The sequence below is a fragment of the Pseudomonas sp. genome (assembly GCF_046581935.1).
Taxonomy (GTDB): Bacteria; Pseudomonadota; Gammaproteobacteria; order Pseudomonadales; family Pseudomonadaceae; genus Aquipseudomonas.
Genome location: NZ_JAYGFK010000014.1, coordinates 400,211 through 514,524, shown reverse-complemented (window position 1 = coordinate 514,524; position 114,314 = coordinate 400,211). Strand labels below are relative to the sequence as shown.

Annotated in this window: 112 protein-coding genes, 3 tRNA genes and 3 pseudogenes (2 of these 118 running past the window's edge); 59 read left to right on the top strand and 59 right to left on the bottom strand. The window is 57.7% G+C overall.

Annotated elements, in window-relative coordinates:
• The 3 genes from VCA57_RS13280 to dinG all read right to left on the bottom strand — a co-directional run.
• Positions 1-413, bottom strand: the 5' portion of a protein-coding gene (locus VCA57_RS13280; RefSeq protein WP_411185493.1) for a serine hydrolase domain-containing protein. The gene continues 736 nt to the left of window position 1, outside the view; 413 of the gene's 1,149 nt are visible here — the first part of the coding sequence; it begins with the start codon at positions 411-413; its stop codon lies beyond the left edge, outside the window.
• 111 nt (positions 414-524) lie between these two features.
• Positions 525-2,681, bottom strand: a complete 2,157-nt coding sequence (locus VCA57_RS13275) for a beta-agarase (protein ID WP_411185526.1) — start codon at positions 2,679-2,681, stop codon at positions 525-527.
• 185 nt (positions 2,682-2,866) lie between these two features.
• Positions 2,867-5,011: an ATP-dependent DNA helicase DinG gene (gene dinG, locus VCA57_RS13270; RefSeq protein WP_411185492.1), complete on the bottom strand. Its 2,145-nt coding sequence runs from the start codon at positions 5,009-5,011 to the stop codon at positions 2,867-2,869.
• 164 nt (positions 5,012-5,175) lie between these two features.
• On the opposite strand from dinG, the gene VCA57_RS13265 reads away from it, so the two are divergent.
• A complete protein-coding gene (locus tag VCA57_RS13265) occupies positions 5,176-5,640 on the top strand; it encodes a CopD family protein (RefSeq protein ID WP_411185490.1) in 465 nt (154 codons plus the stop codon).
• Positions 5,641-5,691: 51 nt separating this feature from the next.
• On the opposite strand, the gene VCA57_RS13260 is transcribed toward VCA57_RS13265, so the two are convergent.
• The 3 genes and pseudogenes from VCA57_RS13260 to VCA57_RS13250 form a co-directional block, all read right to left on the bottom strand.
• A complete protein-coding gene (locus tag VCA57_RS13260) occupies positions 5,692-6,453 on the bottom strand; it encodes a collagen-like protein (RefSeq protein WP_411185489.1) in 762 nt (253 codons plus the stop codon).
• Complete coding sequence (locus VCA57_RS13255) at positions 6,446-6,760, bottom strand: DUF1145 domain-containing protein (protein WP_411185488.1); 315 nt, start codon at positions 6,758-6,760, stop codon at positions 6,446-6,448. Before VCA57_RS13255 ends, VCA57_RS13260 begins: the two co-directional genes overlap by 8 nt.
• A 301-nt stretch (positions 6,761-7,061) precedes the next feature.
• Positions 7,062-7,415 (bottom strand): annotated as a pseudogene (locus tag VCA57_RS13250) (OmpA family protein); the annotation flags it as partial.
• Between the two features lie 438 nt (positions 7,416-7,853).
• Here VCA57_RS13250 and VCA57_RS13245 point away from each other — a divergent pair.
• Together VCA57_RS13245 and VCA57_RS13240 are read left to right on the top strand one after the other, a co-directional pair.
• On the top strand, positions 7,854-8,351 hold the full coding sequence (locus VCA57_RS13245; RefSeq protein WP_411185487.1) for a DUF6231 family protein: 498 nt from the start codon (positions 7,854-7,856) through the stop codon (positions 8,349-8,351).
• Between the two features lie 4 nt (positions 8,352-8,355).
• Positions 8,356-8,826 (top strand): YchJ family protein, encoded by a 471-nt coding sequence (locus VCA57_RS13240; RefSeq protein WP_411185485.1) that lies wholly within the window; start codon positions 8,356-8,358, stop codon positions 8,824-8,826.
• 45 nt (positions 8,827-8,871) lie between these two features.
• Here VCA57_RS13240 and VCA57_RS13235 read toward each other — a convergent pair whose 3' ends face one another.
• Positions 8,872-9,441: a hypothetical protein gene (locus VCA57_RS13235; RefSeq protein ID WP_411185484.1), complete on the bottom strand. Its 570-nt coding sequence runs from the start codon at positions 9,439-9,441 to the stop codon at positions 8,872-8,874.
• Between the two features lie 112 nt (positions 9,442-9,553).
• Between VCA57_RS13235 and VCA57_RS13230 the strand changes: the two genes are divergently transcribed.
• The 5 genes from VCA57_RS13230 to nadE all read left to right on the top strand — a co-directional run bounded on the left by VCA57_RS13230 (position 9,554) and on the right by nadE (position 14,687).
• Entirely contained in the window at positions 9,554-10,045 is a 492-nt protein-coding gene (locus tag VCA57_RS13230; RefSeq protein ID WP_411185525.1) for an LEA type 2 family protein, read from the top strand.
• A 6-nt stretch (positions 10,046-10,051) separates the two neighbouring features.
• On the top strand, positions 10,052-10,261 hold the full coding sequence (locus tag VCA57_RS13225; RefSeq protein WP_411185483.1) for an SEC-C metal-binding domain-containing protein: 210 nt from the start codon (positions 10,052-10,054) through the stop codon (positions 10,259-10,261).
• Positions 10,262-10,268: 7 nt separating this feature from the next.
• Entirely contained in the window at positions 10,269-10,733 is a 465-nt protein-coding gene (locus VCA57_RS13220; RefSeq protein WP_411185482.1) for a DUF2489 domain-containing protein, read from the top strand.
• A gap of 147 nt (positions 10,734-10,880) precedes the next feature.
• The gene (locus VCA57_RS13215) at positions 10,881-13,394 is read left to right on the top strand and encodes a penicillin acylase family protein (RefSeq protein ID WP_411185524.1); all 2,514 of its coding nucleotides are present in this window, start codon (positions 10,881-10,883) and stop codon (positions 13,392-13,394) included.
• A 465-nt stretch (positions 13,395-13,859) separates the two neighbouring features.
• Entirely contained in the window at positions 13,860-14,687 is an 828-nt protein-coding gene (gene nadE, locus VCA57_RS13210; RefSeq protein WP_411185481.1) for an ammonia-dependent NAD(+) synthetase, read from the top strand.
• 102 nt (positions 14,688-14,789) lie between these two features.
• On the opposite strand, the gene dcd is transcribed toward nadE, so the two are convergent.
• Positions 14,790-15,356, bottom strand: a complete 567-nt coding sequence (gene dcd, locus VCA57_RS13205; RefSeq protein WP_108488079.1) for a dCTP deaminase — start codon at positions 15,354-15,356, stop codon at positions 14,790-14,792.
• 324 nt (positions 15,357-15,680) lie between these two features.
• Between dcd and VCA57_RS13200 the strand changes: the two genes are divergently transcribed.
• Complete coding sequence (locus tag VCA57_RS13200; protein WP_298114370.1) at positions 15,681-15,890, top strand: cold-shock protein; 210 nt, start codon at positions 15,681-15,683, stop codon at positions 15,888-15,890.
• A gap of 44 nt (positions 15,891-15,934) precedes the next feature.
• Here VCA57_RS13200 and VCA57_RS13195 read toward each other — a convergent pair whose 3' ends face one another.
• Both VCA57_RS13195 and fabG read right to left on the bottom strand, forming a co-directional pair.
• Positions 15,935-17,251: an aspartate aminotransferase family protein gene (locus tag VCA57_RS13195; RefSeq protein ID WP_411185480.1), complete on the bottom strand. Its 1,317-nt coding sequence runs from the start codon at positions 17,249-17,251 to the stop codon at positions 15,935-15,937.
• Entirely contained in the window at positions 17,251-18,024 is a 774-nt protein-coding gene (gene fabG, locus VCA57_RS13190; RefSeq protein WP_411185479.1) for a 3-oxoacyl-ACP reductase FabG, read from the bottom strand. Before fabG ends, VCA57_RS13195 begins: the two co-directional genes overlap by 1 nt.
• A 214-nt stretch (positions 18,025-18,238) precedes the next feature.
• Here fabG and VCA57_RS13185 point away from each other — a divergent pair, with 214 nt between their 5' ends.
• Positions 18,239-19,255 carry a phosphotransferase enzyme family protein gene (locus VCA57_RS13185; protein WP_411185478.1) on the top strand — a complete coding sequence of 339 codons (1,017 nt, stop codon included), beginning with the start codon at positions 18,239-18,241 and terminating at the stop codon, positions 19,253-19,255.
• A 154-nt stretch (positions 19,256-19,409) separates the two neighbouring features.
• On the top strand, positions 19,410-20,444 hold the full coding sequence (locus VCA57_RS13180; protein ID WP_411185477.1) for an AraC family transcriptional regulator: 1,035 nt from the start codon (positions 19,410-19,412) through the stop codon (positions 20,442-20,444).
• 2 nt (positions 20,445-20,446) lie between these two features.
• Here VCA57_RS13180 and apbC read toward each other — a convergent pair whose 3' ends face one another.
• Positions 20,447-21,538 carry an iron-sulfur cluster carrier protein ApbC gene (apbC, locus tag VCA57_RS13175; RefSeq protein WP_411185476.1) on the bottom strand — a complete coding sequence of 364 codons (1,092 nt, stop codon included), beginning with the start codon at positions 21,536-21,538 and terminating at the stop codon, positions 20,447-20,449.
• Between the two features lie 201 nt (positions 21,539-21,739).
• Between apbC and metG the strand changes: the two genes are divergently transcribed.
• The 9 genes from metG (at position 21,740) to VCA57_RS13130 (ending at position 30,951) form a co-directional block, all read left to right on the top strand.
• Complete coding sequence (metG, locus tag VCA57_RS13170; protein ID WP_411185475.1) at positions 21,740-23,782, top strand: methionine--tRNA ligase; 2,043 nt, start codon at positions 21,740-21,742, stop codon at positions 23,780-23,782.
• A gap of 155 nt (positions 23,783-23,937) precedes the next feature.
• Positions 23,938-24,522, top strand: coding sequence for an electron transport complex subunit RsxA (rsxA, locus tag VCA57_RS13165; protein ID WP_090252381.1), 585 nt, complete (start codon positions 23,938-23,940; stop codon positions 24,520-24,522).
• The gene (rsxB, locus tag VCA57_RS13160) at positions 24,519-25,094 is read left to right on the top strand and encodes an electron transport complex subunit RsxB (protein WP_411185474.1); all 576 of its coding nucleotides are present in this window, start codon (positions 24,519-24,521) and stop codon (positions 25,092-25,094) included. Before rsxA ends, rsxB begins: the two co-directional genes overlap by 4 nt.
• Positions 25,091-27,601, top strand: a complete 2,511-nt coding sequence (gene rsxC / locus VCA57_RS13155) for an electron transport complex subunit RsxC (protein ID WP_411185473.1) — start codon at positions 25,091-25,093, stop codon at positions 27,599-27,601. The genes rsxB and rsxC overlap by 4 nt, the downstream gene beginning before the upstream one ends.
• Positions 27,602-27,644: 43 nt before the next feature.
• A complete protein-coding gene (locus VCA57_RS13150) occupies positions 27,645-28,676 on the top strand; it encodes an RnfABCDGE type electron transport complex subunit D (RefSeq protein WP_411185472.1) in 1,032 nt (343 codons plus the stop codon).
• A 29-nt stretch (positions 28,677-28,705) separates the two neighbouring features.
• Positions 28,706-29,323, top strand: a complete 618-nt coding sequence (gene rsxG / locus VCA57_RS13145; protein WP_397494020.1) for an electron transport complex subunit RsxG — start codon at positions 28,706-28,708, stop codon at positions 29,321-29,323.
• Positions 29,316-30,029 (top strand): electron transport complex subunit E, encoded by a 714-nt coding sequence (locus tag VCA57_RS13140; RefSeq protein ID WP_411181793.1) that lies wholly within the window; start codon positions 29,316-29,318, stop codon positions 30,027-30,029. The genes rsxG and VCA57_RS13140 overlap by 8 nt, the downstream gene beginning before the upstream one ends.
• Positions 30,026-30,664: an endonuclease III gene (nth, locus tag VCA57_RS13135; protein WP_411185471.1), complete on the top strand. Its 639-nt coding sequence runs from the start codon at positions 30,026-30,028 to the stop codon at positions 30,662-30,664. The genes VCA57_RS13140 and nth overlap by 4 nt, the downstream gene beginning before the upstream one ends.
• A 107-nt stretch (positions 30,665-30,771) precedes the next feature.
• Entirely contained in the window at positions 30,772-30,951 is a 180-nt protein-coding gene (locus VCA57_RS13130; RefSeq protein WP_411185470.1) for a PA3496 family putative envelope integrity protein, read from the top strand.
• Positions 30,952-31,051: 100 nt separating this feature from the next.
• Here VCA57_RS13130 and VCA57_RS13125 read toward each other — a convergent pair whose 3' ends face one another.
• The gene (locus tag VCA57_RS13125) at positions 31,052-32,113 is read right to left on the bottom strand and encodes an AI-2E family transporter (protein ID WP_411185469.1); all 1,062 of its coding nucleotides are present in this window, start codon (positions 32,111-32,113) and stop codon (positions 31,052-31,054) included.
• Positions 32,114-32,329: 216 nt separating this feature from the next.
• On the bottom strand, positions 32,330-32,581 hold the full coding sequence (locus tag VCA57_RS13120) for a sulfurtransferase TusA family protein (RefSeq protein WP_411185468.1): 252 nt from the start codon (positions 32,579-32,581) through the stop codon (positions 32,330-32,332).
• 106 nt (positions 32,582-32,687) lie between these two features.
• On the opposite strand from VCA57_RS13120, the gene VCA57_RS13115 reads away from it, so the two are divergent.
• Positions 32,688-34,124 (top strand): M48 family metalloprotease, encoded by a 1,437-nt coding sequence (locus VCA57_RS13115; RefSeq protein WP_411185467.1) that lies wholly within the window; start codon positions 32,688-32,690, stop codon positions 34,122-34,124.
• Positions 34,125-34,232: 108 nt separating this feature from the next.
• Here the strand turns inward: VCA57_RS13115 and nadA are convergent, their stop codons facing one another.
• The 16 genes from nadA to aspS all read right to left on the bottom strand — a co-directional run bounded on the left by nadA (position 34,233) and on the right by aspS (position 47,528).
• Entirely contained in the window at positions 34,233-35,291 is a 1,059-nt protein-coding gene (nadA, locus tag VCA57_RS13110; protein ID WP_411185466.1) for a quinolinate synthase NadA, read from the bottom strand.
• Positions 35,292-35,473: 182 nt separating this feature from the next.
• Positions 35,474-35,549: transfer RNA gene (locus VCA57_RS13105), tRNA-Lys, on the bottom strand.
• Between the two features lie 58 nt (positions 35,550-35,607).
• Complete coding sequence (queC, locus tag VCA57_RS13100) at positions 35,608-36,282, bottom strand: 7-cyano-7-deazaguanine synthase QueC (protein WP_411185465.1); 675 nt, start codon at positions 36,280-36,282, stop codon at positions 35,608-35,610.
• Between the two features lies 1 nt (position 36,283).
• Positions 36,284-36,931, bottom strand: coding sequence for a 7-carboxy-7-deazaguanine synthase QueE (gene queE, locus VCA57_RS13095; protein ID WP_411185464.1), 648 nt, complete (start codon positions 36,929-36,931; stop codon positions 36,284-36,286).
• A 189-nt stretch (positions 36,932-37,120) separates the two neighbouring features.
• Entirely contained in the window at positions 37,121-37,942 is an 822-nt protein-coding gene (gene ybgF, locus VCA57_RS13090) for a tol-pal system protein YbgF (protein ID WP_411185463.1), read from the bottom strand.
• A gap of 6 nt (positions 37,943-37,948) precedes the next feature.
• Positions 37,949-38,446, bottom strand: a complete 498-nt coding sequence (gene pal / locus VCA57_RS13085; RefSeq protein ID WP_411185462.1) for a peptidoglycan-associated lipoprotein Pal — start codon at positions 38,444-38,446, stop codon at positions 37,949-37,951.
• A 66-nt stretch (positions 38,447-38,512) separates the two neighbouring features.
• Positions 38,513-39,811, bottom strand: coding sequence for a Tol-Pal system beta propeller repeat protein TolB (gene tolB / locus VCA57_RS13080; protein WP_411185461.1), 1,299 nt, complete (start codon positions 39,809-39,811; stop codon positions 38,513-38,515).
• Entirely contained in the window at positions 39,808-40,818 is a 1,011-nt protein-coding gene (tolA, locus tag VCA57_RS13075) for a cell envelope integrity protein TolA (protein ID WP_411185460.1), read from the bottom strand. Before tolA ends, tolB begins: the two co-directional genes overlap by 4 nt.
• On the bottom strand, positions 40,818-41,270 hold the full coding sequence (gene tolR, locus VCA57_RS13070; RefSeq protein ID WP_411185459.1) for a protein TolR: 453 nt from the start codon (positions 41,268-41,270) through the stop codon (positions 40,818-40,820). Before tolR ends, tolA begins: the two co-directional genes overlap by 1 nt.
• 34 nt (positions 41,271-41,304) lie before the next feature.
• Entirely contained in the window at positions 41,305-42,000 is a 696-nt protein-coding gene (gene tolQ, locus VCA57_RS13065) for a protein TolQ (RefSeq protein ID WP_411185458.1), read from the bottom strand.
• Positions 42,001-42,002: 2 nt separating this feature from the next.
• Complete coding sequence (gene ybgC, locus VCA57_RS13060; RefSeq protein WP_411185457.1) at positions 42,003-42,455, bottom strand: tol-pal system-associated acyl-CoA thioesterase; 453 nt, start codon at positions 42,453-42,455, stop codon at positions 42,003-42,005.
• 51 nt (positions 42,456-42,506) lie between these two features.
• Entirely contained in the window at positions 42,507-43,559 is a 1,053-nt protein-coding gene (gene ruvB, locus VCA57_RS13055) for a Holliday junction branch migration DNA helicase RuvB (RefSeq protein ID WP_411185456.1), read from the bottom strand.
• Positions 43,559-44,164: a Holliday junction branch migration protein RuvA gene (gene ruvA, locus VCA57_RS13050; protein WP_411185455.1), complete on the bottom strand. Its 606-nt coding sequence runs from the start codon at positions 44,162-44,164 to the stop codon at positions 43,559-43,561. Before ruvA ends, ruvB begins: the two co-directional genes overlap by 1 nt.
• 23 nt (positions 44,165-44,187) lie before the next feature.
• A complete protein-coding gene (ruvC, locus tag VCA57_RS13045; protein ID WP_411185454.1) occupies positions 44,188-44,712 on the bottom strand; it encodes a crossover junction endodeoxyribonuclease RuvC in 525 nt (174 codons plus the stop codon).
• A gap of 186 nt (positions 44,713-44,898) precedes the next feature.
• A complete protein-coding gene (locus tag VCA57_RS13040; RefSeq protein WP_411185453.1) occupies positions 44,899-45,648 on the bottom strand; it encodes a YebC/PmpR family DNA-binding transcriptional regulator in 750 nt (249 codons plus the stop codon).
• Positions 45,649-45,752: 104 nt separating this feature from the next.
• A complete protein-coding gene (gene aspS / locus VCA57_RS13035; protein WP_411185452.1) occupies positions 45,753-47,528 on the bottom strand; it encodes an aspartate--tRNA ligase in 1,776 nt (591 codons plus the stop codon).
• 286 nt (positions 47,529-47,814) lie between these two features.
• Between aspS and VCA57_RS13030 the strand changes: the two genes are divergently transcribed.
• From VCA57_RS13030 to VCA57_RS13010, 5 genes and pseudogenes are all read left to right on the top strand, one after another.
• Positions 47,815-48,933, top strand: a complete 1,119-nt coding sequence (locus tag VCA57_RS13030) for an HD domain-containing phosphohydrolase (protein ID WP_411185451.1) — start codon at positions 47,815-47,817, stop codon at positions 48,931-48,933.
• A 188-nt stretch (positions 48,934-49,121) separates the two neighbouring features.
• The gene (locus tag VCA57_RS13025) at positions 49,122-49,592 is read left to right on the top strand and encodes a Dps family protein (RefSeq protein WP_108489828.1); all 471 of its coding nucleotides are present in this window, start codon (positions 49,122-49,124) and stop codon (positions 49,590-49,592) included.
• A 101-nt stretch (positions 49,593-49,693) separates the two neighbouring features.
• Positions 49,694-50,761: a GGDEF domain-containing protein gene (locus VCA57_RS13020; protein WP_411185450.1), complete on the top strand. Its 1,068-nt coding sequence runs from the start codon at positions 49,694-49,696 to the stop codon at positions 50,759-50,761.
• A 157-nt stretch (positions 50,762-50,918) separates the two neighbouring features.
• Positions 50,919-51,191 (top strand): annotated as a pseudogene (locus VCA57_RS13015) (cold shock domain-containing protein membrane protein); the annotation flags it as partial.
• Positions 51,192-51,296: 105 nt separating this feature from the next.
• The gene (locus VCA57_RS13010) at positions 51,297-51,521 is read left to right on the top strand and encodes a cold-shock protein (RefSeq protein WP_169852850.1); all 225 of its coding nucleotides are present in this window, start codon (positions 51,297-51,299) and stop codon (positions 51,519-51,521) included.
• Positions 51,522-51,571: 50 nt separating this feature from the next.
• Here the strand turns inward: VCA57_RS13010 and VCA57_RS13005 are convergent, their stop codons facing one another.
• Together VCA57_RS13005 and VCA57_RS13000 are read right to left on the bottom strand one after the other, a co-directional pair.
• Entirely contained in the window at positions 51,572-51,772 is a 201-nt protein-coding gene (locus tag VCA57_RS13005; protein ID WP_411185523.1) for a SlyX family protein, read from the bottom strand.
• Between the two features lie 10 nt (positions 51,773-51,782).
• Complete coding sequence (locus VCA57_RS13000; protein WP_411185449.1) at positions 51,783-52,208, bottom strand: HIT family protein; 426 nt, start codon at positions 52,206-52,208, stop codon at positions 51,783-51,785.
• Positions 52,209-52,897: 689 nt separating this feature from the next.
• Here VCA57_RS13000 and VCA57_RS12995 point away from each other — a divergent pair.
• Complete coding sequence (locus VCA57_RS12995; protein WP_411185447.1) at positions 52,898-54,205, top strand: OprD family porin; 1,308 nt, start codon at positions 52,898-52,900, stop codon at positions 54,203-54,205.
• Between the two features lie 70 nt (positions 54,206-54,275).
• Here the strand turns inward: VCA57_RS12995 and VCA57_RS12990 are convergent, their stop codons facing one another.
• Positions 54,276-54,683, bottom strand: a complete 408-nt coding sequence (locus VCA57_RS12990) for a PaaI family thioesterase (RefSeq protein WP_411185522.1) — start codon at positions 54,681-54,683, stop codon at positions 54,276-54,278.
• Positions 54,684-54,796: 113 nt separating this feature from the next.
• Here VCA57_RS12990 and VCA57_RS12985 point away from each other — a divergent pair, with 113 nt between their 5' ends.
• The 3 genes from VCA57_RS12985 to VCA57_RS12975 are packed head-to-tail and all read left to right on the top strand — an operon-like array spanning position 54,797 to position 58,072.
• On the top strand, positions 54,797-56,512 hold the full coding sequence (locus VCA57_RS12985; RefSeq protein ID WP_411185446.1) for a proline--tRNA ligase: 1,716 nt from the start codon (positions 54,797-54,799) through the stop codon (positions 56,510-56,512).
• A 26-nt stretch (positions 56,513-56,538) separates the two neighbouring features.
• The gene (locus VCA57_RS12980; protein ID WP_411185445.1) at positions 56,539-57,492 is read left to right on the top strand and encodes a hypothetical protein; all 954 of its coding nucleotides are present in this window, start codon (positions 56,539-56,541) and stop codon (positions 57,490-57,492) included.
• 7 nt (positions 57,493-57,499) lie between these two features.
• The gene (locus VCA57_RS12975; RefSeq protein WP_411185444.1) at positions 57,500-58,072 is read left to right on the top strand and encodes a transglycosylase SLT domain-containing protein; all 573 of its coding nucleotides are present in this window, start codon (positions 57,500-57,502) and stop codon (positions 58,070-58,072) included.
• Positions 58,073-58,146: 74 nt separating this feature from the next.
• On the opposite strand, the gene VCA57_RS12970 is transcribed toward VCA57_RS12975, so the two are convergent.
• Both VCA57_RS12970 and VCA57_RS12965 read right to left on the bottom strand, forming a co-directional pair.
• A complete protein-coding gene (locus tag VCA57_RS12970; RefSeq protein WP_411185443.1) occupies positions 58,147-58,422 on the bottom strand; it encodes an acylphosphatase in 276 nt (91 codons plus the stop codon).
• A 4-nt stretch (positions 58,423-58,426) separates the two neighbouring features.
• Positions 58,427-58,906: a TlpA disulfide reductase family protein gene (locus VCA57_RS12965; RefSeq protein ID WP_411185442.1), complete on the bottom strand. Its 480-nt coding sequence runs from the start codon at positions 58,904-58,906 to the stop codon at positions 58,427-58,429.
• Between the two features lie 33 nt (positions 58,907-58,939).
• Between VCA57_RS12965 and VCA57_RS12960 the strand changes: the two genes are divergently transcribed.
• Together VCA57_RS12960 and VCA57_RS12955 are read left to right on the top strand one after the other, a co-directional pair.
• Positions 58,940-60,349 (top strand): PilZ domain-containing protein, encoded by a 1,410-nt coding sequence (locus VCA57_RS12960; RefSeq protein WP_411185441.1) that lies wholly within the window; start codon positions 58,940-58,942, stop codon positions 60,347-60,349.
• A 125-nt stretch (positions 60,350-60,474) separates the two neighbouring features.
• Complete coding sequence (locus tag VCA57_RS12955) at positions 60,475-60,867, top strand: hypothetical protein (protein WP_411185440.1); 393 nt, start codon at positions 60,475-60,477, stop codon at positions 60,865-60,867.
• 150 nt (positions 60,868-61,017) lie between these two features.
• On the opposite strand, the pseudogene VCA57_RS12950 reads toward VCA57_RS12955, so the two are convergent.
• Both VCA57_RS12950 and VCA57_RS12945 read right to left on the bottom strand, forming a co-directional pair.
• A pseudogene (locus tag VCA57_RS12950) lies at positions 61,018-61,134 on the bottom strand (hypothetical protein); the annotation flags it as partial.
• Positions 61,135-61,286: 152 nt separating this feature from the next.
• The gene (locus VCA57_RS12945; protein WP_411185439.1) at positions 61,287-62,519 is read right to left on the bottom strand and encodes a virulence factor BrkB family protein; all 1,233 of its coding nucleotides are present in this window, start codon (positions 62,517-62,519) and stop codon (positions 61,287-61,289) included.
• 105 nt (positions 62,520-62,624) lie between these two features.
• On the opposite strand from VCA57_RS12945, the gene arsC reads away from it, so the two are divergent.
• The 4 genes from arsC to VCA57_RS12925 are packed head-to-tail and all read left to right on the top strand — an operon-like array spanning position 62,625 to position 64,720.
• Complete coding sequence (gene arsC / locus VCA57_RS12940) at positions 62,625-62,978, top strand: arsenate reductase (glutaredoxin) (protein ID WP_411185438.1); 354 nt, start codon at positions 62,625-62,627, stop codon at positions 62,976-62,978.
• The gene (gene wrbA, locus VCA57_RS12935) at positions 62,975-63,580 is read left to right on the top strand and encodes an NAD(P)H:quinone oxidoreductase (RefSeq protein ID WP_411185437.1); all 606 of its coding nucleotides are present in this window, start codon (positions 62,975-62,977) and stop codon (positions 63,578-63,580) included. The genes arsC and wrbA overlap by 4 nt, the downstream gene beginning before the upstream one ends.
• A complete protein-coding gene (locus VCA57_RS12930; protein WP_411185436.1) occupies positions 63,573-63,983 on the top strand; it encodes a DUF2069 domain-containing protein in 411 nt (136 codons plus the stop codon). The genes wrbA and VCA57_RS12930 overlap by 8 nt, the downstream gene beginning before the upstream one ends.
• Positions 63,983-64,720, top strand: coding sequence for an alpha/beta fold hydrolase (locus VCA57_RS12925; RefSeq protein ID WP_411185434.1), 738 nt, complete (start codon positions 63,983-63,985; stop codon positions 64,718-64,720). Before VCA57_RS12930 ends, VCA57_RS12925 begins: the two co-directional genes overlap by 1 nt.
• A gap of 9 nt (positions 64,721-64,729) precedes the next feature.
• On the opposite strand, the gene hda is transcribed toward VCA57_RS12925, so the two are convergent.
• The 3 genes from hda to VCA57_RS12910 form a co-directional block, all read right to left on the bottom strand.
• Positions 64,730-65,434: a DnaA regulatory inactivator Hda gene (gene hda / locus VCA57_RS12920; protein WP_411185432.1), complete on the bottom strand. Its 705-nt coding sequence runs from the start codon at positions 65,432-65,434 to the stop codon at positions 64,730-64,732.
• Between the two features lie 163 nt (positions 65,435-65,597).
• Positions 65,598-66,668, bottom strand: a complete 1,071-nt coding sequence (locus VCA57_RS12915; RefSeq protein WP_411185431.1) for an AI-2E family transporter — start codon at positions 66,666-66,668, stop codon at positions 65,598-65,600.
• Between the two features lie 122 nt (positions 66,669-66,790).
• The gene (locus VCA57_RS12910; protein WP_411185430.1) at positions 66,791-67,843 is read right to left on the bottom strand and encodes a DUF2066 domain-containing protein; all 1,053 of its coding nucleotides are present in this window, start codon (positions 67,841-67,843) and stop codon (positions 66,791-66,793) included.
• Between the two features lie 322 nt (positions 67,844-68,165).
• On the opposite strand from VCA57_RS12910, the gene purM reads away from it, so the two are divergent.
• The 3 genes from purM to VCA57_RS12895 are packed head-to-tail and all read left to right on the top strand — an operon-like array spanning position 68,166 to position 70,599.
• A complete protein-coding gene (purM, locus tag VCA57_RS12905) occupies positions 68,166-69,224 on the top strand; it encodes a phosphoribosylformylglycinamidine cyclo-ligase (RefSeq protein ID WP_411185429.1) in 1,059 nt (352 codons plus the stop codon).
• Positions 69,224-69,874, top strand: a complete 651-nt coding sequence (purN, locus tag VCA57_RS12900; RefSeq protein WP_411185428.1) for a phosphoribosylglycinamide formyltransferase — start codon at positions 69,224-69,226, stop codon at positions 69,872-69,874. Before purM ends, purN begins: the two co-directional genes overlap by 1 nt.
• An 8-nt stretch (positions 69,875-69,882) precedes the next feature.
• Complete coding sequence (locus VCA57_RS12895; protein WP_411185427.1) at positions 69,883-70,599, top strand: DUF3108 domain-containing protein; 717 nt, start codon at positions 69,883-69,885, stop codon at positions 70,597-70,599.
• A gap of 95 nt (positions 70,600-70,694) precedes the next feature.
• On the opposite strand, the gene VCA57_RS12890 is transcribed toward VCA57_RS12895, so the two are convergent.
• From VCA57_RS12890 to VCA57_RS12860, 7 genes are all read right to left on the bottom strand, one after another.
• On the bottom strand, positions 70,695-71,234 hold the full coding sequence (locus VCA57_RS12890) for a DUF2058 domain-containing protein (RefSeq protein ID WP_411185426.1): 540 nt from the start codon (positions 71,232-71,234) through the stop codon (positions 70,695-70,697).
• Between the two features lie 81 nt (positions 71,235-71,315).
• Positions 71,316-72,146, bottom strand: a complete 831-nt coding sequence (gene mazG / locus VCA57_RS12885) for a nucleoside triphosphate pyrophosphohydrolase (RefSeq protein ID WP_411185425.1) — start codon at positions 72,144-72,146, stop codon at positions 71,316-71,318.
• Between the two features lie 204 nt (positions 72,147-72,350).
• Positions 72,351-74,594, bottom strand: a complete 2,244-nt coding sequence (relA, locus tag VCA57_RS12880; protein ID WP_411185424.1) for a GTP diphosphokinase — start codon at positions 74,592-74,594, stop codon at positions 72,351-72,353.
• A 155-nt stretch (positions 74,595-74,749) separates the two neighbouring features.
• Positions 74,750-76,102, bottom strand: a complete 1,353-nt coding sequence (gene rlmD, locus VCA57_RS12875; protein WP_411185423.1) for a 23S rRNA (uracil(1939)-C(5))-methyltransferase RlmD — start codon at positions 76,100-76,102, stop codon at positions 74,750-74,752.
• Positions 76,102-77,013, bottom strand: a complete 912-nt coding sequence (gene cysM / locus VCA57_RS12870) for a cysteine synthase CysM (RefSeq protein ID WP_411185422.1) — start codon at positions 77,011-77,013, stop codon at positions 76,102-76,104. Before cysM ends, rlmD begins: the two co-directional genes overlap by 1 nt.
• A 245-nt stretch (positions 77,014-77,258) precedes the next feature.
• On the bottom strand, positions 77,259-78,596 hold the full coding sequence (locus VCA57_RS12865) for a histidine kinase sensor domain-containing protein (protein ID WP_411185421.1): 1,338 nt from the start codon (positions 78,594-78,596) through the stop codon (positions 77,259-77,261).
• Positions 78,593-79,303, bottom strand: coding sequence for a response regulator transcription factor (locus tag VCA57_RS12860; protein WP_411185420.1), 711 nt, complete (start codon positions 79,301-79,303; stop codon positions 78,593-78,595). Before VCA57_RS12860 ends, VCA57_RS12865 begins: the two co-directional genes overlap by 4 nt.
• 115 nt (positions 79,304-79,418) lie before the next feature.
• Between VCA57_RS12860 and VCA57_RS12855 the strand changes: the two genes are divergently transcribed.
• The 4 genes from VCA57_RS12855 to VCA57_RS12840 are packed head-to-tail and all read left to right on the top strand — an operon-like array spanning position 79,419 to position 84,069.
• Positions 79,419-82,169 (top strand): ATP-binding protein, encoded by a 2,751-nt coding sequence (locus VCA57_RS12855; RefSeq protein WP_411185419.1) that lies wholly within the window; start codon positions 79,419-79,421, stop codon positions 82,167-82,169.
• A 35-nt stretch (positions 82,170-82,204) separates the two neighbouring features.
• A complete protein-coding gene (locus VCA57_RS12850; protein ID WP_411185418.1) occupies positions 82,205-83,200 on the top strand; it encodes a 2-hydroxyacid dehydrogenase in 996 nt (331 codons plus the stop codon).
• A 27-nt stretch (positions 83,201-83,227) separates the two neighbouring features.
• Positions 83,228-83,668, top strand: coding sequence for a hypothetical protein (locus tag VCA57_RS12845; protein WP_411185417.1), 441 nt, complete (start codon positions 83,228-83,230; stop codon positions 83,666-83,668).
• Positions 83,665-84,069 (top strand): META domain-containing protein, encoded by a 405-nt coding sequence (locus tag VCA57_RS12840; RefSeq protein ID WP_411185416.1) that lies wholly within the window; start codon positions 83,665-83,667, stop codon positions 84,067-84,069. Before VCA57_RS12845 ends, VCA57_RS12840 begins: the two co-directional genes overlap by 4 nt.
• A gap of 141 nt (positions 84,070-84,210) precedes the next feature.
• Here the strand turns inward: VCA57_RS12840 and VCA57_RS12835 are convergent, their stop codons facing one another.
• From VCA57_RS12835 to VCA57_RS12820, 4 genes are all read right to left on the bottom strand, one after another.
• Complete coding sequence (locus tag VCA57_RS12835) at positions 84,211-84,975, bottom strand: amino acid ABC transporter ATP-binding protein (RefSeq protein ID WP_411185415.1); 765 nt, start codon at positions 84,973-84,975, stop codon at positions 84,211-84,213.
• Positions 84,976-84,986: 11 nt separating this feature from the next.
• Positions 84,987-86,084 (bottom strand): amino acid ABC transporter permease, encoded by a 1,098-nt coding sequence (locus VCA57_RS12830; protein ID WP_411185414.1) that lies wholly within the window; start codon positions 86,082-86,084, stop codon positions 84,987-84,989.
• A gap of 9 nt (positions 86,085-86,093) precedes the next feature.
• Positions 86,094-87,278: an amino acid ABC transporter permease gene (locus tag VCA57_RS12825; RefSeq protein ID WP_411185413.1), complete on the bottom strand. Its 1,185-nt coding sequence runs from the start codon at positions 87,276-87,278 to the stop codon at positions 86,094-86,096.
• Between the two features lie 101 nt (positions 87,279-87,379).
• Entirely contained in the window at positions 87,380-88,408 is a 1,029-nt protein-coding gene (locus VCA57_RS12820) for an amino acid ABC transporter substrate-binding protein (RefSeq protein ID WP_411185412.1), read from the bottom strand.
• A 480-nt stretch (positions 88,409-88,888) separates the two neighbouring features.
• On the opposite strand from VCA57_RS12820, the gene VCA57_RS12815 reads away from it, so the two are divergent.
• The 5 genes from VCA57_RS12815 (at position 88,889) to rhlB (ending at position 95,427) form a co-directional block, all read left to right on the top strand.
• A complete protein-coding gene (locus VCA57_RS12815; RefSeq protein ID WP_411185411.1) occupies positions 88,889-89,548 on the top strand; it encodes an alpha/beta hydrolase in 660 nt (219 codons plus the stop codon).
• A gap of 22 nt (positions 89,549-89,570) precedes the next feature.
• The gene (locus VCA57_RS12810; RefSeq protein WP_411185410.1) at positions 89,571-91,472 is read left to right on the top strand and encodes an acyl-CoA synthetase; all 1,902 of its coding nucleotides are present in this window, start codon (positions 89,571-89,573) and stop codon (positions 91,470-91,472) included.
• A 194-nt stretch (positions 91,473-91,666) separates the two neighbouring features.
• The gene (locus VCA57_RS12805; protein ID WP_411185521.1) at positions 91,667-92,605 is read left to right on the top strand and encodes a GGDEF domain-containing protein; all 939 of its coding nucleotides are present in this window, start codon (positions 91,667-91,669) and stop codon (positions 92,603-92,605) included.
• A 106-nt stretch (positions 92,606-92,711) separates the two neighbouring features.
• Positions 92,712-93,875, top strand: coding sequence for a dipeptidase (locus tag VCA57_RS12800; protein ID WP_411185409.1), 1,164 nt, complete (start codon positions 92,712-92,714; stop codon positions 93,873-93,875).
• 112 nt (positions 93,876-93,987) lie between these two features.
• Positions 93,988-95,427: an ATP-dependent RNA helicase RhlB gene (rhlB, locus tag VCA57_RS12795; RefSeq protein ID WP_411185408.1), complete on the top strand. Its 1,440-nt coding sequence runs from the start codon at positions 93,988-93,990 to the stop codon at positions 95,425-95,427.
• A 144-nt stretch (positions 95,428-95,571) separates the two neighbouring features.
• On the opposite strand, the gene dinB is transcribed toward rhlB, so the two are convergent.
• The gene (gene dinB, locus VCA57_RS12790; RefSeq protein WP_411185407.1) at positions 95,572-96,633 is read right to left on the bottom strand and encodes a DNA polymerase IV; all 1,062 of its coding nucleotides are present in this window, start codon (positions 96,631-96,633) and stop codon (positions 95,572-95,574) included.
• A 21-nt stretch (positions 96,634-96,654) separates the two neighbouring features.
• Positions 96,655-96,870, bottom strand: coding sequence for a hypothetical protein (locus tag VCA57_RS12785; RefSeq protein WP_411185406.1), 216 nt, complete (start codon positions 96,868-96,870; stop codon positions 96,655-96,657).
• Between the two features lie 205 nt (positions 96,871-97,075).
• Between VCA57_RS12785 and VCA57_RS12780 the strand changes: the two genes are divergently transcribed.
• The 5 genes from VCA57_RS12780 (at position 97,076) to VCA57_RS12760 (ending at position 102,081) form a co-directional block, all read left to right on the top strand.
• A tRNA-Met gene (locus VCA57_RS12780) sits at positions 97,076-97,152 on the top strand.
• A gap of 122 nt (positions 97,153-97,274) precedes the next feature.
• A tRNA-Met gene (locus tag VCA57_RS12775) sits at positions 97,275-97,351 on the top strand.
• Positions 97,352-97,507: 156 nt separating this feature from the next.
• Positions 97,508-100,171, top strand: a complete 2,664-nt coding sequence (gene mprF, locus VCA57_RS12770; RefSeq protein WP_411185405.1) for a bifunctional lysylphosphatidylglycerol flippase/synthetase MprF — start codon at positions 97,508-97,510, stop codon at positions 100,169-100,171.
• Between the two features lie 7 nt (positions 100,172-100,178).
• Positions 100,179-101,444: a virulence factor family protein gene (locus VCA57_RS12765; RefSeq protein WP_411185404.1), complete on the top strand. Its 1,266-nt coding sequence runs from the start codon at positions 100,179-100,181 to the stop codon at positions 101,442-101,444.
• 88 nt (positions 101,445-101,532) lie between these two features.
• Positions 101,533-102,081 carry a cytochrome b gene (locus tag VCA57_RS12760; RefSeq protein WP_411185403.1) on the top strand — a complete coding sequence of 183 codons (549 nt, stop codon included), beginning with the start codon at positions 101,533-101,535 and terminating at the stop codon, positions 102,079-102,081.
• Positions 102,082-102,260: 179 nt separating this feature from the next.
• On the opposite strand, the gene gloA is transcribed toward VCA57_RS12760, so the two are convergent.
• From gloA to VCA57_RS12745, 3 genes are all read right to left on the bottom strand, one after another.
• Positions 102,261-102,653 carry a lactoylglutathione lyase gene (gene gloA, locus VCA57_RS12755; protein WP_411185402.1) on the bottom strand — a complete coding sequence of 131 codons (393 nt, stop codon included), beginning with the start codon at positions 102,651-102,653 and terminating at the stop codon, positions 102,261-102,263.
• 94 nt (positions 102,654-102,747) lie between these two features.
• Positions 102,748-103,965 (bottom strand): argininosuccinate synthase, encoded by a 1,218-nt coding sequence (locus VCA57_RS12750; RefSeq protein ID WP_411185401.1) that lies wholly within the window; start codon positions 103,963-103,965, stop codon positions 102,748-102,750.
• Positions 103,966-104,096: 131 nt separating this feature from the next.
• Complete coding sequence (locus VCA57_RS12745) at positions 104,097-105,008, bottom strand: flagellar protein MotY (protein ID WP_411185400.1); 912 nt, start codon at positions 105,006-105,008, stop codon at positions 104,097-104,099.
• Between the two features lie 205 nt (positions 105,009-105,213).
• Here VCA57_RS12745 and pyrC point away from each other — a divergent pair, with 205 nt between their 5' ends.
• Complete coding sequence (gene pyrC / locus VCA57_RS12740; RefSeq protein ID WP_411185399.1) at positions 105,214-106,260, top strand: dihydroorotase; 1,047 nt, start codon at positions 105,214-105,216, stop codon at positions 106,258-106,260.
• The gene (gene rnt / locus VCA57_RS12735; RefSeq protein WP_411185398.1) at positions 106,257-106,931 is read left to right on the top strand and encodes a ribonuclease T; all 675 of its coding nucleotides are present in this window, start codon (positions 106,257-106,259) and stop codon (positions 106,929-106,931) included. The genes pyrC and rnt overlap by 4 nt, the downstream gene beginning before the upstream one ends.
• 458 nt (positions 106,932-107,389) lie before the next feature.
• Here rnt and VCA57_RS12730 read toward each other — a convergent pair whose 3' ends face one another.
• The 4 genes from VCA57_RS12730 to VCA57_RS12715 all read right to left on the bottom strand — a co-directional run bounded on the left by VCA57_RS12730 (position 107,390) and on the right by VCA57_RS12715 (position 109,836).
• Complete coding sequence (locus tag VCA57_RS12730) at positions 107,390-107,725, bottom strand: hypothetical protein (protein WP_411185397.1); 336 nt, start codon at positions 107,723-107,725, stop codon at positions 107,390-107,392.
• A 136-nt stretch (positions 107,726-107,861) separates the two neighbouring features.
• Positions 107,862-108,815: a L,D-transpeptidase family protein gene (locus tag VCA57_RS12725; protein WP_411185396.1), complete on the bottom strand. Its 954-nt coding sequence runs from the start codon at positions 108,813-108,815 to the stop codon at positions 107,862-107,864.
• Positions 108,816-108,890: 75 nt separating this feature from the next.
• On the bottom strand, positions 108,891-109,172 hold the full coding sequence (locus tag VCA57_RS12720; RefSeq protein ID WP_411185395.1) for a hypothetical protein: 282 nt from the start codon (positions 109,170-109,172) through the stop codon (positions 108,891-108,893).
• A 58-nt stretch (positions 109,173-109,230) separates the two neighbouring features.
• Positions 109,231-109,836 (bottom strand): arylesterase, encoded by a 606-nt coding sequence (locus VCA57_RS12715; RefSeq protein WP_411185394.1) that lies wholly within the window; start codon positions 109,834-109,836, stop codon positions 109,231-109,233.
• A 10-nt stretch (positions 109,837-109,846) separates the two neighbouring features.
• Here VCA57_RS12715 and VCA57_RS12710 point away from each other — a divergent pair, with 10 nt between their 5' ends.
• From VCA57_RS12710 to mnmC, 4 genes are all read left to right on the top strand, one after another.
• Entirely contained in the window at positions 109,847-110,530 is a 684-nt protein-coding gene (locus VCA57_RS12710) for an ABC transporter ATP-binding protein (protein ID WP_411185393.1), read from the top strand.
• A complete protein-coding gene (locus VCA57_RS12705) occupies positions 110,530-113,034 on the top strand; it encodes an ABC transporter permease (protein WP_411185392.1) in 2,505 nt (834 codons plus the stop codon). Before VCA57_RS12710 ends, VCA57_RS12705 begins: the two co-directional genes overlap by 1 nt.
• An 87-nt stretch (positions 113,035-113,121) precedes the next feature.
• Positions 113,122-113,619 carry a transcription elongation factor GreB gene (gene greB, locus VCA57_RS12700; RefSeq protein ID WP_411185391.1) on the top strand — a complete coding sequence of 166 codons (498 nt, stop codon included), beginning with the start codon at positions 113,122-113,124 and terminating at the stop codon, positions 113,617-113,619.
• 11 nt (positions 113,620-113,630) lie between these two features.
• A protein-coding gene (mnmC, locus tag VCA57_RS12695) for a bifunctional tRNA (5-methylaminomethyl-2-thiouridine)(34)-methyltransferase MnmD/FAD-dependent 5-carboxymethylaminomethyl-2-thiouridine(34) oxidoreductase MnmC (protein ID WP_411185390.1) crosses the window boundary here: on the top strand, positions 113,631-114,314 show its start. 1,296 nt of this gene lie beyond the right edge of the window; only the first 684 of its 1,980 coding nucleotides appear in the window; its start codon is at positions 113,631-113,633; its stop codon lies off the right edge, out of view.

Here is a 114,314-nt window from a genome sequence, read left to right as displayed (position 1 = left end):
ATGGTTTGCCAGTCATACAGCGCCTCGGCTGGTAGCAAAGCGCGCAAGGCCGGCAGGCCGGCTTGATGGCTAAGCAGATGGCGCAGGGTGATTTTCTCTTTGCCAGCGGCAGCAAATTCGGGCCAGTAACGGGCGACCGGAGCATCCAGTTCAAGCTTGCCCTCAGCCACCAATTGCAAAGCAGTGACGGCGGTAAAGGTTTTGGTGCAGGAAAACAGGTTGAGGATGGTGTCGCTGTGCCAGGCCTGCCGGCCCTCTTTATCAGCCACACCGGCCCACAGATCCACCACGGTTTCGCCGCCCACTTGCACACAGAGCGCCATGCCGCGCTCCTGCGGGTCATCAAACAACGCGGCGAAGCCGTCTTTCAGCGCCTCAAACTTGAGATCGAAATAACCCTGTACCTGTACCATCCTGCCCCCTCTCAAACTCAGCCAAATGCTCGCGGATTGTTTCAGCTCCAGCCTCTGCGATGAACCCTGCAGAAGATGGGCAAGTGCATTATCAAACCCGCGAATAGCGCCTTACGGTTTTTCCGAACGCATTTGCGGCAAAGGCTTGAGCAGTATGTTCGGCACATTCTGGTTGGCCTTTCTCACGCCTTTGACGAAACCATCCCAAGGCCGGTCGGTGATTCCCACTAAACCGAGGTGACCATTCTCGCCATCCAGTAAACGTCCGGTGACCGGTTGATCGAGATACTGAAACCAGTGCACGCCAACGATCTGCGGCTCCTCCAAAGCCTTACTCAGGAAGTGCGCATAAGCCGGCGCACGTTCCTCTTCCTTGTAAACCTCAGCAACCCCGCCCCAGAAAGGCCCGCGATCACGCGAACCGAAGTGGAACTCGGTGACCATCAGCGGCTTGTCCAATTGCCGCAACGCGGCAAAGTCATAGCCCTGTTGAGGCTCGCGGGTGTAGAAATTGAAACTCAGCACATCGCAGAAACGCGCGCAGGCATCCACCGCCTCGGGAATGCTGCTGGCAAAGCGGCCACCCAGTAGCAAGTGGTTGGGCGCATGCCAATCGAGCGAGTCGGAAATGGTCTTGTAGTAGGTGTCGGCATACAGGCGCAGAAACGCCTGCATGTCTTGCTCAATAGCAGGGAACTCGGCACTTGGCAGCGGCGCTTGAAAACCGGGGTCTTCCATCAACTCCCAGGCCTGTAGCTCAATCCCCCAAGCGCGCGAAAGGCCGCTTTGATTACGGTACTTATCCCGCAGCTGCTTGAGAAAGGCGCGTTTGGCCGGCACATCGGTACTCAGGCGTAACGTCGCGTAAGCCAGGGCATAACGCCCATTGGGATCACCCGCTGGGCCAGCCCAGGCCAGTTCATTGTCGGCGAAGTAGCCAAGCAGCCAGGGGTTATCGCGGTAATCGCGGGCAGCAATCGCCACGGCACGCTCAGTCGCCATGGCAAAGCGCGGATCGAACGGATCAGGCATTTGCCCCCACCAATCGACGCCAGTGCTAATGGTCGAGTAGTCACCACGGATCGACAGCGAAAGCGTGAACGGCATGCGCTCATCGCCGGCAAAACCCGCGTCACTCCAACCTCCCAGGGTATTGAAGCCCCAAGCCTGCAAGCGGTCCTGGCTATGTGCGCGCCAGGCGACAGGGTCAAATTGGCCATAGCTGCGCTGCAGGTTGGCCTTGTAGAAATCGAACCAGCGACCGCTGGCAAATACCCGGCCCTGGTTGGCCCCGGTATCACTGCGGCTATCGGACGTACCGAAGTAGTTAGCCAGCGCTTCACCTGATTTCGGCAAGCCAGTAAACATCGCCTCGCGCCCCTCAACATAGGTAGCGCTCTGCTCAGTGGTTACCGCATTAACGCCCAACGAGTAAAACGGATTGCCCTCTGGCGTCACCAAATACCAGCGACCATCGCGTTTTTCAGTACGGAAGAAACCACTGGCCTCAAATGGCTGGCCACCCGTCCAACCGCCAAATTTGTCCTGTGCTGGGCGCTCAGCCAGCCAGCTCTGCAACTGTTTCTGTTCCTGGCCAGCGGCCTGCTGCAACTGTTCATCGTTCTTAACCTTGCCCGGCCAATCCGCCCGAGTGAACTGGCCGTAGCTGTCGACGATAGCGGCATAGGCCGCCGCCGAGAGCTGCTCGTTGCTCACACTAAACTGGCTGATCAGAATATCTTGCGCGGCTTGCGGCTGCGGGATGGACAGGGTTACCGCACTGACTTTACTCAGGTCCAACGCGCCACTGACCGTATCGGCCAATAACAGGCGCTGACCATCGTGCGTCCAGGGCATCGGCACCCCGGCCCGCATCCCATGATCGCGCGGCGAGGTAGCCTGCAGGGGAATCAACAAAGTTTGCGCCGGGCCGGCAGGTAAGGCGATGCGCGCGTTCAGCTTCTGGCCATCACTGCTCTCAACCAACACATCCAAGGTCAATGCCCAGTCCATGGCGTTCTGCACGCGCAGGCTGACCAGCGTTTGCTGCGACCAATTCCAACTGCCCGTTTGTGGCGTCAGGCGCACGCTCGGTTGCTCACTCGGACGGAACGTTACCCGACGCAGCACCTCACCTTGCGGAGTTGGTTCACCGATGCGGCTGGGCAGCTCGGCATCCTGAGTTGCAACTTGCACAGCATCAATCGGCCGGACAAAGTTGAACAACTCCTGACGCTCCGCTGCCAAGGCCGCACCGCAGCAAACCATTAACGCTGACACTAGAACGCTCGCCTGCAGCCTGCGCTTAACCTTCACAAACATAACTCCTCGACTTACCACATGATGAAGACCACTACAGGTAAAGAGCCCGCAGCGGCAACCCAACTCAGTTGTACAGCAAGCTTATTGTGGCGCGGCGTTCAGACGCCATCCAGCGCAACAGGTTCATGCGCTTAGCTGATTTCTCGACGAAACGGCGGCAAAGCGTTAAGAATCGACTTGCCATAACGCTGGGTAACCACCCGCCTGTCGAGCAGCGTAATGATGCCGCGATCGGCCTCAGTGCGCAGTAAGCGCCCACAGGCCTGAACCAGGCGCAACGATGCATCGGGCACGGCAATTTCCATAAACGGGTTACCACCGCGCGCCTCAATCCACTCAGCCAGCGCGGCTTCGACCGGGTCATCCGGCACCGCAAAGGGAATCTTGGCGATAACCACGTGCTCGCAATAAGCGCCCGGCAGGTCGACACCTTCGGCAAAACTGGCCAAACCGAACAGCACACTTTCCTCGCCGGAGTCGACTCGCGCCTTGTGCTTGTTCAAGGTTTCCTGTTTCGACAGGTTGCCCTGGATAAATACCCGCTTACGCCAGTCACGCTCCAGACCGTCGAACACATCCTGCATCTGCTTGCGCGATGAGAACAGCACCAGAGTCCCCCGTGATCCTTCAACCAGCCCCGGTAACTCGCGAATAATCGCGGCGGTGTGCACCACCGCATCACGCGGATCAGCATTCAGATTGGGCACCCGCAGCACGCCGGCGTCCGCATGATGAAAGGGGCTCGGCACCACCGCGGTGACGGCCACTTTTGGCAAACCCGCACGCATGCGGTAACGGTCAAAGGTGCCCAGCGCGGTCAGGGTCGCCGAGGTCACCAGCGCACCATAGGCGACATTCCATAGGTTGCGCCGCAGGGTTTCAGCCGCCAGGATCGGGCTAGCATTAACCTCGATATCGAACAGCGCACCACTGTCCGCCAGGGTCAGCCAACGCGCCATCGGTGGGCTTTCCTCTGGATCTTCAGCGGTAAAGGCCAGCCACAGTTCCCAGTTACCCTGCGCCCGGGCCAGCAGACTGCCGAACAACGGGTACCACTCCTCGGCCTGGTGGCTGGCGATGCCAACAGTGGCCTCACCATCCATGGCTTCTTTGAGTTGTTCGGCCACTCCGGTGAAAAGCTCAGTGAGCTTGGAGAAGCCCTTCTTCAACTCCACACCCAACTCGATCAGGTGTGGTGGCACCAGGCCGCCGACAAAGCGATGACGCGGCCGCTCACGGCCTTCCATATCTTCGCCGGGCTTGAACTCGGCCACCTGCTCGCAGGCGGCGAACATGAACTGCTGCTGGGTTTTGATTTCCCGCGCCAGCTCCGGCACTTGCTCGATCAAGCGGCCAAGATCGCCGGGCAGCGGATGCTGGGCCAGCAGTTTGGTCAGATTCTTAGCCGTCTGCTCCAACCAGTCGGCGGTCGAGCGCAAACGGGTGAAATGGGCAAAATGACCGATGGCCTTGTCCGGCAAGTGATGGCCTTCGTCGAACACATAAAGGGTATCGCGCGGGTCGGGCAGCACTGCCCCGCCACCCAATGCCAGGTCGGCGAGAACCATGTCATGGTTGGTGACGATGACATCAACCTTGCCCATGCCCTCACGCGCCTTGTAGAAAGCGCACTGCTGAAAGTTTGGACAATGGCGGCTGGTGCACTGGCTATGATCGGTGGTCAGCTGCGACCAGCGCGCGTCTTCTAGCTCTTCCGGCCAACTGTCGCGGTCGCCATCCCATTTATTGCCCGCTAGTTTTTCGATCATCGCCGTGAAGAGCTTCTGACTCTGCTCATCGACATCAATCTTGAAGCCTTCCTCCTCGAACAACTGGGCGGTGGCGCTCTGTGCCTGGCCTTCCTGCAGCAGAATATCCAGCTTGGACAAACACATATAACGGCCGCGCCCCTTAGCCAGGGCAAAACTGAAGTTCAGGCCACTGTTACGCATCAGGTCCGGCAGATCCTTGTGCACGATCTGCTCTTGCAGCGCCACTGTGGCCGTAGCAATTACCAAACGCTTGCCGGCGGCTTTGGCCGTAGGAATCGCCGCCATGCTGTAGGCCACGGTCTTGCCCGTACCGGTGCCAGCCTCAACCGCCACCACGGCCGGATCACCCACTCGCCGACCTTCGTCATCAGTTTGGATAGACCCCAGCACTTTGGCGATTTCGGCAATCATCAGGCGCTGTCCATAGCGCGGCTTGAGCGACTTGGCTTCGAGGAAACGGGAATAGGCGCCCTGGATCTGGGACTTGAGTTCGGTACTGAGCATGAGGTCTTGGCGAAAAGGCTGGATAAATTTTCAGTGTTTGTAATCGGCGGCTATCATAGCGCGCTAATTGATCCTGCGCTGAACCGCTTAGAGCCTGTTTCTAACGCAGCGCGACCGGCGCGCAATAGATCGCCAATCAGTTTTTAACCATCAGGAGTGCCTGCATGACCCCTTACGCCTTCGTCTACAGCCTGCACCTGCTCGCCGCACTGATCTGGGTGGGCGGCATGTTCTTCGCGTGGATGGTACTGCGGCCAGCCGCTGTTGCCGCACTGGAAGCACCGGTACGCCTGAAACTCTGGCTGGAAGTGTTTACGCGTTTTTTCTACTGGGTTTGGGCGACAGTGCTTGTGCTACCTGTTACCGGCGTGGGCATGCTGCACTTGCGTTTCAGCGGTTTCGACAGCGCACCGCGTTATGTGCACGTCATGATGGGGCTATATATCGCCATGCTGGCGTTGTTTCTGCGTATTCAGGCCTTGCAGCTACCAGAACTGCGCCGTGCAGTTGCAGCTGAAGACTGGAGCGCTGGCGGTGCTGTACTGGGCCACATTCGCCGCTTGGTCGGCTTTAATCTGATTATTGGTTTGCTACTGGTCAGCATTGCCGCTGCACGACCAAGCTTCTAATCAGTTGTACTTTGCCACTGCCTTTGGCAGCGGCAAAGCATCTCGCCAGAGCTAGAATCGCACGACATTTAAAGCGCCAGTCGGCCCAGCCTGACCCGCACGCCCAGCCTGACCGGGTTTGCCGTCGTTCGCACCAGCGGTGCTGTAGAGCCAGCAACCTTTACTGACACCGCCTTGACCACCCGCCCCCGGCGTACCCGAAGAACCACCCGAGCCGCCATCAAGGCGCACTTGCAACAGTTCAAGCGGGAAATTCTGCGGCACCTCAAGACGGACCTGCCCTCCGGCTGCACCTTGCTGGCCATCACCGCCATCCAGGCCATCATGGCCGCGACTAGCCTCGCCCCACGTACAGCCGCCCGGCTTGCCATTCGCGCCAGCCAACCCAGCATAACCGGGAGCACCTTCACCGCCACGAGCATCGACGAGTAGCCCTTCAACATTGGCAGCCTGTAGCCGCAAGCTGAGGTTGCGTCCTGGCAGCGCCGGCTTTTCACTGCGCCCCTGAGCGCCACGGGCACTGATCTGTGCGCCACTGGCAATTTCAGCCGCAGCCACCTCCAGGCGTAATTCCTGCTCACTCGGAGCAATTGCCAGACGCGCATCGCGCCCCAGACGCAGTTGCGCCACACGCAGCTCAGTCAAGCCCGCCGGAATCAATAGCGTGCCGTAGTCAGCAATCTCCAGGCGGTCCAACTGCAACACACTGGTATTACTGGGAAGCCGCATAAACGAGTTGGATTCAACCTCTATGACAGTCCCAGCCATTACCAACGGACTGAAGAGCGCAGCAAGCACGAGCCAATTACGCATTTCCAGCCTCCAATTGCAGTTCTTCCTGAGGCTGCTCTACAGCTTGCTCTGTGGCCTCGCCCGACAAGCCCAATAACTGAAAAACCCCGAACAACATGACCTGCACGCGCACCAGAGCCGGCTTTGAGCTAGCGGCAATTCGCTTTTCGAACAGCCACAGCTCCAGAGCATGGGCCAGCAAAATAAAAGCGCCGGCCGCATTCAACAGCAGGGTGAAAGGTTGCGCGAAGGGTTGTAAAAGATTCGCCAGCACGACACCCCAGAACAATGCTGTGAGAGCTTTACCCAGCGTTAAAAATATCTTCATACCCGCCCCAAGTCGTTTTTATTTTGTCGCACATTAACCGCTTTGCGAGAGTGCGGCTAGACGACATAAGCCAGCCTATTAATTGAGTGGCGCATCTCTCCCGCTACGGAAAGCTGTAGCACAACCAAAACGCACTGGGATATGAAAGAAGAATTACGCTGGATGGATATAACACTTGTGGCAGCAACCCTCTGTAGCACCGGCGACCCGGTTACGCAGAAGCAAATGCCTACACTACGGACGGTACAAGCCGGCCTGGACAGGCCGGCTTGTATTCATCAGAAAGCCTGGACTCAGGCGATCAAGGACGCGCTTCTACTTCAGCTTCTACGCGACGGTTAACAGCACGGCCATCAGCGCTAGCATTGTCTGCTACAGGACGAGTTTCGCCATAACCAACAGCATTCACGCGATCAGCACCCACGCCATACTGCTTGACTAGGACCTCACGCACAGCATTAGCACGACGCTCGGACAGTTTCTGGTTGTAGGCATCGCTACCTACCGAGTCAGTATGACCCTCAACCACGGTGGTGGTTTGTGGATACTGGGTCAGGAAGTCAGCCAGGTTTTTGATGTCGCCGTAGCTTTCTGGCTTGACCATGGCTTTGTCGAAGTCGAACTTAACATCCAACTCAACACGCACAGCCTCAGCCGGTTCGGCCATAGGCACTTCTTCGACAACCTCTTCAACCATAACAAGCTGCTCTTCGCCGGCACCATGCACCCAGCAATACGCAGCAGCCAGACCCGCGCCGGCTACAGCGCCGCCACCGGCCCAGCTGGAGCTTTCAATTGCACCCAGAGCAGCACCGCCGACACCGCCAATTGCGGCGCAAGTTGGCCAATCCGTTTTTTGCAGCCCGGCGCAACCACTCAAAAAGCTACTCGCGACAATCAGGGGTAATACTTTCCTGGTGATGCTCATATATAAGTCTCCTATTGGTAAATCGGCCAAAAACCGATACTGGTCAAGTAAAGACGCCTGCAACAAAATATGCCAGAGAATATGCAAAGACATAGGTAGCACAATCCGCACTATGCCGCACGAAGGTTGCACGTTAGTCTTTCTGCACCTGCACGAGGACTTTTCATGCCTGCAACCCTGTCATCCCGAACACCCCAGCAAGCCCTTGCTGCCCTTCTTGACCGCTATAGCCCTGAACGCCTGTTAGTCATCGGCAGCCGTGAGCTGCCCGCCATCGATGCCTTCATCGCAGCTCACCCAAACTGCCAGATCGCTCATACAAATGCCGGCGCACTGCCTGCCGAGTTGGCCGCACAACGCTTTGACTTGGCGTTAGTAGTCGACTGCCTTGAGCATATTGATAAACGTATAGGCCTACAGTTGCTTGGCGGTATTCGCAACCTGAATGCCAGCCGCATCGCGGTACTCGCCGATCTGCAAGCCTGCGATTGGCAAGAAACCGACTTTTTTGCCCTGGCCTTACAAGCCAGCGAGCGCTTCCAGCGCGCAGAACAGACACTTAGCCTCTTCACTTATGATCTGCTCGACTACAAGCAGGTCCCCGACTGGTTGAACGCAAAATTTTGGGCCAACCCAGAAAACTTTGGGAAGTATTGGTGGTAAGTCCATGAGCAGCGCACTCTGCCCATGCGGCAGCCAACAATTACTGACGCAGTGTTGTGGTCTTTACCATGCCGACACGCCAGCCCCCAATGCCGAAGCCTTGATGCGTTCGCGCTACAGCGCCTATGCGCTCGGACTGATTGACTATCTGGTACGCAGCACACTCCCGGCGCAACAGAGCGGGCTAGATCAGCAGGCCATCCAAAGCTGGAGCCAAAACAGCACCTGGCTCGGGCTGGCAGTAGAAGCGACAGAAGAAGTGAGCGGTGATCCACAACACGCCTATGTCACCTTTACAGCTTATTGGCGCGACGGCAGTGGCGAGCAGAGTCACCGCGAACGCTCAGCATTTGTCAGCCATGACGGCAACTGGTACTTCATCGACCCGACGGTGGAATTGAAAACGAGCCGTAATGACGCCTGCCCATGTGCCAGCGGGTTGAAATTCAAGAAGTGCTGTTCCAGCTATTTCTAACCAGCGCCTACCAGCGCTACACCAGTAGCCCTTTGTATGTACTGACTACTCCTGCAGTTTCAGATGAGAGATGTCTGGTGCTGGACCTGCAGGGGCTTTTTTAAGCTCGCCCATGTCACTGCCTACGGGTGCCAAGCTAAATTGCGACAAATCCAGCGTGGGAACCGGAGCATCAGCTTTGTCATCTTGTAAATCATCGCCCAGAGGTGCAATGCCAAAGTCTGGCGCATCGACATCCGCAAAAGCCGCCATATATTCATCACGAGGGGTTATGTGTAAGCGCCCCGCCACACTATTGCTGGTAGAAGATCGCGCAGCAGCCGGCACAGCAGCTGGTGGAGTCGCCGCTGTTGGCACAGAGGTCAATTCGATTTCTTCAATCTGTTCGTCCATGTCGACCACGTCGACCACAGCCCCAGCTCGTTCCAGGGTCGAGCGGTACTTCTCCGCTCCAGCTGCATCCAGATTGCTTTTGATCACGATACGTCGGCCCGAGAACAACAGCGCCAAACGCTGCTCATCAGCCTGAAACAACTTACCCAGGTTGGTTTTCACCAACTCCAGCTGGGCACCCGGGGCCAACTGCGCACTGAAGGCAATTTCGTAACGAGCCATGGTCATACTCCTGTCCTAATCGTTGCTCAGTATGGCGCAGGTTTTTTTACCGTCACAACAGGTGGCAGCCAAGCACTTGCTTGTTACACTGATGCGTCATTCGGAGTATGCAATGTTTTCTCAGGCGCAAACGATAAGAATTCTCAGCCTATTGATGTTTTTTGGCCTCCTGTCGGGCCTTAGCGGTTGTTCCTCTCATGGCGATCTCAAGTCACCGGAAGTACGCCTCGTTAAAGTCGACGTAGTTAAGGCCAAATTGTTGGAGCAGCATTTCACGCTGCGCTTTCGCATCGATAACCCCAATAATTTCAGCCTGCCGGTACGCGGGCTTGATTACGTTGTGCATTTGAATCAGGTCAAGTTGGCCGAGGGGGAGTCGAGTGTCTCCTTCACAGTGCCCGCTCATGGCCACCACAACTTCTCCATCCCGGTGCGCACCAACCTCTGGCGCCACCTTCGCCAGATAGTCAAAGCCTTGGAAAAACCCGACCAACCCATCCCCTACAGCCTGCAAGGTGCGGTAAAAACCGGCTGGTTGTTCGGACAGAGCGTGCACATGTCGCGCAATGGCGAGATAATTCCCGGCGATCACATCCCGGAGTAACAACGCATGACCCAGCAAGAACACGTGCACGGCCCTGACTGCAACCACGACCACGACCACGACCACGACCACGACCATAATCATGGTCACGTGCATGGCCCACATTGCAATCATGACCACCAAGAGCCTGTGCGTAACGCCCTAAAAGACGTCGGCCGTAATGACCCCTGCCCTTGTGGCAGCCAGAAAAAGTTCAAGAAATGCCACGGCGCATAAACTAGCTATGAGCACTCTCAGCTTGCTCTTACTGCTTGCCAGCGGCTTACTGGTACTGGCCCTTGGCATTTATGCGGTGCATCTGTGGCGGCGAGTCTGGGCCAAGGAAAAAGCCCAGACCGAAGCACTCAATGCGCAACGCGTACGCCTTGCTGGCGACCTGCACATCCTCGCCAACAGCCTGCTCGACGGCCAGTTACCGCTGATCGAAGGCGCTATTCGGATCAAAGTGCTGCTGGACAACTGTGACAGCGCCCTAAGCCAGCACCCGCGCTGCGCAGTCTTTCACCAGCTTTTTGCAGCGACGGCAGATGTGCCGACCCACGCCGACTGGAAGGCGCTGGAAAAAAGCGTGCGCCGGCAACATGAGCAGCGCTTTAGCGAACTTGAGCTACAACACAAAGCAGCCGCACGAGCGACCGCGCGCTGGCTGCTCGACGAAGCGCTGCCACCATTGCGCCAAAGCGCCTGAATCCAAGGGCCAAGCTTCTTGTCAGGTGCATAGCCACTATCTAACGTAATACGTCTACCCACACCGCACGTTTCCCAGAACACAGCCCATTTGAGCACCACTTACCCGCAAGGAGTCTGCTGCATGCTAGCGCGCGCATTACGCCCCATGGCCCACCTCAGCCTCGCAGCCGTACTCACGGCGGTGGTCGCGCTCAGTGGCTGTCAATCATTACTGAATAGCCGCTACAGCAACAGTGTGGCCCCAGACCAGGGCATCGTGCGGATCAAGGGCCTGGCGCAGAGCGTGGTGATTCGCCGCAACCCGCTGGGCATGCCGCTGATCGAAACCACCACCTTCCACGATGCGCTTTTCGCCCTGGGCTATGTCCATGCCAGCGATCGCCTCAGTCAGATGATGGGGTTACGCCTGATGGCAGAAGGCCGACTGGCCGAGATGGCCGGTCCTGGCGTGCTGGAGATGGACCGGTTCATGCGTGCGGTCAACCTGAAAAAGAGCGCAGAGGTGCTGTACAGCAACGCCTCACCACGCATTAAGCGCTTCTTCGACGTCTATGCCCGCGGCGTCAACGCATATTTGTTCCGCTACCGCGACAAGCTGCCGATGGATCTTGCAGAGTCCGGCTATCAGCCGGCCTACTGGAAAGCCGAAGACTCCGTACTGGTGTTCTGCTTGCTGAACTTCGGCCTGTCAGTGAACCTGCAGGAAGAACTTGCCTCGCTGGTACTGGCGCAAAAAGTCGGCAGCGAGCAACTGGCCTGGCTGCTGCCAACCTATCCCGACGAACCGCTGCCGTTTGAAGAAGCCGCCAAACTCAAAGGACTTGATCTCAATGGTCAACTGGCAGACCTGAGTGCTGTCAGCTCGGCCGTTAGTCAATTTGCTGATGCACATATGCTTGGCGTGGCAGCCTCCAACAACTGGGCCTTCGCGCCTCAACGCACCCGCAGCGGCAAGAGCCTGCTGGCCAACGACACGCACTTACCGCTATCGATGCCGTCGGTATGGAACTTCGTACAGATCCGCTCACCGAAATACCAGGCCGCCGGCGTGTCGATTGCAGGTGTACCGGCCGTGGTGGCCGGTTTCAACGGCAAGCTGGGCTGGGGCATGACCATGGTAATGGGGGATAACCAGGACCTATTCCTCGAACAGGTCAAACAACAAAATGGTCACTTGCAGTACCTGGCCGACGGCAAATGGCTGCTCGCCCAGGAGCGCCAGGAGACCTTCTTCATCAAGGGCCAGCGGCCGATTCGCGAAACCATCTTCGAAACCCGCCACGGCCCACTGCTAAATTCGGTACTGGGAGAACGCAAGCACGCGCTGCAACCCATGCAGCTGTCCAGCCGCTATGGCCTGGCGCTGAAAACCACTCAACTCGAAGCAGACAAAACCCTGGATGCCTTCTTCGATCTGTCGCGCGCGCAGTCAGTCGAGCAAGCCTTTGAAGCTACCCGCGAAATACGCGCCATGCCGCTGAACATCGTATTTGCCGACGCTCAGCATATCGGCTGGCAAGTGACGGGACGCTTCCCCAATCGTCGCGCGGGCCTGGGGCTGATGCCCTCCCCCGGCTGGGATAGCCAGTACGAGTGGGACGGCTTCGCTGATCCAATGCTCCACCCCTACGACCAAGACCCGCCACAAGGCTGGCTAGGCACCGCCAACCACCGTACGGTACCGCGCGGCTATGGCATGCAACTATCCAATTCCTGGTATTACCCGGAACGCGCCGAACGCATTGCCGAACTGGCAGCAACCGGGCGACATGACACCCAAAGCATGATCGCCATGCAATACGACCAGACCTCGCCCTTCGTCGCCAAACTGCAGAACATGTTTAGCACGCCAGGCATGGCCGAAAGCCTGAAAGCGGCAATTGCTGCCCTGCCGATAGCCGAACGCAACAAGGCGCACGAGGCCTACAGCCGGCTGATGAAGTTCGACGGCAAGATGGCTGCCAACTCAGCGGACGCCGCGCTGTACAGCGCCTTCCTTTACCAAAGTGCGCGGGAGACCTTTCTTGACGAGCTGGGCCCAGAAAGCAATCCGGCGTGGAAGGCTCTGGTCGAAACGGCCAACAGCTCCTACTCCGCCCAGGCTGACCACTTGCTTGGCCGTGAAGACAGCCCGTTCTGGAACGATATCCGCACGACACAACAGGAAGACAAGCCGACCATTCTGGCGCGTAGCCTGGCAGGCGCCATCACCTTGCTGGAAAGCAAGCTGGGCAGTGAACGCAGTGCCTGGCAGTGGGGCAAGCTACACACCTACAACTGGACCACCGAGACCACCCAGCTGGCGCAGTACATGAGCGCCAGCCAGCGCAGCAGTATCAATGCCATCAAGGGTTACTTGGACCGCGGCCCCTACCCGGCTGGCGGCGATCACAGCACACTGAATGTGGCGGCTTACAACTGGGGCGAAAACTTTGATACCTGGCTGATCCCAGCCATGCGCATCGTCGTTGACTTTGGCCGCGAGGAACCGCTAATCGGCCTCAACAGCTCCGGCCAATCCGGCAACCCAGCCAGCAAGCACTATGCCGACGGCATCGACGCCTGGCTCAAGGGCAGCTATATGAGCTTCCCATTCCAGTCCCAGAACCTCGACAAGGTGTATGGCAACAAGCGCTTACTGCTGATGCCCGCGAACTGAAGCGCGGCACCAACAGATTACCGTTCGTCGGCATCCACTGAACCAATTCATTGGATGCCGCTCTGAGTAAATGGACTTACTCCACAGATCATCGTTTTAGGGCGCTTATAGCGCCCTTTCTTTTACCTGCGATTTAGTCACCAGGCACATTCATAGCGCCTGTGTGAACCTCTAGGAGCCTGTCGGGCTTAACACTGTTCTACTGTGCAAAAGCCGGACTCGGCCATTTTTGCTGCTCGTTCTCGTTAAATAGCTCGCTATTCGCCTCGAAAGACCAACAAAACTGACTTGATCCGGACTTTCCCTCGCTACGAACGGTCAAGCCCGACAGACTCCTAGCGTGCACTTCACAGCCAGTTCAACGTAAGCTTTGCCCTTGTCATAACGCTTGATGCCATAAAGCCGGGCATTTCTGCCACGCGACCTGCATAAGCCATGTGTTCTGCTCCCCGTGAGGACTTTGAAATGAGCAACCGCCAAGCCGAAATTGCCGCCGCTCTCGATGTGGTACCGCCCTTCGCTGACGACGCGGCACTGATCGCACAGATCGACCGACGTAAAGCATTTATTAAGAACTGCCTGAAGAACTCCGGCCTCAAGGTATTGGTCCTGGGCATCAGTGGCGGTGTCGACTCACTGACCGCTGGCCGCTTAGCACAGCTGTCAGTTGAAGAGTTACGCACTGAAACCGGCGATACGGATTATCGCTTTATCGCTGTACGCCTGCCCCACGGTACTCAGCACGACGAACATGACGCTCAGGCGTCACTGCAATTTATCCGTGCCGACGAAGAAGACACGGTGAATATCGCTGATAGCGTGCAAGGACTAGGTGAGCAGGTTGCCCATCTACAAAAACTCAGCGATGCGCGTCGCGACTTTGTAGTCGGTAATGTCAAGGCACGCATCCGTATGGTTGCTCAATTCGCGATTGCCAACGCCAACAACGGCCTGGTGATTGGTACAGACCATGCAGCTGAAGCGGTGATGGGTTTTTTCACCAAATTTGGCGATGGCGCCTGCGATCTCGCTCCCCTCTCTGGCCTGGTCAAAGGCCAAGTACGTGCCATTGCCAAGCACCTAGGTGCGCCGGAAAACCTGGTATTCAAGGTGCCAACCGCCGACCTGGAAGAACTACGCCCCGGCAAACCCGACGAGGAAGCCCACGGCGTTAGCTATGCGGAAATCGACGCGTTCCTGCACGGCCAAGCGGTACGCGAGGAAGCCTACGCGGTCATCGTGCGTGCCTACGACAACACTCGCCACAAGCGCGAGCTGCCGTTGGTACCGTAAGAATCGCTGAAAGCTTTTGCGCTGCCAGGGGCGTACCGTAAAAACCGCAGGCAATAAAAAGCCGGGCATCGCCGCCCGGCTTTTTATTGCTTCGCCTATTTATTAGGCCCTTGGCAAGGTAACGCCCAACTGCCCCTGATATTTGCCGCCGCGATCTTTGTAAGACACTTCACAGGCCTCATCAGATTGCAGGAACAACATCTGCGCGACGCCCTCATTGGCGTAAATCTTCGCTGGCAAGGTGGTGGTGTTGGAGAACTCCAGGGTCACGTGGCCTTCCCACTCGGGCTCTAACGGGGTCACGTTGACGATGATGCCGCAGCGCGCGTACGTGCTCTTGCCCAAGCAGATAGTCAGCACATCACGTGGAATACGGAAGAACTCCACAGTGCGCGCCAGAGCGAACGAGTTCGGCGGAATGATGCAGACATCACTCTTCACATCGACAAAGCTTTTCTCATCAAAGTTCTTTGGGTCGACGGTGGCCGAATTGATATTGGTGAACACCTTGAATTCATCGGCGCAGCGCACGTCATAACCGTAACTGGAAACCCCATAGGAGATCAGCCGCTCAGCGCCCTCATTGCGCACCTGGCGTTCAACGAAAGGCTCGATCATGCCGTGCTCTTGAGCCATGCGGCGAATCCACTTATCCGATTTGATGCTCATGGCGGGTGTCCTGTACTAGGCGAGAGATGAAAAGTGCACGCATCTTACCGGGGCTGACGGCAGGGTTCAAAGATTGATGAGCCAGAGTGTGCCCATGGAAGATATGAATTCTGTAGATCGGTAAATAACAAAAAGATGCACAGAGGATTCGCGCTTAGCGCGAAAAGCGGGTATGGTGAGCCCACTGTGCTGCATGTGTCACCGCGAATCGCTACTTGATGCCTAGATTTCGATCAAACATCGTCCGACTCCTAGTACTCGTTGCACTCAGTCCCGGCCTGGGCTTTTCCAGGGCTGTTATTACTTTTGTTAGGAGACATTCATATGTCCAATCGTCAATCTGGCACCGTTAAGTGGTTCAACGATGAAAAAGGCTACGGCTTCATCACTCCACAATCCGGTGACGATCTGTTCGTACACTTCAAAGCTATCCAAAGCGATGGCTTCAAGAGCCTGAAAGAAGGCCAGCAAGTGACTTTCGTGGCCACTCGTGGTCAGAAAGGCATGCAAGCAGAAGAAGTTCAGGTTGTATAACCTGCTTTAACTGCTAGAAAGAACCCCGCCTCGGCGGGGTTTTTTTATGCCTGAAATTTGTCGAGCACACCTGCCAGCGTGTGCAAAAACAACTGCGCATGCTCCTCGGCGAAACACAACGGTGGGCGAATCTTCAGGATATTCGAGTGAATACCAGCAGCACCAATCAACACCCCCTGCTCACGTAATAGATTAACCAGCCGCCGTGCCGCTGGCCCATCGGCCTCGCCCTGCGCATCAACGATATCTACGCCGAGAAACAACCCGGCACCGCGCACCTCGCCCAGCATTGCGTAACGCGCTGACAGTGCCAGCAAGCCCTCCATCAACAACCGGCCGACGCGCAAAGCATTGGCTTGCAGAGATTCGCCTTCAATCACATCCAGCACAGCCATACCTACCGCTGCCGACACCGGATTGCCGCCAAAGGTGTTGAAGTAACTGGCATTGCGGCCGAAACGTTCGAGAATCTGCGGTTGCACCGCCAACCCCGCCAAGGGATGACCATTGCCCATCGGCTTGCCCATGCTGACCAGATCCGGCACCAGGCCATGACGCTGAAACCCCCACATATGGCTACCACTGCGGGCAAAACCAGCCTGCACTTCATCGGCGATAAACAGCCCACCCGCCTCGCGCACCAATGCCACCGCCTCGGCGAGAAACCCAGGAGGATCGGCAAATACCCCATCGCTGGTAAACAAGGTATCCACCAGCAACGCCGCCGGCCGAATGCCATGCATGCGCATATCCGCCAGCGCCCCACGCACCTGCTCGGCGAATTGCTTGGCGACCTGCTCGGGTTGCTGTGGACATGAGTATGGCGGCTCGACCAAACGCGCCGTATTCGACACGGCCACATACTCACCCATCGACGGCGACAACTCGGCAATCGACGCCGTGATGCCGTGATAGGCATAGCGAGTGACGATAACGCCACTGCCACCGGTAAAATCGCGGGCAACGCGCAGAGCCAGGTCATTCGCCTCACTGCCCGTGCAGGTAAACATCAGGTTACCCAGCGCCGACGGCATGCTCGCCAGCAAACGCTCGGCATAATCCAGCACCTGCTCATGCAGATAGCGCGTGTGTGTATTCAGTTGCCCGGCCTGGCGTGCCAGCGCGGCGACCACATGGGGATGACAATGCCCCACCGAAGCCACGTTGTTGTACATATCCAGGTAACGGCAGCCGGCAGCGTCATACAACCACACGCCCTCACCGCGAACCAAATGCAGCGGCTGGTCGTAGAACAACTGGTATGCAGGCCCAAGGAGACGCTGGCGGCGGGCGATCAGTGCCTGCTGCTGCGCCGGCAAATGCTCAGCTTGATGGGCCTCAAAGGCATTGACCTTAAGCATCAGGCTAACGCCGCCAGCGATTCAGGGAGAATCTGCCCGCCATCGATGATCAGGCTTTGCCCGGTCAGATAGCCGGCCTCCTTGGAGGCGAAGAACAACGCCGCATAGGCAATATCCTCAACATTGCCGAGGCGCTTCAAGGGTACCGACGACGCCATGCTGTCGACATACGCCTGGCCCATATCAAGCAAACCTTCAGTGAGGATATTGCCCGGTAATACGGCATTAATCGTGATGTTGTCGCGGGCCAGTTCGATCGCCGCCGTACGCATAAAGCCGAGCTGCGCCGCCTTGCTCGCGCCGTAGTGCGCCCAACCGGGAAAACCGGTCACCGGGCCCGTGATCGAGGAGGTCAGGATGACCCGCCCGTACTCGGCCTTGCGCAGAAACGGCAAACAGGCCTGAACACAAAGAAAGCTGCCCTTGGCGTTGATGCCGAGTACATGATCCCAGTCTTCGGCAGTCAACTCATCCAGAGTGCCTGAAGGGAAAATCCCGGCATTGCTGCACAACACATCGATACCGCCCTGCGCCTCAACAACCTCTGCGACCATCGCTTTGACCGACGCGCTATCCGCCACATCGGCAGCGAAGGCCTGCACCTGCAAACCTTCGCCGCGCAATCCAGCCGCAACTTCCTCCAACTTGCCGGCATGGCGGGCGCTAATGGCAACGCGCGCGCCCTGCCGGGCAAACACCCTGGCGATTCCCAAACCGATACCGCTGCTGGCCCCGGTGACCAGAACACTTTTGCCGCTGAGCGAGGTAAGCATCGCGTTCTCTCCGCTGAATGAATGACGCGATGATGCTGCCGGCAGTGATCCAGGCAGTTGACCGTAGACAACAACTTGTCTCGCCCAGAATCAAATCCACGCCAGTCCGCAGCGTCACTGTGCTGCGACGTCAAATCATCGCGGCCTGCGGTCAAGCCGCGCATGCTGGCCAGGGGCATGATCGACACATCCTTTGTCCGTACCCGGAGCCGCCATGTACACCGGACACAATCAGCGCCTCGAACTCGAACGCCTGCACGCCCTAGCCAGCCTTGCCATCGCGGGCTACCCCAGCGCCTACAACGGGCAGTTAACACTGCTGTGCCTGTCGGAGAACGCGACCTATGCGCTCACCACGCCGGCCGGGCAGCGTTATGTACTGCGCCTGCACCGACCGAACTATCACGAGCACAGCGCTATCGCCAGCGAACTGGCCTGGCTCAGCGCCTTACAGGCAGACGGCCTGCAAGTGCCAGTGGCGATTGCCGGAGTGAATGGCGAATACATTCAGCAGGCTGGCGCTAACCCGGCAGAACGCCGCTGGGCGGTGCTGTTCGAGTGGATTGACGGCAGCGAACCCGACCCGCAGCAAGCGCTGGACGGGGCTTTCCAGCGCCTCGGCGCAATCAATGCGCGCCTGCACCGGCATGCACGAAACTGGCAGCGCCCTACGGGTTTCCAGCGCCTGACCTGGGATCACCAGAGCATGCTTGGGGCCAATGGCCACTGGGGGCGCTGGCAAGACGCGCCTTACCTGGACGGACCTGGCTGCGAGCTGATCAGCACAACCCTCGTCCAGGTTCAGCAGCGCATGCAGGCTTATGGCAAGGGGCCACAGCGCTTCGGTTTAATCCACGCCGACCTGCGCCTGGCCAACTTGCTGGTGGATGATCAACAAACGCGAGTGATCGACTTCGATGACTGCGGCTTTGGCTGGTACATGCATGATCTGGCGGCCGCCCTAAGCTTCCACGAACACCACACCGATGCCCCGCAGTGGATTGATAGCTGGTTACAGGGCTATGGGCGCATTGCCCAACCCGACCAGGCTGACCTACAGATACTGCCGACCCTGATCATCCAGCGCCGCCTGCAACTACTTGCCTGGACCGGCAGCCATCGCGGCACGCCAACAGTGGAAGGGCTGGGCAGCACCTGGGTCAGCTGGACCCTGCAACTGTGCCGCAGCTACTTGCAGGATCGCGGCGTGGGCAGCCACCTGAGCGCCTGAGCCTGACGCGCCGCTTCAGTGCATGCCCTAACGAATCCGCTCATAGTTGGGCAAGTCGCTATACAGCGCGCCGCTCTAGCAAGCCGGAACGTATGAAAAAACGCCTGGTACAAGAGTTGCAGCCCATTCCGAGTCAATGACTCAGGAGCGCCGCGTGAATAGCCCAGCACCCAGCACTGCCGGTGTACTTGCCAGCGCCGCCAGCGGCCTAATCGATTTTATCCTGCAGGAAGGCGGTGACGCCGAGCGCATCCTCGGCCATAGCGGTATCGACCCTGAACAGTTGAACACGCCCACCCTGCAACTCGACCTCAACCAGTACTGCACGGTGTTTGAAGTCGCGGCGCGGCAAACCGGCAACGATAATTTCGGCCTGCGCTTCGGCCAGCAATTCAAACCAGACTCTCTCGGCATGCTCGGCTACGTCGGCCTGTGCTCGGCCAATCTGGGGCAAGCGCTGCGCAACGTGGTACGCATGTTCCCCTATCACCAGCAAGGCAGCCTTCTGCATCTGATCGAGATGGGCGACTACTGCCGGTTGGACTATCAGGTGCAGCACGGCAGCGTTGCCCATAAGCGCCAGGATGCCGAACTGTCTCTAGGCATGTTCAACAACCTGATGCGCCAAGCCCTCGGCCCACATTGGGCACCCGAACAGGTGCTCTTCGAGCATGCCCAGCCTCAGGCGTGGCATGAGCACTGCAAAACCTTCGACGCCCCGGTGCTGTTCAACCAGCCGCGCAACGCCCTAGTATTTCCGCGTCGGTTGCTGGACAAACCCATGCCAGGGCGCGATCCAAAATTGCTGACGCTGATGCTCGAAGCCATGCCGAAGCTGAGCCGCCCGTTAGATGCCCAGAAATCCCTGCTCGATGACGTGAAGCATTTGCTACGCCAGCGACTGGGAGAAGATGACATCAGCCTGGAGGGCATTGCCGAGCAGTTGCGCCTGCCCGCCTGGACGCTACAGAGGCGTCTGGCAGATCAGGGCACCAGCTTCAGCAACCTGCTCGACCAGATACGCCGCGAGCTGGCCACGCACTACTTGCAGCGCGCTGACCTGGCGATTTCCGAACTGGCCCTGCAGCTCGGCTATTCGGAAATCAGCGCGTTTTCCCGCGCCTTCCGCCGCTGGTTTGCCATCAGCCCTCAGCAGTGGCGGCAAAACCAGGGCTCCAGGCAGCTGTAGTCTCAGTCGTCGCTGACCATAATGTTCGGCATCGCCTGTTGCGCGCCACCTTGGGCAATGCGTGCGCCGACGTTACGCGCGGTTTCCTGGTAGATCATCGCAATCTGGCTTTCCGGATCGGCAATAGTGGTTGGCTTGCCGCCATCGGACTGCATGCGAATAGCCATCGACAGCGGCAAGGAGGCCAGTAGATCAACGCCGAACTGCGCCGCTAGCTTCTCGCCGCCGCCTTCACCAAACAGATGTTCGGCATGCCCGCAGTTAGAGCAGATATGCACCGCCATGTTTTCCACCACGCCGAGCACCGGAATGTTCACCTTGCGGAACATCTCCACGCCCTTCTTGGCATCCAGCAGAGCCAAGTCCTGCGGAGTGGTGACGATCACCGCACCGGCCACCGGCACTTTCTGCGCCAAGGTCAGCTGAATATCACCGGTGCCTGGTGGCATATCGACCACTAGGTAATCCAGGTCATCCCAGGCAGTCTGCGTGATCAATTGCAGCAGCGCGCCAGAAACCATCGGCCCGCGCCAGACCACCGGGGTGTTCTCATCAGTGAGAAAGGCCATGGACATTACTTCCACGCCATGGGCCTTGAGCGGTACAAACCACTTCTGATCCTTAACCTGTGGCCGCGTGCCTTCTGGGATACCGAACATGATGCCTTGACTAGGGCCGTAGATATCCGCATCGAGAATGCCGACCTTGGCCCCTTCGCGAGCCAGCGCCAGCGCCAGGTTGGCCGCAGTAGTGGACTTGCCCACGCCGCCCTTACCGGACGCCACAGCAATTACGTTCTTCACATTGGCCAGCGCCGGCACTTGGTCCTGCGCCTTGTGCGCTTCGATCACGCAGTCGACCTGCACCTGCGCATGCTCAACGCCGTCGAGGTTTTCCAGGGCCATCTGCAGCATCTGCGCCCAGCCGCTCTTGAACAGCCCAGCGGCGTAGCCCAACTGTAGGCGCACCTTGACCTGACCACCCTGAATATCCACCTCACGCAAGCAACCGGCGCTAACCGGGTCCTGATTCAAATGCGGGTCGGTGTATTGGGACAAAGCGGCTTCGACCGCTGCGCGGGTAACGACACTCATGGACGGCTCCGAAAGGCTGAGTAAAGCAGGCGGGCATATTACCCCAGGCAGCCGACATAGGTGCGCACCGGCACGTGATCAAGCCGGCCAGGCTCAATCCGCAGCGCCTTAGCGCACGGCATTAGCCGCGCAAGGATGAAAAATATCCGCCGCACCTATATAGTTGCCGGCTTCCCTGAGTTACCAGTGCAGCCGATTCCCATGAGCCAAGCCCGCAAAATTCTTGTTACCAGCGCCCTGCCCTATGCCAACGGTTCGATTCACCTTGGCCATATGCTCGAGTACATCCAGACCGACATGTGGGTGCGCTTTCAGAAGTTGCGTGGCAACCAGGCCATCTATGTCTGCGCCGACGACGCGCACGGTTCGGCGATCATGTTGCGTGCCGAGAAGGAAGGCATCACCCCTGAACAACTGATCGCCAATGTACAGGCCGAGCACACCGCCGACTTTGCCGACTTCGGGGTCAACTTTGACAACTATCACTCGACCCACTCGGACGAGAACCGCGAACTGTCGGCGGCCATCTACCTGAAGCTGCGCGATGCCGGGCATATCGCCACGCGCTCGGTCACGCAGTACTTCGACCCTGAAAAGGGCATGTTCCTCGCCGACCGTTTCATCAAGGGCACCTGCCCGAAATGCGCGACCGAAGATCAGTACGGCGACAACTGTGAGAAATGCGGTGCCACCTACGAGCCAACCGAGCTGAAGAATCCGCGTTCGGCCATCTCCGGCGCGGTGCCGGTTCTGCGCGACTCCAAGCACTTCTTCTTCAAGCTGCCAGACTTCGAGGCCATGCTGAAAAGTTGGACCCGCAGTGGCGCATTGCAGGATGCGGTCGCCAACAAGATCGCCGAGTGGCTGGATTCCGGGCTGCAAGAGTGGGACATTTCTCGCGATGCGCCCTACTTCGGCTTCGAGATTCCCGACGAGCCAGGCAAGTATTTCTACGTCTGGCTGGATGCGCCTATCGGCTACATGGCCAGCTTCAAGAATCTCTGCGCACGCAGCCCAGAATTAGACTTCGACGAATTCTGGGGCAAGAACTCCAGCGCCGAGCTGTATCACTTTATCGGCAAAGACATCGTCAATTTCCACACCCTGTTCTGGCCAGCCATGCTCGAAGGTGCCGGCTACCGCAAACCAACCGCAGTCGCCGTGCACGGCTACCTGACTGTCAACGGGCAGAAGATGTCCAAGTCACGCGGCACCTTTATCAAGGCCCGCACCTACCTGGACCACCTGAACCCCGAGTACCTGCGCTACTACTATGCGGCCAAGCTGGGCCGTGGCGTGGATGACCTCGACCTCAACCTCGAAGACTTTGTCCAGAAGGTCAATTCCGATCTGGTTGGCAAAGTGGTCAACATCGCCAGCCGCTGCGCCGGCTTTATCCACAAAGGCAACAATGGTCTGCTCTTGGCGGGCAACATTGCCCCCGAGCTGACCGATGCCTTTACGGCGGCCACGCCTTCTATTGCTGAAGCCTATGAAGCACGTGATTTCGCCCGTGCCATGCGCGAAATCATGGCCCTGGCCGACCGCGCCAATGCCTGGATTGCCGACAAAGCCCCTTGGGCGCTGAATAAGCAGGAAGGTAAGGAAGCCGAGGTGCAGGCCATCTGCGCCCTGGGCGTGAACCTGTTCCGCCAGTTGGTGATTTTCTTGAAGCCGGTGCTGCCGCAACTGGCCAAAGACGCCGAAGCCTTCCTCAATGTCGCGCCACTGACCTGGGACGACCACCGCTACTTGCTTGCCGATCATCAGCTCAACCCATTCAGCGCCCTGCTAACCCGTATCGAACCAACGAAAGTCGACGCCATGATCGAAGCCTCTAAAGAAGACTTGGCAGCCAGCGAAGCCGCTCCGTCTGCCGCCGGCAACGGCGAGTTGACGAAAGAACCACTGGCTGCCGAGATCGCCTTTGATGCCTTTGCCGCCGTCGACCTGCGTATTGCCCTGATCGAAAAATGCGAGTTCGTCGAAGGTGCCGACAAACTGCTGCGCCTGACCCTGGATATCGGCGACGCCAAGCGCAATGTGTTCAGCGGCATCAAGAGCGCCTACCCAGACCCAAGCAAACTGGAAGGTCGCCTGACCCTCTACGTCGCCAACCTGGCCGCACGCAAGATGAAGTTCGGCGTCAGCGAAGGCATGGTGCTGGCTGCCGGCCCTGGCGGTGAAGAAATCTACCTGCTCAGCCCAGACAGCGGTGCCAAACCGGGTCAGCGGGTTAAATAACCCTGCGACCCAACAGCGCAGCCATTAGTTTTTCACTGCGCTAGGGTTATGGCAGTACCGCAGCAAAGCTGATCCAGCTTGTATGGCTGGGTCGGCTTACCGATAATAGCCACCCTTTTCCTGCGGCCTTTGCCCGTCCATCAATGGAACCTGCAATGACCGAACTTGCCTTGATCATGGTCAGCGCCATCCTGGTCAACAACTTCGTGTTGGTCCAGTTTCTCGGCCTGTGCCCGTTTATGGGCGTCTCGAAGAAAATCGAGACCGCCATCGGCCTGTCCCTGGCCACCACCTTCGTACTGACCTTGGCCGCCATGTGCAGCTATCTGGTGCAGCAGTACGTGCTCAAGCCGCTGGATATCGAATACCTGCGCACCATCAGTTTTATCCTGGTGATTGCAGTGGTGGTGCAGTTCACCGAGATGGTGGTGAACAAGACCAGTCCACTTCTGTACCGCGTGCTGGGCATCTTCCTACCGCTGATCACCACCAATTGCATCGTCCTAGGCGTAGCCCTGCTCAATGCCAACAAGGCCGAGTTCACCTTTATCACCGCCACCGCCAACGGCTTTGCCGCAGGCTTAGGCTTCTCTCTGGTGCTGGTGTTGTTCGCCGCCATGCGTGAGCGTATTGCCATTGCCGACGTACCCAAATCCTTCCAGGGCGCGGCCATCGGCATGATCACCGCGGGGTTGATGTCCCTGGCGTTTATGGGCTTTACCGGGCTGATCAAGCTATGAGTGTGGTGCTGATCGCCGTTCTCGCACTGCTCGCACTGTGCCTGGTGGCCGGCGCCATCCTTGGTTTTGCGGCCGTGCGCTTCAAGGTTGAAGGCAACCCGATTGCCGAACAGATCAACGCCCTGCTACCGCAAACCCAGTGCGGCCAGTGCGGCTATCCGGGCTGTAAACCCTACGCCGAGGCGATTGCCGGCGGCGACAAGATCAACAAATGCCCACCTGGCGGCGAATCAACCATCCAAGCGTTGGCGGACCTACTCGACGTTGAAGCCGAACCGCTGGACGCCGTGGAAGGCGAAAAGCCGCAGATGGTCGCCTACATCCGCGAAGCCGAGTGCATCGGCTGCACCAAGTGCATCCAGGCCTGCCCAGTGGACGCCATCGTCGGCGCGGCCAAGCAGATGCATACAGTGATCGCCAGCGAGTGCACCGGCTGTGACCTATGCGTAGAGCCCTGCCCAGTGGATTGCATCGACATGCTCGAAGTTGGCAGCAGCGTACAAAGCTGGAAATGGGAAAAACCCCTGGCCCCCGGCCAACTGATTGCCAGTGACCGGGAACACGCAGCATGAGCGCACTGCACAAGGCTGAAACACTGATCTGGGATATCCCCGGCGGCATTCACCCGGCCGAGCGCAAGGAGCTGTCCAACCGCACGCCGATCCAGTCGGCTCCGCTGCCCAAGCGCCTGACACTGCCGCTTAACCAGCATATCGGTGCACCAGCCGAACCGGTTGTCGCCGTCGGTGAGCGCGTGCTGAAAGGCCAGCTGATCGCCGCCGCCAATGGTTTTGTCAGCGTGCCAGTGCATGCGCCGACCTCTGGCACCATTAGCTTTATCGGCCCGCAGCCCTACCCGCATGTCTCCGGCATGCTCGCCCCGGCCGTTGTTCTCGACAGTGACGGGCTGGATGAATGGATCGATCTGACCCCACAGACTGATTATCGCCATCTGGAACACAGCGCCCTGATTGAGCTGATTCGCCAGGCAGGGATCAGCGGCCTCGGTGGGGCGGGCTTTCCCACGGCGGTCAAACTGAATGCGCGGCCCACGCAGAAAATCCACACGCTGATCATCAACGGTACCGAGTGCGAGCCCTACATCACCGCTGATGACATGCTGATGCGCGAGCGCGCCAACGAGTTGGTCTCCGGGATCGACATTCTGGTGCAGCTGATCCATCCAGATCAGGTGCTGATCGGCATCGAAGACAACAAGCCCGAAGCCATCGCCGCCGTTCGCGAGGCGCTAGCCGAGCGTAGCTATCAGTTGAAAGTGTTCCCGACCAAATACCCATCTGGCGGTGAAAAGCAGCTGATCCAAATCCTCACCGGCGTAGAAGTACCTAGCGGTGGCCTGCCGGCTGATATTGGCATGCTCTGCCAGAACGTCGGCACCTGCGTGGCCATCCATGACGCGGTGATCCACGGCAAACCGCTGATCTCGCGCATCACCACCCTCACCGGTGAAGCCTTGACCCAACCGATGAACGTCGAGGTGCTGCTCGGCACACCGGTAGGTGAACTGCTGGAGTTTGCCGGCCTCGACCGCAACAAGCTGAACCGACTGATCATGGGTGGCCCGATGATGGGCTTTACCCTGCCCGACTTCGCTGTGCCCGTGATCAAGACCACCAACTGCCTGCTGGCCTCGACTAGCGCCGAGCTGCCACCGCCACCGCCGGCCATGCCCTGCATCCGCTGCGGCGAATGCGCTGAAGCCTGCCCGGCCAGCCTGTTGCCACAGCAGCTGCACTTCTTCGCCATCGGTCAGGAGCATGAACAGCTCAAGGCGCACAACCTCTTCGACTGCATCGAATGCGGCGCCTGCGCCTACGTCTGCCCGTCGAGCATTCCCCTGGTGCAGTACTACCGCGCCGCCAAGGGCGAGATTCGCGACCTGGAGCAGAAGCAGCTCAAGGCCGAGCAGTCGAAACAGCGCTTCGAGCTGCGCCAGGAACGCCTGCGCCGCGCCGAAGAACAAAAGGAAGCCGACCGCCAGGCCCGCGCCGCCAAAGCAGCACAAGCCAAGGCCGCCCAAGCCCAAGCCCAAGCCCAAGCCACTCCAGCTAGCGGCAGCGATGCACCAGCCGGCAAACCTGCTGGGCTGAGCGATGAACAGAAGAAGCTCAAGATCGAAGCCAGCATGGCTCAGGTGGCGCTGAAAAAAGCTGAAAAACAGCTAGCCGCACACGCCACAGCGGAGCTGCAAGCACAGGTCGACGAACTGCGCAGCGCCGCAGCAGCCGCTCAACAGGCGCTAGAGAGTGCCATGGCCGCTAACCCGCCAGACCCTGTCGCGGCCCCAGCAGCCGACGATGCTGCGCTGAAAAAAGCCAAGATCGATGCCGCCATGCTGCGTGCTCAGGTACGCAAGCTGGAGAAACTCGAAGCACCTAGCGATGAGCAGCAAAGCGAACTGCAGCAACTGCGCAGCCAGCTTGAGGCGGCCGAGAAACTCCTGGCCAGTCTGGACGCTCAAGCACCAGCCCCCACCGCCAAACCAGCAGCCGACGATGGCACACTGAAAAAGGCCAAGATCGACGCCGCCATGTTGCGCGCTCAGGTACGCAAGCTGGAGAAAATCGAAGCACCTAGCGACGAGCAGCAGAGCGAACTGCAGCAACTGCGCAGCCAGCTGGACGCCGCCGAAAAACTGCTGGCCAGTCTGGAAGCCCAGGCTCCAGCCGCTCCCGCGAAAGCACCTGATGCAGACGCCCCCGATCAGCTAAAAAAAGCCAAGATCGAACTGGCGATGAAACGCGCCGAGCTGAAAAAGGCCGAGAAGGCCGACAGCGATGAAGCCACGCTTAGCAGCCTGCGCGAAGCATTGGCGGCCGCCGAGCAGGCGCTGCACCAGGCCGAGGAAGCATCCGGCAAGCCCGCACCCGTGCTGGTACGCACAGACAAGCAGCCGATCGACGAAACCACTCGCGCGTTAAAGACCGAAGTGGCCTTTGCCCGGGCCGATCTGCGCAAACTGGAGCGCGACGAGAGCAGCGCAGCGGATCAACTTGCCGCCGCCCGCCAACGCCTGGCAGATGCCGAAAGCCAATTACACAAGCACGCAGATAGCTAATGGCCACCCTGCGCAGCCAACCCCAGCAGCAACCGGAGCGCCAATGGCCCTGCCCCGCATAACCTCGCCCCACGCCAAGGGCAGCAATCGCACCCAGCAGGTGATGCAGCAGGTGTTGCTAGCCACCGTGCCGGGCATTCTCGCCCTGACCTGGCTATTTGGAGCTGGCACGCTGATCAATCTGCTATGGATCAGCGCCTGCGCATTGGGTTTTGAGGCGGCGATCCTGGCCCTGCGCAAACGTCCAGTCGTGTTTTTCCTCAAGGACTACAGCGTAGTGGTCACGGCTGTACTGCTCGCCCTGGCGCTGCCGCCCTACTCGCCCTGGTGGCTAACCCTGGTGGCAACCGGCTTTGCCGTGGTGCTCGGCAAGCAACTGTATGGCGGGCTTGGGCAGAACCCCTTCAACCCGGCCATGCTCGGCTATGTTGTGGTACTGATCTCCTTTCCCGTGGAGATGACCAGTTGGCCTGCCCCGCACACCGTGGGCCTGCTCGACGGCTTGCAGCAGATCTTCGGCATCGTCAACCTGCCCGACGGCTGGGCTCAAGCCACCGCCCTGGATGTGCTGAAAATCAACAAAAGCCTGACCATTGACGAGCTCTGGGCGCAAAACCCGGCGTTCGGCCGCCTTGGCGGCGCAGCCAGTGAAGCAGTCAACCTAGCCTTTCTGGCGGGCGGTTTGTATCTGCTGCACAAACGCCTGTTCACCTGGCACGCCCCCGTCGGCATGCTCGCTGCCCTGGGCGTAATGAGCTTGCTGTTCTGGAACGGTTCGGGCTCGGACTCTCACGGCTCGCCGCTGTTTCATATGCTCACTGGCGCGACCATGCTGGGTGCCTTCTTTATCGTCACTGACCCGGTCAGCGGCGCGACCAGCAACCTTGGCCGTTTGATTTTCGGCATAGGCGTCGGCGTTTTGGTCTATGTGATTCGCGCCTGGGGCGGCTACCCGGACGGCGTCGCGTTCGCCGTACTGCTGATGAACCTGGCCGCGCCCACCATCGACTATTACACGCGGCCGCGCACCTACGGCCACCGCAAGCCGACTCGCGGCTTCAAGTTGGGAGAGTGACCGTGGCCCTGCCTGAAATTAGCCGCTCGATGCTGAAAAACAGCCTGGTACTTGGGCTGTTCGCCATCGCCACCGTAGGCCTGGTTGCCGCACTGCACCAAGCCACTGCCGGGCGCATAGCCAATGCCGAGCGCGAAGCCCAAGTACGCGCTCTGAGCGAGATCCTGCCGCAGAGCAGCTACGACAACCACCTGCTCGACAACAGCCTCCAGCTGCACGACCCGCTGCTCGGCAGCAAATCGCCACAGACCGCCTATATCGCCCTGAAAGACGGTAAACCCAGCGCCGTGATCCTGCGTGCCACCGCGCCAGACGGATACAGCGGTGCGATCCATTTGCTGATCGGTATCCAGGCTGATGGTCGCCTGGCCGGTGTGCGCGTCCTCGGTCATCGGGAAACCCCAGGCCTGGGCGACAAGATCGAGCTGGCCAAGAGTGCCTGGATTCGCAACTTCGACGGCAAGTCGCTGAGCAACCCCAGCGAAGATGGCTGGGCAGTGAAGAAAGATCGTGGCGAATTTGATCAGTTTGCCGGCGCCACCATCACCCCGCGCGCGGTGGTCAAGGCTGTGCACAAGGCTTTGCAGTATTTCGATGCCAATCAAGAACAGCTGTTCGCAGCAGCCCAGGTGAAGTCCAATGGCTAGTCCCAGCTACCGCGAAATCACGCTTAACGGCCTGTGGAAAAACAACCCGGCCCTGGTGCAACTGCTCGGCCTCTGCCCGCTGCTGGGCGTAAGCAACTCGGCGGTCAATGCTCTTGGTTTGTCACTGGCCAGCGCCGTGGTGCTGATTTGTTCCGGTACAGCGGTTTCATTGGTACGCGGCGTGGTCAACACCGCCGTGCGCCTGCCGGCCTTTGTGATGATCATTGCCGCGCTGACCACCTGCATCGAACTGCTGATGCAGGCCTTTACCTATGAGCTGTACCAGATACTCGGCATCTTTATCCCGCTTATCACCACCAATTGCGTAATTCTCGGTCGGGCTGACGGTTTTGCTGCCAAGCACGACCCCGCCCGCGCCGCCTACGACGGCCTGATGATGGGGCTGGGCTTCGGCGTGGTACTGGTGATGATCGGCGCCCTGCGCGAGCTGCTTGGCACCGGCGCAGTGTTTGCCAATATGCACCTGCTGTTTGGCCCCAGCGCGGCTAGCTGGCAACTCACCCTGATCCACGATTACAAAGGCTTCCTCCTGGCCATCTTGCCGCCCGGTGCCTTTATCGTCCTAGGTCTGCTGATTGCCTGCAAAAACCGTGTAGACGAAGTGCTGGCCGAACGGGCCAAAGCGCAACAGGTCGAAGTGCCTGCACAAAGCCGCCGTGTGCGGGTGACCGGAGTGATCGAGTGAACGCCGCCAAGCGCTACGAGATCTTCCGCCGGCTGCACGAAGACAACCCGGAACCGAAGACCGAGCTGGCCTACAGCACTCCATTCGAGCTGCTGATTGCCGTCACGCTCTCGGCCCAAGCCACTGACGTCAGCGTCAACAAGGCCACCGCCAAACTCTACCCGGTAGCCAACACCCCGGAAGCCATCTACGCCTTGGGCGTCGAAGGTTTGAGCGAATACATCAAGACCATTGGCCTTTACAACAGCAAAGCCAAGAACGTCATAGAAACCTGCCGCCTGCTGATCGAACGCCACAACAGCCAAGTGCCAGAAACCCGCGAAGAGCTTGAAGCCTTGCCGGGCGTAGGCCGCAAAACCGCCAACGTGGTGCTCAACACAGCGTTTCGGCAACTGGCAATGGCAGTGGACACGCATATTTTCCGCGTCAGCAACCGCACCGGCATCGCTCCCGGCAAGAATGTCGTGGAAGTGGAAAACAAACTGATGAAGTTTGTGCCGAAAGAATTCCTGCTTGATTCACACCACTGGCTGATCCTGCACGGTCGCTATGTTTGCCAGGCGCGTAAGCCCCGTTGCGGCAGCTGCCGCATCGAAGACCTGTGCGAATACAAGCAAAAAACCTCTGACGATTGAGCCGCTATTCAGCCACTCAATGAGCTGATTGAAAAAATCTTTTTTACCCGCTCCGCTTTTGCCGCTATAAGGTGCGCAAATGGCCCCTGTAGCCTGGAGTGAGACAAATGAGCACTGATAAAGAAGATCTTGAGCTCGACGAAGATTTCGTAGCCGATGATGCTGATGAAGCCGAAGCGCCTGTTGAGGTAGCCAAAACCAACCTGACCAAACGCCGGATCATCGACAATTTCCTTGATGAACGACGCTTGCACAAGCAGCTGTCCGAATACGACTTCGACCTTTAAGCACACCAACAACAAAAAGCCCCGCAATTACGCGGGGCTTTTTGTTGTTTATGCACTTGTTAACAGCCCAGTCTATAGAGCCCCTAACACATGCTTGCAACTACACCGCGAGCGGTTCGCTGCGCGGCCAGGCATCGATCACAGCTTTGAACAAAGTGGCCAACGGGATAGCGAAAAACACCCCCCAAAAGCCCCACATCCCACCAAACAGCAATACCGCACAGATTATCGCTACCGGATGCAAATTGACCGCCTCAGAAAACAACAGCGGCACCAGTACGTTGCCATCCAGCGCCTGAATAATCCCGTAGACCACCATCAGGTAGATGAACTGGTCACCAAAGCCCCACTGGAACAAACCAATCAGCGCCACCGGCACCGTTACCACCACCGCGCCGATATACGGCACCACCACTGAAAGCCCAACCAGCAACGCTAAGAGGGCCGCATAGTTGAGACCAAGGTAGGCAAAAGCTATGTAGGTGACCACGCCGCAGATGATGATTTCGATCACTTTGCCGCGAATGTAGTTGGCAATTTGCTGATTCATCTCCTGCGCCACTTGGGTAATCAGCGCTCGCTCGCTCGGCAGGTAGCCACGAAACCAGCGGCCGATCAGCTCTCTATCTTTAAGAAAGAAAAACACCAGAATCGGTACCAACACCAGATAGATCATGATGCTTACCAGCATCGGCAAGCTGGACAGAGAAAAAGACAGAGCCCACTGACCAAAATTACCGACCTCGCCACGCACACCCTCGATCCACTGCAACACCTGCACATCACTGATCAACGTTGGATAACGCTCCGGCAGCAACAGAAACAGTGACTGCCACTCACCCAACATGCGCGGCAGCTCCTTGAACAAGGTGCTGAGTTGTTGCCAGAGCAGCGGCATCAGTACCAGCAGGAACAAACCCAGCATGCTCATAAACAGGGTAAAGACCAGCCACACCGCCAGCGTGTGCGGCAAACGTATACGCTCAAAAGCATTGACCAACCCCTGCATTAAAAACGCTAGCACCAAACCAGTGAGCACCGGCGCCAACATACCGCCCAACGTCAAAACAGCGGCGAAACTCACCACCAGCAGCAATGCCAACACCACCGCCTGTTCATCCGAGAAATAGCGATGTAACCAATTCTGTAACACCTTGAACATCGTGACTCCTACTTGAGCAACACAGCATTTATGCTGCCTTACAATCTGTGCATATAGCGCGAGCGGCCTGCATGACGGCTGATTAACTCACGTACGGATGGCCTGCTGCTCCGAGATACGCCGCCTTGATGATTCATCATGGGCTCTGACAAAAGCGGCACGCAGTATCAGCGCTATAGGCCGCGAACTTGGCCACACTAGCCCCTACGCCAACCACTAAGCCTTACGCAGCCAATAGTGGTACACGCCACCTGCCACCTCTTCACGCAGCAGACTATGCCCCGCCAGACTGGCGAAGGCACGGAAATCCCGCTGCGAGCCGGCATCGGTAGCCTCAACCTTGAGTACAGCCCCCTGAGCCAGGCGATTCAGCTCCAGTTTGGCCTTGAGCAAAGGCAGCGGGCAGCTGAGGCCGCAAGCATCCAGTTGCGCGTCGAAGTCCTCAGCGCGCCATTGCATATCAGTCATTTATCTACTCCAAGAGGGCCGCAAGGATAACGAAGGCCGCACACCTCTGGCCAGCACCGCTACCGGGCAGCTACAGTAGCCCCTTTGTACGACAAGAGCTTTGTGCATGAGCCTTCTGCGCCCTACCCTGTTGACGCTCACCTGCCTATTGGCAGCTCCCGGCATGGCCAGTGACCTGCCGTCCCTTGGCGATGCCAGTTCCGCCATCGTATCGCCGCAACAAGAACACCAGCTGGGCCGCGCTTGGTTGAGCCTGGTTCGTGGTCAAGTCAGCCAGCTCGACGACCCACAACTCAAGGACTTCGTCGAAACCAGCGTGTACCGTCTGAGCGAAACCAGCCAGGTGCAAGACCGTCGACTGGAATTCGTCCTGCTCGATAGCCCGCAGATCAACGCCTTTGCAGCGCCCGGCGGGATTGTCGGGGTCAACGGCGGCCTGTTTCTATATGCACAGACAGAAGCCGAGTACGCCTCGGTCATGGCCCACGAATTGGCCCACTTGTCGCAACGCCACTTCGCCCGAGGCCTAGAAGCCCAACAGCGTATGCAGATACCCGTTATGGCGGGCATGCTAGCTGGCATCGTTGCTGCAGCTGCAGGTGCTGGCGACCTGGGTATCGCAGCAATTGCCTCAACACAGGCCGCCGCACTGCAAGAACAACGGCGCTTCTCACGGCAAAACGAGCAAGAAGCCGACCGCATCGGCCTAGTCAACCTGGAAAAGGCTGGCTTCGACCCGCGCGCCATGCCCAGCATGTTCGAGCGCCTGATGCGCCAGTATCGCTACGACCGCAAGCCTCCAGAGTTCCTTCTAACCCACCCGGTATCAGAGTCACGCATCGCCGACACGCGCAACCGCGCCGAGCAATACACAGGCAAGCAAGGCATTACTGACAGCGTGCGTTACCAGTTAATGCGTGCCCGGGTACAGCTGATCTATGAAGAAACCCCAGGTATAGCCGCCAAGCGTTTTCGCAACATGCTCAGAGAAAACCCCAAGATGGAAGCTGCACGCTACGGCTTGGGCATCGCACTGATCAAAAGCGGCCAGTACGAGGATGCACGCGAAGCCCTGCAACCTCTACTGGTAAGCTCTCCTAACGATGTGAGCTACAACTTGGCACAAATAGAACTGGACCTGGCCTCCAGCCGCCTGGATGACGCACAGAAGCGCGTCACCCGCTTACTCGGCCTGTACCCGGACAACTATCCGGTGAGTCAGGCACACATTGATGTGCTCATGAAGCAGGGACGTAGCCAGGAAGCCGAACGAGCACTGGACGATCTACTGAAGGCCCGTAACAAAGACCCTGACATCTGGTATCAGGTGGCGGAGGTTCGCGGTCTTATCGGCGACACCATCGGCCTGCACCAGGCGCGTGGAGAGTTCTTCGCCCTAGTAGGGGACTATAAGCAAGCCCTCGAACAGCTCGACTTTGCCAAGCGCCGCGCCAGCAATAACTTCCAGCTAGCGTCGCGAATTGACGCCAGACAGCGCGAGCTGATCGAAGAGCAGCGCATCGTAGAACAGATGCTGCGCTGAACCCGGGGAAAATTTTAAATCCCCCGGCAGCAACGTTCAGCAAGATAGCTGCCATAGACGGCAAAGCATAAAAAGCCCGGCAGACGCCGGGCTTTTTATGCTGCGAATTTATGCGTTACCACTTAGCTTTAACCGCGCCGCCTGAGTGAAGTCCAGCATACGTTTAAGCGGCTTGATCGCCTTGGGAATCAACGCTGGGTCGACGAAGATCTCGTTACTCCCCTCACGCAAGCACTCTAGGGTGCGCTGCAGCGTATTCATCGCCATCCATGGGCAATGTGCGCAGCTGCGGCAGGCCGCGCCGTTACCAGCGGTAGGTGCGGCGACAAATTCTTTATCCGGACACAGCTGCTGCATCTTGTAGAAAATGCCGGCATCGGTGGCGACGATAAACGTCTTGTTTGGCAGCGACTGCGCGGCAGCGATCAGTTGGCTGGTAGAGCCCACCGCATCGGCCAACTCGATCACCGCTGTTGGCGACTCAGGGTGCACCAGGACAGCGGCGTCCGGATAAAGCGCCATCATGTCTTGCAACTGCTTGGACTTGAACTCCTCATGGACGATGCAGGCACCATCCCACAGCAGCATATCTGCACCGGTTTTATTCTGGATATAACGACCCAGGTGCTGATCCGGTGCCCAGATGATGCTTTCACCGTTATCCATCAAGTGCTCGACAATTTCCACTGCGCAACTGGATGTAACCACCCAATCGGCACGCGCCTTAACCGCTGCCGACGTATTGGCATACACCACCACAGTACGCTGCGGATGCTGATCACAGAACGCCGAGAACTCTTCCACCGGGCAGCCTAGGTCCAGCGAACAAGTCGCCTCCAGAGTCGGCATCAGCACGCGCTTTTCTGGGTTAAGGATTTTTGCCGTCTCGCCCATGAATTTCACGCCGGCGACCAATACGGTCTGCGCCGTATGCTGATTGCCGAATCGCGCCATTTCCAGGGAATCGGAAACGCAACCTCCAGTCTCTTCAGCCAACGCCTGCAAAACTGGATCACAGTAATAGTGGGCAACTAGCACCGCATTCTGCTTTTTCAGTTCAGCCGCAATCTCGGCACGATAAAAGGCCTCTTGCTCAGGTGTTAACGGCTTTGGCTGCTTGGCATCGAGGTGGGCTTGCACCAGTAGGCGTTCGGAAATCTGCGTCATGTCATCAGGCCCTGTAAAGGTCTATCAGCGCGGAACACGAGTATACCCGTCAGCGTGGCGCGGGAGCTGGCGGACAATCACCACACAAGGGTGGCCAGAATAAAAGCTACGGATACAAAAAAGCCCGAAAATTCCTTTAATCAGAACTTTCAGGCTTTTTCTACCTTCCGTAGAAGGAAATATGGTGGGTCGTGTGGGATTCGAACCTACGACCAATTGGTTAAAAGCCAACTGCTCTACCAACTGAGCTAACGACCCGACGCGAGGCGCATGATACTGATTTAATTCAGAAATTCAACACTTCGCGAAAACTTTTTTAGAAATAGCGCGTTGGGTCCTCAAGCCCGGCAGCGGAAAACCCAGCCGCGCGCAAACGGCAGCTGTCACATTTACCGCACGCACGCCCCTGCTCATCTGCCTGATAGCAGGAGACCGTCAAGCCGTAATCAACGCCCAGACGCACACCAACCTGAGCAATCTCGGCCTTGCTCATATTTTGCAGCGGAGCCTGAATACGAAAGCCCAAACCCTCTACGCCGGCCTTGGTAGCTAAATTGGCCATACGCTCAAAAGCCTCGATGAACTCAGGCCGGCAATCCGGGTAACCGGAATAATCCACCGCGTTGACCCCGATAAAAATATCCCGCGCACCCAGCACCTCGGCCCAACCCAGCGCGAGGGAGAGAAACACAGTATTGCGCGCTGGCACGTAGGTCACCGGAATCCCTTCGGTCGGACTCTCCGGCACGTCGATGCTGGCGTCAGTCAACGCTGAGCCGCCCATACCATTGAGATTAAGACCAATTACCTTGTGCTCAACCACGCCTAGCTGACGAGCCACTTGTTCGGCCGCCTGTAATTCGGAGCGGTGCCGCTGGCCGTAATCGAAACTCATGGTGTAACAGCTGTAGCCATCAGCCTTGGCCAACGCCACTACGGTGGCCGAGTCCAGACCGCCAGACAGCAGGATTACCGCTTTTTTATCGCTCATATCAATGTCCCGGCTCATCATTCCAGAGAATCTTGTGTAGCTGCATCTGCAGGCGTACCGGCAGGTTGTCGGCAATAATCCACTCGGCCAGCGTCCGCGCCTCTAGCTCGTGATGACTCGGCGACATCAGCACCTCGCCAGAGCGCTGGTCCAACCCATACTGAATCAGCTTGCTCACTGCCCAGTCATAGTCCTCACGCGAACAGATGACGAACTTGACCTGATCATTGGACGTTAGCAACGCAATGTTCTCGTAGCGGTTACGCGCGACTTCCGCCGAGCCTGGAGTTTTCAGATCCAGCACCTTGCTAACACGCGGATCAACAGCCGATACATCCAGGGCACCACTGGTCTCTAGCGAAACCTCATAACCGGCGTCACACAGACGCTCAAGCAAAGGAATGCAATTAGGTTGTGCCAATGGCTCACCACCGGTCACGCAGATATAGCGAGGCTTGTAGCCCGCAACTTGCTCGACAATGGCATCAAGCGACATGACCTCGCCGCCACTGAAGGCATAAGCGGTATCGCAGTACTGACAACGCAGGGGACAGCCGGTCAGGCGAACAAACACAGTCGGCAAGCCGGCGGTGCGTGTTTCGCCCTGCAGCGAGTAGAAAATCTCGGTAATGCGCAGGTTTTTTTGCATATCAGCCACGGGCGTGACAGCTAAACAGGCTGTCCGCCTCCGTTGCGGGAAAGGGGTCGCGGATTGTATACGAAACATCCAGCGGGATAAATTTTAACGCCCCATCAACACCGCCACCCTATGTCCAGCCGAATTGCAGGCAATAAAAAACCCGCGTAATGCACGGGTTCTATCGTTGACGCACAGCCCTTACGGCAAACGCTGTAAGTCACGCTGCGCCAATTGCGCGGCAGAACTGCCTGGGTACTGCGCAATAACCTGCTGCAAAATACCCTTGGCCTTGTTGTTATTACCTAAACGCTGCTCAACATCGGCAAGTTTGAACAGTGAGTCCGGCACCTTGGAGTGGCTCGGATAAGCCTGACTAACACGCGAAAATGCTTGCCCGGCCCCTTGCAAATTGCCCTGTGCAAGGTTCACTTCACCTAGCCAATACTGAGCGTTGCCAGCGTACTGGCTGTCTGGGTATTTACGCAGGAACGCCGAAAAAGCCTGATTGGCTTTGTCAAAATCCTTGGCCTTGATCAGGTCAAAAGCTGCTTCGTAGAACAGCTTTTCCTTAGCCGGATCGGCCGGCTCATTGCTTGTCGACGCTTGCGACTGCCCTGCCGATGGCGGGTTTGGCGTACCACTGGCATTAATCGCGCCAGTGGCTGAAGAATTCTGGTTGACCGCAGCACCTGCCGCGCCACCACTCAAACGCTTATCAAGATCCTGATAACGCTCCAGGTTTTCTTGCTTAAGACGCTGTATTTCGTTCTGTTGCTCTTCCAGCGTACCGCGCAGCTGAGCGATATCATTCTGCATTTGCTGTAACTGGTTGAACAGCATGCCCTGCGCCGAGACAGGAGCCGAAGCCCCTGCCCCAGCGTAGGTGCCGGACGTACCGTAACCAGCAGGCGGATAATTGCTGCCGTTGCCAGCATTGTTATCCACCACGGGAATCTCAGCCATTGCCGCAAGCGGCAGGCTGAGCGCCAAAACGGTTAAAGCACGGCGGCACGTTCGCATATCGAATTACTTACGCAGTTCGACGCGACGGTTTTGAGCCCAAGAGGACTCGTCGTTACCAGTGGCAACCGGACGCTCTTCACCGTAGGAAACCAGTTCCAGTTGAGCCGGGGAAACGCCCTGCAGTACCAGGTAACGCTGTACAGCTTTGGCGCGACGCTCGCCCAGAGCCATGTTGTATTCACGAGTACCGCGCTCGTCAGCGTGGCCTTCCAGAACTACGCGAGCGCCATTGCTTTGCAGGTCTTTGGCGTGTACGTCCAGAGCGCGCATGGCTTCTGGCTTCAGGTCGGAGCTGTCGTATTCGAAGTAGAAGGTAGTGATAGCACGCAGAGCAGCTTCTTCGCTCAGGCTGCCATCAACAGCGCCAGTGTTAGCACCGTAACCAGCGTTAGGATCGGTAGCGCCTTCGCCAGCAGCGTCGCCGCCTTTGGAGGAACAACCTACAGCCACGGCGAGAGCCAAGCTCAGTGCAGCAAACTTACCAAATTTCAGCATTTCCATCATGTAACTCCTAATGAACCCCAGTGTGTTAAGCAGTATTTCAAACAACAACGGTGTAACGCCGCATCAGTTCAGGTAAGGGGACCAAGAAGGCTCTCGAACTTCGCCTTGAGCGGTAGGAAGAGGGAGCCTGACACGTCCATTGGTGGACGCTAATACCAAGACTCCCCGACCCTGCTGGCGGGTGGCGTAGATTACCATGGTGCCATTGGGCGCAACAGTGGGCGACTCATCCAGACTGGTGTCTGAAAGTATCCGCAAATTGCCGCGCTGGAGGTCTTGTGCCGCCACCTTGAACACTGTGTAACCATCCTGGCGATGAATCATTACCAGGGTTTTCTCATCCGCAGACAGCTTTGGATTAGCGTTGTAGTTACCAATAAAGGTCACTCGCTCAGCCGCGCCGCCGTTGATGTTGGTTTTATAGATTTGTGGTTTACCGGAACGATCTGACGTGAAGTACAGCGTTTGACCGTCCTTACCCCAGAAAGGTTCGGTATCGATGGATGCCTGACTGGTTACCCGGCGCAACTGCCGAGTGCCCATATCCATCACATAAATTTCCGGATTGCCGTCCTTGGACAGCACGAACGCCAAACGATTGCCATCCGGCGACCAGGCTGGTGCGCCGTTCAAGCCTTCGAAATTAGTGACCTGCTCACGGCGACCGGTATCGATATGTTGCACAAAGATCCGTGGGCGCTTCTGCTCAAACGACACATAGGCAATGCGACGACCATCCGGCGCAAAGGACGGCGACAGAATCGGCTCACGCGATTGCAGCAAAGTTACTGCACGAGCGCCGTCATAGTCAGAGCGCTGTAGGGTGTAACGGGTGTTATTGACAGAGAAGCGCTCAGCAGTTACGTAAAGCATACGGGTAGAAAACGCGCCTTTAACGCCAGTAAGCTTCTCAAACGACTGATCCGCAATGTGGTGCGCCATATCCCGCAATTGATCAACGCCACCACCAACACTGCCGGTCATAACCTGCTGCTGGGTCGCCACGTTAAATAGAGCGAACTGCACCTGCAAACGCCCCGCATTGGGGGCGATGCTACCGACCAGCACATACTGCGCACCCAATGCCTGCCAGTCGCGGTAGATCACTTCACTAGCCTGAGTGGGCAGGCTGATCATGTTTTGCCGTGGAATTGGCTCGAAAACCCCAGAGTTGCGCAGGTCGTTGCCGATGATCTCGGACATATCCTCAGGCAACACGTTGCCACCCTGCCAACCAAAAGGCACGACGGCGATGGGTGTGGCACGGTCGGTGCCACTGCTGATCACCAGCGGATCAGCGGCCTGAACGGTGCCGACCAGCATGGTCAGACCGAGCAGAACAATACGCATCAGGGTATTCACAGACCTAAATCCTCCGGTTTGAAGACAGCGCGACGCTGCCGGTAAAGACGATCAAAAGTGGCGCGGTCCAGCTGTTGCATTTCAGCAATACGGCCGACGTTACGCACTGCTTGTACAGCCGAGTTATCAAATGGTGAGTCGCCACTTGACTGCGTCACGCTGGCATTGGTAATGGTGCCATCGGGCAGCATTTCGATCAGTACTTCTACGCTCATACCGTTACGCGCAGAAGGCGGACGCCGCCACTGCTGACTGACCAACATAACGATCAAATCATCCAGACTGCCAGCTACTTCATCGCCGACGGTATCGGCAACTGCTTGCTGCCGACCAACATCATCGGACAGCAACTCGGCTAGTGCCGCAGCCTTCTTGTCCTCTACCGCTTTACGCTGGGATGCTTCAGCTGCCTTCTTCTTGGCGTCATCTGCAGCTTTTTTCTTCGCAGCTTCAGCGGCGGCTTTTTTCTTAGCCTCTTCTGCTGCTTTCTTCTTAGCCTCTTCTGCTGCTTTCTTCTTGGCATCTTCAGCCGCTTTTTTCTTAGCGTCTTCTGCTGCTTTTTTCTTTGCGGCCTCATCAGCCGCTTGCTTCTTGGCCACATCGGCCAGTTTCTTCTGTTCCTCGGCTTTTTTATTGGCTTCGGCTTTCTTGGCCGCTTCTGCGGCAGCTTCTGCTTTCTGAGCCTCTTGCGCTTTCTTTTGTTCCGCAGCCTTAGCCGCTACTTTTTCCTGCTCAGCCTTTTTCTGCTCAAGCTGTTCGGTTTCATACACGGGGGCCGTGGTCTTTTTGGTTTCGCCCGCGATCTTCTGATTGGTCTGGGTAGTGGCCTGGCTCTGCGATTGCAGCTTGTACAAAGTCGCCTGCACCACTGGCTTGGCCGGCGGTAGATCGGGAGCAAAAGCAAAACTGACGAACAACATGGCAAACATGATGACGTGCAGGCCAACCGCCCAAATCAATGGCCAGAACAGGCTTTCCGAGGGCGAACGCTCGCGCTGGTAGTGCATCAGGGGGCCTCAGTGATCAGCCCGACGTTACCCACGTCAGCCTGCTGCAGACCGCCCATGGCCGCCATTACCGTGCCGTAATCAACAGACTTGTCGCCACGCACGAACACCTGAACCTGCTTACCGGTAGCGCGACTTTGGTTGATGATCGCGGTGACTGCACGGGTCATTTCTTCCAACGTCAATGCTTTGTCCTGCACAGTATCGACGTCGACCTCAGTGCCCATATTCCAGTAATAGGACTTGTCGGCCTTGATCGAAATGGTCAAAACCTGGGAATTGTTATCTTGCGGCAAGACCTCACTGCTGACTTTAGGCAGATCGACCTTGACCCCTTGGTTAAGCATTGGCGCGGTCACCATAAAGATCACCAGCAGCACCAACATCACATCGATGTAAGGCACCACATTCATCTCGGCGACGGGCTTGCGTCTGTTGCGAATTCTGGCCATGGCTAGAGAAACCTGTATTGAGAATGCCTAAGGCTTAGTCGTCGCTGGTGTGCACCTTACGGTGCAGAATTGCCTGGAACTCATCGGCAAAGGTGTAATAACGCCCGATGAGCATTTCGCCACGGGAAGAAAAACGGTTGTAAGCGATAACCGCCGGAATTGCGGCAAACAAACCAATCGCAGTCGCGATCAGGGCTTCGGCAATACCCGGGGCAACAGTGGCCAAGGTGGCTTGCTGCACCTGTGCCAGGCCGCGGAAGGAGTTCATGATGCCCCAGACGGTACCGAACAGGCCGATATAGGGACTGGTAGAACCCACAGTCGCAAGAAACGGCAAGCTTTGATCGAGCTTCTCTTCCTCACGGGAGATCGCCACGCGCATGGCGCGTGCCACAGCATCCATCACCGCATCAGGATCCACACCGGCTTGCTGGCGCAGACGCGAAAAATCTTTGAAGCCGGCACGGAAGATCTGCTCCAAGCCAGAGTCCGGATCAGGATTGCTGCCCGCCTGGCGATACAGCTTGGACAGATCAATGCCCGACCAGAAACGCTCCTCGAAGTTATCCAGGGCACGCTTGGCCGCACGCAATAGTGCCGTGCGCTGAAAAATCATGACCCACGAAGTGACCGAAGCGGCCACCAACGTCAGCATTACCAATTGCACCACCAGGCTGGCGTTGCTGATCAGACTCCACATCGACATGTGGTCAACGGCGTTGGCTTCCACGCTTACTCTCCTGCTCTAGATGTACCCGCGCCACCCTGCCCGGCAAAGGCCGCATGCAGAGTTTGGGGAATAGCCCGGGGTTTAAAATTGTCGGCGCGCACACAGGCCACCATAAATTGCCCTTCACACAACAGCGCATCATCCGTCGCCCGCCTGACCTGTTGACGAAAACGCAGGCTGGCACGGTTTAATTCAATCACTTCAGCGCTTACCAGCAACTCATCATCGAGCTTGGCTGGCGCGTGATAACGCGCTTCAGCCGAATGCACAACGAACAACAGGCCCTCCTCGGCCAACGTTGACTGGAGAAAACCCAGATCACGCAGGCGCTCGGTACGAGCCCGTTCCATAAATTTGAGGTAATTGACGTAGTAGACGATGCCGCCAGCGTCGGTATCTTCGAAATAAACCCGACAGCGAAAGGTGGACGGCTGAACTCCGTTTTGCGCGCGCATACTCTAGTCTTAGCTCCCGCTCTTGCCAATTGGGTACAGCAAGTATTTTTCTTACTCCTCGGCACTACCAAACGTATCAGTCACAGGTAGCTCACCCATACGCTTCGGCACATTCAGGCCAAAATGCAGGTAAGCGTGCCGAGTAACAACGCGTCCGCGTGGGGTGCGCATGATATAGCCTTGCTGAATCAGGTAAGGCTCAAGAACATCTTCAATGGTGTGGCGCTCTTCACTAATTGCCGCCGCCAGGTTATCGACCCCCACCGGCCCACCGTCAAACTTCTCGATCATGGTCAGCAGGAGGCGACGATCCTGGTGATCGAAACCACGCTCATCGACATCCAACAAATTCAGCGCCAGGTCGGCAATTTCACGGGTGATGTCGCCCTGGCCGCGCACCTCAGCAAAATCACGCACACGACGCAGTAGCCGGTTGGCAATGCGCGGCGTACCACGCGCGCGGCGCGCGATCTCAAATGCACCGCGGGGGTCGGTCGACAAACCAAGAATCCCCGCCGAGCGCATAACGATCGTGGCCAAATCTTCCGTGTTGTAAAACTCCAGCCGCTGGACAATGCCAAAGCGGTCGCGCAGCGGATTGGTCAGCATGCCGGCTCTGGTGGTGGCTCCGACCAGAGTAAAGGGAGGCAAGTCGAGCTTGATCGAGCGCGCCGCCGGCCCCTCGCCAATCATGATATCGAGCTGGAAATCCTCCATGGCCGGATACAGCACTTCTTCGACAATCGGTGACAGGCGATGAATCTCATCGATAAACAGCACATCGCCCGGCTCAAGATTGGTCAACAAAGCCGCCAGATCACCTGGGCGTTCGAGCACTGGGCCGGACGTACTCTTGATCGAGACGTTCATTTCCTGGGCGATGATATTCGCCAGGGTAGTTTTGCCCAAACCCGGCGGGCCAAAAATAAGGGTGTGATCAAGCGCTTCACTGCGCCCGCGCGCGGCCTGGATAAACAGCTCCATCTGCTCGCGCACACTTGGCTGGCCAATATATTCCGCCAACTTTAGTGGGCGAATAGCGCGGTCAACCTGCTCGTCACGGTCGCGAGTGGTGGCGGTAATCAGGCGATCGGCTTCTAACACTAAACCATTCCCTTCAGGGCTCGACGAATCATATCTTCACTGCTCAAACCGTCTTCCTTAATAGCTGATACCGCGCGACTGGCTTCTTGGGGCTTGTAGCCAAGCGAAATAAGCGCGCTGACCGCATCATTCTCCGCGCTTGAGACTGCGCCAGCGGCGCGAGGTTCCACTACCAGGGTGGACATACCCGGCACAGTCTCCCAAGCCTTGAAGCGATCCTTCAGTTCAACCAGAAGACGCTCGGCGGTTTTCTTGCCGACGCCAGGTATCTTCACCAACACCGACGTGTCTTGCGCCTGCACGCAGCGCACCAGTTCATCGACCTCCAAGCCAGACATCAAGGCCAAGGCCAACTTTGGCCCCACGCCGTTGAGGCGGATCAGCTCACGAAACAGCTCACGCTCACGCTTTTCATAAAAGCCATAAAGCAGATGGGCATCCTCGCGCACCACTAAATGTGTGTGCAGCGTCAGCGGCTCGCCGACCGAGGGCAAACGGTACAGGGTGGTCATGGGCACTTCCAGCTCATAACCCAAACCATTTATGTCAATAATCACATGCGGCGGCTGCTTTTCCGCCAAGGTGCCACGCAAACGTCCGATCACCGCTGTTTTCCTTAAAAATCACGTTACAAACGAAGGCGACCTGCACGCCGTTTGGCGGCCACTAGACCATGGGGGATCAAGCTCTGTCGGTGGTGGGCATGGCACAAGGCAATCGCCAGGGCATCAGAGGCGTCGATTTGTGGCTTCTGCACGAGCTTGAGCAGATGCATCACCATCATTTGTACCTGCTCCTTGTCCGCCCCACCCGTCCCGGCAATCGCCTGCTTAACCTGGGTCGCGGTGTATTCAGAGATGTCCAACCCGGCCTCAATCCCTGCGACGATGGCCACCCCACGCGCCTGGCCCAACTTGAGCGCGGAATCCGGGTTACGCGCCATAAACACCTGTTCGATACCCATGGTTACCGGACCGTAGGTCTCGATGACTTCGCGCACACCACGAAACACTACCTGCAAGCGCTCCGGCATTGAACCATTGCCCGTACGAATACAGCCGGAAGCGACATACTCGCAACTACGCCCCGTGTCACGCACCACACCATAGCCGGTGATACGCGAACCAGGGTCGATGCCGAGAATCAAGGTCATGCACTACGCCCACTCAAGGTGTTAGCCAACATAGCCGACACACTGTCTATTTATCCAGTTGGCGAGTATAGAGCCAGCCCACATCTACGTCACCCAGACAACCACTATAAAAAAGCCGAAGGTGCTGGGGTCGATAACCCAAACACCTTCGGCTTGTGCTTCTTATAGATACAGGTGCGCCAGCTCTCAGCCAAGCTGCTCCATGATGTCGTCAGGAATTTCAGCGTTGTGGTAAACCTCCTGCACATCGTCGAGGTCTTCCAGCATGTCGATCAGCTTGATGACTTTCTGCGCGGTTTCCAGATCGCTAATCGGCGCGCTGATTGAAGGGATCATGGCGATTTCCGCGTCATCAGCCTTGAAGCCAGCCGCGCTGAGCGCTTCGTTAACGGCATGAAAATCAGCAAAGCTGGTGGACACCAACGCCGAACCATCTTCGGCCATTTCCACATCGTCCGCCCCGGCCTCCAGCGATGCCTCCATCAGGGCATCCTCGCTAACGCCAGGCGCAAAGCTAAGCTGGCCTTTGCGGTCGAACATATAGGCTACAGAGCCATCAGTGCCCAGATTGCCGCCGCACTTGGTAAAGGCATGGCGTACTTCCGCAGCGGTGCGATTGCGGTTATCGGTCATGGCCTCAACGATAATCGCCACACCGCCCACGGCATAACCCTCGTAACTCAGCTCAGCGACGTTGTCAGCTTCGTTATTGCCGGCACCGCGAGCAATCGCCCGGTCGATGACATCGCGCGACATATTGGCGGTCAGCGCCTTGTCTACAGCCAGGCGCAGGCGCGGGTTATCTGCCGGGATAGGTCCACCGTGTTTGGCCGCAACGGTCAGTTCACGAATGATCTTGGTGAAAATCTTGCCGCGCTTGGCGTCTTGACGCCCTTTGCGGTGCTTGATGTTGGCCCACTTGGAATGACCAGCCATAACTCACTCCGTTTGCTTCAGATTCAATATCGGGGCGTGAGAGTTTGAACCTCTGTGCCCAGCTATAAAGAAGAAGCCTGGAAATCCAGGCTTCTTCTTATGCTTTATTCCGCTTTCGGCTGCTCACGCAGGCGAATATGCAGTTCGCGTAGCGACTTGTTATCTACCTCGCCCGGTGCCTGGGTCATGACACAGGCCGCACTTTGGGTTTTCGGGAAGGCAATCACTTCACGGATCGACTGGGCGCCAGTCATCAGCATCACTAAACGATCCAGGCCGAAGGCCAAGCCACCATGGGGCGGCGCACCAAACTTCAGAGCATCAAGGAGGAAGCCGAACTTCTCTTGCTGCTCTTCTTCACTGATGCCAAGCACGCGAAACACGGTCTGCTGCATCGATTTATCGTGGATACGGATCGAGCCGCCACCCAGCTCGGTGCCGTTCAATACCATGTCGTAGGCACGCGACAGTGCGGCAGCTGGATTGGCTTGCAACTCTTCAGGGCTGCAACTCGGTGCGGTGAACGGGTGGTGCATGGCAGTTAGGCTACCGTCGTCGTTCTCTTCAAACATCGGGAAGTCGACGACCCACAGCGGTGCCCACTCACAAGTCAGCAGATTGAGATCGTGACCCAGCTTGATACGCAGCGCGCCAAGTGCCTCACTGACGATCTTGGCCTTGTCGGCGCCGAAGAACACGATGTCACCATCGACCGCGCCGACGCGATCAAGAATCACATTGATGTTGTCCAGCGGGATGTTCTTAACGATCGGCGACTGTAGGCCTTCAACGCCTGCCGCGCGCTCGTTGACCTTGATGTAAGCCAGGCCGCGCGCGCCGTAAATGCCGACGAACTTGGTGTAATCATCAATCTGCTTGCGTGGCATGCTCGCCCCGCCCGGTACACGCAAAGCGGTAACGCGGCATTTAGGGTCATTGGCTGGGCCGGCGAAAACTTTGAAGTCGACATCTTTGAGCTGATCAGCGACGTCAACCAGCTCCAGCGGGTTACGCAGGTCGGGCTTGTCCGAGCCAAAGCGACGCATGGCTTCGGCCAGGGTCATGTGCGGCAGCTCACCGAACTCGACGTCCAGTACTTCCTTGAACAACTGACGAACCATCTTCTCGGTGATGGCCATGATGTCGGCCTCATCCATGAAACTGGTTTCGATGTCGATCTGAGTGAATTCCGGCTGGCGGTCAGCACGCAGGTCTTCGTCACGGAAACACTTGGCGATTTGGTAGTAACGATCGAAACCGGCCACCATTAGCAGTTGCTTAAACAGCTGCGGCGACTGCGGCAAGGCGAAGAAGCTGCCAGCGTGGGTACGGCTCGGCACCAGATAGTCACGTGCACCTTCAGGGGTGGCACGGGTGAGGATCGGCGTTTCCACATCAAGGAAGCCGTTGTCGTCCAAGTAGCGACGGATGCTGCTGGTAATGCTTGAGCGCAGCTTCAGCTTGGCCGCCATTTCCGGGCGACGCAGGTCGATAAAGCGATAGCGCAGGCGGGTTTCTTCGCCAACATCGGTGTATTCGTTAAGCGGGAACGGCGGGGTTTCCGCCTCGTTGAGCACTTCCAGTTCATAGCCGAGCACTTCAATAGCGCCGGACGCCATGTTGGCGTTGCCCGCACCGGCCGGGCGCAGACGCACCTTGCCAGTGATCTTCACCACATATTCGCTGCGTACCTTGTCGGCAACTGCAAACGTCTCGGCGCGATCCGGATCGAATACCACCTGGGCCAGACCTTCACGGTCACGGATGTCGAGGAAAATTACCCCGCCATGGTCACGGCGGCGATGTACCCAACCGCAAAGGGTGACTTCCTGGCCGTCCAGGCTCTCGTTCAGTTGGCCGCAATAATGGCTGCGCATCATGGTGGTAATCGCTTCTCTTGAGTCTTGAATTCGTTGGGGCCGCAGTGACTGCGGCGCTCGTTGGCCGGACAACCGGCTGGCGCATGCGCCATTTACCGCTATTGCGCTGCTTAAGGGGCGAACGTCCAGGCATGCACGCACACCGTCCAACCCTCACAAAACACAGCAAAGCGCGGGATTATATATGGTTAGCCCGCCACTTGCAGCCGCAGCCCCAAGCGCTTTTGCCAGCGCTTCCTATACTCAGACGCACAGCTACCTGACGGCCTATTTACGGGAGAGGCTTATGAGCACGCCAAACCTGGCTGAAATTCCCAGCGATTTGCTGGCAGATTTCCGCCTGGAATCCAGCGAACAATTCCAGCGTTGCGAGCAATTGCTGATCGAGCTTGAGCGTGCTCCTGATGACCGCGAGCGCCTACGTGAGCTATTTCGCCTGATACACACGCTCAAGGGCAATCTCGGCTATATAGGTCTTGCGGGGCTAATGAACGTACCGCAGGCGATGGAGGATGTGCTGGCGCGCCTGAGGGAAGGCCAACTGTACTTCGACAGCCTGCTAGGCGACATCCTCCTGCTAAGCCTCGACCACTTGAAAGACCTGATCCGGCACACACTCGACGGATCAGCAGCACAGTTTGAGGCAACCCAGAGCAATGCGCTCAGCAAGGCGCTCAGCGCTCTGGCGATTGCACCACAGACACAACAGACGGCTGCTCGCAGCGCATTGCTGCAACAGCTCGACCCCAGCTCGCGACCACCAACTGATACCAGCACGAACGAACCGGCTGTCATTGAGCTACTCAGACACTACGGAATCGAACCTGACGCCGACCTGCTGTTCTTTGTCGACTTAATGCAAGCCAGCGAACGCCGCTCACGCTTTTGGCAAGGTCGCGGCCTGCGCCAACTTGACCTGGCACTGGCGATAAACCAGTTAGGCGGCAGCCCAGAACAGCCCGAGCAACTGACAGCAGCGATCTGCCTACATGATATTGGCATGGCCTTCCTGCCACTGGAGACACTGCATAAGGAAGCCCATTTCAATCGCGAAGAACGCCGACAAATGCAATCGCACCCACGCCTCGCCAGCGAGCTTCTCAAACGCATGCCGCACTGGGCTGCAGCAGCGGAAATAACCCTGCAACACCAGGAACATGCGGATGGTAGTGGTTACCCCAAAGGCCTGAAGGAAGTCGAAACCAGCCCCGGTGCCCTGATCCTCAATATCGTCGACACCTTCGAGGCTCGCACCCACGAACGCGCCCACCAAACCCTGAATAAACGCCCACTCCTACGCGCCATTCTGGAAATCAACAACCTTGCAGGCCGGCAATTTAGCGGCCACTGGGTCGAATTATTCAACCAGACGCTACAGCAGCATCCAGAGCTGGCACATCGCTAAGCCACGGACTCAAGCAATATCACTCTCCAACCACACCTGACGCTATAAAAATTGAACCCATACCCAGCAATAGCTTCCAACCATCAATTTCATTGATATAAACCACGGTAAAACTTGGTAAAACCCATGATAGGCTCTGCCCATTACGCGGGCAGCCAAGCCCCAAGCCACCTGAGAGGAGAAATGGTATGGAAATCAATATCGGAATAGCTGAACAGGACCGCGCCGCGATTGCCGAAGGCCTGTCGCGCTTACTCGCTGACACTTATACGCTGTACCTGAAAACCCATAACTTCCACTGGAACGTCACTGGCCCGATGTTTAACACCCTGCACCTAATGTTCGAAGGTCAGTACACCGAGCTATCACTTGCCGTCGACCAAATTGCTGAGCGCATTCGCGCCTTGGGCTTCCCCGCCCCTGGCACCTACGCAGCTTACGCCCGCCTCTCCTCCATTAAAGAGGAGGAAGGCGTACCTGCCGCGCAGGACATGATCAAGCAACTGGTTCAAGGCCAAGAAGCTGTCGTACGTACCGCCCGCGGGATTTTCCCATTACTAGACAAGGTCAGTGACGAACCCACAGCAGACTTGCTGACCCAGCGCATGCAAGTCCATGAAAAAACCGCATGGATGCTGCGCAGCCTACTAGCCGCGTAGGTAAATCAAGCAAAAGGCCCGTATATACGGGCCTTTTGCTAGTCGCTAGACCGCAGCTGCTCTATGCTTTAGTCAATTGCAATCTGGCCACAGTGACACGCATGAACAAACCTGCCAAAGCCCCCAGCATTCTGGAACTGTACCCCGAGGAAACCCGTGATGCTGCGGCGCTTCTGAAAAAGGCGGTACCGTTAATGATGCGCCATGACATCCCGCCTAACCCAGTGCACTACGCGCTGTGGTACACCTACAGCAAAGGCTTGGAGCCCGAACTCAATCGCCGCCTAGACAAGACTGTTAGCGACTTCGACAGTTTCCCTCCAGAAACCGCTGCTAAATTGTTCCGCGACTACATCATCAACGGCGAACTTGAAGAAGCCCGCGCAGGACAACAACAAGTCATTGAGCTAGTCGATGACATCGAAGGCAACGTTTCACGCAGCATCATTGGTAGCCGCAACTATCAAATAAGCCTAGAAAGCGGCCTTGCAGCGCTGCAAGAACCCATCATTGATGACCTGCCGAATGTCCTAACTGAACTGCAACAAAGCACCCAGCTAATGCAGGACCAGCAAGACAAATTCCTCTACCGCCTCAATGCCGCCCAGCAAGAGATCAAAAATCTACGCAACCAGCTGGAACGCGCTCATATTGCAGCGACACTAGACAGCCTCACGCAAGTGTTCAACCGCAATGCATTTAGCAAGCTGCTTGAACAAATCTTAGGCAGCGGACACGAAGGCGTTGCCCTGGTAATGCTGGATATCGATCACTTCAAGCAGTTCAACGATCAGTATGGCCACCCTCTGGGCGACCGAGTCCTACAACACGTAGGACAACTACTACGAGAATGCCTCCCAGCCCGCGCGATCGCAGCACGCTACGGCGGCGAGGAGTTTTGCATTATCTTGCGAGACAGCTTTGACACGATTAGCGTGCACGCCTTCGCCGAGCAACTGCGGCTCAAGATCCAATCACTACGCATCAAGATTCGCCGCACAGATGAAGTACTCGACAGCATCACGGCCTCATTCGGCTACTCATTAGCGATACCCGGTGACACCTTGGAAACCTTGCTAACCCGCGCCGACGACGCGCTTTATCAAGCCAAAAGAGATGGCCGCAACCAGGTAAACCCCACACCCGACCAAACAGCTCTCAGCGCCTGATTGAGAAGCCCACTTCTTTACTGTTAAATACGCCCCGTGCCGCTGAGCCATATTCATGGCCTAGCGCATAGGCTGGTGCGCTCGACCACTATGCAACGAAAATTATGCGCAACCAGCTCTTCCTAGTAATTATTCAAATTAAGCGAGCTCATTGAACATGTTGAAAATTGTCCACCTCCTAACAGGCGCCCTAGCCCTACTGCTTTCCTTTACCCCCTCCCTACGCGGCACGTCTGAATCACTGCTGCAGCAACCTGACGCACTGTGCCTAGCCCTATTTGGCTTCCTAAACCTATTACTCGCGCCTCAACTGCCCATCTGGCATGCAGGACTGCGCCATCAAGCACAGAACCTTGTCTGCGCCCTCCTAATCCTTGGCACGCTGCTACAAGCACTGATTCTGCTCGCACCACTGCCGCTCATTGCTAACCAACCGGCCACCCTGTTTAGCCTGTTAATCACCGCAGCAGCCATCGCTGTTCACTTAGCGACTAATCTGCGCCTGCAATCACGTAACACATCAAGCTCGCAAGACTTGGGCGATCGCGAAACAGGCACCGTAAAATGGTTCAACACCTCAAAGGGCTTCGGCTTTATCTCCCGCGACTCAGGCGACGATATTTTTGTGCACTTCCGGGCGATTCGCGGTGAAGGTCATCGCGTATTAGTAGAAGGCCAACGAGTCGAATTTGCCGTAATGCAACGCGACAAAGGCCTACAAGCAGAAGACGTCATAGCTGCACTGCCGGCACGACGTTAACCCTAAAATGCAAAAGGCCCGCATACGCGGGCCTTTTGCATTGCATCAACTCAATAATGAGGCGGCGGAGCCTCATCCTCACTCAAGCCAAACTGCGAACTCGCCTCATCCTGACGCTTGATCAATGCAGCCATCTGCAGCTGCAAGCGCTCCAGAAGACGCTGCTGCGACACCAGCACATCGTTGAGTGCCTGAATCGTGTCATCCTGAAAAGCCAAACGACTTTCCAGCTCATTGATACGCTCTTCCATTTCCACCAACTCAACTTTCAACAAAGATGAAATCGTCAGTCAGCACCAACCGCAAGCGAGCGGTTAATGCTGCTAGCTGCTCATCAGTATAAGCTTGTGCAGAATGCCGCCCCCAGACAGGAGCAGGCCAAGAAATATCCTCACGCCGGCGCGCAATCACATGCATATGCAACTGACTCACCACGTTACCCAGGGTCGCGACGTTCATCTTGTCTGCCGCAAAACAGTCTTTTAGCACCTCAGCCAACCCAGTAGTCTCTCGCCAGAGCTGTAGCTGATCCTGCGCACCCAACTCAAATAACTCACTAACACTCTCACGACGCGGCACAAGAATAAACCAAGGGTATTGCGCGTCATTCATAAGCAACAAACGACATAGTGGGTAATCCCCTAGCCATATAGTGTCACTCTGTAACTGCGAATCGAGTGCAAACATAATTATTTCCTTAACTACAATCCTAGAACTTCAGCAATACAAATACCTCGCCGAAGAACAACTCGTACGAGGCACCACAGCGTACGCTGAAGTGATGCGCCCAGCACTGATTAGAACAAAACCACCGCGCACCAAGAGATAGCATCCAACACCACAAAATCATACGTACGCACCAAAACAACCCCTTCGGCAACACCTCAAAATCTCACAGCAACTGAAAGGCAACCTGCTCCAAGGGCCACCAGTCAAACCCCGCCAAGAAAAGCCTGCCTAGCGTCATAAAAACGAAAATAAATACCAATAACTCAGGAATAACCAGCAAATACACCCAAAAACCGTACGTGACATTTAGATATCGAGAAAATTCCGATCTTTTTCTGTTTTGTGCACGGGTCTTGCTAGGTAATCCATGACGAATCGTATTGCACCGTTTGGTGGCCCAAGGCTAGCAACAGGCAAGCGTAAAAATCCGTCAGCATTAGCCTGTAGCACGCCAGAAGCACCTACAAAATTGCGACATGCTTCATAAGCTTTTGCGACACAGCCGTGAAGAAATCGTAGTGAATAGATTGCAACTATCGCCAATATTGGCAGCGTGCTATAAGTTACCGCCGACACAAAAAGAAAGAGTCGTCCATATAACAACCAGCCGGACGGCGCAACTTTTCTAAACCAAAGGAGCAATCACGATGCAAGTGATGAAGTGGAGCGTAATCGCCCTCGCAGTAGCAGCGGGCACCACCCAAATGGCAGTGGCATCCAGCCAGTCCGAGTCTAAGGGCTTTGTTGAAGATACCAGCTTCGACATCTTCGCTCGCACCCTGTACTTCAACCGCGACTACCGTAATGGTGGCGGTAACATTGCTGACGCAACCAAGTCAAGCGGCTTCAAAAATGGCTACCGCGAAGAAACCGGCTTCGGTCTTCGCCTGCTGCTTGAGTCCGGATTCACCCAAGGCACTGTCGGCGTAGGTGTTGATGCCTACAGCCTGAGCAGCGTTAAGCTGGACAGCGGTAAAGGTCGTTACGGTACCGGCCAATTCTCCCAGACCGATGACGGTAGCGGAGATGACACTCAAACTGAAGTCGGTGGCGCAATCAAGTTCCGCGTTTCCGATACTGTTTTGAAATATGGTAACCAATTTGTTGCTAGCCCAGTGTTCTCTACTGATGACAGCCGCATCTTGCCGGAAACAGCTACCGGCACTTACTTGGTTAGCAATGAAATTGAAGGCCTAGAGTTGAGCGCCGGCCGTTTCACTGGCCTTAGCAGCCAGACTGAAACCGGCCATGATAGCGCAGAGCTGACCTCCGCTAACATCATCGGTGCCAGCTACCAGTTCACCGATAATTTTAGTGCAGCCTACCACGCCTCCGATGTTGAAGATTATTGGAAGAAGCATTACATCAATGCTAATTACACAATTCCAATGTCCGAAGAGCAGTCACTGAACTTTGATTTCAATGCTTACAAAACCGACGATCAAGGTAAAGAGCTTGGTGGTAAGGTCGATAACACTGTCTTCAGCCTGGCAAGTGCTTATAGCTTCGGCGCGCACACCGTAACACTGGCTTACCAGCAATCCTCTGGCGACTCAGCTTACGCATACGGCGTCGATGGCGGCGGTACTGTCTGGTTGGCGAACGCCACCACCAGCGAGTTCTGGACCGAAGACGAGCGCTCGCTGCAAGCTCGTTACGATATCGACATGACTGCCTATGGCGTACCAGGCCTGAGCTTTATGGCTCGCTACATCTCTGGCTGGAACGCGACTGTACGTGACGATGCTGGCGTCATCACCGGCACCGACGGTAAGGAACACGAGCTGGGCCTTTCTGCCAAGTACGTGATCCAAGAAGGCGCAGCTAAAGACCTGTCCTTCCGTATCGCTCACAACATCACTCGTGGCGATAACGTTGCAAGCGCAGGCGCCTCTAGCACCAGCGACGTGAACGAAGTTCGTATCTTCATCGACTACCCGCTGAGCGTGTTGTAATTCAGCAGTAGATTGATAGCGAAACAAGAAAGCCCGACTTAGGTCGGGCTTTTTCTTGTCCATAAAAATCTTACAACGGCAAGGCATAGGTCCCCGTTACATGGGCCACCAGCTCCTCCTCATTGCCCTGTGAATACACTGACACCTCGCATACAGCCTGCCTGCGACTCAAGCGCAATATGCGCGCATCAGCCAATAGATCCACCGGCTTTGGCTTAACCAAAAAATTGATATTCAGGTTGGACGTCACGGCCATTTCCACCCGTCCTAGGCTGCCCAGCACCACCGCATACATGGCCGCATCCGCCAGCGCCATAATGGTCGGCCCAGACAAGGTGCCACCCGGGCGTACCAACTTGCTGTGGAACGGTACGCGCGCCAGCGCACCATCTGCATCAAGCCGGTCGATACACAAGTTGATATCTTCCGCCATCGGTAACCCTGCACGAATCAACGCTTGCACCTGCTCTGCCGTCAATATCGACATATCCCCTCCTTAATATGTGCACGCCAGCATCCTGTACGCATCTGTACAGGCACCGTACAATGCGGGCCATTCAAAATCTCTTGCAACCGACAGAACAGCCAATTATGCGTACCAGCCAGTTCCTGCTCTCGACTCTTAAAGAAACTCCATCCGATGCTGTAGTAGTTAGCCATCAGCTAATGCTGCGTGCCGGCATGATTCGCAAGCTCGCTTCCGGCCTCTACACCTGGCTGCCTATGGGCCTGCGCGTATTGCGCAAGGTTGAGAAAGTAGTGCGCGAAGAAATGAACGCCGCTGGTGCGCTGGAAGTGCTGATGCCAGGCATTCAACCTGCCGAACTGTGGCAGGAGTCCGGCCGCTGGGAGCAATACGGCCCCGAGCTGCTACGCATGAAGGATCGCCACGGCCGCGAATTCTGCGCTGGCCCGACCCATGAAGAGGTGATCACCGACCTGGCGCGTAATGAGCTGAACAGCTACAAGCAGCTGCCAATCAACCTGTATCAGATCCAAACCAAGTTCCGTGACGAAATCCGTCCGCGCTTCGGTTTGATGCGTGGCCGCGAGTTCATCATGAAGGATGCCTACTCCTTCCACGTCGACCAAGCGTCGCTACAGCAAACCTATGACCGTATGCATCAGGCTTACTGCAACGTCTTCACTCGCCTGGGTCTGAACTTCCGCCCAGTGCAGGCCGATACCGGCTCCATTGGCGGCACTGGCTCCCACGAATTCCACGTACTGGCCGACTCCGGCGAAGACGATATCGTCTTCAGCGACAGTTCCGATTACGCCGCCAATATCGAGAAAGCCGAAGCCGTACCCCGCGAAAGCAGTCGTGGCGCAGCGACTGAAAGCATGCGATTGGTCGATACCCCTGACACCAAAACCATCGACGCGCTGGTGACAGGCTTTGGCCTGGCCATCGAAAAAACCATCAAAACCCTGATGGTCCATGGTGCTAAAGAAGGCACCATGGTAGCGCTGATCGTACGTGGCGACCACGAACTCAACGAGATCAAAGCTGCCAACCTGGAAATAGTTGCCAGCCCATTGGTATTCGCCAATGAAGCTGAAATTCGCGCGGCCATTGGGGCTGGCCCTGGCTCACTGGGCCCGATCAACCTGCCAATCCCGTGCATCATCGACCGCTCGGTTGCCTTGATGAGCGACTTCGCTTCTGGCGCCAACATCGACGACAAGCACTATTTCGGCGTCAACTGGGAACGTGACCTACCGCTGCCGGAAGTTGCCGACCTACGCAACGTGCTAGCCGGCGACCCAAGCCCAGATGGCCAAGGCACCCTGGAAATCAAGCGCGGCATTGAAGTTGGGCATATCTTCCAGCTGGGCACCAAGTACAGCGAAGCGCTGAACTGCCAGGTGCTGGGTGAAAACGGTAAGCCGGTGATTCTAACCATGGGCTGCTATGGCATTGGTGTTTCCCGCGTGGTTGCAGCCGCCATCGAGCAGAACAACGATGAGCGCGGCATTCTCTGGAATGACGCCCTTGCGCCCTTCCACATCGCGCTGGTGCCACTGCGCTACGAGACCGACGCCGTGCGAGAAGCCACTGACAAGCTGTACGCCGAACTCACCGCTGCAGGCTATGAAGTGTTGCTCGATGACCGCGATAAAAAGACCAGCCCAGGCATCAAATTCGCGGATATGGAGCTGATCGGCATCCCACACCGCATTGTCGTCAGTGATCGCGGTCTGGCCGAAGGCAACTTGGAATACAAGAGTCGCAAGGAAACCGAAGCGCAGGCTGTGCCTGTGACCGATATCCTGAGCTTTATCCAAGCCCGCATCAGCCACTGATATCAGCCCTTTTAGCAAGAGTCGTCATGTTCAAGCGAAGCACCTTCAGCCTCATCGCCACCCTCCTGGGTGGCGCTCTGCTACTCAGTGGTTGCGCTAACCAGCTGCCACAGCGCAGCGAACACGAGGAACGTGTCGAGCGTAAACTGCTCGATCACAGCCTGCAGATTGATGTCGGCGAACCACGCGTATTGGAGCTGCCACAACGCCGTGTACGCGTGCATGAACAGAAGACCTTTGAGGTGACGGCATTTGACGTAACCCGCCGCTATGACCGCTACACCCCTTATCAACCGTGGCGTGAACTGTATGAGGTGCCGCTCGGGGCGTTAGCAGTAGTCGGCGGTATCGGTGCCAATGCTTTGAACGTTGTGCTGCTAGGCAGCCTGCCTGACACCGTCACCAAAGACTGGATCAGCTACGGCTTTGCCGGGCTCAACCCGACAATGAACGTCGAGTCCAATGGCCGTTCGCAACAAAACCTCGCCAGCCTGGAAGAGCATCGCCAAGATGCACGCATGGAATACTCCAGCCTGCCATGGGCTGAACGCCCGGTAATGGTCAAAGCTGGCGAACAGACTCACGAATTGCTGACCGACCGTAACGGCATCCTGCGCTTAAACCTGCTCGACAGCCCGTTTGCCGAACAGGATGTCACGCAGATCAGCACACTGCTGCTAACGGTTGAAGATGACCAAGGATCGGCGCGCGCCGATGCCTCGCTACTTGTCAGTCGCACCTTGCGCGGTAAGCTACAGGAAGCTCACAGGCTGATTTACAACGACCTTGAGGGCGATGATGTGGCGCAGTGGGTGCACCGCGTCAAGCGCCTGTCAGAACTCGGCCTCGAAGAGGAAGCCAGCGAGCTAGAGCAGAGCCTGATAGAGTTGACCCGAAACGACCCAGAGCTACAGAAGATTTTCCTGCAGTCCCTGACCAGGGACGCAGGACGTCTAGTCGCCGACCCCGGCAACGATTGATCAGCACATGCGCTGGCAGATGACCTGCGCCCTGCTCGGCTTACTGTGCTGGAGCACGACGCAGGCTGATGTACGCCAAGCGCCGGAACCGGAGCTGCGCGCATTACTGCAGCAAACAGTGGCCCAAGCTGACAGTTTTCAGGACCGCTTCGACGCCGAAGTCTGGCTGCTGGATATGTCCACACGCTTGCGTCGCTATATTCCTGATGCCGAGGAACGCCTGAGCCTGCTGCGACTGGTGCATCGCGAGGCCAGCAAAGCGGGCTTGCGCCCCGACCTGGTAATTGCTCTGATTCATAGCGAAAGTCACTTCGACCGCTTCGCCATCTCCTCGGTCGGTGCACAGGGCATGATGCAGGTAATGCCCTTCTGGAAGGCCGAACTGGGTCGACCGCAGGACAACCTCACCGACAATGCCACTAACCTACGTTATGGCTGCACTATCCTCAGCTTCTACCTACGCAAGGAAAAAGGTGACCTCAACCGCGCCCTGGCTCGCTATAACGGCAGCCTAGGTAAGCAAGCCTACCCGGCTAAAGTAGTCGGCATCTGGCATGACGTCTGGTACGTCAAACCATAGGATGGGTTAGCGGCGCGGAGTACAAGACGCAAGCAAAGCAGGAAACCCTGTGCGCCGCGTAACCCATCAACGACTCAGCGCCGCACGATAAACCCAGCAATGCCCTGCAGCGCCAGCTCCTGCAACTCCAGTGCTTCAACCTGCGCTGCATCTGGCCCTTGCTGCAGCCAGCTCGTCAACTCTGCCACCGCAGGCTCATTGCCCTCGAAAAGCACCTCGACGCGGCCATCACTCAGGTTACGCACCCAACCCTCAAGACCGAGGCGTTCAGCCTGCGCCGCGGTCATCTGACGAAAGCCAACGCCTTGCACTCGCCCAGAAATATAGCCATGCATGCATACGCGCGTCACAGACCTACCCCTCTGCCTTGAGTGCAGCCAAGCGAGCCGTCAGGCCAGCGGCCGTTTGCTCGCCCAACAGACGCTCTCGCATGCGCCCTTGAGGGTCGACGATATACGTCACCGGCAGTACTTCGGCGCGCGGCAACTGATAGCGTTCGGCGGGGTCCTGCGCCAGCACAGTGAAGGTAATTTTCATATCCTCAGCAGCCTGGCGCAGTTTCTCGCCTTGCAGCGCATCGAAGTTCACCCCCAGCACCTGCACCGCTTGCTCCTTGAGCTGCGTTTCTAGCGTATTGAGCTGAGGAATCTCGGTGCGACAAGGTGCGCACCATTGCGCCCAGTAATTAATCACTAACCACTGGCCTTCTAGGCGCTCAACCGCTACCTTTCGTCCATATTGGTCGACGCCAATATCTTGCGCGCAACCGACCAGAATTAGACCTATGCCAACGCTTACAACAGCACGGATAACGGCCTGGAAACGCACTCCCATGCATTCGCTCCTCGATTATTCGACAAGGTTGATATGACATTAGATGCCTTGCGCCTGGAAGTGCCAGACATCCTCGAAACAGACGTCGCACCACTGGCCGACCTCAACGAGCAGCTGGATCAGGCCCGCCTGCAATTACCAGAGCAAGCCTTGCAACACGTGCTCAGCTTGCTCTTCAGGCTAAACCGCAGCGCTATGACCTTACTTGAAAGGCAACGCGTCCTGCAAAGCTTCAGCGATCATTACCGCCATTACAGCCAGGCCTATCAGGGCGCAACGCCACCCAGCCCACTATTTGTGCGCCTGTGCAGTGAACTGGCGGTTGGCTTCAAACGCCTGCTCCTGCAAATCATCAAGGGGCGTCAACCATCACGCCCGCACCTGGCATGGTGTCTGTATATGGCCCAGCACTTCCTCGCGCAGAGCCTGCTACGGCACTACCAACTGTACCAAGAGCCACCACCCAGCCTGTGGCGCGATAGTCACTTGCTGTATTGGATGGGTGAACATCAGGACTGCCTGGATGAACCCGTGGCCGCAGCATTTTCCCCACAACCGTCCAACACTTTGCGCGGCCTCTATCAGCAGATGCTGCTTCTAGCCCTGAGCAACCCGTTCCATTTGGCTAATGGCGAATGCGCCCTGCTGTTCGGCGCACTCTCACCCTTATCTGGGCTGGCGCGACTGCTGCCCTGGGACGAAGACGAGGAAATCGACGGGCCAATAATAGACCTGACGGAATCACAACCCTGCCTGGCCTACGCCCAGACGCCAGAGGGCAGCTCGACCTATCTGCGACGCTTTGAACTGGGTGCCGTGCTGGTTGCTTTGCACGAACCAGCCCCCCTGCAAAGCCAGGCAGAACGCCAGATACTGGATCGCGTTCAGCAACACTGGCTAGGGCGTCAGCAGCGTCGCCACAGCCGTGCCGAACACAGTTCCACATGCGACATGGTGGTCGGGCTGACAAGCATCCACGCACAGCTACTGGAGCACCGCCCACCCCGTACAGCCGCGCAGATCCTCGACGCCAGCTCAGGTGGCGCACGCCTGCTGTGCAATGCGGACCAAGCCACTCAGCTTTGCGTCGGCCAGTTGGTGCTGCTGCTCACCGGCAGCGATACACCCACCCTCGCCCTCGTACGCTGGCGACACCTGAACAATGAAGGTTTGCACCTGGGCCTGCGCTACCTGAAAGGCCTGCCCCGCTCCGTATGGCTGCGGCGTACGCCAAGTGCACAAACCCACCCTGGCGTACTACAAAGTACTCCGGCACCGGGCAATGGCTGGCACCACGGCTTGTGGCTACCCAATGGACAATTCGTAGAAGGTGAAAATATCTGGCTGCAACTGGCTAACGCGCACAACCAGGCCATTCTCCCGCTGCCAGCCGCCAACTTGCTTACAACCGCAGTCACGCGCTACCCAATGCAACTAGCCTGATACATAAAACTGCGAGAAAGGTCACGCAGGGAACCGGCCAAGCACACAGTTTCATCCGACTGGACGGATTTATAATCGGTCGCAATCACGCTTGATACGATCTGTTATTACCTTGGAACAGCACAATGACCCAAGCACTCGACAAATTGGTCGGCCAAGTAGCCTCTTCCATCGTCAATCTCGCCCGATTACACGTCACCCCATACGAAGGCCGCGTTGCTGAGTTCAACGTCGCTGCTTGGCTCCATCTGCCAGGGCTGGCCGATCTGCCAGTATCTCTGCTGATCAGCTACCGCGATGGCAGCGCCCGCCGCGAAGTGATGGTCGATCATGGCAAGGCTAATCAACAGGGTAAAATTCTGCTCTCGGGCGTAGCGCGCCTACCGGTCAAACAGAACATCGAAGACATGCAGGTGCGCATGCGCTCTGCAGTGGCGACAAATAGCCTGATAGTCGAAGAGTTATTTGTCCAGGCGGCCGAATTGCCGCAGATCGATAGCCGCCAAGCGCTCGCCTGAAAGCAGCTGACAACCCAACGGGCTTGAGAAGGCGTTATGCAGTCAGCCGGAGACTCTTTCACATGGCTCACACAGCGTGCCCGTGCTATCCACCGCTGAGTTCTCGACAGCACCAACAGTAGAAGATTGCGCTGTAGCTGTATCGACATTGACTAAGGATTGCGGCCAACTGCTAAAACGCAGGCCAGTAATACGGTTAAGTCGCTCAAGTGCCTCTTGAGGGTTACGCTGGTGCAGATAAATCACATTGCCTTTAGTGGCTGTCATAACGCTTCACACTCCGCCAATCCATGCCTACGGGCAATCTAGTCACTGTCAGTAGAACAGATAGCGAGAAGCGTGCCAGCTTCCTTTGCGCTATTTAACGCTCCCATAATCATCCGCACCATCAGCACAGCGCCGCAAACTGACGTTTTACGTCACTCTGCCGAATCCGGCGGCGGCGGCTGAAGCCATTGCCCCAAGTCGACAGCAAATAAGCTTGCCTGCTCTTCCTGCAATTGCTCCAAGCCATTGCGCAGCGCTGGATACCAATGCTCATCAAGCTGTTCAGGCAGATTTTCCACCCGAGGCAATGGCCAAGGGCTGTGGCTGAGTAATTGCTGCACCGGGTAGTGGCTCAGATCACGGCTCAGCACCCAATTACCGGAGCCCGTGGGGGCAACCAGCTTCTGCTGTTCCAGAAAGGCCAAGGTCTCCTCCCATTCATGCTCAGCCAACTGCCAACCTTGGCGCTGCACATCGCGCAAGCGCACCTTTAATCCTGATTGTTGCCGCTGATAAAACACCCGCAGCACGCCAAATACCATTAGCAATCGCGGCATGGCTCGCCTGCGCCATTGCTGTGAAATACCCAAACTGCACACCAGCTCAGCGCCAACCAGCACGATCAACCAGGACAGATAAATCCACAAAAGAAACAGCGGTACCGTGGCAAAGGCCCCGTAAATCAGCTGGTAACTGGGAAATAAGCGTACATACAGACCGAACAGCATCTTCGCCACCTCAAACAAGATGGCCGCGAACAAGCCGCCAAAAAATGCATGGCGAATCGGCACTTGAGCATTCGGCACCGTCGCATACAGCAGGGTAAAAGCAGCCACGCTGAACAGCAGCGGCATAAACTTGAGCAATGCCTGCACACCCAATAAAGCATCCGGCCCAGAGATCATCGATAGCGAAGCGATGTAGGTGCTGATGGCGAAGCCACCACCGAGCAACAACGGCCCCAGGCTGAGAATCGCCCAGTACAGCAGAAAGCTCGAGACGCCACGGCGCGGTTGACGCACACGCCAGATGGTATTGAAGGTTTTCTCAATGGTCACCAGCATCCAGAATGCTGTGGCCGCCAACACCACTACGCCCACCCAGGTCAGCTGGCGCGCTTGCGTGGTGAAATCACGTAGATATTGCTGCAGGGTCTCCCCGGCAGACGGGACGAAATTGCGGAAAATAAAACTCTGGATTTGCTCGCCGGTGTCTTGAAACGCGGGAATCGCCGACAGCATGGAAAAGGTTACGGTCATCATCGGCACCACCGCAAACAGGGTGGTGTAGGTAAGCGCGGCGGCATTGTTGGCGCCTTGATCAGCGATAAAGCGCTGCAACAGAAAACGCCAGAACTCCCACATATCATTAACGCGCTGCAGCATGCCCTCTCCTTAGCCTTTTACCCATGTGTAACCTACTAGAGGCGCAGGCGCAGGTGCCTTTAGCGGTTAGAATAGCCGCCATCGAAGGTAACAGGCGACCCGCACATGACCGATCTGACGCTCTACCATAACCCGCGCTGCTCAAAATCGCGCAGTGCATTGCAGCTACTTGAAGAGCGCGGGCTAACGCCGAGCATTGTGCGCTACCTAGAAACCCCGCTGAACGCGGCGCAATTGCAGGAACTGCTGCGCAAGCTCGGGATCAGCGCCCGGCAACTGCTGCGCAGCGGCGAAGATGAGTACAAGAGCCTAGGCCTTAGCGACCCGCAGCTGACTGACGCGCAGTTGATCGATGCCATGGTCAGTCAGCCCAAACTGATTGAACGCCCTATTCTGGTCGTCGGTGATAAAGCCGTTGTCGGCCGTCCACCGGAAAACATCCTGGAGATTCTGCCGTGAGCGCACCTTATATTCTGGTGCTGTATTACAGCCGCCATGGCGCCACCACAGAAATGGCCAAACAGATCGCCCGCGGCGTAGAAATGGGCGGTCTGGAAGCGCGCCTGCGCACCGTGCCGGCAGTATCCACCGAGTGTGAAGCTGTCACGCCCGATATTCCGGCAGAAGGCGCGCTGTACGCGCGCCTGGATGACCTGAAAAACTGCGCGGGCTTAGCACTCGGTAGCCCGACCCGCTTCGGCAACATGGCCGCGCCCCTCAAGTACTTCCTTGATGGCACCAGCGGTCTATGGCTGACCGGCGGCCTGGTCGGCAAACCGGCCGGCGTGTTCACCTCCACCGCCAGCCTGCACGGCGGCCAGGAAAGTACCCTGCTGTCGATGCTGCTGCCGCTGTTACACCACGGCATGCTGATAACCGGCCTGCCTTACAGCGAAGCCGCACTGTTAGAAACCCGTGGCGGCGGCACGCCTTATGGTGCCAGCCATCACGCCGGAGCCGATGGCAAGCGCGCGCTGGATCAGCATGAAACTGCACTGTGTCGCGCACTCGGCCAGCGCCTGGCACAAATCGCGATAAAACTGGAGAGCGACCGTGGCTAAAACCGCAAAACCGCTGCCGTCCTTAGAGTGGCTGCAACCACGGTTGAAGATAAGCCGTGTAGCCAGCCTGCTGAGCTTCTTTTGCCTGGCAGCTTTGTTGCTGGTGTGGAACCTGGGCTATGCCAATGTCCCGGGCAAATTGCTTTGGGTGATCCTCGCCATGCAGCTTGCGCCACTATTGCTGCTGGCCCCCGGCCTGCTCCTGGGCACAGCCCGCGCCCATGCCTGGGCCTGCTTTGTGGTGAATCTGTACTTTATCCAGGGCGTACTCGCGGCCTTCGACCCCAGTAAAGCGCTGTACGGCTGGCTACTGACGGGCCTGAGCCTGAGCCTGTTCTGCGCCGCCTTGATGTTTACCCGCTGGCGCTTTCAGTACGAACGCAAACTGGCAGGGGAAGTCTGATGCATCAAGGGTCTGTTACCGTTTCATCGCGAGCCACGTTGCCGCGAGTGAAACGGCAGCAGACCCTAGTGTTGCTGCCAGGCCTCAATGGCAGCGACGCCCTGTTTGCACCTTTACTCGCTCATCTGCCACCTACGCTGGACGTGCAGGTGATCTGCCTGCCAACGCAAGGCAGCCAGCACTTCGCAAGTATCGCTGACCGGTTACTCAGCGAGCTCGGCAATACACCCTATGTGCTGCTTGGTGAGTCGTTCTCTGGGCCGTTGGCCTATCAACTAGCGCTACGCCAACCGCCTGGCTTGCAAGGGGTGATCTTCGCGGCCTCATTTTTGACCCGCCCGCACCCACTATTGCCACTGGCCCAGTATCTGCCCCTGCCAAGCTGGCTACTCAAACAGAAGAGTTTGCTGAACCTGTTTTGCTTGAACGGCCACTCTCAGCCTGAGCTGACGCAAGTACTAAGCGAAGAAATCCAAACGCTTGCAGCGCATTTATTACGCGCCCGCCTGCATAGCCTTAAAACACTGGGCAAGCCGGTCTTAAAACTTGCATTACCAGCGCTGCATTTACTGGCTAGCCAGGACCGATTGCTAACACGTAACGCGCAGAACAGCGTGAGTGATGGCTGCACACAACTAAAGCAAATATGGCTGAATGGCCCGCACTTCATTTTGCAGACGCAGCCACGCGCGTGCGCTGACGCTATAGCGGAGTTTATTGCGGCGCTAACTGAGTAAACATGAGCCTTACCAGCCCAATGTTTCCTTGAGGAAGGGAATCGTCAACTTACGCTGAGCCTGCAACGAGGCTTGATCGAGGCGTTCGAGCAATTCGAACAAGGCGTTCATGCTGCGCTCGCCGCGAGTCAGAATAAAGCGCCCGACCTCATCACTCAGGTGCAAGCCACGACGCGAAGCGCGCAATTGCAAAGCACGCAACTTGTCCTCGTCGGAGAGTGATTGCAGCTGAAACACCAGCGCCAGGGTCAACCGCGACTGCAGGTCGGCTAGTTTGATCGACAACTCACGGGGCGAGGCGTTGGCAGCCAGCAATAGCCGCCGACCACTGTCACGCAGGCGATTGAACAAGTGAAACAGCGCTTCTTCCCACTCTCTGCGCCCGGCCACCGCATCCAGGTCATCCAGGCAAACCAGCTCGCAATGCTCTAGGTTGTCCAGCAATGCCGGGCCGTGCTCGGCCACCTCGGCTAACGGCAAATAAACCGCCAGCTCGCCACGTTGTTCAAAGCGCAGACAGGCCGCCTGCAACAAGTGACTACGTCCCACGCCTTCGCCGCCCCATAAATAGATCAGGCTTTCCGCCCAACCGGCATCGGCGCCACACAGACACTCGACATAACCCAATGCCGCAGCATTGGCTCCAGGGTAGTAATTGGCGAAAGTGGCGTCATCACGCAGACGCACACCTAAGGGCAGTTGTATGGGTGTCATGCTGGGGTTGGCGACTCGTCAAAGCCGCTGGCTGGCTCACCGTAAAGAGCGCAAAGTCTATAGCCTTCTGCGCGCTAAGTCATTGATGGATATAGCGAGTATTGGCTGGATAGGTCTAGCCAATACTTGCTTTTGCACTCGATCGTTCGGACTTTAGTTCAACTCAATCGCTGTCATGCGCAGCGCCATAAGCGTCCGATTGCTTATAAAAATCATGTAGATGACGCGCTAGCACCATGATCACCGCTGCCACTGGCAACGCCAGGAGGATGCCGGTAAAGCCAAACAACTGGCCGCCGGCCATGATCGCGAAGATCACCGCAACCGGATGCAAACCGATGCGATCACCCACCAGCATGGGCGTCAACAGCATACCTTCAAGCATTTGCCCGACGACAAATACCGCAGCGATGCCTAACAGCGGGTAAAAATCCAGGCCGAACTGAAACAAGCCTGCCGTCAGAGCAGCACCAATCCCCACCACAACGCCCAAATACGGCACGATGCTAGCCAAGCCGGCCAGCACACCGATCAGCAGGCCAAGCTCCAGACCAATCACCATCAGCCCAGTGGCATACATCACGCCAAGCGCCAACATCACCAGCAGTTGACCGCGCAGGAAGGCCCCGAGCACTTCATGGCACTCGCTGAAAAGTTGCACAACAATACTTTCGCGACCACGCGGCAGCAGGTTACGCAATTTGGCGACCATTAGATCCCAGTCACGCATCAGGTAGAAGCTGACTACCGGAATCAACAGCAGATTAGCCACCCAAGCCAGCAACGCCAGCCCAGAGGCAGTGGCCTTGGACAGCAGCATGCCGACGATATCGGTGGTTTTACCTAACTGCCCGGACAGCGCGGTTTTCAGTTGATCAAAACGCCAGAAGCCTTCGCTTAAACCCAACTTGAGCTGAATCAAAGGCAGGGCCTGATGCTGAAGCCAATCGAGCATTTGTGGAACCAGTTCGTACAGGCGCACCAGTTGCTTGCCCAACATGGGCACCAATACCAGCAACAGAATGGCCATCACCAAAGTAATCAGCGCAAAGACCACCACCACGCCCCAGGTACGCGAGAGCTTCCAGCGCTCCAGGCGGTCAACCAGTGGGTCGCCCATATAGGCCAACAGGATACCGATTAGAAATGGCGACAGAATCGGTGCCAGCAGATACATCAGACCGCCCAGCAGCAGCGCCGCAACTAACCATATCCAACGATACGAATCGATCATGCTCTGCGCTCCATATGCCAACACCTATCCAAAAAATCATTCATGCCGCGTCCCGTCAAATAAGAAAACCGCAGCTCAAGAGCTGCGGTCTTGTAAGTCAGAGCCCCTGCAATTGCCGCAGCTTACCAACGAAACCGCAACACATTGTCATCATGCACGGCGACTGGTGCAGCAGGCTCAGCCTCGGCCGCAGGCGACGTAGCCACCTGGCTGGTATCGACCGCTGGCGCGTCTACCGGCACTTCCTGCAAGTGCGCCAAGCCCAGCTGTGCACGCAACTGCTCGGCATTAGCCTGCACTGCAAATGTCAGCGTATCGCCCTCAACCTTGCTCAGTTGCGCGGCAAACGGCTCAAGAATGCGTTGCAGTTCGGCATAGCGCGCCAGATCGACGCCCTGAACCTCAACGGTCAAGCTGTTGGCGGCACCGGCTGCCACAATAAAGCGTGGAGCCAAACGCTGACTCACTGCCAACAGAATGGCATCAGCCAGTGCAGCTTGATCAGCCCCCTGCACGGCTCCTTGTTCGCGCTCATCGCCTAACCAAAACCGCCATTCTGCTTGCCACTGGCCATTACCTTCACGCGCCACAACGGCCAGCAAGGCATCGGCAGCGTAGCGTTCGGAGGCTTCGCGCAAGGCCTCCGGGTAATTTACCGTAAGGTTTTCCGCCACGCCCACCAGTTGTTCAGAGAGATCGGCCAACGGCAGACGCAACGGCAAGCCACGATGCTGTGCAGCCTGATTCAGCACAGCCGCAGCCGCCTGACCATCACCGATCAAGCGACTGCCATCACTGGCATCACTCAACCACCACAGCAGAATGCTTGGACGGTTCGCGCCCCACAGGGCCAAGCCCGCCTGACGCAAGACGCGGTCAGTGCTATGCGGGTCAAAATCGACCAGTAGTTGATCATCTTCATAACCGTATTGGCTGATAATTTGTTGCGGGTCCTTGCGCAATGCCGCCAGTGCGGGGCTTTGCGCGGCGTCGGCCTTGCCAGTCAAGCGCAGCACCAGAGTATCCAGCGCACGATTAAGGGCCGCCGCACGGTCTTCCGGCTGCTGGCTGCTGACCGCCTCACGGACTTGATACAGATCGCTCACTGGCGCGGCAAAAGCCTGCAAGCCAGTCAGCGATAAACAGACAAGAAGCAGACGAGCAGTCAAACGCATGGATAGATTCTCGACGAAAGGAAAGTGACACACAGGCCAGGTTTAACATCAGTTGCAGCCAGTTCAGGCCCGCGCAGGCCATCTAAAGCGGCTCAAGATAGCCAGTTTAGGGGCTGTAAAGGCGCATTCCAAAGCCATTTTCAGCCGCACAAGGCAAACAACAGCCAGATTTTGAATAAGCACCTACCTTAAACAGCCACCCTAACGCCCGCAACCATAGCGGGTGGCCGCTGCCGGGTAAGCCTGATAAAATCGCGCGCCTTCGCAGACCGCCGCCACAAGCGGCGATGCCTATCCGAATTTCCCTTAAAGGCCTGGATCTATGAGCAAGCAACCCTCCATCAGCTACAAGGACGCAGGTGTAGATATCGACGCAGGCGAAGCCCTGGTCGAACGCATCAAAGGCGTAGCAAAGCGCACTGCGCGTCCGGAAGTCATGGGTGGGCTGGGCGGCTTCGGCGCGCTGTGCGAGATCCCTGCTGGCTACAAACAACCCGTACTGGTTTCGGGCACTGACGGTGTCGGCACCAAGCTACGCTTGGCGCTGAACCTGAACAAACACGACAGCATCGGCCAGGACCTGGTCGCCATGTGCGTCAACGATCTGGTGGTTTGCGGTGCAGAACCGCTGTTCTTCCTCGACTACTACGCCACCGGCAAGCTCAACGTTGACGTCGCCGCCACCGTAGTGACCGGAATCGGCGCTGGTTGCGAGTTGGCAGGCTGCTCCCTGGTTGGCGGTGAAACCGCTGAAATGCCGGGCATGTATGAAGGTGAAGACTATGACTTGGCCGGTTTCTGCGTCGGCGTTGTAGAAAAAGCCGAAATCATCGACGGCTCCAAAGTCGCCGCAGGTGATGCGTTGATCGCCCTGCCGTCCTCCGGCCCGCACTCCAACGGCTATTCATTGATCCGCAAGATCATCGAAGTGTCGGGCAGCGAAATCGAAAGCACCCAAGTCGACGGTAAGCCACTGACTGATCTGCTGATGGCACCGACGCGCATCTACGTCAAACCGCTGCTCAAGCTGATCAAGGACACTGGCGCCGTCAAAGCCATGGCCCACATCACCGGTGGCGGCCTGCTCGACAACATTCCGCGCGTACTGCCTAAAGGCGCTCAGGCAGTGGTCGACGTGGCCAGCTGGACGCGCCCAGCGGTCTTCGACTGGCTGCAAGAAAAAGGCAACGTGGATGAGCACGAGATGCACCGCGTCCTCAACTGCGGCGTTGGCATGGTTATCTGCGTTGCTCAGGATCAGGTCGACATCACCCTGCAAACCCTGACCGCCGCTGGCGAACAGCCATGGGTCATTGGTCAGATTGGTGAAGCCGCCGAAGGTGCAGCCCAAGTCGTGCTGAACAACCTGAAACAACACTAATGCCAACACCGTGCAATATCGTGGTGCTGATTTCCGGCTCCGGCAGCAACTTGCAGGCGCTGATTGACAGCATCCAGACCGGGAACATCCCGGCGCGCATCAGCGCAGTGATTTGCAACCGCGCTGATGCCTATGGCCTGCAACGAGCACAAGCAGCTGGCATTGTCACCACGTTACTCGACCATAAGCAGTTCGACGGCCGCGAGGCCTTCGACGCTGCTCTGATCGAGGCTATCGACGGCCACAACCCACAGTTGGTGGTACTGGCCGGCTTTATGCGTATCCTCACCCCCGGCTTTGTTCGCCACTATGCGGGCCGCTTGCTGAATATCCACCCCTCACTGCTGCCTAAACACAAAGGTCTGCATACCCATCAACGGGCTTTGGAGGCGGGTGACCACGAACATGGATGCAGCGTGCACTTTGTCACAGAGGAACTCGATGGCGGACCACTGGTCGTACAGGCAGTGGTACAGGTACAGTCGGATGACTCGCCGACTACCCTGGCGCAGCGAGTGAATCAGCAAGAACGAGTGATTTACCCGCTGGCAGTGCGCTGGTTTGCTGAAGGCCGTTTGCAGCTCGCAACGCACGGGGCCATGCTGGACGAGCAACTGTTACCGAGTACCGGACACCTTATTCGAACTTAGGAGACACCATGGGTCGCGCCTTACTGTTCGCACTATCGCTTATCTGCCTGCCGGCATTAGCCGCCGGGCTGAAACCCTTTTCCGCTAGCTACACCGCTGACTGGAAGCAATTGCCTGTCAGCGGTAGTGCTGAGCGCAGTCTGCAAGCGCTGGATAACGGCGTATGGAAGCTGAATTTTGAAGCCTCCATGCTGGTTGCCGGCCTGACGGAAGAAAGCACCCTGCGCCTGGATAAAGATGTATTCCTGCCACAGACCTACCTGTATGAACGCAACGGTTTGGGCAAAGGCAAGAAGATCGAATACGACTTCGACTGGAGCGCCAAGCAGGTTATTGGCAGCGATCGCGGCACCCCGGTTCGCCTGCCGCTAAACCGAGGCCTGTTGGATAAATCGACTTACCAACTGGCCCTGCAGTACGACGTAGCCGCCGGCATCAAGAGCATGAGCTATCAGGTAGTCGATGGCGAAGATGTAGAGACCTACGACTTCCGCGTACTCGGCGATGAAGCCGTGCGCACCAAAGCAGGCCTGATTGACGCCATCAAAGTTGAGCGCGTGCGCGATCCGACGAAAAGCAGCCGCAAAACCATCCTCTGGTTCGCCAAAGACTGGGACTTCCTGCTGGTGCGCTTGCACCAGGTCGAGACCGACGGCAAGGAATACCAGATCATGCTCAAGGAAGGCAGCGTTGACGGCCGCCCCGTAGAAGGTCGCAAGGATTGAATAGCCTGTAATAAAAAAGCCGAGCTAACTAGCTCGGCTTTTTTATGCCTAGAAACCTAGATGAGGTAGGCAACACCCAGCCCCATCCATGCCCATCACCACATCAGGTCATCCGGCACCTGATAGGCCGCGTATGGATCATCGGCATCCGGTGCTTCAGTTGGCGTGTTGAGCAGTACGATGCGCTGCGCGTCACGCTCCTGAATTTTCAGCGCCGCCTCGCGCGGGATCACCTCGTAGCCGCCGCCGTGGCGCACGATAGCCAGCGAGCCGCTGCTGAGCTTGTTGCGCACCAGGGTATTCACCGACAGACGCTTAACCTTTTTGTCGTCGACGAAGTTGTAATAATCCTCGGTGGTCAACTTGGGTAGGCGCGACACCTCGATCAGTTGCTTGATCTGTGCGGCGCGGGCCTTTTTCTCGACCTTCTCCTGCTGCTGGCGGTTAAGCTCCTGATCACGCGCGGCCTTCTCGGCCATGGCCTGTTGAGCGGCGAGTTTTTGCGACTCGTCCTTCTCAATATGGCCTTTCTGTTCCAGACGCTGCTTTTTCTGTTTTTCCTTGCCGGCCTGCTTGGCCTGCTTTTCGTTGACCAGCCCAGCCTTGAGCAACTGGTCGCGTAGTGAGAGAGCCATAACCTACCTTTCCAACCATCAATATTGAGTGAGCGCACTCACTTGCCGCATGTCGCAGCCAGTGCCGTGGCGCCCACGTATTCAGCAACTAGGCGTATATTTTTCCAGCTTCTTCGCTTCGCCCCACAGCGCATCCAACTCTTCCAGAGTGCAATCTTGCATAGCTCGCCCCGCTTCGCGCAATGCCTGCTCGATAAAACGGAAGCGGCGCTCAAACTTGCCATTGGCCGCACGCAAGGCCGTTTCCGGATCAACCTTGAGGTGCCGCGCCAGATTGCTGACCACAAATAGCAGGTCACCGATCTCTTCAGCAATTGCCAAAGGATCGTTTTCACTCATGGCCTCCAACACCTCATCAAGCTCTTCACGCACTTTATCGACTACCGGCAAGGCCTCCGGCCAATCGAAGCCAACCTGTGCGGCGCGTTTTTGCAACTTGATCGCCCGACTTAAACCCGGCAACGCCACGGGCACATCATCCAACAAGGAAAGCTGCTCAGGCACAGCAGCCTTTTCGGCACGCTCTTCGGCCTTGATCTCCTCCCAACGCTGCTTCACCGCCGCCTCTTCCAGCTTGGCTACATCGGCTGCGCCATACAGATCGCCATCGGGGAACACATGCGGGTGACGGCGCAGCAGTTTGCGGGTAATGCCATCGACCACGTGAGCAAACTCGAAGCGCCCTTCTTCGTGCGCCAACTGGCTGTAATACACCACTTGAAATAGCAGGTCACCCAGCTCACCAGGCAGGTGATCAAAGTCACCGCGCTCGATGGCATCGGCCACTTCGTACGCTTCTTCCAAGGTGTAGGGCACGATGCTCGCGTACGTCTGCTTCAAGTCCCAGGGGCAGCCATACTGCGGATCACGCAGGCGGGACATTAGGTGCAGCAAATCATCGAGTTGGTACATAAAAAATTCCGGTATTGCGCATCCGCAGGATGGGTTAGCGGCGCGGAAACGAATCTCGCAGCCATGATAAAACCAGCGCGCCGCGTAACCCATCAAACCAATACAGCGCTAATACCGATGATGGGTTACGGCGCACCCGATCCAGCACCCGTTAGCGTAACTGTGGCATGCGCCTAACCCATCCTACAACGGCACCGCAGCCGCTCAGGAAGCTCGATGGCGACGGGCTTCAATGATATTTGGCAGCTGAGAGATACGCCCCAGCAAACGCCCGAGGGCATCCAACCCGGGAATTTCCACGGTGATCGACATCGACGCCGTGTTGTCTTCCTTGTTCGAGCGCGTGTTTACCGCCAGCACGTTGAGGCGCTCATTGAGCAGCACTTGGGTTACGTCACGCAGCAAACCGGAGCGGTCGTAAGCGCGAATGATCACGTCTACCGGGTAGGTCTGCACCGGCACCGGCCCCCAGCTGACCTGGATGATCCGCTCGGGCTCGCGCCCGGCCAGTTGCAGCACCGAAGCGCAGTCCTGGCGGTGAATGCTCACGCCCCGACCAAGAGTGATGTAGCCGACAATCGGATCACCCGGCAGCGGCTGGCAGCAGCCCGCCATCTGTGTCAGCAGGTTGCCCACGCCCTGGATCTGAATATCGCCACGCTTGCCTGGCTTGAAGCCCAGCGCCTTACGTGGGATCAGCTCCAACTGCTCGTTAACCCGATCCGGCTCGACCAGTTGCTGCGCCAGGTTAACCAGTTGCGCCAGGCGCAAGTCGCCAGCGCCGAGGGAAGCGAACAGGTCCTCGCTGGTCTTCATATTGGCCTTCTCGGCCAGTTTGTCGAAGTCCACCGGCGGCAGCGCCAAGCGCTGCAGTTCGCGCTCCAGCTGCGCCTTGCCCGCAGCGACGTTCTGGTCGCGGTCCTGCAACTTGAACCAGTGGACGATCTTCGCCCGCGCCCGCGAGGTGGTGACGTAGCCCAGGTTGGAGTTCAGCCAGTCGCGACTCGGCGTACCGTGCTTGCTGGTGATGATCTCCACCTGCTCACCGGTTTGCAGGCTGTAGTTGAGCGGCACGATGCGCCCGTTGATCTTCGCGCCACGGCAGTTGTGGCCGATTTCGGTGTGCACGCGGTAGGCAAAGTCCAGCGGTGTCGCGCCTTTGGGCAAGTCAATCGCATGACCATCCGGGGTGAACACATAGACCCGGTCCGGCTCGATATCGACGCGCAGCTGCTCGGCCAAGCCGCCGATATCACCCAGTTCCTCATGCCATTCGAGCACCTGTCGCAGCCAAGAGATTTTCTCTTCGTAATGACTGGAACCGGACTTAACGTCGGTGCCCTTGTAGCGCCAGTGCGCACAAACCCCCAGTTCAGCCTCTTCATGCATGGACTGGGTGCGAATCTGCACCTCCAGCACCTTGCCTTCCGGGCCAAGAACCGCAGTGTGCAGCGAGCGGTAGCCGTTTTCCTTGGGGTTGGCGATGTAGTCGTCAAACTCTTTCGGGATGTGCCGCCACAAGGTATGCACGATGCCCAGCGCGGTGTAGCAATCACGCACCTGCGGCACCAGCACCCGTACTGCGCGCACGTCATAGATCTGGCTGAATTGCAGGCCTTTGCGCTGCATTTTTCGCCAGATCGAATAAATATGCTTAGCCCGGCCACTGATATCGGCCTGCACACCGGTGGCTTCCAGCTCACTGCGCAGCTGGTCCATCACTTCATTGATGTAGTGCTCGCGATCCAGCCGACGCTCATGCAACAGCGTGGCGATCTGCTTGTATTGCTCGGGCTCCAGGTAGCGGAAGGACAGGTCTTCCAGCTCCCACTTGATATGCCCGATGCCCAGGCGGTGAGCCAGCGGCGCGTAGATGTCGAATACTTCGCGGGCCACGCGCTGACGCTTCTCGTCATCGGCCTCTTTTACCGCGCGAATCGCGCAGGTACGTTCGGCCAGTTTGATCAAGGCCACGCGCACATCGTCGACCATCGCCACCAGCATCTTGCGCAGGTTTTCTACCTGCGCTTGAGAGCCGAGCACCAGAGAGTCACGCGGATTCATCGAGGCGCTGATCGCCGCCATACGTAGCACGCCGTCAACCAACTTGGCGACCACCGAGCCGAAGCGTTGGTGAACCTGTGGCAGCGATACCTTGCCCTCGCGCACGCAGCGATAGATCACGGCGGCGACCAGGGAATCTTGGTCAAGCTTGAGGTCGGCGAGGATCTCGGCGATTTCCAGACCGGAGCGGAAGCTTGACGCCCCTTCGGTCCACAGATTCTGCGCCGCATTGGCTTGCTGCTCCGCCTCACGGGCGAACTCGCAGGCATCACGCAGAGCGTCATGATCCAATGCCGGATCAACACTCAAAACATGAGCAAGCCAAGCCTCAAGGTTAATGCTGCCGTCATCATTGATCGGCTGATGTGCTCTGACCTGAACCATCTTGCTACCTTCCCTACAACAGACCAATGGCCTGCCGAATAGTCGCCGGCTTCTGTGAGCCGGTCGGTTTAACCGCTTGAAAGCGCAATTCCTGTGCGCCCCGTTGCAACCAGATAGGGGCTCGCCCCTAAACAACCAATCCGTTTACGCCCCAGCTACTGGCGAACAAACAGCGCCATCGCTTCAACATGCGCGGTTTGCGGAAACATATCGAGAATACCCGCACGTTCCAGCTGATAACCCTGCGCAAGCAATTCGGCGCTATCACGCGCCAGGGTGGTCGGGTTGCATGACACATACAACAGCCGTTTAACGCCCAGCGCCCCGATCTGCTTAACCACCTGCAGCGCACCATCGCGCGGCGGGTCCAGCAGCACGGCGGCAAAACCACCTTGCGCCCAGCTCGCGTCAGCCAGCGGGTTCGACAGGTCCGCCTGATAAAAGTGCGCGTTGCCTAAGCCATTAGCCGCTGCATTCAACTCGGCGCTCTGGACCATAGCCTGTACACCCTCTACAGCGACCAGCTCACGCACCCGCTGCGCCAACGGCAAGGCAAAATTACCCAACCCACAAAACAGATCCAACACCCGATCATTTGCCTGTGGCGCCAGCCACTCCAGGGCCTGCGCCACCATGGAGTCATTGACGGGTTGGTTGACCTGAATAAAGTCTCCCGGGCGATAAGCCAAGCTGAGGTCATAAGCATCCAGGCGATAACTCAATTGCTGAGCCGGGTCGAACGGTTGCGGCTCACCACTGCCCTGCAGCCACAACTGCGCGTCGTGCTCGGTACAAAACGCCTGCAAGCGGCTCACGTCAGCCTCGCTCAATACCGCGGTATGCCTTACCAGCACAGCACTGCAACTGCCGCTGAACAACTCGACATGACCAATGGACTGGGGTTTTTCCAGCTCACGCAAAACAAGGGACAATGCACCCAAGATCGGCTGCAAGGGCTGTACCAGAACCGGGCACTCGCTGATGGCGATAATCTCCTGACTGGCGGCGGCACGAAAGCCGACGTCCAGACGCTTGGCCTTGTGGTCCCAGCGCACGGCAATGCGTGCACGCCGACGATACGCCAGCTCTGGACCGACCAGAGGCGCGGCCCATTCACGCGGTTCAAGATTAGCCAAACGGCTCAGTTGCTCGGCAAGCATGCGCTGTTTCAGGGCAAGCTGGTCAGCATGCGGCATGTGTTGCAGGCTGCAACCGCCACACACTTTGGCGTGGATGCAGGCTTCACTACGGCGCGCCGCGCTGGCAGTGAGAATCCGCTCCGCGCGCGCTTCGACCACCTTGCCATGGGCACCCAACACCCGCGCTTCGACCTGCTCGCCGGCTAGAGCACCACTAACAAACCAGGTGCGCCCTTCACTGAAGCCAATGCCCCGACCATCGTTGGCCAGGCGCTCAATGGCGAGCTTGTGCTTCTTGCCAACCGGCACTTGCGGCGCACGTGAACCGCCACTGGGTTGAAAGCGCAGACCGCCGTCTTTCTTAGCCATCAGTTGCTCTTGTCATCAGTGTTCGGGGCGTCGTAAACGCCACTGGACAGATAACGGTCACCACGGTCGCAAATGATCGCCACCATGACTGCATTCTCGACTTCCTGCGACAAACGCAGCATGGCTGCCACCGAGCCGCCGGAGGAAACCCCGCAGAAGATGCCCTCTTCCCGCGCCAGCCGACGCATCACCTCTTCGGCTTCCTGCTGACCCATATCGATAATGCGATCAACCCGCTCAGCCTGGTAAATGCTCGGCAGGTATTCCTGCGGCCAGCGACGGATACCGGGGATCGAAGCCCCTTCCATCGGCTGCAGACCGACGATCTGCACCTCGGGCTTCTGCTCTTTCAAGAAGCGCGAAACACCCATAATGGTGCCGGTGGTGCCCATGGAGCTGACGAAATGGGTAACTTGCCCAGCCGTTTGCTGCCAGATTTCCGGGCCTGTGCTGGTGTAGTGGGCAATCGGGTTGTCGCCGTTGGCGAACTGATCAAGCACCTTACCCTTGCCATCGGCCTGCATCTGCAACGCCAAGTCGCGGGCCTCTTCCATGCCGCCGACCAAAATCAATTGCGCGCCGTAAGCAGTCATCGCCGCCTTACGCTCGGCGGTGGAGTTGTCCGGCATGATCAGCACCATCCGGTAACCCTTGATCGCTGCGGCCATGGCCAGGGCAATGCCGGTGTTGCCGCTGGTGGCCTCGACCAGTACATCGCCAGGCGCGATATCACCACGCAGTTCGGCGCGCGTGATCATCGACAACGCCGGACGGTCCTTCACCGACCCCGCAGGGTTATTGCCTTCCAGCTTTAGCAGCAAGGTGTTGCTGGTATTGCCAGGCAGGCGCTGCAGACGTACCAATGGGGTATTGCCGACGCAATCGGCGATGGTGGGATAGTGCTGAATCATGGAGGCCGCTCAAATCCGGACTGACGCGAAGGGTCGCCATAATACGCCGAACCCGCAGCGGCATCACGCCATGATGCCCGTGAAGCAGAATGAGCGGAGCAATTAGCCCACTCAGCGACTCACCCCACCAACCAGAACCACAGCGCTGCGGCATAAACTCAGCTGCATATCGGGCATCAGCACGGCTGTTGCAAGGCGTTACAAAGCAACCACTGCAGTAGCGCAAAGTGAGACCTGATTGCAGGCTAGGCACTGACTAAAGACAGGTTCAGCCTTAAGCCTCGTGCAGCGTTCTGCGCCCACAGCTGCCCGCCCTGCAAACGCACTGCACTGCGTGCAATCGCCAACCCCAAGCCGAAACCTTCGCCACCAGGCCGCGCTGCGCACAAGCGGGTAAATGGTCGGAATATGTTTTCCAGCTGATTTTCCGCTACGCCTCCACCTTGGTCCTCCAGCCACAAATGCCAGTGCTGCTCAATTTGATGGCCGCCGAGGCGAATAACGCCATCCGCTGGCGAATGCCGAATGGCATTGCGCAGGATGTTCTCCAGCGCCTGCGCCAAACCATTCAAATGCCCCAGAACCCGACAGTCTGCCGGTAACTCGCAGATCAATTGAGTCTCCGGCCAAGCGCTTTCAAAACACGCATTTTCAGTCAGCACATCCCATAGCGCACGAATGTCGATTTCCTCCATCGGCAATTGCGGCCGCTCGGTATCCAACCACGCTAATTCGAGGGTGTTATCCACCAACTGCTGCATACCCTCGACTTCGCGCTCCAGGCGTTGACGCAGCACCTCAAGATCACTGGCGCACTCACTGGCGACCCGTAAGCGTGAGAGCGGTGTGCGTAACTCGTGAGACAGGTCGCGCAACAGCTGGCGCTGATAGCCAACCGTGCTTTCAAGGCGCTCGGCCATATGATCGAAAACCCGCCCCAGCTCGCCAAACTCATCACTCCGCCGGCTAACTTTATCGCCAACCCGAGCCCCCAGATCGCCTGCGCTCAATGCAGTAGCCTGACGCTGCAGCGCACTGAGTGGCGCGATCAGCGCGCGGTACAACAAAACCCCAAGCAATACAGCAAGTACCGCAGGCAATAGCCGCTGCAGCAAAAGCTCCCAAACCTCGTTGTATTTACGTGGGCTTAACTCGCGCGGCAACTCCATCACCAGGCGATATTTAGCATCACTGAAGGGCACATAGAACGTCGGCCAACCATTGGGACGCCCCATGGTGCCGCTCAGTGGACGGATAAATAGCAGACGCTCCTTATCGTCCCCATTCAACGGCTGCTGGGCGAGCGACCGATGCTGGTCATCGACCACCACAGCCCAAACCTGCTCACGCTCGCGCAAATCGCGCAAAAATGCCTCAACACCTGCCGCGCCATGCTCGTGCCAGGCACTCTCGGCCTCGCGCGCGTAATTACGCAGAATCAATTTTGACGACTCGGGCAGGCGCGAAGTTGCCTCATACACCCGCCGACTGAGATCGATATGCAAGCTAGCCTGCAACAAGCAAAACAGCCCAAGTACAGCGGCTAGCTTCCAGAACAGCGAATGGCGGCTAGGCATATTCATGCGTCCAGGCACGTCAGCAGATAGCCTTTAGCCCATACCGATGTCAACCGACAAGCGACGTAACCAATAGCCGCCAGCTTGCGGCGAATATTACTGACATGCATATCCAGGCTGCGGTCGTGCTGCGAGTAGCCCCGGCGCAACACGTGCTGATACAGGAAGGGTTTACTCAAAACCTCTTCCTTGTGCTGCCAAAGTAGCTCCAGCAAGCGATACTCGGTGGTCGTCAGCGCGGCCCATTGGTGCCCGTGCTGCACATCGGTACGTGCATCATCGAAGTGCAGCAGAGAGTCGCCAATGCACGGTTGTGGCGGGCTGCGCTCATAAGCCACACGTCGCAGGATGGCCTCTATCCGCACCACCATTTCACCCATGCTAAATGGCTTGGGCAGGTAGTCATCGGCCCCTTGGCTGAAGCCTGCGATACGATCCTGCTCGGCACCCAGGGCCGACATTAGGATTACCGGCACGCGCCGCGCACGCCGAAGTTCAGCCAGCACGTCCAAGCCGCTGCGGGTGGGCAACATGATGTCCATCAGAATCAGGTCGAAATCCTCTCTGCACGCCAGCGCCAAGCCTTCGTCGCCGTCATGGCGCAGCGCTACGCTGAAACCACAGCGCCCAAGGTGTTCGCCTAAATGAGCAGCCAAAATGGGGTCGTCCTCAATGGCCAGGACACGCGCAGGAAGACGACTTTCAACGTTCATGGGAAAAACCTGCATATGCGAATATTTCTTGATTCAGCCATTCTGGCAAATACATCTACAGATTCCCACCCGTTGAATCGCTACACTGCCGAAATATCCACCTAGGAGGCTTCACGTGATCACGGATTTAGGCATTAAAGGCCGGGTGTTGATGCTTACCCTGCTGCCAACCAGTTTGCTGGCGCTGGTGCTCGGCGGCTATTTCACCTGGGTACAACTGTCCGACCTGCAGGGGCAGCTGCTGCAACGCGGGGGAATGATCACTGAACAGCTTGCCCCACTGGCCGCGCCAGCCTTGCAAGCCGGCGATGCCGTGCTGTTGCAGCGCATCGCCACTCAGGCCTTGGAGCAACCCGATGTGCGCGCCGTCAGCTTTCTCAGTATCGAGCGCAGCACTCTGGCCCATGCCGGCCCACGCATGCTCAACCTGCCGCCGAGCGCTGATGAACTTCAGCCTGTGCAAAGCAACGACCAGAACGCCACACGTTTTCTCCTGCCGGTATACCGCCAGCACCTGAGCCTGACGGGTACAGACGTCAGCGAGCCGAGCACGCAATTACTCGGCTGGGTGGAGTTGGAGTTGTCGCACCACAGCACCTTGCTCAGCGGCTACCGCAGCCTGCTCGCCAGCCTATTGCTAATTGCCACCGGCCTGATGGTGACAGCTCTGCTTGCCGTGCGCATGAGCCGTACCATCAATGACCCCCTGCGGCAGATCAAACACAGCGTTGCCCAGCTCAAGGACGGCCACTTAGAAACCCGCCTGCCGCCACTTGGCAGCCATGAGCTGGATGAACTGGCCTCGGGCATCAACCGCATGGCCGAATCCCTATTGAATGCCCAGGAAGAACTGCAACACAGCGTCGACCAGGCGACTGAGGATGTACGGCACAACCTGGAAACTATTGAGATCCAGAACATCGAACTGGACCTGGCGCGCAAGGAGGCCCTGGAAGCCAGCCGGATCAAATCCGAATTCCTCGCCAACATGAGCCACGAGATCCGCACGCCACTCAACGGTATTCTCGGTTTCACCAACCTGCTGCAGAAAAGCGACCTGACTCCGCGCCAGCAGGATTACCTGGGCACCATCGAGAAGTCCGCCGACAGCTTGCTGGCCATCATCAACGAGATTCTCGATTTCTCGAAGATCGAGGCCGGCAAGCTGGTGCTAGAAAACATCCCGTTCAACCTGCGCGACTTGCTGCAGGACACCCTGACCATCCTCGCCCCCGCTGCCCATCAGAAGCAGCTGGAATTGCTCAGCCTGGTTTATCGCGATACACCGCTGTCATTGATCGGCGACCCATTGCGGCTCAAACAGGTACTGACCAACCTGGTGAGTAACGCGATCAAGTTCACCCGTACCGGCACCATCGTTATTCGCGCCATGCTCGAAGATGAGAGCGTCGATCACGCGCAGTTGCGTATCAGCGTGCAGGACACCGGCATCGGCCTCTCCGATGAGGACCTACGCGAACTGTTCCAAGCCTTCAGCCAGGCCGACAACTCGTTGAGTCGCCAGGCCGGCGGCACGGGCCTGGGTTTGGTGATTTCCAAACGTCTGATTGAGCAAATGGGTGGCGAAATCGGCGTCGACAGCACCCCAGAAGAAGGCTCGGAGTTCTGGATCACCCTGAGCCTGCCCAAAGCCCGCGACGATGCTGAAGACCTACCGCGCCCAGCACTGCTCGGTCGTCGTGTGGCCGCCCTGGAAAGCCACGACCTGGCCCGCCAGGCACTGCAACATCAATTGGAAGACTGCGGTCTGCAGGTCACGCATTTTGACAACCTCGACAGCCTGCTCGCTGCCGTGACCGAAGCGCGGCACAGCACACAACCTTTTGAACTGGCAGTACTTGGCGTGAGCACCCAGACCTTCGCGCCGGAGCGCCTTGAGCAGTGCATTTGGGATCTTGAGCGGCTGGCCTGTAAAATCCTCCTGCTCTGTCCCACCACGGAGCAATCGCTCTACCACCGCCTGTTACCGGATGCTTACAGCCAGTTACAAGCCAAGCCAGCCTGTACCCGCAAACTACAGCGCGGCCTGGCCGAGCTGGTCAGTCCACGGCAAAGCCCTAGCGACAGCACCCAATCACCGCCCAGCCGGCCACCACTGATTCTCTGTGTCGACGACAACCCGGCCAATCTGCTACTGGTACAAACCCTGCTAAGCGATATGGGCGCTGACGTGAGCATCGCTAATAGCGGCTACGAAGCGGTTGAAAAAGCCGCCGAACAATCCTTCGACCTGATTTTTATGGACGTGCAGATGCCCGGCATGGACGGCCGCCAGGCCACCGAAGCGATTCGCCAGCTGGAAACTGAACGCAACCAGGGCCCCGTCGCGATTGTCGCGCTGACCGCCCACGCCCTGGCCAACGAAAAACGCGCCCTGCTGCAAAGCGGCCTGGATGACTACCTGACCAAACCCATCAGCGAGCGCCAACTGGCCCAAGTGGTACTCAAGTGGACGGGCCTGGCCCTGCGTAACCAGAGCAGCGAACACGCCGGCATCAGCACAACCCATAACGATCTCAGCGTGTTGGATGCCGATGAAGGCCTGCGCCTGGCCGCTGGCAAAGCCGACCTGGCCGCCGACATGCTGAGCATGCTGCTGGCAGGGCTTCCAGCCGACCGCCAGGCCATCCAGCAAGCCCGCGAAAGTGGCGAGCGCAACAGCCTGATTGAGCGTGTACATCGCCTGCATGGCGCGACCCGCTACTGCGGCGTGCCGCAGTTACGCGCCGCCTGCCAGCGCAGCGAAACCCTGTTAAAACAGAACGATCCAGCGGCCCAGCACGCCTTGGACGAACTGGATGCAGCCATCGCGCGCCTGGCCAAAGAAGCCCACGTCAGCGCCTGAATCAGGTCGACCACACTCACACGTCGAGGAGCGTCATGCGCATCATCTTGTTCAGCAGCAAACCCTACGACCAACAGAGCTTTAGTGCCGTGGAAGTCCCTGACGGCTGGCGGCTGAGCTTTCAGGAAGCACACCTGCGCGAAGACAGCGCCGGGCTGGCCGCCGGCTATCAAGTGGTCTGTGCGTTTATCAATGACGACCTCAGCGCTCCCGTATTACGCCAACTGGCCGCAGGCGGCACGCGTCTGATTGCCCTGCGCTCGGCCGGTTACAACCATATCGACCTACACGCCGCACAGGCACTAGGCCTGACCGTGGTGAGAGTACCGGCCTATTCGCCACACGCCGTCGCCGAACATGCGCTGGCGCTGATCATGACCCTCAACCGCCGCACCCACCGGGCCTTTAACCGGACGCGCGAAGGTGATTTCACGCTGCGCGGGCTGATTGGCTTTGACCTGCATGGCAAAACCGTCGGCATCATTGGCGCTGGGCAGATCGGCCTGACCTTTGCCAGGATCATGGCCGGCCTCGGCTGCCAGATTTTATTTTATGATCCCAAACCAATCAGCGACCTCGCCAGCCTCGGCGCGCAGCAAGTCCCATTGGATGAACTGTTAGAGCGCAGCCACATCATCAGCCTGCACTGCCCGCTTAACAGCGCCACCCACCACCTGATCAACGCTGCACGTTTGCGGCAGATGCGTCGCGGCGTAATGCTGATCAATACCGGGCGCGGGGCGCTGATTGATACGCCAGCACTGATCGGCGCGCTAAAAAGTGGCCAGCTGGGGTATCTAGGGCTGGATGTTTATGAAGAAGAGGCCGAACTGTTCTTTGAAGATCATTCCGAGCACCCCCTGCAGGACGATGTGCTGGCGCGCCTGCTGAACTTCCCCAATGTACTGATTACCGCACACCAAGGCTTTCTCACTCACGAAGCCCTGGCTGCGATCGCCAGCACAACCCGCGACAATATCGTCGCCTGGCAAGCTGACGCGCCAATCAATCAGCTGCTTCCTGCCGCGTGATAGCATTTGCGCCTTATTGGAGGATTCATGGCTGAACACGACTTTCGCTACAACCTGCTCAACCCAGAGCACACCCTAATCGAGTGCCGCGCCTTGGCACCCGGCCGTTATCAGGTCACCGGAAATGGCGGCTCAATCCAGAGCGGTGACACCTTGCTGGTCACCCTTAAAGGCAGCCGCGAGCTATCTATGCGCCTGCTGACAGATAAAGTTCGTCATCTGATCAATCCGCGTGGCCAGTGGGTCGCAGTAGCGACCGGACCGGCGTTTGGTGAGCTGGCGATATTCAATTGGCAAGTCAATTGCGACAGCTGCAATGCCCAGCTCGACTTCGAGTTCGCGGTCGACGCCGCTCTCGGCAAAAAAGCCCAGGCACCTGCCGCCGAAGCGCGCGTCAAAGAACTCGGCTGGCAGTCGAAAAACGCCAAGCATCTGTGTCCTAAGTGCATCAGCAAAGAGGCGCTATGAAACAACCTCTGTCACTCAGCTTGCTGGCCGTGACCCTGGCAGGCTGCGCAACATCCGCACCGCAACTGGAAACCGAGCGCACTTACCAGGTGGAATGGATTGGTGAGCGGCCGTTGATCGACCGCAGCCACCTGACCATTACCCTGGGTGATGATGGTCGCGCCTATGGCAACGCCGGCTGCAACCACTGGTTTGCCGGGTACACCTTGGCCGGTGACAAAATCAGCTTCAGCGCAGCCGGCAGCACCCGAATGATGTGCGCGCCGGCGCTAATGGAGCAGGAATCACGCTTTCTCGATAGCCTGAGCAAGGTACAACGCTGGGACTTCTCAGCGACCGAACAACTGCGCCTGTGGCCCGCCGAAGGCAAACCGCTGCGCCTATGGCCTGAAAGCAAATAACTACACGGCGTTACTGAGCACATAAAAATGGCCAGGAGCTATTTTAAACGTCGCGCAGCGACGGCCCGAAGGGTGGCTGCCATGGATGGCAGGCCATAAAAAAGGGAGCCTGAAGGCTCCCTTTTTTGTGGCAACTGAAACTCAGTGAATGATCTGGCTGAGGAACAGCTGAGTACGCTCGTTCTGCGGGTTGTTGAAGAAGGCATTTGGCTCGTTCTGCTCAACGATCTCGCCTTTATCCATAAAGATCACCCGGTTCGCCACGGTACGGGCAAAACCCATCTCGTGGGTTACGCAGAGCATGGTCATACCGTCTTCAGCCAGGCCGATCATGGTATCCAGTACTTCCTTAACCATTTCTGGGTCGAGGGCCGAAGTCGGCTCGTCGAACAGCATGATTTTTGGCTTCATGCACAGTGCACGGGCAATCGCCACACGCTGTTGCTGACCACCAGAAAGCTGGCCTGGATACTTGCCGGCCTGCTCCGGAATACGCACACGCTCCAAGTAGTGCATGGCAATTTCTTCGGCCTGCCGCTTGGGCATTTTGCGAACCCACATCGGTGCCAAGGTGCAGTTTTGCAGAACCGTCAGGTGCGGGAACAGGTTGAAGTGCTGGAACACCATGCCCACTTCGCGGCGCACGGCCTCAATTTGCTTGAGGTCGTGGGTCAGCTCAGTGCCGTCAACAATGATGCGGCCCTGCTGGTGCTCTTCAAGACGGTTCAGGCAACGAATCGTGGTCGACTTGCCCGACCCAGAAGGCCCGCACAGGACGATACGCTCGCCCCCTTTAACATCAAGATTAATGTCTTTGAGCACATGGAATTGGCCGTACCATTTATGTACGCCCTGCATCTGGATCATGCTTTCCACAGCTTCAGGCTTTTTATTTGCTTCACTCATCTAACTAGCTCCTAACGCTTGTGGCCAGTGTCCAATTTGCGCTCCAGATGCATGGAGTAGCGGGACATACTAAAACAGAAGATCCAGTAAACCAGGGCTGCAAACACGTAGCCCTCAGTCGACATACCAAGCCAGGCTGGGTCGGTGGTGGCTTGTTTGATGCTGTTGAGCAGATCAAACAGACCAATGATGATCACCAGACTGGTGTCTTTGAACAACGCAATGAAGGTGTTGACGATACCCGGGATCACCAGCTTCAGCGCCTGCGGCAAAATCACCAAGCCCATCATCCGCCAGTAGCCCAACCCCATCGCCGCAGCCGCTTCATATTGGCCTTTCGGGATGGCCTGCAAGCCGCCACGCACCACTTCGGCGATGTAGGCCGACTGGAACAGAATCACCCCGATCAGTGCGCGCATCAGCTTGTCGAAGCTCATGCCTTCAGGCAGGAACAGCGGCAACATAACCGAGGACATAAACAGCACGGTGATCAACGGCACGCCGCGCCAGAACTCGATAAACGTCACGCAGAGAACCCGGATAGCCGGCATATCTGAACGACGCCCAAGCGCCAGCACAATACCCAAAGGCAAGGCTCCTGCAATACCGACGGAGGCGATCACCAGCGTCAGCATCAAACCGCCCCAACGGCTGGTGGGTACGTTCTCCAGACCGAAGTGACCACCGTGCAGCAGCACGTATGCCAGGATCGGGTAGACCACCAAAAAGCCCAAGCCATACAGCGCTTTGCGCGGCATCTGCGGCAGGAACAACGGCGCAGCGCCAATGATCGCAGCCCACAAGGTCAGGTCTACGCGCCAGCGCAGTTCAGTCGGATAAAAGCCGTACATAAACTGACCAAAACGCTGTTGGATAAACACCCAGCAGGCACCATTGCCGGTGCAGTCAGCACGGGTTGTACCCGCCCAATCAGCACTGAAAATCGCCCAGTCGAGCAGCGGTGGAATCATCAACCAGACCAGGTAGGCGGCCAAGATTGTCAGCAGGGTATTGGGCACACTGGAGAACAAGTTGCTACGTAGCCAGCCGACAGCGCCAACACTCAGGCGCGGTGGTGGAAGATCAGGTTTAAACGTATGAGTTTGCATGGCTGCTCCTTACCGCTCGATCAGCGCAATGCGCTTGTTGTACCAGTTCATGAACAGCGAAATGCTAATGCTGATCGCCAAGTACACACTCATGGTGATGGCGATCACTTCAATCGCCTGCCCGGTCTGATTGAGCACCGTACCGGCGAACAACGACACCATGTCCGGATAGCCGATACCGGCTGCCAGTGAGGAGTTCTTCGCAAGGTTGAGGTACTGGCTGGTCAGGGGTGGAATAATCACCCGCAGCGACTGCGGAATAATCACCAGACGCAAGGTTTTACCGACCGGCAAGCCCAGCGAGCGAGCCGCTTCAGTCTGCCCGTGGCTTACCGCCTGAATACCCGAGCGGACGATTTCAGCGATAAACGCTGCCGTGTAAATCGTTAGCGCCAGGGTCAACGCGATTAGCTCGGGAATCATCACCCAGCCACCGCGAAAGTTGAAACCCTTCAGCTCCGGAGTCTGCCAAGACAGCGGGTTACCGGACAACGCGATGGCTATGCCAGGGATGACGATCAGCATTGCCAACGAGGTCAACAACAGCGGAAACGGTTGTCCGGTTTTCTCAAAGCGTGCGCGCCCCCAACGAACCATGAAAACGATTGCAACGATGGTCAGTAGTAACGCCATGAAGAACGGCATGAACGCATCTGTCGCCGAAGGCGAAGGCAGATACAAACCACGGTTGTTAATGAAGAACATGCTGCCAAATTCAAGGCTCTGCTTCGGACTCGGCATGGAAAGCATGACGGCAAAGTACCAGAAGAAGATTTGCAGCAGAGGCGGGATATTGCGGAAGGTCTCGATGTAAATAGTCGCCAGCTTATTGACCAGCCAGTTAGGCGAAAGTCGGGCGATACCCAGAATGAACCCAAGTAATGTGGCACCCACAATACCGATACCCGAAACCAGCAGGGTATTGAGTAAGCCAATTACAAAGACCCGACCGTAAGAGTCACTCTCGGTGTATTCGATCAGGTGTTGCGCGATACCAAAGCCGGCACTGTTATTGAGGAACGAGAAACCGGAGGTAATCCCGCGTTTGTCCAGGTTGGTCTGAGTGTTGTCAAACAGAAACCAGCCCAGCGCTACAACAGCGATAACGGCAAGAATTTGAAATAGCCAAGCACGCACCTTGGGGTCGGTCCAAACCGATCCACCCGGGCGCGGGACATTTGCAGTGGTTTGCATAGAAGCCCTCTTGGAACCCCCATGCCCGCATCAGCGGGCATGGGGTTCGCATCAATCAGAACAATGTTAGCCACTCAGGAAGAGTGGCTAACAATCGACAGTTAGCGCACCGGCGGTGCGTACTGCAGACCACCTTTGTTCCACAGGGCGTTGAGGCCACGTTCGATCTTCAGCTCACTGCCGGTACCGACGTTGCGCTCGAAGCTCTCACCGTAGTTACCCACTTGCTTAACGATCTGTACTGCCCAGTCTTTCGGCAGTTTCAGGTCTTTACCAAACTCACCTTCAGCACCGAGCAGACGAGCTACGTCGGGGTTCTTGGTGGATTTAGCCTGTTCCACAACGTTTGCCGAAGTGATGCCCAGCTCCTCAGCGTTAACCATCGCGTACAGCGACCAGCGCACGATGTCGAACCACTCTTCGTCACCCTGGCGTACAACCGGACCCAGTGGCTCTTTCGAGATCACTTCCGGCAGCACTACGTAGGATTCTGGATCGGCCAGTTTGATGCGCTGTGCGTACAGCTGCGATTGGTCGGAAGTCAGCACGTCGCAACGGCCAGCTTCAACCGACTTGGCGCTCTCGTCAGAAGTATCGTAGGTGATTGGGGTGTACTTCATGCCGTTGGCACGGAAGTAGTCGGAGAGGTTCAGCTCGGTGGTAGTACCTGCTTGGATGCAGACAGTCGCGCCGTCGAGTTCCTTGGCGCTGGAAACGCCGAGTTTCTTGTTAACCAGGAAGCCTTGACCGTCGTAGTAGTTAACGCCGGCAAAGTTCAGGCCCAGACCTGCATCACGCGAGCTGGTCCAGGTGGTGTTACGCGAAAGGATATCGACTTCGCCGGATTGCAGCGCAGTGAAGCGCTCCTTGGCGGTCAGCGGGCTGTATTTAACCTTGGTCGCATCGCCAAACACCGCGGCTGCAACAGCGCGGCATACGTCAACGTCGAGACCCAGATAGTTGCCTTTCTCATCAGCGTAGGAGAAGCCAGGCAAACCATCACTAATACCGCACTGTACGAAACCTTTCTTCTGGATTGCGTCAAGCGTAGCGCCTGCATGAGCGAAACTGCTGACACCGAGAACAGCGGCGGTAGTCAGTACTGCCAATGTGGATTTCACCATCTTCATTAAAACCTCCAGTTGCTTTTGTTGTGTTTGGAGTCTCGGCCCTACCACCGTACCCTTGTGGGGCTCGTTGAGTGTGTCGGCAGCAACACACTCAACCGGGGTTCAGGCCTTAGTTCGAGTCTAGTTGCCTATTGCTCTAGCGGCCATAAACTCTCACCCGCCCATTATTTGAATGGGCTTGAGACAGATAACAAGTGACTGGTTGCACAGCATGCAGCGCCTGGCGAACCGTTTGAAAGCCTCTTACAAAGCATTTCAGTCTGCTCCGCGTCCAATTAACTGGCAGTGTTACCACCACCGAACAACGTCATCAGTCCCTAGGGTGTATAGCAAGGCCCGTACCAGCATTGAGCCATAAGCACCATACGGAGAGGTCAAGAGCAAAACTTGCACCCTGGCGACAACTTCTTTCTAGAATCGCCTCCTTAAAAAACTTACCGCGCACCAAAACAGCGCGCACGCACCACTGCGGAGCCCCATATGAACCAACCGTTGATTCTTCAGCCCACACTTACTGCCGACTCGTGCGTTATTTGGTTGCACGGCCTCGGTGCCGACCGCACTGATTTCATGCCAGTTGCCGAGGTTCTGCAGCAACGCTTACGCACAACCCGCTTCGTCCTGCCACAGGCACCTACTCAAGCGGTAACCATCAACGGCGGCTACGCCATGCCCAGTTGGTACGACATTTTGGCCATGAGCCCGGCACGAGCGATCAACCGTGAACAACTGGAGGCCTCGGCTCAGCAGGTTATAGAGCTGATAGAAGCGCAGCGTGACAGCGGAATCGACCCAGCACGCATCATCCTCGCCGGTTTCTCCCAGGGCGGCGCCGTGGTGTTGCATACCGCGTTCCTGCGCTGGCAGTTCGCCCTAGGTGGAGTAATGGCCTTATCAACCTACGCGCCAACCTTCAGCGACGAAATCACCCTCGCAGATACAAAAAGACAACTGCCGGTACTGTGTTTGCATGGCACATTCGACGACATCGTATTGCCGGCCATGGGCCGTGCAGCCCATGACTACCTGAGCGCCTCTGGCGTCAGCGTGCAATGGCGTGATTATCCGATGGGCCACGAGGTGGTGAATGAGGAAATCCGCGACATCGCCGACTGGCTGGAGCAACAGCTCAACAGTTGATTGTCTTCAAGCGAGAATATCCATGCCTGCCATCCCAGCGATAAAAACCCTGCATGATATCCAGCAGATTGAGCAAACCCCTCTGGCCGAACGCGGCCTGCCGGCCAGCACTTACGAGCTGATCCGCCGCAGCGCCGAGGCTCACGGGGATGCACCAGCACTGTCATTTATCCTCCAGGGCACGCCCGATGAGCAGGCTTACCGCCTCACCTATCGTCAGTTGCTGGGCAAGGTCACCCAGACCGCCAACGCTTTCCATCGCCTGGGGCTAAGTACGAGCAAGGCGGTGTCGTTTCTACTGCCTAACCTGCCGCACACCCACTTCACCATCTGGGGCGGCGAAGCAGCTGGGATCGTCAATGCAATCAACCCACTGCTTGATCCGGAGCATATTGCCGAGCTGATCCACGCCTCCGATTCAGAACTGCTGGTAACCCTGGCGCCATTCCCTGGCACTGACTTGTGGGCCAAAGTTGAAGGCCTGCGTGACCGCCTACCTGACCTCAAAGCGATTATCTGTGTCGATATGGCCAATCTGCTGCCAGAGCCGCAACGCACTGCGCTCAAGGAGCAACGCGGTCCTCTGCCTGATGACGTATTGGATTTTGATGAACTGATCGCTGCCTGCCCAGATGATCACCTGGAAAGCGCTCGGGTAATTGAAGCCTCAGACATTGCCAGCTACTTCCATACAGGCGGTACCACAGGCACGCCAAAACTGGCACCGCACAGCCACGGCAATGAAGTGGCGATGGCCTACAGCATGAATATGGTCACACGCTTCGCGCCGGGTGATGTAACCCTCTGTGGCCTGCCCCTGTTCCACGTAAACGGTGTAATCGTCACCGGCCTAACCGCCTTTATTGGCGGAGCCGAAGTATTACTGGCCACCCCGCAGGGCTACCGCAACAGCGCGCTGATTGGCAATTTCTGGAAAATCATTGAGCGCCACAAGGTCAGCTTCTTCAGTGGCGTGCCAACCATCTACGCCGGCCTCCTTCAAGTACCCAGTGAGGGCCATGACCTCAGCTCGTTGAAGTACGCCCTGTGCGGCGCCGCACCGATGCCTGTGGAGCTAATCCGTCAATTCGAGAGCAAAACCGGGCTGACCCTGATCGAAGGCTACGGCCTAACCGAAGGCACCTGCGGCAGTTGCGCCAACCCGCCTGCTGGCGAACGCCGCCCCGGCTCCATCGGCCTGCCAATGCCCTATTGCGAGGTGAGCATCAAAGTACTCGACGAACAGGGCGACTATTTAAGAGAGGCTGGCCGCAATGAAATCGGCAACCTGTGCATCCGTGGCGCTACGGTGTTCAAGGGTTACCTGCAAACCAGCAAGAATAACGGCATCTGGGTTGATGGCGACTGGTTCAACACCGGCGACCTGGGCCGCGTGGATGCTGACGGCTATATCTGGCTGACCGGGCGCAGCAAGGATCTGATCATCCGTGGAGGCCACAACATCGACCCGCAGATGATCGAAGAAGCGCTGCACAAGCACCCGGCAGTAGCCATGGCCGCAGCGGTCGGCAAGCCCGACGAGAAAGCCGGCGAACTTCCAGTGGTGTATGTCCAGCTCAAGCCTGGCGCGCAGATAAATGAAGCCGAGTTGCTCGCGCACGCCGCCGAGCACATTCCAGAACGCGCCGCGATACCCAAAAACGTCTGGATAATCGAATCCATCCCACTCACTGCGGTAGGCAAAACCTTCAAACCAACACTGCGCTTCGATGCTATCAGTCGCGTGTACCAAGCCGCACTGGCAGAACTGGACCACCACTTACGCGTTGAAGTAATCAGTGACGACAAACGCGGGCAAGTCGCTCACATCTACCTACCAACCGACCAAGCAGAGCTTGCCGACGCCATAGCCAGACGTTTGGCCGGGTTTTCCGTAAGCATAGAACTGCATATAACTGACTAAGCCATCAGCTGACACTTGGTCATAGCCAAATTGTGACCAACCATTCAACTTCAAGACCACTGGTCGCCCAGCGACCACTCAAGGATTGTCAGCTTACAAACAGCAGAATATGTTCAGGCTTGGTGAACATCCTTAATGCATGGAGCGCGAGCGATGCCCAACAAACCTGAGACACAACAACACTTATGCATTCGATGAAAAGCGCCGACTGGCAGGGTGACCTGCAACAAATCCGTCATCTGCGACTATTTAACAATGTCGCTGCGAGCAACATCGGTCAGCTGCTCAAGGAGTTTCGTGCCTGCGACCTGGAGACTGACGAAGTATTGCTCTCGCCCTTCAATCGCAATCAGTACCTTTACCTGCTGCTCGAAGGCCAACTTCACGTCCACTTAGGTTCACTCGACAGCCCGCCTGTGAGTACCCTGAAAGCCGGCGACTGTGCCGGCGAAATCAGTTTTATCGACAATGAACACCCTTCTGCCTATGTAGTGGCATCCGAGCCCTGCTGCGTACTGCGCCTACACCGCGCGTCACTCATCAACCTGTTCCAACAATCCCCCGAAGTCATGCAGAACTTACTGGAACTGCTCTGCGACCGGGTGCGGCAAGGTAATCGAATCATTCTCGACAGCGAACAGACCGCCAACATCGATGCACTAACAGGCACCTACAATCGCCGCTGGCTAGAAAATATCTTTGAACGCGAAAGCACCCGCAGCGCCTTTAATGCAAGCCCGCTATGCATGCTTATGCTGGATGTCGACCACTTCAAAGCCTACAACGACCAGCACGGCCACCTCGCTGGCGACTATGCCTTGTGCATGCTGGCACATACCTTACGCAGCCAACTGCGACCCAAAGACAGCCTGACCCGCTTCGGCGGTGAGGAGTTTGTCATTCTGCTGCCAGAAATTGGCCTTGATGAAGCCCGCAGCATTGGCGAGCGGTTGCGTCTGTCACTACACCATATCGAATCCTTTCACTCACCGATTGGCGTACTGCCTGGCATTACCGTGTCCATCGGTATGGCGCAAATTCAAGCCAAGGAGAGCCTACAAGGCCTGATCGCCCGAGCTGACAGCGCGCTGTACCAGGCCAAGCAGAAAGGCCGCGATTGCCTCTGCGGCTAAAGGCTTACTCATAAACTAACGAGCCAGCCACAAGTAAAACCATCACATGCCCCGTCATGCTTGCTAGAGTGCTGCGCATAACAACAATGTCCGGCGGCACTTCTCTATGCGTAAGATCCTGATCACCCTACTAGTCCTCCTATTGATCGCGGCCGGCGGTGTCTTTGCACTGCCCTCGGTACTTGACCGTAGGATGAACAGCGTCGAATCCCCTGCCCCTTATCCTGCTAACGAACCCGCCAAGCAGTTGCATCAACAACTATTTGTCGCCGACTTACATGACGACTTACTGCTCTGGGAACGCGACCTGCTCAAGCGCTACGATTTTGGCCACTCCGACCTGCCGCGCATGCTCGAAGGCCATGTCGCGCTGCAAGTATTCTCCACAGTGACCAAGACACCGCGCGGCCTCAACTACGAGCGCAACAGCGGCGACACTGACAACATCACCCTGCTGGCCATGGCCCAGCGCTGGCCCCGAGAAACCTGGGATAGCCTGCTACAACGCGCCTTATATCAAGCGCAGAAGCTGCAGCAAGCTAGCGCCGACAGCCAAGGCCGCCTGGTGATGATCAAAACCCGTGGTGACTTGAGCCGCTTTATCAGTGCCTGGCAGAAAGACCCACAACGGCTTGCGGCGATTCTCGCCACAGAGGGTTTGCAGCCGATCGAGGGCAAACTGGAAAACATCGACACGCTCTATAACGCCGGTTTTCGCATCGCGGGTCTGACCCACTTTTTCGATAACGAAGTAGGTGGCTCCGCCCACGGTCTGGAAAAAGGCGGTCTGACGCCACTTGGACGTCTGGTAATCAAGCGTCTGGAAGCAAAAGCCATGCTGATTGACCTCGCCCACGCCTCGCGGCCACTGATCGACGATGTACTGGGCATGGCGACGCGACCACTACTGGTCTCCCACACTGGCGTTGAGGGCACCTGTAAAGGCACTCGCAACCTCAGCGACAAACACCTGCACGCTATCGCCGCCACCGGCGGGGTAATTGGCATCGGTTACTGGGATACCGCCGTTTGTGCCACTTCGGTTGAGGCCATCGTTAAAGCCATCCGCTATACCGCAGATAAAATTGGCGTCGAACATGTCGCGCTGGGCTCGGACTTCAACGGCACCATACATGCGCCATTCGACGTGACCGGCCTGCCACAACTTACCGAAGGGCTACTCAACGCTGGCTTCAAACACGATGAGATCGCCGCCATCATGGGCGGTAACGTGCAGCGACTGCTGTTAAGTAGCCTGCCAACAGACTGAAAACGACCGCAACCTAAGGCCGCCAGCCGTGATCTGGCGTGGCACTTCGCCGCGCCGGCTTCTTGCTTTACACTGGCGGCCGTTCACTCCTTAACCAATTGATGAGATGACCGTGCTCAAAGCACTCAAGAAAATATTCGGCAAAGCCGAGGGCGCACAGCCCAGCCCAGCAAGTCAGCCTGTAACGCCCAGCACACCGCGCGCCACGCTGGATGCCAACGCGGACACCCCTCAGCGCAGTGAAAAGCCGCGCACCGCTGAAACCGCTGAAAAGTCGCCACAGCGCCAGGAAAAACCGCTAAAGCCGCGTCGCGAGCGCCCAGCCAAACCAGTCGACACCTGGAAACTGGAAGACTTCGCCGTTGCTCCGACTGAAGGCAAGACACGCTTTCACGATTTCAAGCTCTCTCCCGAGCTGATGCATGCCATCCATGACCTCGGTTTCCCCTACTGCACGCCGATCCAGGCGCAAGTACTGGGTTATACCCTGAGCGGCCGCGACGCCATTGGCCGCGCCCAGACTGGCACGGGCAAAACCGCAGCCTTCCTGATCTCGATCATCACCCAGCTGCAGCAAACCCCCGCGCCGAAAGACCGCTACATGGGTGAGCCGCGCGCGCTGATCATCGCCCCAACTCGCGAACTGGTGGTGCAGATCGCCAGGGACGCTGCAGACCTGACCAAATACACCGGGCTTAACGTGATGAGTTTTGTCGGCGGCATGGACTTCGACAAACAGCTCAAGCTGCTTGAATCACGCTTCTGCGACATTCTTGTCGCCACTCCGGGTCGCCTGCTCGACTTCAACCAACGCGGTGAAGTGCACCTCGACATGGTCGAAGTGATGGTGCTCGACGAAGCCGACCGCATGCTCGACATGGGCTTTATCCCGCAAGTGCGGCAAATCATCCGCCAGACGCCGATGAAGGGCGAACGCCAAACCCTGCTGTTCTCCGCGACCTTCACCGAGGACGTGATGAACCTGGCCAAACAGTGGACCACAGAACCTGCCATCGTTGAAATCGAGCCGGAAAACGTCGCCAGCGACACGGTCGAGCAGCACGTCTATGCCGTCGCCGGCAGCGACAAATACAAGCTGCTGTACAACCTGATCACGCAGAACGACTGGATCCGCGTGATGGTTTTCGCCAACCGCAAGGACGAAGTGCGGCGCATCGAAGAACGCCTGACCCGCGACGGCATCAGCGCCGTACAGATGTCTGGCGATGTACCGCAGCACAAGCGCATCCGTGCTTTGGAAGGCTTCCGTGAAGGCAAAATCCGCGTGATGGTCGCCACAGATGTGGCCGGTCGCGGCATTCACGTTGACGCCATCAGCCACGTAATCAACTTCACCCTGCCGGAAACACCGGACGATTACGTGCACCGCATCGGCCGTACCGGCCGCGCTGGCACTAGCGGTACCTCGATCAGCTTCGCCGGTGAAGACGACGCCTACGCCCTACCCGCCATCGAAGCCCTGCTAGGCCGCAAGATAGCCTGCGAAATGCCACCGGATGAGCTGCTGAAACCGGTGCCACACAAGCACTGATCTACGCTCAACGAAAAAGGCGAAGCCCAACGGCTTCGCCTTTTTATGCTTTGCGATCCAGCTCGACCAGCCACGGGCCGATGCTGTGCAACATTACAAACCACTCCAGATAATTCGTATGCCAGCCAAGCAGTTCGCCTGCTGTCAGGGTGCAAACAACTCCAGCTGTTCGTGCCTGCCGCGCAGATCATGTAAACGCACACCCACCCCAAGTAAACGCACGGCTTTGTTGCCACGGGCAAAGGCGGCGCTCAGCAGGCGTGTGTAACTGTCCAGATCACGTCGCGCGCCAGACTGCTCCAGGGTGGTCTGGCTGAAATCATGGAACTTGATTTTGACGAAGGGTTTATCCGGCCGATAACTTGGGTCAAGCCGCGCCATGCGTGTGGCCAGCTCCTCCAATAGCGCCGGCAACTGCTGCAAACAGGCCGCTAGATCTGGTAGGTCTTTATCGAAGGTGTTTTCCACGCTGACCGACTGCCGCCGGCTGTCGTTGTGCACCGCGCGCTCGTCGATGCCATGCGCCAGCCCCCACAGGCGCTCACCAAAACTACCGAACTCCTTGACCAGCGCGAGCTTGTTCCAGTCACGCAGGTCGCTGCAGGTACGGATCCCCAAACGCCCTAGTTTGTCAGCCGTGACCTTGCCTACGCCATGCAGCTTGTTTACCGCTAAGGCCGCAACAAAATCATCGACCTGATCCGGGGTGATCACAAACAAACCGTTAGGTTTTTTCCAATCGCTGGCGATCTTGGCCAGGAATTTATTCGGTGCCACACCAGCGGAAACGGTGATGTGCAACTCCTGCGAGACCCGCCGGCGAATGTCCTGGGCGATGCGCGTGGCGCTGCCGGCAAAGTGCGGGCTAGCGGTTACATCCAGATAGGCTTCATCAAGCGACAAGGGCTCGATCAGATCGGTGTAATCACGAAAGATCGCCTGAATTTCCCGTGACACCGTCTTGTAAACATCCATGCGAGGCTTGACGATCAGCAAGTCCGGGCACAGCTTCAATGCCTGCCCAGAGGCCATCGCCGAGCGCACGCCATAGCTACGCGCTTCATAGTTACACGTGGCAATCACCCCGCGCCGCTCCGCCGATCCGCCCACCGCGAGAGGCTTACTGGCCAAGCTCGGATCATCACGCATCTCGATCGCCGCATAGAAGCAATCACAGTCCACGTGGATGATTTTTCGGCTATTCATTGCCAAGCTCACAACATCTGACTACTGCACAGGGGTATGCACGGGAGCAGACGACTTGGCCTCAGCAGCGGCATCCTCCGACTTATTGATGTAGGACTGGATCATCAAAATGACGATCAACATAAACGCCGCAATCGGCAATAACTTGGTTTTTGCTGCCACCGCTACACCGCACCCCGGACATGTCTTAGCCTCAGCGGGCACCTGCACACCACAGGCTTTGCACTTAACGCTCATAAATACCTCCTATTTAATGGTCACGGACTCTAGCCCAACCGCCAGGTTGCAGGCTATGGCGAAAGCATTACCGCCTGTTCAATCAGGCTCTATTACAGCGCTGATTAGTCCGCAAATAACCTGACGCGTTGCTAAGCACCTGAATAAAAACAACTTCCACCCATCTTTAGGTTGACACACAGCGTTCAGACGCTACAATGGCGACCGCGGGATGGAGCAGCCTGGTAGCTCGTCGGGCTCATAACCCGAAGGTCGTCGGTTCAAATCCGGCTCCCGCAACCAGATACTCAGAAAAGGCCACTCAATCGAGTGGCCTTTTTTGTTTCTCTAGATCCACGATTTAAGTTATTGATTAAAAACCAATAATCGATTGACAGAAGATCATATCTATATAGAATGTGCGGCGCGGGATGGAGCAGTCTGGTAGCTCGTCGGGCTCATAACCCGAAGGTCGTCGGTTCAAATCCGGCTCCCGCAACCAGATACTCAAAAAGGCCACTCAATCGAGTGGCCTTTTTGTTTTTGCGCCTTTCATAATCCCCAGGCTATTGCTGGCCGCCCTACTGCCTTAAAAAATATTGTTCTGCTGTGGGCTTGGAAGTTGGTCACTGCGCCCACATGCTGTCGTGCACACATCATGAGGTGCTCAATGCGCGCCACCCAAGAGTCAACCAGCAGCACTCCCTCCAGTGACCACAACTCTGCGGTCGCAAATCGCCAATTACGCTGGCTTGAACGTCTAAGCACCTATCGCCAGCCTATCGGCCTAATGCTTACCCTAGTGTTGTTCAGCATTGGCTTGCTCGCCTGCTGGCATCTGCTGCACGAGCTGGACCCCGACGCTTTGAGCAATGCCATACACGAAGTGCCAGGCAGTAGCCTACTGGCAGCCATGGGCGCGACTGCTGTCGGCTTCGCCGCATTGATCGGCTACGAGTGGTCCGGCTGTCGACTGGCCGGAGTTCATCTGCCCATCAAGCGTATGGCACTCGGTAACTTCTGCGCCTCGGCAATCGGCAACGCGATTGGCTTCTCGATGCTATCTGGCGGTTCCGTGCGCTTTCGCTTGTACGCCCACGACAACTTGAGCGGCGGTGATATCGCCCGCATCACACTATTTGCCAGTCTGGCACTGGGTTGCGCCCTGCCACCACTGGCAGCCATGGCCGCCCTGAGCAATACAAATGCCGCCGCGCTGGCTTTGCACCTGACACCATTACAAGTGCAGGTCATCGCCGGCAGCGTGCTACTGCTCACTGCAGCCTTGGTGGTGGTGCTATCGCGCCTGCGTGATCCACAAGCACCAACTCCGGGTTGCGTAACCATCCGCCTGGGCCAGCGCTCCCTGCGTCTGCCTGGCCTGCGCCTTAGCGCCCTGCAGCTGCTGATCACCCTGATTGACGTGTGTGCAGCCGCCAGCGTGCTGTATCTGCTGCTACCAGAAGCACCGCCCCTGGGAACGTTCTTGCTGGTTTATCTGCTGGCTCTAGCCGCTGGCGTACTTAGCCATGTACCCGGCGGAGTCGGTGTATTTGAGGCAGTACTGCTGGCAGCCTTTGCCGGGCAACTGGGTGCTGCGCCACTGGCCGCAGCACTGCTGCTCTACCGCCTGATTTACGTGGGCCTGCCGCTGATCATTGCCTGCATATTGCTGCTGGCCAACGAAGCTCGCCGATTTATGCCCGCCGGCCGCCAGGCGGTACAAAACGCTTCAGGCCTAGCCGCACCGGTGCTGTCATTGCTGGTTTTCCTATCCGGCGTGGTGTTGTTGTTTTCCGGCGCAACACCTGCCGTTGATACGCGCCTTGAGCACCTCAGCTTTCTAATTCCGCACCACCTGATTGATGCCTCCCACCTGGCCGCCAGCCTGATAGGGGTGCTCTGCCTGCTGCTCGCGCACGGCCTGCGTCGCAGGCTTTCAGCGGCGTGGGCATTGACCGTAGGCTTGCTGTTAAGCGCTGCAGTGTTGTCGATACTCAAGGGCTTTGACTGGGAAGAAGCCAGCTTACTGCTGCTCACTGCCGCGCTACTGATGCTCTTTCGTCACGCCTTCTACCGCCCTAGCCGCCTACTAGAGATGCCTTTCTCTCCGGTCAACCTAGTGGCCACCCTCTGCGTGCTGAGTGCATCACTCTGGCTGATGTTCTTTGCCTATCAAGACGTGCCCTACAGCCATGACCTGCTCTGGCAATTCGCCGTAGATGCCGACGCACCACGCACCCTGCGCGCCACCTTGGGCAGCGGCCTGCTACTGGCAATCGTGGTATTGCTGTGGTTATTGCGGGCAATGCCGATGGTGATCCACGAACCCACAGAAGACGAACTGCTTAAGGCCGCAAAAATAGTAAAAAGCTCAGAGCAACCCGATGGTGGCCTGGTGCTAACCGGCGACAAAGCATTGCTGTTCAACCCCGCCGGCGATGCCTTTTTGATGTACGCCCGCCAGGGTCGCAGCCTGATTGCCTTATTCGACCCGATAGGCTCCGCCAGTTGCCGGGCCGAATTGATCTGGCAGTTCCGCGACCTCTGCGACCTGCATCATGTACGCCCAGTGTTCTATCAGGTGCGGGCAGAAAACCTGCCCTACTACATGGACATCGGCCTCAGCGCCATCAAGCTCGGCGAAGAAGCTCGGGTTGACCTGCTCAGCTTCGATCTGGAAAACAAGAACAAGGCCATGAAAGACCTGCGCTACACCCTCAGCCGTGGCCAACGTGACGGCCTGACACTGGAAATATTCGCTGCCGGACAAGCGCCAATGGCCACCCTGCAGAGCATTTCCGATGCCTGGATGCTGGGTAAGCAGGTGCGTGAAAAAGGTTTCTCCCTCGGCCGTTTCGACCCTGATTACCTAAAGCACTTCCGGATTGCCGTGGTCTCCAGTGGCGGCCAGCCGATGGCCTTCGCCAACCTTCTGGAAACCGACAGCAACGAGTTGGCCAGCATCGACCTGATGCGCGTACATCCTGATGCGCCCAAGCTGACCATGGAATTTCTCATGCTCAACCTGCTGCTGCATTTCAAAGCCAGCGGCCACCAGCGCTTCAGCCTGGGCATGGTGCCCCTGGCCGGCCTGCAACTGCGCCGTGGTGCACCACTGACCCAGCGCTTGGGCTCACTGGTGTTTCGCCGTGGCGAACAGTTCTACAACTTCCAAGGCCTGCGCCGCTTCAAGGACAAGTTCCAGCCGGAATGGGAACCCCGCTACATGGCCGTACCACCCGGGCTTGACCCGCTAGTGGCACTCGCTGATACCGCCGCGCTAATCGCCGGCGGGTTTACCGGACTGATCAAACGCTGAGGTTTGCATGCTTACACGTCACTGGCGACGCCTGGTTATTCTGCTCATCCTGGCCTTGGGCCTAGCAGCACTTGGCTGGCGGCTCTGGCCAGCCCCGCAAGCACATGTCGAACATCACCAATTAGCCGACGGCAGCTCGGCGCAACTGGCAAAGCCTGGCGGCCCAGCAACAGCCCAGGTCATCTTGCTGATCGACCAAGCGCAACAGTTACAGGATGCCGAGCTCCTAAGCCTGGCTCAGGACAGCGGCGCTCAGTTAATACAACTGGCCTTACCTGAAAACGACTGCAACGCTCAGCAACAACGTCTACAAGCGGCAGAGAAGGTTCTGCAAGCGCCCCCAACCCTGGTTGCCGGCATCGGCCCAGGCGGTGCTTTTGCCTGGCGCTGGCTAGCGGAACAAAGCAGTGATAGTGCCCAAGCGCTGTCGGTCGGCTTCAGCCTGCAACAGCCAGACTGCGCATCAGCGTTGCCAAGCAAGGCCGAACACGGCCATTGGAGCGTCGATTGGAATAACAACCCCGACGACCCAAGCGCGCGCTTTGCCCGCGAGCAGGCGAATGCGCAGACCAGCATCAGCGACTACGACACCAGCCTCCCGCAATTGCTCAAACAACGCCTGCTGAGCTTGCTGCAAGGCCACGGCGAACCAATGCCCATTATCGAGGTGGCCAGCGATACGAAGGCCGACACCGTGACCCTGTTTTATTCCGGTGACGGCGGCTGGCGCGACCTCGACCGCGACGTGGCAGCAGAACTGGCCAAGCGAGGCAATCCAGTGGTAGGGATCGACTCGCTGCGTTACTTCTGGCAGCACAAAAGCCCGGAACAAGGCGCTGCTGATCTCAGCCAATTGATGCAGCAGTACCGGCAGAAGTGGGGAGCCAAGCGCTTTGTCCTGGCCGGTTTCTCCTTCGGAGCAGATGCCCTACCCGCCATCTATAACCGCTTAACAAGCGAAGACCAGCAGCAAGTCGACGCCATTTTGCTGCTCGCCATAGAGCGCAGCGGTAGCTTCCAAATCGAAGTACAAGGCTGGCTAGGTAAGGCTGGGCAAGAGGCCGCGATAGCACCGGAGCTGGCCAAGTTGCCAGCGCACAAAGTGCTCTGCGTGTATGGCGTGGAGGAAGGGCCAACAAGTGGTTGCACAGAAGCAGGCGTAACCGGCGAGATCCTCAAGCTGCCAGGCGGCCACCACTTCGACGAGAACTATCCGGCACTTGCCAACAAACTTTTGCAAGCCATCAAGCAACGCCAAGGAAATAAGGGGTAAATGTTGATACGAGTTCATACTCGCTTAAGCTTTTGCGACTAGCCTCCCCAAAGCCACACACTAGAACGAGAAATCAAAAGGAACCGTGATGACCCTGAACACCCTACCCGCGCGCTACGGAAAGCTCTCGATCGCGCTTCACTGGTTAATGCTAGTGCTGATTGCAGGTGTTTATGCCTGCATCGAACTCAAGGGCAACTTCCCCAAAGGCAGTGATACCCGCGAGCTGCTCAAGCAGTGGCACTTTATGCTCGGTCTCGCCGTGTTCGCCTTGGTCTGGCTGCGTCTGCTAGCCCGCTTTATTGGCCCGACTCCGGCCATCGTACCGACACCGCCCACCTGGCAAACCATCCCCGCCAAGCTTATGCACCTGGCACTCTATGCCCTGATGATCGGCGCGCCTTTTGCGGGCTGGCTCATCCTCAGCGCTGCTGGCAAACCCATCCCGTTCTTCGGCCTGGAGTTACCGGCACTCGTGGGTAAAGACCCGGCACTGGCTAGAGACATTAAAGAGTGGCACGAACTGGCCGGCAGTGCCGGTTACTGGCTGATCGGCCTGCATGCCGCTGCTGGTCTACTCCACCACTTCTTCATTCGCGACAACACCCTGACCCGTATCCTGCCTGGCCGCGACTAAAGCAGGCTGGTCGCAGTAAAAAGCGGCGCGCTCCTTCGAGACGCGCCGCTTTTTAGGCTGCCCGGCACAGCGCGGGACCGAAGCCTCTATCCTTCTAGATCGTGCTGGGCTGCATGCAGATCTTGCGCACAAATACTCAGCGCCCTGACGGCAATATCTCCGGAGTGCCAGTAAAGGACTCAGTCCGCTCGTGACGGCGACAACAGCTCAATCTTGTAGCCGTCCGGGTCCTCAACAAACGCCAGAATGCTGGTGCCGTGCTTCATCGGACCGGGCTCGCGGGTAATCTTGCCGCCGCGCGCGCGAATGTCTTCACAGGCTTTGTAGACATCAGCCACTTCCAAGGCGATATGACCGTAGCCAGTGCCCAGCTCGTAACTCTCCACACCCCAGTTCTGGGTCAGCTCGATCACACTGTTATGTGCCTCATCGCCATAACCGACAAACGCCAGGGTGAACTGCCCTTCTGGGTAGTCTTTGCGGCGCAGTAGGGTCATGCCCAGTACTTCGGTGTAAAACGCGATGGATTTATCCATATCGCCGACGCGCAGCATGGTATGCAGCAGTCTCATCAGGTTTCTCCTCATCGTTGCCCGGCTTGTGGGCTTATAAATGCAAACCCCGGCTTATGGCCGGGGTTTGTTGTGGCTCAGGTACCCGAGTCTATCAGAGCATCTTGCGCCCTTTGTTTGCCGCAATACGCATGCGCAGGGCATTGAGCTTGATAAAGCCTGCTGCGTCCTGCTGATTGTAAGCACCGCCATCTTCTTCAAAGGTGGCGATGTTGGCGTCGAACAGCGAGTCATCAGACTTACGACCGGTGATGATCACGTTGCCTTTATAAAGCTTCATGCGCACCACGCCGTTCACGTTAGCCTGGGAGGCGTCGATCATCTGTTGCAGCATCAGACGCTCAGGGCTCCACCAGAAACCGTTGTAGATCAGGCTGGCGTACTTCGGCATCAACTCGTCTTTCAGGTGAGCGACTTCGCGGTCGAGGGTGATCGACTCGATGGCGCGATGGCCCTTGAGCATGATGGTGCCGCCAGGAGTTTCATAGCAGCCACGGGACTTCATGCCGACGAAGCGGTTCTCGACGATATCCAGACGACCGATGCCGTTCTCGCCACCGATGCGGTTCAGCTCAGCCAGCACGGTGGCTGGGCTCATGTCCTTGCCGTCGATGGCAACGATGTCACCGGCACGGTAAGTCAGCTCAATGTAAGTCGGGGTATCCGGCGCAGCTTCTGGCGATTTAGTCCAACGCCACATGTCTTCTTCGTGCTCGGTCCAGGTGTCTTCTAGCACGCCGCCTTCATAGGAGATGTGCAGCAAGTTGGCATCCATGGAGTACGGCGATTTCTTCTTGCCGTGACGCTCGATTGGAATTGCATGCTTCTCGGCGTAGTCCATCAGCTTCTCGCGCGACAGCAGGTCCCACTCGCGCCAAGGGGCAATCACTTTCACGCCAGGCTTGAGTGCGTAGGCACCCAGTTCAAAACGCACTTGGTCGTTACCTTTACCGGTCGCGCCATGGGAGATGGCGTCAGCGCCAGTTTCATTGGCGATTTCAATCAAACGCTTGGCGATCAGCGGACGGGCAATGGAAGTACCCAGCAGGTACTCGCCCTCGTAAACAGTGTTGGCACGGAACATCGGGTAGACGAAATCACGCACGAATTCTTCGCGCAGGTCATCGATGTAGATTTCCTTAACGCCCATGGCCTTAGCCTTGGCACGAGCTGGCTCGACTTCCTCACCCTGGCCGAGGTCAGCGGTAAAGGTCACCACTTCGCAGTTATAGGTATCTTGCAGCCACTTGAGGATCACGGAAGTGTCCAGGCCACCGGAATATGCCAGGACTACCTTGTTTACGTCGGCCATGCCATCAACTCCACGGGGTTGTGCGGGAAAACCCGTGATTCTACTGCCCATGACGCCTGATTTACAGAGGCGCGACAGCTTGTGATGCACAAGCGACGATTAATCACGCGCTAGCAGACGAACAGCAGCCACTAAGACGCCGCAGTAGGCGCGGTTGATGCGGGCGCAGCCGCAGGGGGCACAGCAGCCTCCGGCACTCGCTCAAGGAGAATGCTCACGCGGCGGTTTTTCGCTCGATTGGCTTCGCTGGTATTAGGCACCAGCGGGTAACGCTCGCCATGGAAACGCATGGTGATCTGCTCAGCAGGAATGCCATTAGCCTTGAGGTACTCCATTACCGCTAACGCGCGCCGCCGCGAAAGGTCACGATTAGTCAGACGATTGCCGCTGTTATCGGCATGCCCATCAAGCTGGATACGGTTGACGCTGGGGTCAGCCTTGAGAAAGCTCAGGAGGATGTCTAACTTGGCTTGGGCCAATGGCTCCAGCGCAACGCCACCACCGGGGAAACCCACCTGGCTTTTACGTATTTGATCGAAGTTCACCGGCAACAGCTTGGCCGTACAATCGAGGTAATCGTTGTAGGCCTTATTGAACTTTGCCGGCAGCAAGCGCACCTCAATCGCCTCGTTGCCCATTGCCGTGCGATGGCGCACCAAGGGGCTGCGGCCTTCAAGCAGGCCGGTAAGCAGGCGCGTGCCCTGCTCTTGAGAACTGTTGAACAACACCTCGGCAGACACCACATTGACCATGCCCAGGTTAATGTCACCACGCCCCGGCTGCCAGGGTGCAGCGGCTGCTAGCAAGGTCGCACTGCCCGCCCCGAGCCAGTGTTCGCGAGCCTTCAAACTGAATGTCACTTGTTCGCCCGCACGGCGCACAAACACCCCGGAACCGAAATCGGTGATGGGTTGCGATAAACGGCACTCGAACTGATCACCTTCGACCTGCCACTCGATCTTCTCCAGACGCGTCTGGAAGCTAATAGCAAAGGCCGATTGGCTTGCCAGCAAGCAAAGCACCGCGAGTGGATAGCGTCGCACGACAGACTCCAAGGAATACGACTTACCTTCTGTCTATCGGTGCCACGGGGTAAAACTTGAGCCGCGTGTTTAAACCTATTAGGCCAACACAACTACAGTGAACAACGGCTGGCACCCAGGTTTGCACGACGCGCCTGCTTTCAACGTGCTGCCACGGGCCTTTTCCGGTAGCATTCTCGCCACGTTTGCCCGCCTGGAAGCTTCCATGACTGACCGCCTCACCCTGCTGCGTCCCGACGACTGGCACATCCACTTGCGTGACGGTGGCGTCCTGCCACACACCGTCGCCGATGTAGCCCGTACTTTTGGCCGCGCCATCATCATGCCCAACCTGGTACCGCCCGTGCGCAACGCCAGCGAAGCCGATGCCTACCGCCAGCGCATTCTCAGCGTGCGCCCAGCAGGTAGCCGGTTCGAACCGCTGATGGTGCTGTACCTCACCGACCTGACCCAGCCGGACGATATCCGCAGCGCCAAGGCATCCGGCTTTGTCCATGCGGCCAAGCTCTACCCCGCCGGCGCGACCACCAACTCTGACTCTGGCGTGACCAGCATCGACAAGATCTTCCCGGTGCTCGAAGCCATGGCCGAAGTCGGCTTGCCGCTACTGGTGCACGGTGAAGTAACACGCAGCGAGATCGACATTTTCGATCGCGAAAAGATTTTTATCGGCGAGCACCTGAGTCGCGTGGTTGAACGTTTCCCCAGCCTGAAAGTGGTGTTCGAGCACATCACCACCCGCGACGCGGTAGAGTTTGTGCAAGGTGCCTCGGCCAATGTCGGCGCAACCATCACCGCTCATCACCTGCTGTACAACCGCAACCATATGCTGGTTGGCGGTATTCGTCCGCACTTCTATTGCCTGCCGATCCTCAAGCGCAACACCCACCAGGACGCCCTGCTGGATGCGGCAACCAGCGGCAACGCCAAGTTCTTCCTCGGCACCGACTCAGCCCCTCACGCCAAGCACGCCAAGGAGGCTGCCTGCGGCTGCGCTGGCTGCTACACCGCCTATGCGGCCATTGAGCTGTATGCCGAAGCCTTTGAGCAACGCAATGCACTCGACAAGCTGGAAGCCTTCGCCAGCCTGAATGGCCCGGACTTCTATGGCCTGCCGCGCAATACCGACAGCATCACGCTACTGCGTGAAGACTGGACAGCGCCTGCCAGCCTACCGCTGGGTGAGCAAACCGTTACCCCTCTACGCGCTGGTGAAACCCTGCGCTGGCGTTTGCTGGAGAACCAAGCGTGAGTGAAGATCTGTACGACGACGAATCCGAAGGCAGCAGCCATTCCGGCCCGCGCCATCCAATGGCGGCACGTTTTCGCGGCTACCTGCCGGTAGTTGTGGACGTGGAAACCGGCGGCTTTAACAGCGCCACCGATGCTCTGCTGGAAATTGCTGCCACCACCATCGGCATGGATGAAAGCGGCTTCCTCTACCCGGAGCACACCCAGTTCTTCCGCATCGAGCCGTTCGAAGGGGCCAATATCGAGCAGGCAGCACTGGACTTCACCGGCATCAAACTCGATCACCCACTGCGCATGGCGGTCAGTGAAGAGCACGCGTTAACGGAAATCTTCCGTAGCCTGCGCAAATCGCTGAAAGCCAACAGTTGCAAACGGGCGATTCTGGTTGGGCATAACAGCAGCTTTGACCTGGGCTTCCTCAATGCCGCCGTAGTACGCACCGGCATCAAACGTAACCCGTTCCACCCGTTCTCCAGTTTCGACACTGCCACCCTCGCGGGCTTGGCCTATGGCCAAACTGTACTGGCCAAAGCCTGCCAGGCTGCGGGTATCGACTTCGACGGCAAAGAAGCCCACTCAGCCCGTTACGACACAGAGAAGACGGCTGAACTGTACTGCGGCATCGTCAATCGCTGGAAAGAGATGGGTGGCTGGATGGATTTCGACGACTAAGCGCCCTCAACCGAGAGCTAACTGTCATCCATAAAATCTATGCCCCCCATTTTTTGTAATACCGATCAGCGACGGGGGGCTTGCTTAAATCCATTCGGCGTCTCTATGGGGTATGCCCCGCGCCATGATGAGAGTCGCACCTGGTGAGCCTGAAAAGCCCGACGGCTTCATAAGCCGATTTTAATGTCAGGTTTTTCACCAGGCCAGCAGGCCGCTTACGTCATCAATTCTTGATATATCGCAAAACCTGAAAGGGTGCTTTGTGGTACTGCAATTAGACGCTGCAGCAATACGGACAACCATACAGGCAACCCAGGTTCAGCTAGTACGCTGGATAAGCACCGAATAACTGCCTTGCACACCGACAGGCAGATAGAGAACTACAGAAAAAAGCCATGTAACTGGTTGATGGCCTTGGTGCGATCACGAATCAGCGACTCACGTAGGCGATGCAAAACCTAAAAGGATTGGCTGGGGTTCGTTCTTAGGGGAAAGAAACGCATCGACGACCTAGACACCGCTTCACATCTAGCCTGCTCATCGATGAAGTCGCTCTTGTCGCGTTGTAGGAAGGGTCGTACGAATTGTCGGGAGATCAGTTTGGCCCCATGCACCAGTGCCATAATCTCACGCGACAGGCAATGCAAACCGGCGCAGGCCTCCTTCGCCAGTGCGCGCGCGGGCCGACTAGCGAACAGGCGCATCAACTGCTGGTGAATAGTCTTCTTGCGAAACACCTTGCGCCGACTGCTGCCCTGGACGCTCAGGTGGACAACAGTGTTTGCCTCGATCATTACCGCTCAGTTCATGGCGATGGTCTCCAGAATAAAAACACCCTGCAAAAGGCTAGCCTTTGCAGGGTGTCAGGGTGGCCATCTGATTAACCCGCTAGCAATTACGCATAACGGGCTTTTTGAATGTACTCGACTACTAGATAGCCGGGGCACCTGTCACTACAGCCTGACCAGGCTGAGCAATCTCAACCGGCAAGCCGTCTTCAGCCGCTACCACTTCGCGCAACATATCCCAATCCAAGCGCAGGCCTGCAAAGTCGTCGTTTTTAATCAGCGCATTGATCACGGCAGTATGCTTGTCGACGACCGAAGCATTTCCAGTGTCGTCGAGAGGCGCATGCGCTTCCAGATAGACCTTACCGCCACTGCGACCAAATTTATAAGCGTCATTAGTGATGCGTACTGGCGTACCAACGGCAACCATCGACGCCAATTTCAGTACGTTATTGTTGAACATACGGAAACAGCCATGGCTCACCCGCATACCAATACCGAACTTCTTATTCGAGCCATGAATCAGGTAACCCGGCACAGACAAGCCCATCTTGTAAGGACCTAACGGGTTATCCGGGCCTGGCGGCACATAGGCGGGCAATGGGTCACCGGCAGCCGCATGCTCTTCACGAATTGACTTAGGCGGCGACCACCCCGGATTTGGCGTTTTAGCGGTAATACGCGCCTCAGCGACCGGCGAACTCCAACCCTCACGACCAATACCCAGCGGATAGGTGTAAACCACATTGCGATCTTTCGGATAGTAGTAGAGACGGTACTCGGCGAGGTTGATCACAATGCCCTCGCGCGGTCCTGCTGGCAGAATGAAGCGCGTAGGCAGAATAACTTCGGTGCCTTCTCCCGGTAGCCAGGGGTCCACCCCTGGATTGGCCGCAACCATTTCCAGATAGCCAATATCATTGGCCTCGCCAAGGTCGGCGAAAGTGTCTTCATACTTGGCCTTGACCACCTGAATCTCGCCAACGATATCGTCACCCGGCGCAGGTAACGGAAACTCAAGTGCATTGGCAGAGGCTACGGCGAAGACAGCAGCAAGTGGCAGGCAGCGGGTGACGGCAAAGGCACGCGACAACATCCGGGAATTCCTGACGAAAATAGTTGGTAAAAGTAGGCGGCGATTGTACACCGATTGATCAGCTACTTGGATAGCTCAACGCCCCGGTAATGCTGGCCGCTCACCACGCTTCTGAGCCTCTAATGTCGCTCGACATGCCGGGCAAAGACGCTTGTCGCGCAGCATTGTCTTATCTAAGTCTCGCCACACCGGCTGAGCAGGTAGCAAACCACCGCACAGCGTACGATCGGCGAACTGGCCTAACTCAAGCTGTCGCGCCAACAGATGCACGCGCACTTCTCGGCAGGCGAACAGGTCAAGCTGCTCACCTGGCTCGATCAGTTGGTAGGCGTATAAGGACCAGGCAGGGCGCGGCATCGAGGGCTCCAGTGAGGGGGCGCCACATTAGCCGAAAGGCAGCATACAGAAAAGCCTGTCAGAGCAAAGGTTTCAGCGCCGGCCAAACGTTATCCAGCAACTTGGGTTGCGCCTCAAGATTAGGGTGAATGCCATCGTTCTGCATCAGCGAGGGCACGCCACCTACGCCCTCCAGCATGAAGGGCACCAAGGCCGAACCTGTCTCACTGGCAACCTTAGGAAACACCGCCGCGAATGCCGTGGTGTAGCGCACGCCGTAATTAGGTGGCAGTTGCATGCCCAGGATCAGCACCTTGGCACCCTTTTGCTGCGATGCTTGCGCCATGGCCGCAAGGTTTTGTTGCAATTGCGCAGGGGGCTGGCCACGCAGGCCATCGTTGCCACCCAGCTCGATAATCACCAGATCCGGCTGATGCTCTTTAAGCAGCGCAGGTAGCCGTGCGGCGCCACCTGCGCTGGTATCGCCACTGATCGACGCATTGACCACCTGATGGTCAAAACCCTGCTCAACCAGGCGCTTTTCCAGCAAAGCGACCCAGCCCTGGCGGGTATCCAGGCCAAAAGCCGCGCTGATACTATCGCCGACTATCAGCACGCTACCCGCGAACGCCGCCGGCCCCCACAGCAGCAGGCTCAGGGCAGTACCGATCAACCACTTACGCATTGGATTCTCCATGAGCTCAAGTATTCTCACCGCGCGAAACCTTAGCAAAGTGGTCACTAGCACGGAAGGCGAGCTAACCATACTTCATGACCTGTCGTTAGAGCTTGTTTCCGGTGACAGCCTGGCGATTGTTGGCAGCTCCGGGTCGGGCAAATCCACCCTACTCGGTTTACTCGCTGGGCTGGATCTGCCGAGCAGTGGCAGCGTTGTGCTCGCAGGTAATGACCTAGCCAGCCTCGATGAGGACAAACGAGCGCGCGTGCGCGCCGAGCACGTGGGCTTTGTCTTTCAGTCCTTCCAGTTGCTCGACAGCCTGAACGCCCTGGAAAACGTCATGTTACCGCTGGAACTCGAAGGCCATGCCGATGCCCGCCAACGCGCCCGCACCCTGCTGGAACGGGTCGGTCTGAGCCAGCGCCTGACCCATTACCCACGCCAGCTCTCGGGCGGTGAACAGCAACGCGTGGCGATTGCCCGCACCTTTGCCGCCGAGCCGGCAGTACTGTTTGCCGACGAACCCACCGGCAACCTCGACAGCCATACCGGCGAGCGGATCAGCGACCTGCTGTTCGAGCTAAACCAGGAACGCGGCGCGACACTGGTGTTAGTCACCCATGACGAGCGCCTGGCGCACCGCTGCCAACGCCTGATCCGTCTTGAAGGCGGCCACTTGGTCGACCACGTGGAACCCTGATGAATCATCTGCCGTTTACCCGTCTGCTGTCACTGGCCAGCCGCCAACTGCTGCGCGATGCCCGCGCTGGCGAACTCCGCGTACTGTTTTTCGCCCTGCTGATTGCGGTCGCCGCCAGCACGGCCATCGGCTATTTCGGTGCGCGCCTGAACGACGGCATGCGACTGCGCGCGACCGAGTTTCTTGCTGCCGACTTGCGTCTGACCGGCAGCTCGCCTAGCTCGCCCGAACAAATCAGTAGCGGCAAACAACTGGGGCTGGATCATGCCCAGTTGGTCGAGTTCTCCAGCGTGATCGCCAGCGACGCTGGCATTCAGCTGGCCAGCGTAAAAGCAGCGGACAGCGCTTACCCGCTGCGCGGCGAATTGAAAAGTGCGGCGGCACTGTACGACACCGAACACGTCAGCCCTGGCCCAGGGCCGGGCGAAGCCTGGGCAGAAGCCCGACTGTTTGTTGCCCTCGACCTCAAACCCGGTGACAGCGTCGAGGTCGGTGCAAAAACCTTGCGCCTGACCCGTGTACTGACCTTCCTCCCCGATGAGGCGGGTGATTTTTACAGCCTGACCCCGCACCTGCTGATGAACCTCGATGATCTGGCCGCTACTGGCGTGGTGCAACCAGGCAGCCGCGTGCGTTACCAAGAACTGTGGCGTGGCGATAGCGATGCCTTGGCGCAGTATCGCCAGCGCATCACCGCAACCCTTGCACCCAATCAGCGCCTAGAAGATGCCAAGGATGGAAATCGCCAGGTCGGCAGCGCCCTGGGCCGCGCCGAACGCTATTTGAACCTCGCCAGCCTGGCGGCCGTATTGCTGGCCGGGGTTGCCGTAGCCTTGTCGGCGGCACGCTTTGCCGCCAGACGTTTCGACGCCAGTGCCTTACTGCGCTGCCTGGGGTTATCACGTAACCAGGCGCTGGGCTTGTTCAGCCTGCAATTAGCACTGCTGGGCATAACCGCCAGCCTAATGGGTGCGCTGCTGGGCTGGCTGGCCCAATTGGCGCTGTTCGCCCTGCTTCAGGACCTGCTGCCCGCGCAGATTCCACCCGGCAGCCTCTGGCCAGCGCTGGCCGGAATGGCCACCGGCCTGGTCGCCCTCGCCGGCTTTGCGTTACCGCCCTTGGCTGCACTGGGCCGTGTACCACCGCTACGGGTCCTGCGCCGCGATTTACTGCCAGTACCGGCCAGCTCCTGGTTGGTCTATGGCGCTGCCTTACTGGCCCTGGGCCTGATCATGTGGCGCTTAAGCCTCGATCTGCAATTAACCTTTGCCCTGCTCGGCGGCGGCTTGCTAACTGCGGCGTTACTGGGCGGTTTAATCCTGCTCAGCCTGCAGAGTTTGCGTCGCCTGCTGGCCAACGCCTCACTGCCCTGGCGTCTGGGGTTGGGGCAACTACTACGCAATCCCCTTGCCGCAGCTGGCCAATCGCTGGCTTTCGGTTTAATCATCCTGTGCATGGCACTGATCGCCCTGCTGCGCGGCGAGCTACTCGATACCTGGCAGAGTCAGTTGCCCGAAAATGCGCCTAATCACTTTGCCCTGAATATTCTGCCAGCGGATAAAGAGGCCTTTAGCACTCGTCTGAGCCAACTGTCACCGCATCCTGCTCCATTGTTCCCGGTGGTGCCCGGTCGCCTAGTGATGATCAATGGCGAACCGGTAAAACAAGTCGTCAGCAAGGACTCTCAGGGTGAGCGCGCCATTCGCCGTGACCTGAGCCTGACCTGGGCCGCCGACTTGCCTGCGGACAACACCATCGTCGCCGGTAGCTGGTGGAGCGAGGCTAACAGTGGCGAGTTACCCGGCGTATCGGTGGAGTCCAAGCTAGCCGATAGCCTGCAACTCAAACTAGGCGACCGCCTGAGCTTCAGCGTCGGCGGGCTCAACCGCGATGCGGTTGTCAGCAGTCTGCGCGTGGTGGACTGGAATAACTTCCAACCCAACTTTTACATGATTTTCCAACCCGGCACCCTGCAGGATCTGCCGGTCACCTACCTGACCAGCTTCTACCTGCCGCCTCAACATGAGCAGCAACTGGTTGAACTGTCGCGCGCCTTCCCCGCCGTCACCCTGCTGCAAGTCGAAGCACTACTGGCGCAACTGCGCAGCATCCTCGCGCAGGTCACCCTGGCTATCGAGTTCGTCTTGCTGTTCGTGCTGGCTGCCGGTCTTGCCGTGTTGTTCGCTGGGCTGCAGTCCACCCTGGACGAACGTATTCGCCAGGGCGCTTTGTTACGCGCCCTGGGTGCTGAGCGCAAACTGTTGATCAAGGCGCGGCGCGCCGAATTCGGCCTGCTTGGTGCGGCAAGCGGACTGTTGGCCGCGTTTGGTTGCGAGCTGATCAGCTTCCTGCTTTACCACTTTGCCTTCGACCTCAATTGGCAACCGCACCCCTGGCTGCTGTTGCTGCCATTGATTGGTGCCCTATTGGTGGGTAGCGCCGGTATTCTCGGCACACGCCGAGCACTGAATATCAGCCCGCTGACGGTGCTGCGCGAGGGCTGATAGACTCGCGCACCACTTTTCTCAGCCGTCTGAGAGCCTGCTTTAACGCAGCAGGCCAGACGCGCCGCAGACGTTAAACAGGTTCTTATGAGTCGCTACCGACCACCCCGCTCCGCCGGCACGCCCCTGATCACGCCTGAGGGTGAGGCGCGCATGCGCGCTGAGTTGCATGAGCTCTGGCATGTGCGCCGCCCGCAGGTCACCCAGTCCGTCAGCGAAGCTGCCGCGCAAGGTGACCGCTCGGAGAACGCCGAGTACACCTACGGTAAAAAAATGCTGCGTGAAATCGACAGCCGCGTGCGCTTCCTGACCAAACGTTTGGAAAGTCTCAAAGTGGTTAGCACCCACCCCAGTGACCCGGAAAAAGTCTACTTCGGCGCGTGGGTAACAGTGGAAGATGAGCATGGCGTCGAAGCCCGCTACCGCATCGTCGGCCCGGATGAACTGGACCTGAAAAACAACCTAATCAGCATCGACTCGCCCCTGGCTCGCGCGTTAGTGGGTAAAAGCCTGGACGCTGAAGTACGGGTACAAACCCCCACTGGCGAAACAACCTGGTACATCGTTGCCATCGACTACCCGTGACCGAGCCCAGCATGCCTCTCGCCCCTGATGCACCAGCCCAACAAGCCAACCTTGAATGGGACGAGCACGGCCAGCCGCTGTCCCAGCAATTTGCTGACGTGTATTTCTCCAATGAAGATGCCCTGGCCGAAACCCGCTATGTGTTTCTTGCCAACAACCATCTGCCGGAACGTTTCGCCGCGCTGAAAACCCACGAGCATCTGGTCATTGGCGAAACAGGGTTTGGCACTGGCTTGAACTTTCTCTGCGCCTGGCAGCTGTTCGAGCAACAAGCGGTTGCAGGTGCGCGCCTGCACTTTGTCAGCGCGGAAAAATACCCACTCAAGCAAACCGATCTGGCACGCGCACTGGCGCTATGGCCGGAGCTGGCAGCCTACAGCGAACAGTTATTGGCGCAGTACGTGGCACTTCATCCGGGCTATCAGCGCCTGGTATTTGCCGAAGGGCGGATCGTCCTTACCCTGCTGATTGGCGACGCCCTCGAGCTGTTCGGGCAGTTGGAAGGTCAGGTCGATGCCTGGTTTCTCGATGGTTTCGCCCCGGCAAAAAATCCGGATATGTGGACGCCCGAACTGTTTGCCGAGTTGGCCAAACTTTCCCACGCTGAAACCACCCTAGGCACCTTCACCAGCACCGGCTATGTGCGCCGCAGGCTGAACGATGCAGGCTTCAAGATGAAGCGCGTACCTGGCTTA

Bases quoted from the DNA above. Each gene is read 5' to 3' on its own strand.
- VCA57_RS12705 (WP_411185392.1), top strand. From the start codon at position 110,530: ATGAATCATCTGCCGTTTACCCGTCTGCTGTCACTGGCCAGCCGCCAA.
- VCA57_RS12945 (WP_411185439.1), bottom strand. From the start codon at position 62,519: ATGCTGCAGCGCGTTAATGATATGTGGGAGTTCTGGCGTTTTCTGTTG.
- arsC (WP_411185438.1), top strand. From the start codon at position 62,625: ATGACCGATCTGACGCTCTACCATAACCCGCGCTGCTCAAAATCGCGC.
- rsxA (WP_090252381.1), top strand. From the start codon at position 23,938: ATGACCGAACTTGCCTTGATCATGGTCAGCGCCATCCTGGTCAACAAC.
- VCA57_RS12730 (WP_411185397.1), bottom strand. From the start codon at position 107,725: ATGATCGAGGCAAACACTGTTGTCCACCTGAGCGTCCAGGGCAGCAGT.
- VCA57_RS12985 (WP_411185446.1), top strand. From the start codon at position 54,797: ATGCGTACCAGCCAGTTCCTGCTCTCGACTCTTAAAGAAACTCCATCC.
- VCA57_RS13255 (WP_411185488.1), bottom strand. From the start codon at position 6,760: ATGAAGATATTTTTAACGCTGGGTAAAGCTCTCACAGCATTGTTCTGG.
- ruvC (WP_411185454.1), bottom strand. From the start codon at position 44,712: ATGACCTTGATTCTCGGCATCGACCCTGGTTCGCGTATCACCGGCTAT.
- cysM (WP_411185422.1), bottom strand. From the start codon at position 77,013: ATGATTCAGCACTATCCCACCATCGCCGATTGCGTCGGCAATACCCCA.
- VCA57_RS12710 (WP_411185393.1), top strand. From the start codon at position 109,847: ATGAGCTCAAGTATTCTCACCGCGCGAAACCTTAGCAAAGTGGTCACT.
- VCA57_RS13200 (WP_298114370.1), top strand. From the start codon at position 15,681: ATGTCCAATCGTCAATCTGGCACCGTTAAGTGGTTCAACGATGAAAAA.
- VCA57_RS12975 (WP_411185444.1), top strand. From the start codon at position 57,500: ATGCGCTGGCAGATGACCTGCGCCCTGCTCGGCTTACTGTGCTGGAGC.
- VCA57_RS13185 (WP_411185478.1), top strand. From the start codon at position 18,239: ATGTACACCGGACACAATCAGCGCCTCGAACTCGAACGCCTGCACGCC.
- pyrC (WP_411185399.1), top strand. From the start codon at position 105,214: ATGACTGACCGCCTCACCCTGCTGCGTCCCGACGACTGGCACATCCAC.
- pal (WP_411185462.1), bottom strand. From the start codon at position 38,446: ATGGAAATGCTGAAATTTGGTAAGTTTGCTGCACTGAGCTTGGCTCTC.
- VCA57_RS13120 (WP_411185468.1), bottom strand. From the start codon at position 32,581: ATGACTGATATGCAATGGCGCGCTGAGGACTTCGACGCGCAACTGGAT.
- VCA57_RS13260 (WP_411185489.1), bottom strand. From the start codon at position 6,453: ATGCGTAATTGGCTCGTGCTTGCTGCGCTCTTCAGTCCGTTGGTAATG.
- nadA (WP_411185466.1), bottom strand. From the start codon at position 35,291: ATGACGCAGATTTCCGAACGCCTACTGGTGCAAGCCCACCTCGATGCC.
- VCA57_RS13150 (WP_411185472.1), top strand. From the start codon at position 27,645: ATGGCCCTGCCCCGCATAACCTCGCCCCACGCCAAGGGCAGCAATCGC.
- VCA57_RS13040 (WP_411185453.1), bottom strand. From the start codon at position 45,648: ATGGCTGGTCATTCCAAGTGGGCCAACATCAAGCACCGCAAAGGGCGT.
- dinB (WP_411185407.1), bottom strand. From the start codon at position 96,633: ATGAATAGCCGAAAAATCATCCACGTGGACTGTGATTGCTTCTATGCG.
- rlmD (WP_411185423.1), bottom strand. From the start codon at position 76,102: ATGGCTAAGAAAGACGGCGGTCTGCGCTTTCAACCCAGTGGCGGTTCA.
- VCA57_RS12995 (WP_411185447.1), top strand. From the start codon at position 52,898: ATGCAAGTGATGAAGTGGAGCGTAATCGCCCTCGCAGTAGCAGCGGGC.
- ybgC (WP_411185457.1), bottom strand. From the start codon at position 42,455: ATGCGCGCGCAAAACGGAGTTCAGCCGTCCACCTTTCGCTGTCGGGTT.
- VCA57_RS12765 (WP_411185404.1), top strand. From the start codon at position 100,179: ATGCTTACACGTCACTGGCGACGCCTGGTTATTCTGCTCATCCTGGCC.
- VCA57_RS13215 (WP_411185524.1), top strand. From the start codon at position 10,881: ATGGCCCACCTCAGCCTCGCAGCCGTACTCACGGCGGTGGTCGCGCTC.
- VCA57_RS13025 (WP_108489828.1), top strand. From the start codon at position 49,122: ATGGAAATCAATATCGGAATAGCTGAACAGGACCGCGCCGCGATTGCC.
- VCA57_RS12980 (WP_411185445.1), top strand. From the start codon at position 56,539: ATGTTCAAGCGAAGCACCTTCAGCCTCATCGCCACCCTCCTGGGTGGC.
- nadE (WP_411185481.1), top strand. From the start codon at position 13,860: ATGAGCAACCGCCAAGCCGAAATTGCCGCCGCTCTCGATGTGGTACCG.
- dinG (WP_411185492.1), bottom strand. From the start codon at position 5,011: ATGCTCAGTACCGAACTCAAGTCCCAGATCCAGGGCGCCTATTCCCGT.
- dcd (WP_108488079.1), bottom strand. From the start codon at position 15,356: ATGAGCATCAAATCGGATAAGTGGATTCGCCGCATGGCTCAAGAGCAC.
- VCA57_RS13230 (WP_411185525.1), top strand. From the start codon at position 9,554: ATGTTTTCTCAGGCGCAAACGATAAGAATTCTCAGCCTATTGATGTTT.
- tolR (WP_411185459.1), bottom strand. From the start codon at position 41,270: ATGGCCAGAATTCGCAACAGACGCAAGCCCGTCGCCGAGATGAATGTG.
- VCA57_RS13245 (WP_411185487.1), top strand. From the start codon at position 7,854: ATGCCTGCAACCCTGTCATCCCGAACACCCCAGCAAGCCCTTGCTGCC.
- VCA57_RS12965 (WP_411185442.1), bottom strand. From the start codon at position 58,906: ATGGGAGTGCGTTTCCAGGCCGTTATCCGTGCTGTTGTAAGCGTTGGC.
- VCA57_RS12845 (WP_411185417.1), top strand. From the start codon at position 83,228: ATGGCTGAACACGACTTTCGCTACAACCTGCTCAACCCAGAGCACACC.
- VCA57_RS12800 (WP_411185409.1), top strand. From the start codon at position 92,712: ATGCGTAAGATCCTGATCACCCTACTAGTCCTCCTATTGATCGCGGCC.
- VCA57_RS12760 (WP_411185403.1), top strand. From the start codon at position 101,533: ATGACCCTGAACACCCTACCCGCGCGCTACGGAAAGCTCTCGATCGCG.
- ybgF (WP_411185463.1), bottom strand. From the start codon at position 37,942: ATGCGAACGTGCCGCCGTGCTTTAACCGTTTTGGCGCTCAGCCTGCCG.
- VCA57_RS13225 (WP_411185483.1), top strand. From the start codon at position 10,052: ATGACCCAGCAAGAACACGTGCACGGCCCTGACTGCAACCACGACCAC.
- VCA57_RS12785 (WP_411185406.1), bottom strand. From the start codon at position 96,870: ATGAGCGTTAAGTGCAAAGCCTGTGGTGTGCAGGTGCCCGCTGAGGCT.
- VCA57_RS12720 (WP_411185395.1), bottom strand. From the start codon at position 109,172: ATGCCGCGCCCTGCCTGGTCCTTATACGCCTACCAACTGATCGAGCCA.
- VCA57_RS12840 (WP_411185416.1), top strand. From the start codon at position 83,665: ATGAAACAACCTCTGTCACTCAGCTTGCTGGCCGTGACCCTGGCAGGC.
- VCA57_RS12910 (WP_411185430.1), bottom strand. From the start codon at position 67,843: ATGCGTTTGACTGCTCGTCTGCTTCTTGTCTGTTTATCGCTGACTGGC.
- purN (WP_411185428.1), top strand. From the start codon at position 69,224: ATGCCAACACCGTGCAATATCGTGGTGCTGATTTCCGGCTCCGGCAGC.
- VCA57_RS12715 (WP_411185394.1), bottom strand. From the start codon at position 109,836: ATGCGTAAGTGGTTGATCGGTACTGCCCTGAGCCTGCTGCTGTGGGGG.
- apbC (WP_411185476.1), bottom strand. From the start codon at position 21,538: ATGAGTGTCGTTACCCGCGCAGCGGTCGAAGCCGCTTTGTCCCAATAC.
- greB (WP_411185391.1), top strand. From the start codon at position 113,122: ATGAGTCGCTACCGACCACCCCGCTCCGCCGGCACGCCCCTGATCACG.
- VCA57_RS13275 (WP_411185526.1), bottom strand. From the start codon at position 2,681: ATGGTTTGCTGCGGTGCGGCCTTGGCAGCGGAGCGTCAGGAGTTGTTC.
- hda (WP_411185432.1), bottom strand. From the start codon at position 65,434: ATGACACCCATACAACTGCCCTTAGGTGTGCGTCTGCGTGATGACGCC.
- tolA (WP_411185460.1), bottom strand. From the start codon at position 40,818: ATGCACTACCAGCGCGAGCGTTCGCCCTCGGAAAGCCTGTTCTGGCCA.
- VCA57_RS12925 (WP_411185434.1), top strand. From the start codon at position 63,983: ATGCATCAAGGGTCTGTTACCGTTTCATCGCGAGCCACGTTGCCGCGA.
- mprF (WP_411185405.1), top strand. From the start codon at position 97,508: ATGAGGTGCTCAATGCGCGCCACCCAAGAGTCAACCAGCAGCACTCCC.
- VCA57_RS13020 (WP_411185450.1), top strand. From the start codon at position 49,694: ATGAACAAACCTGCCAAAGCCCCCAGCATTCTGGAACTGTACCCCGAG.
- VCA57_RS13235 (WP_411185484.1), bottom strand. From the start codon at position 9,441: ATGGCTCGTTACGAAATTGCCTTCAGTGCGCAGTTGGCCCCGGGTGCC.
- VCA57_RS13265 (WP_411185490.1), top strand. From the start codon at position 5,176: ATGACCCCTTACGCCTTCGTCTACAGCCTGCACCTGCTCGCCGCACTG.
- VCA57_RS13240 (WP_411185485.1), top strand. From the start codon at position 8,356: ATGAGCAGCGCACTCTGCCCATGCGGCAGCCAACAATTACTGACGCAG.
- purM (WP_411185429.1), top strand. From the start codon at position 68,166: ATGAGCAAGCAACCCTCCATCAGCTACAAGGACGCAGGTGTAGATATC.
- VCA57_RS12955 (WP_411185440.1), top strand. From the start codon at position 60,475: ATGACCCAAGCACTCGACAAATTGGTCGGCCAAGTAGCCTCTTCCATC.
- relA (WP_411185424.1), bottom strand. From the start codon at position 74,594: ATGGTTCAGGTCAGAGCACATCAGCCGATCAATGATGACGGCAGCATT.
- queE (WP_411185464.1), bottom strand. From the start codon at position 36,931: ATGCAAAAAAACCTGCGCATTACCGAGATTTTCTACTCGCTGCAGGGC.
- VCA57_RS13005 (WP_411185523.1), bottom strand. From the start codon at position 51,772: ATGGAAGAGCGTATCAATGAGCTGGAAAGTCGTTTGGCTTTTCAGGAT.
- VCA57_RS13195 (WP_411185480.1), bottom strand. From the start codon at position 17,251: ATGCTTAAGGTCAATGCCTTTGAGGCCCATCAAGCTGAGCATTTGCCG.
- queC (WP_411185465.1), bottom strand. From the start codon at position 36,282: ATGAGCGATAAAAAAGCGGTAATCCTGCTGTCTGGCGGTCTGGACTCG.
- VCA57_RS12820 (WP_411185412.1), bottom strand. From the start codon at position 88,408: ATGAAGATGGTGAAATCCACATTGGCAGTACTGACTACCGCCGCTGTT.
- VCA57_RS12860 (WP_411185420.1), bottom strand. From the start codon at position 79,303: ATGAACGTTGAAAGTCGTCTTCCTGCGCGTGTCCTGGCCATTGAGGAC.
- VCA57_RS12810 (WP_411185410.1), top strand. From the start codon at position 89,571: ATGCCTGCCATCCCAGCGATAAAAACCCTGCATGATATCCAGCAGATT.
- VCA57_RS12750 (WP_411185401.1), bottom strand. From the start codon at position 103,965: ATGGCCGACGTAAACAAGGTAGTCCTGGCATATTCCGGTGGCCTGGAC.
- gloA (WP_411185402.1), bottom strand. From the start codon at position 102,653: ATGAGACTGCTGCATACCATGCTGCGCGTCGGCGATATGGATAAATCC.
- VCA57_RS12835 (WP_411185415.1), bottom strand. From the start codon at position 84,975: ATGAGTGAAGCAAATAAAAAGCCTGAAGCTGTGGAAAGCATGATCCAG.
- VCA57_RS12830 (WP_411185414.1), bottom strand. From the start codon at position 86,084: ATGCAAACTCATACGTTTAAACCTGATCTTCCACCACCGCGCCTGAGT.
- rsxC (WP_411185473.1), top strand. From the start codon at position 25,091: ATGAGCGCACTGCACAAGGCTGAAACACTGATCTGGGATATCCCCGGC.
- VCA57_RS12825 (WP_411185413.1), bottom strand. From the start codon at position 87,278: ATGCAAACCACTGCAAATGTCCCGCGCCCGGGTGGATCGGTTTGGACC.
- VCA57_RS13030 (WP_411185451.1), top strand. From the start codon at position 47,815: ATGAGCACGCCAAACCTGGCTGAAATTCCCAGCGATTTGCTGGCAGAT.
- VCA57_RS13130 (WP_411185470.1), top strand. From the start codon at position 30,772: ATGAGCACTGATAAAGAAGATCTTGAGCTCGACGAAGATTTCGTAGCC.
- aspS (WP_411185452.1), bottom strand. From the start codon at position 47,528: ATGATGCGCAGCCATTATTGCGGCCAACTGAACGAGAGCCTGGACGGC.
- VCA57_RS12725 (WP_411185396.1), bottom strand. From the start codon at position 108,815: ATGTTGTCGCGTGCCTTTGCCGTCACCCGCTGCCTGCCACTTGCTGCT.
- rsxG (WP_397494020.1), top strand. From the start codon at position 28,706: ATGCTGAAAAACAGCCTGGTACTTGGGCTGTTCGCCATCGCCACCGTA.
- VCA57_RS13125 (WP_411185469.1), bottom strand. From the start codon at position 32,113: ATGTTCAAGGTGTTACAGAATTGGTTACATCGCTATTTCTCGGATGAA.
- mazG (WP_411185425.1), bottom strand. From the start codon at position 72,146: ATGTACCAACTCGATGATTTGCTGCACCTAATGTCCCGCCTGCGTGAT.
- metG (WP_411185475.1), top strand. From the start codon at position 21,740: ATGAGCCAAGCCCGCAAAATTCTTGTTACCAGCGCCCTGCCCTATGCC.
- VCA57_RS12850 (WP_411185418.1), top strand. From the start codon at position 82,205: ATGCGCATCATCTTGTTCAGCAGCAAACCCTACGACCAACAGAGCTTT.
- VCA57_RS12865 (WP_411185421.1), bottom strand. From the start codon at position 78,596: ATGAATATGCCTAGCCGCCATTCGCTGTTCTGGAAGCTAGCCGCTGTA.
- VCA57_RS12915 (WP_411185431.1), bottom strand. From the start codon at position 66,668: ATGATCGATTCGTATCGTTGGATATGGTTAGTTGCGGCGCTGCTGCTG.
- VCA57_RS13115 (WP_411185467.1), top strand. From the start codon at position 32,688: ATGAGCCTTCTGCGCCCTACCCTGTTGACGCTCACCTGCCTATTGGCA.
- VCA57_RS13000 (WP_411185449.1), bottom strand. From the start codon at position 52,208: ATGTTTGCACTCGATTCGCAGTTACAGAGTGACACTATATGGCTAGGG.
- VCA57_RS12890 (WP_411185426.1), bottom strand. From the start codon at position 71,234: ATGGCTCTCTCACTACGCGACCAGTTGCTCAAGGCTGGGCTGGTCAAC.
- VCA57_RS12960 (WP_411185441.1), top strand. From the start codon at position 58,940: ATGACATTAGATGCCTTGCGCCTGGAAGTGCCAGACATCCTCGAAACA.
- VCA57_RS13220 (WP_411185482.1), top strand. From the start codon at position 10,269: ATGAGCACTCTCAGCTTGCTCTTACTGCTTGCCAGCGGCTTACTGGTA.
- VCA57_RS12895 (WP_411185427.1), top strand. From the start codon at position 69,883: ATGGGTCGCGCCTTACTGTTCGCACTATCGCTTATCTGCCTGCCGGCA.
- VCA57_RS12805 (WP_411185521.1), top strand. From the start codon at position 91,667: ATGAAAAGCGCCGACTGGCAGGGTGACCTGCAACAAATCCGTCATCTG.
- fabG (WP_411185479.1), bottom strand. From the start codon at position 18,024: ATGCTTACCTCGCTCAGCGGCAAAAGTGTTCTGGTCACCGGGGCCAGC.
- rsxB (WP_411185474.1), top strand. From the start codon at position 24,519: ATGAGTGTGGTGCTGATCGCCGTTCTCGCACTGCTCGCACTGTGCCTG.
- VCA57_RS12815 (WP_411185411.1), top strand. From the start codon at position 88,889: ATGAACCAACCGTTGATTCTTCAGCCCACACTTACTGCCGACTCGTGC.
- VCA57_RS13140 (WP_411181793.1), top strand. From the start codon at position 29,316: ATGGCTAGTCCCAGCTACCGCGAAATCACGCTTAACGGCCTGTGGAAA.